This window comes from Corallococcus sp. AS-1-12 (assembly GCF_020036995.1).
Classification (GTDB): domain Bacteria; phylum Myxococcota; class Myxococcia; order Myxococcales; family Myxococcaceae; genus Corallococcus.
The window spans coordinates 1-91,894 of record NZ_JAIQDD010000033.1; the positions used below are offsets into that span (position 1 = coordinate 1).

General features: G+C 70.5%; 78 protein-coding genes. 44 read left to right on the forward strand and 34 right to left on the reverse strand.

All coding sequences use genetic code 11. The features are described 5' to 3' along the window. Positions 1 to 1,019, forward strand: a 1,019-nt coding sequence (locus tag K8556_RS33515) for an IS66 family transposase (RefSeq protein ID WP_223744186.1), incomplete at its 5' end; no start/stop codon positions are given. 2 nt (positions 1,020 to 1,021) lie between these two features. Here K8556_RS33515 and K8556_RS33520 read toward each other — a convergent pair. Together K8556_RS33520 and K8556_RS33525 are read right to left on the reverse strand one after the other, a co-directional pair. Next, entirely contained in the window at positions 1,022 to 1,330 is a 309-nt protein-coding gene (locus K8556_RS33520) for a type VI immunity family protein (protein WP_223744187.1), read from the reverse strand. Between the two features lie 44 nt (positions 1,331 to 1,374). Further along, entirely contained in the window at positions 1,375 to 1,590 is a 216-nt protein-coding gene (locus K8556_RS33525; protein WP_223744188.1) for a hypothetical protein, read from the reverse strand. A gap of 67 nt (positions 1,591 to 1,657) precedes the next feature. Here K8556_RS33525 and K8556_RS33530 point away from each other — a divergent pair, with 67 nt between their 5' ends. After that, positions 1,658 to 2,431 (forward strand): DNA methyltransferase, encoded by a 774-nt coding sequence (locus tag K8556_RS33530; RefSeq protein ID WP_223744189.1) that lies wholly within the window; start codon positions 1,658 to 1,660, stop codon positions 2,429 to 2,431. On the opposite strand, the gene K8556_RS33535 is transcribed toward K8556_RS33530, so the two are convergent. Continuing rightward, positions 2,410 to 3,048, reverse strand: coding sequence for a hypothetical protein (locus K8556_RS33535; RefSeq protein WP_223744190.1), 639 nt, complete (start codon positions 3,046 to 3,048; stop codon positions 2,410 to 2,412). The genes K8556_RS33530 and K8556_RS33535 overlap by 22 nt on opposite strands. A gap of 71 nt (positions 3,049 to 3,119) precedes the next feature. On the opposite strand from K8556_RS33535, the gene K8556_RS33540 reads away from it, so the two are divergent. From K8556_RS33540 to K8556_RS33550, 3 genes are all read left to right on the forward strand, one after another. Further along, entirely contained in the window at positions 3,120 to 4,397 is a 1,278-nt protein-coding gene (locus tag K8556_RS33540; RefSeq protein WP_223744191.1) for a dicarboxylate/amino acid:cation symporter, read from the forward strand. Between the two features lie 75 nt (positions 4,398 to 4,472). Beyond that, positions 4,473 to 4,955: a peptidylprolyl isomerase gene (locus K8556_RS33545; protein WP_223744192.1), complete on the forward strand. Its 483-nt coding sequence runs from the start codon at positions 4,473 to 4,475 to the stop codon at positions 4,953 to 4,955. A 70-nt stretch (positions 4,956 to 5,025) separates the two neighbouring features. Beyond that, positions 5,026 to 6,921 carry an OPT family oligopeptide transporter gene (locus K8556_RS33550; RefSeq protein WP_223744193.1) on the forward strand — a complete coding sequence of 632 codons (1,896 nt, stop codon included), beginning with the start codon at positions 5,026 to 5,028 and terminating at the stop codon, positions 6,919 to 6,921. A gap of 17 nt (positions 6,922 to 6,938) precedes the next feature. On the opposite strand, the gene K8556_RS33555 is transcribed toward K8556_RS33550, so the two are convergent. The 3 genes from K8556_RS33555 to fusA all read right to left on the reverse strand — a co-directional run bounded on the left by K8556_RS33555 (position 6,939) and on the right by fusA (position 12,124). Then, on the reverse strand, positions 6,939 to 7,853 hold the full coding sequence (locus tag K8556_RS33555) for a flagellar motor protein MotB (RefSeq protein ID WP_223744194.1): 915 nt from the start codon (positions 7,851 to 7,853) through the stop codon (positions 6,939 to 6,941). 110 nt (positions 7,854 to 7,963) lie between these two features. Next, positions 7,964 to 9,904, reverse strand: a complete 1,941-nt coding sequence (locus K8556_RS33560) for an ABC-F family ATP-binding cassette domain-containing protein (RefSeq protein ID WP_223744195.1) — start codon at positions 9,902 to 9,904, stop codon at positions 7,964 to 7,966. Positions 9,905 to 10,006: 102 nt separating this feature from the next. Continuing rightward, a complete protein-coding gene (gene fusA / locus K8556_RS33565; protein ID WP_223744196.1) occupies positions 10,007 to 12,124 on the reverse strand; it encodes an elongation factor G in 2,118 nt (705 codons plus the stop codon). A 156-nt stretch (positions 12,125 to 12,280) separates the two neighbouring features. Between fusA and K8556_RS33570 the strand changes: the two genes are divergently transcribed. Next, complete coding sequence (locus K8556_RS33570) at positions 12,281 to 12,643, forward strand: nuclear transport factor 2 family protein (protein WP_223744197.1); 363 nt, start codon at positions 12,281 to 12,283, stop codon at positions 12,641 to 12,643. 10 nt (positions 12,644 to 12,653) lie between these two features. Further along, complete coding sequence (locus tag K8556_RS33575; RefSeq protein WP_223744198.1) at positions 12,654 to 12,986, forward strand: hypothetical protein; 333 nt, start codon at positions 12,654 to 12,656, stop codon at positions 12,984 to 12,986. 13 nt (positions 12,987 to 12,999) lie between these two features. Here K8556_RS33575 and sthA read toward each other — a convergent pair whose 3' ends face one another. From sthA to K8556_RS33595, 4 genes are all read right to left on the reverse strand, one after another. Further along, positions 13,000 to 14,403 carry a Si-specific NAD(P)(+) transhydrogenase gene (sthA, locus tag K8556_RS33580; RefSeq protein ID WP_223744199.1) on the reverse strand — a complete coding sequence of 468 codons (1,404 nt, stop codon included), beginning with the start codon at positions 14,401 to 14,403 and terminating at the stop codon, positions 13,000 to 13,002. Positions 14,404 to 14,446: 43 nt separating this feature from the next. Beyond that, entirely contained in the window at positions 14,447 to 15,241 is a 795-nt protein-coding gene (locus tag K8556_RS33585) for a pseudouridine synthase (protein ID WP_223744200.1), read from the reverse strand. A 46-nt stretch (positions 15,242 to 15,287) separates the two neighbouring features. Further along, a complete protein-coding gene (locus K8556_RS33590) occupies positions 15,288 to 15,506 on the reverse strand; it encodes a hypothetical protein (protein ID WP_223744250.1) in 219 nt (72 codons plus the stop codon). Positions 15,507 to 15,611: 105 nt separating this feature from the next. Then, positions 15,612 to 16,358 carry an RNA methyltransferase gene (locus tag K8556_RS33595; protein WP_223744201.1) on the reverse strand — a complete coding sequence of 249 codons (747 nt, stop codon included), beginning with the start codon at positions 16,356 to 16,358 and terminating at the stop codon, positions 15,612 to 15,614. Between the two features lie 270 nt (positions 16,359 to 16,628). On the opposite strand from K8556_RS33595, the gene K8556_RS33600 reads away from it, so the two are divergent. Together K8556_RS33600 and pbpC are read left to right on the forward strand one after the other, a co-directional pair. Continuing rightward, the gene (locus K8556_RS33600; RefSeq protein ID WP_223744202.1) at positions 16,629 to 22,346 is read left to right on the forward strand and encodes an Ig-like domain-containing alpha-2-macroglobulin family protein; all 5,718 of its coding nucleotides are present in this window, start codon (positions 16,629 to 16,631) and stop codon (positions 22,344 to 22,346) included. A gap of 5 nt (positions 22,347 to 22,351) precedes the next feature. After that, positions 22,352 to 24,712, forward strand: coding sequence for a penicillin-binding protein 1C (gene pbpC, locus K8556_RS33605; protein ID WP_223744203.1), 2,361 nt, complete (start codon positions 22,352 to 22,354; stop codon positions 24,710 to 24,712). Between the two features lie 82 nt (positions 24,713 to 24,794). Here the strand turns inward: pbpC and K8556_RS33610 are convergent, their stop codons facing one another. Together K8556_RS33610 and K8556_RS33615 are read right to left on the reverse strand one after the other, a co-directional pair. After that, positions 24,795 to 25,817 carry an NAD(P)/FAD-dependent oxidoreductase gene (locus tag K8556_RS33610; RefSeq protein ID WP_223744204.1) on the reverse strand — a complete coding sequence of 341 codons (1,023 nt, stop codon included), beginning with the start codon at positions 25,815 to 25,817 and terminating at the stop codon, positions 24,795 to 24,797. 68 nt (positions 25,818 to 25,885) lie between these two features. Next, positions 25,886 to 27,724, reverse strand: a complete 1,839-nt coding sequence (locus tag K8556_RS33615) for a CotH kinase family protein (RefSeq protein WP_223744205.1) — start codon at positions 27,722 to 27,724, stop codon at positions 25,886 to 25,888. Positions 27,725 to 28,025: 301 nt separating this feature from the next. On the opposite strand from K8556_RS33615, the gene K8556_RS33620 reads away from it, so the two are divergent. Then, entirely contained in the window at positions 28,026 to 28,496 is a 471-nt protein-coding gene (locus tag K8556_RS33620; RefSeq protein ID WP_223744251.1) for a hypothetical protein, read from the forward strand. Between the two features lie 2 nt (positions 28,497 to 28,498). On the opposite strand, the gene K8556_RS33625 is transcribed toward K8556_RS33620, so the two are convergent. After that, entirely contained in the window at positions 28,499 to 32,083 is a 3,585-nt protein-coding gene (locus tag K8556_RS33625; RefSeq protein WP_223744206.1) for a tolB protein precursor protein, read from the reverse strand. Positions 32,084 to 32,266: 183 nt separating this feature from the next. Here K8556_RS33625 and K8556_RS33630 point away from each other — a divergent pair, with 183 nt between their 5' ends. After that, complete coding sequence (locus tag K8556_RS33630) at positions 32,267 to 33,718, forward strand: LVIVD repeat-containing protein (protein WP_223744207.1); 1,452 nt, start codon at positions 32,267 to 32,269, stop codon at positions 33,716 to 33,718. Between the two features lie 15 nt (positions 33,719 to 33,733). Next, positions 33,734 to 34,822, forward strand: a complete 1,089-nt coding sequence (locus K8556_RS33635; protein ID WP_223744208.1) for an EAL domain-containing protein — start codon at positions 33,734 to 33,736, stop codon at positions 34,820 to 34,822. Here the strand turns inward: K8556_RS33635 and K8556_RS33640 are convergent. From K8556_RS33640 to K8556_RS33650, 3 genes are all read right to left on the reverse strand, one after another. Next, a complete protein-coding gene (locus tag K8556_RS33640) occupies positions 34,812 to 36,239 on the reverse strand; it encodes a hypothetical protein (RefSeq protein ID WP_223744209.1) in 1,428 nt (475 codons plus the stop codon). The genes K8556_RS33635 and K8556_RS33640 overlap by 11 nt on opposite strands. Before the next feature lie 85 nt (positions 36,240 to 36,324). Then, complete coding sequence (locus tag K8556_RS33645; protein WP_370640008.1) at positions 36,325 to 37,719, reverse strand: flavin monoamine oxidase family protein; 1,395 nt, start codon at positions 37,717 to 37,719, stop codon at positions 36,325 to 36,327. A gap of 47 nt (positions 37,720 to 37,766) precedes the next feature. Further along, entirely contained in the window at positions 37,767 to 38,360 is a 594-nt protein-coding gene (locus tag K8556_RS33650; protein ID WP_223744210.1) for a hypothetical protein, read from the reverse strand. 246 nt (positions 38,361 to 38,606) lie between these two features. On the opposite strand from K8556_RS33650, the gene K8556_RS33655 reads away from it, so the two are divergent. The 26 genes from K8556_RS33655 to sctV all read left to right on the forward strand — a co-directional run bounded on the left by K8556_RS33655 (position 38,607) and on the right by sctV (position 59,783). Further along, on the forward strand, positions 38,607 to 38,924 hold the full coding sequence (locus K8556_RS33655; protein ID WP_306799648.1) for a hypothetical protein: 318 nt from the start codon (positions 38,607 to 38,609) through the stop codon (positions 38,922 to 38,924). A 140-nt stretch (positions 38,925 to 39,064) separates the two neighbouring features. Beyond that, positions 39,065 to 39,628, forward strand: a complete 564-nt coding sequence (locus K8556_RS33660) for a hypothetical protein (protein WP_223744211.1) — start codon at positions 39,065 to 39,067, stop codon at positions 39,626 to 39,628. Positions 39,629 to 39,723: 95 nt separating this feature from the next. After that, positions 39,724 to 40,158 (forward strand): tetratricopeptide repeat protein, encoded by a 435-nt coding sequence (locus K8556_RS33665; protein ID WP_223744212.1) that lies wholly within the window; start codon positions 39,724 to 39,726, stop codon positions 40,156 to 40,158. A gap of 26 nt (positions 40,159 to 40,184) precedes the next feature. Continuing rightward, entirely contained in the window at positions 40,185 to 40,580 is a 396-nt protein-coding gene (locus K8556_RS33670; RefSeq protein ID WP_014398430.1) for a hypothetical protein, read from the forward strand. 9 nt (positions 40,581 to 40,589) lie between these two features. Further along, positions 40,590 to 41,429, forward strand: a complete 840-nt coding sequence (locus K8556_RS33675) for a sigma-70 family RNA polymerase sigma factor (protein WP_206791679.1) — start codon at positions 40,590 to 40,592, stop codon at positions 41,427 to 41,429. A gap of 22 nt (positions 41,430 to 41,451) precedes the next feature. Continuing rightward, positions 41,452 to 41,871, forward strand: a complete 420-nt coding sequence (locus K8556_RS33680) for an ATP-dependent helicase HrpB (RefSeq protein ID WP_207056305.1) — start codon at positions 41,452 to 41,454, stop codon at positions 41,869 to 41,871. Positions 41,872 to 41,980: 109 nt separating this feature from the next. Next, positions 41,981 to 42,802: a type III secretion protein gene (locus tag K8556_RS33685; RefSeq protein WP_223744213.1), complete on the forward strand. Its 822-nt coding sequence runs from the start codon at positions 41,981 to 41,983 to the stop codon at positions 42,800 to 42,802. Between the two features lie 113 nt (positions 42,803 to 42,915). Beyond that, a complete protein-coding gene (locus tag K8556_RS33690; RefSeq protein WP_223744214.1) occupies positions 42,916 to 45,000 on the forward strand; it encodes a hypothetical protein in 2,085 nt (694 codons plus the stop codon). A 24-nt stretch (positions 45,001 to 45,024) separates the two neighbouring features. Then, on the forward strand, positions 45,025 to 45,702 hold the full coding sequence (locus tag K8556_RS33695) for a FliH/SctL family protein (protein ID WP_223744215.1): 678 nt from the start codon (positions 45,025 to 45,027) through the stop codon (positions 45,700 to 45,702). A gap of 45 nt (positions 45,703 to 45,747) precedes the next feature. Then, complete coding sequence (gene sctN / locus K8556_RS33700) at positions 45,748 to 47,061, forward strand: type III secretion system ATPase SctN (protein WP_223744216.1); 1,314 nt, start codon at positions 45,748 to 45,750, stop codon at positions 47,059 to 47,061. A gap of 59 nt (positions 47,062 to 47,120) precedes the next feature. Continuing rightward, entirely contained in the window at positions 47,121 to 47,609 is a 489-nt protein-coding gene (locus tag K8556_RS33705; protein WP_223744217.1) for a flagellar assembly protein FliH, read from the forward strand. Between the two features lie 36 nt (positions 47,610 to 47,645). Continuing rightward, complete coding sequence (locus K8556_RS33710) at positions 47,646 to 48,551, forward strand: flagellar hook-length control protein FliK (protein WP_223744218.1); 906 nt, start codon at positions 47,646 to 47,648, stop codon at positions 48,549 to 48,551. Next, on the forward strand, positions 48,548 to 49,912 hold the full coding sequence (sctQ, locus tag K8556_RS33715) for a type III secretion system cytoplasmic ring protein SctQ (protein ID WP_223744219.1): 1,365 nt from the start codon (positions 48,548 to 48,550) through the stop codon (positions 49,910 to 49,912). Before K8556_RS33710 ends, sctQ begins: the two co-directional genes overlap by 4 nt. 102 nt (positions 49,913 to 50,014) lie before the next feature. After that, positions 50,015 to 50,662: a flagellar biosynthetic protein FliO gene (locus K8556_RS33720; RefSeq protein WP_223744220.1), complete on the forward strand. Its 648-nt coding sequence runs from the start codon at positions 50,015 to 50,017 to the stop codon at positions 50,660 to 50,662. A 10-nt stretch (positions 50,663 to 50,672) separates the two neighbouring features. Then, the gene (gene sctR, locus K8556_RS33725) at positions 50,673 to 51,497 is read left to right on the forward strand and encodes a type III secretion system export apparatus subunit SctR (RefSeq protein ID WP_206791741.1); all 825 of its coding nucleotides are present in this window, start codon (positions 50,673 to 50,675) and stop codon (positions 51,495 to 51,497) included. A gap of 16 nt (positions 51,498 to 51,513) precedes the next feature. Then, positions 51,514 to 51,780, forward strand: coding sequence for a type III secretion system export apparatus subunit SctS (gene sctS / locus K8556_RS33730; protein WP_120528175.1), 267 nt, complete (start codon positions 51,514 to 51,516; stop codon positions 51,778 to 51,780). Beyond that, positions 51,777 to 52,595, forward strand: a complete 819-nt coding sequence (locus K8556_RS33735; protein ID WP_223744221.1) for a flagellar biosynthetic protein FliR — start codon at positions 51,777 to 51,779, stop codon at positions 52,593 to 52,595. Before sctS ends, K8556_RS33735 begins: the two co-directional genes overlap by 4 nt. 28 nt (positions 52,596 to 52,623) lie before the next feature. Continuing rightward, positions 52,624 to 53,706, forward strand: coding sequence for a type III secretion system export apparatus subunit SctU (gene sctU / locus K8556_RS33740; RefSeq protein WP_223744222.1), 1,083 nt, complete (start codon positions 52,624 to 52,626; stop codon positions 53,704 to 53,706). A gap of 10 nt (positions 53,707 to 53,716) precedes the next feature. Then, the gene (locus K8556_RS33745) at positions 53,717 to 53,998 is read left to right on the forward strand and encodes an EscU/YscU/HrcU family type III secretion system export apparatus switch protein (protein WP_014398415.1); all 282 of its coding nucleotides are present in this window, start codon (positions 53,717 to 53,719) and stop codon (positions 53,996 to 53,998) included. Between the two features lie 46 nt (positions 53,999 to 54,044). Continuing rightward, complete coding sequence (locus K8556_RS33750; protein WP_120580929.1) at positions 54,045 to 54,527, forward strand: hypothetical protein; 483 nt, start codon at positions 54,045 to 54,047, stop codon at positions 54,525 to 54,527. Between the two features lie 3 nt (positions 54,528 to 54,530). Continuing rightward, positions 54,531 to 55,007 (forward strand): SycD/LcrH family type III secretion system chaperone, encoded by a 477-nt coding sequence (locus tag K8556_RS33755; protein ID WP_206791762.1) that lies wholly within the window; start codon positions 54,531 to 54,533, stop codon positions 55,005 to 55,007. A 93-nt stretch (positions 55,008 to 55,100) separates the two neighbouring features. Then, positions 55,101 to 55,697: a hypothetical protein gene (locus tag K8556_RS33760; RefSeq protein WP_223744223.1), complete on the forward strand. Its 597-nt coding sequence runs from the start codon at positions 55,101 to 55,103 to the stop codon at positions 55,695 to 55,697. A gap of 138 nt (positions 55,698 to 55,835) precedes the next feature. Further along, the gene (locus K8556_RS33765; RefSeq protein WP_223744224.1) at positions 55,836 to 56,054 is read left to right on the forward strand and encodes a hypothetical protein; all 219 of its coding nucleotides are present in this window, start codon (positions 55,836 to 55,838) and stop codon (positions 56,052 to 56,054) included. A 539-nt stretch (positions 56,055 to 56,593) separates the two neighbouring features. Next, a complete protein-coding gene (locus K8556_RS33770) occupies positions 56,594 to 57,004 on the forward strand; it encodes a hypothetical protein (protein WP_223744225.1) in 411 nt (136 codons plus the stop codon). Between the two features lie 98 nt (positions 57,005 to 57,102). Then, the gene (locus K8556_RS33775) at positions 57,103 to 57,570 is read left to right on the forward strand and encodes a tetratricopeptide repeat protein (RefSeq protein ID WP_223744226.1); all 468 of its coding nucleotides are present in this window, start codon (positions 57,103 to 57,105) and stop codon (positions 57,568 to 57,570) included. A gap of 86 nt (positions 57,571 to 57,656) precedes the next feature. Continuing rightward, entirely contained in the window at positions 57,657 to 59,783 is a 2,127-nt protein-coding gene (sctV, locus tag K8556_RS33780) for a type III secretion system export apparatus subunit SctV (RefSeq protein ID WP_223744227.1), read from the forward strand. Between the two features lie 90 nt (positions 59,784 to 59,873). Here the strand turns inward: sctV and K8556_RS33785 are convergent, their stop codons facing one another. Further along, a complete protein-coding gene (locus K8556_RS33785; protein ID WP_223744228.1) occupies positions 59,874 to 60,935 on the reverse strand; it encodes an FHA domain-containing protein in 1,062 nt (353 codons plus the stop codon). A 27-nt stretch (positions 60,936 to 60,962) separates the two neighbouring features. After that, positions 60,963 to 62,021 carry a lipopolysaccharide assembly protein LapB gene (locus K8556_RS33790; RefSeq protein ID WP_223744229.1) on the reverse strand — a complete coding sequence of 353 codons (1,059 nt, stop codon included), beginning with the start codon at positions 62,019 to 62,021 and terminating at the stop codon, positions 60,963 to 60,965. A 103-nt stretch (positions 62,022 to 62,124) separates the two neighbouring features. Between K8556_RS33790 and K8556_RS33795 the strand changes: the two genes are divergently transcribed. Continuing rightward, positions 62,125 to 62,643, forward strand: coding sequence for a hypothetical protein (locus K8556_RS33795; protein ID WP_223744230.1), 519 nt, complete (start codon positions 62,125 to 62,127; stop codon positions 62,641 to 62,643). On the opposite strand, the gene K8556_RS33800 is transcribed toward K8556_RS33795, so the two are convergent. Beyond that, positions 62,585 to 63,433 (reverse strand): RDD family protein, encoded by an 849-nt coding sequence (locus K8556_RS33800; RefSeq protein WP_223744231.1) that lies wholly within the window; start codon positions 63,431 to 63,433, stop codon positions 62,585 to 62,587. The genes K8556_RS33795 and K8556_RS33800 overlap by 59 nt on opposite strands. A 211-nt stretch (positions 63,434 to 63,644) precedes the next feature. Between K8556_RS33800 and K8556_RS33805 the strand changes: the two genes are divergently transcribed. Further along, the gene (locus K8556_RS33805; protein ID WP_223744232.1) at positions 63,645 to 66,749 is read left to right on the forward strand and encodes a cyclic nucleotide-binding domain-containing protein; all 3,105 of its coding nucleotides are present in this window, start codon (positions 63,645 to 63,647) and stop codon (positions 66,747 to 66,749) included. Position 66,750: 1 nt separating this feature from the next. Here K8556_RS33805 and K8556_RS33810 read toward each other — a convergent pair whose 3' ends face one another. After that, the gene (locus tag K8556_RS33810; RefSeq protein ID WP_223744233.1) at positions 66,751 to 68,298 is read right to left on the reverse strand and encodes a hypothetical protein; all 1,548 of its coding nucleotides are present in this window, start codon (positions 68,296 to 68,298) and stop codon (positions 66,751 to 66,753) included. 51 nt (positions 68,299 to 68,349) lie between these two features. Between K8556_RS33810 and K8556_RS33815 the strand changes: the two genes are divergently transcribed. The 3 genes from K8556_RS33815 to K8556_RS33825 all read left to right on the forward strand — a co-directional run bounded on the left by K8556_RS33815 (position 68,350) and on the right by K8556_RS33825 (position 71,474). Then, a complete protein-coding gene (locus K8556_RS33815; RefSeq protein WP_223744234.1) occupies positions 68,350 to 69,921 on the forward strand; it encodes a 5'-nucleotidase C-terminal domain-containing protein in 1,572 nt (523 codons plus the stop codon). Positions 69,922 to 70,023: 102 nt separating this feature from the next. Beyond that, entirely contained in the window at positions 70,024 to 71,034 is a 1,011-nt protein-coding gene (locus K8556_RS33820) for a stage II sporulation protein M (RefSeq protein WP_223744235.1), read from the forward strand. Further along, on the forward strand, positions 71,031 to 71,474 hold the full coding sequence (locus tag K8556_RS33825; RefSeq protein ID WP_223744236.1) for an inorganic diphosphatase: 444 nt from the start codon (positions 71,031 to 71,033) through the stop codon (positions 71,472 to 71,474). Before K8556_RS33820 ends, K8556_RS33825 begins: the two co-directional genes overlap by 4 nt. On the opposite strand, the gene K8556_RS33830 is transcribed toward K8556_RS33825, so the two are convergent. The 13 genes from K8556_RS33830 to K8556_RS33890 all read right to left on the reverse strand — a co-directional run bounded on the left by K8556_RS33830 (position 71,471) and on the right by K8556_RS33890 (position 90,292). Then, positions 71,471 to 71,992 (reverse strand): N-acetyltransferase, encoded by a 522-nt coding sequence (locus K8556_RS33830; RefSeq protein ID WP_223744237.1) that lies wholly within the window; start codon positions 71,990 to 71,992, stop codon positions 71,471 to 71,473. The genes K8556_RS33825 and K8556_RS33830 overlap by 4 nt on opposite strands. A 12-nt stretch (positions 71,993 to 72,004) precedes the next feature. Next, positions 72,005 to 73,312: a DUF58 domain-containing protein gene (locus K8556_RS33835; RefSeq protein WP_223744238.1), complete on the reverse strand. Its 1,308-nt coding sequence runs from the start codon at positions 73,310 to 73,312 to the stop codon at positions 72,005 to 72,007. Continuing rightward, a complete protein-coding gene (locus K8556_RS33840; protein WP_223744239.1) occupies positions 73,309 to 74,307 on the reverse strand; it encodes a MoxR family ATPase in 999 nt (332 codons plus the stop codon). The genes K8556_RS33835 and K8556_RS33840 overlap by 4 nt, the downstream gene beginning before the upstream one ends. Next, positions 74,304 to 75,581: a DUF4350 domain-containing protein gene (locus K8556_RS33845; protein WP_223744240.1), complete on the reverse strand. Its 1,278-nt coding sequence runs from the start codon at positions 75,579 to 75,581 to the stop codon at positions 74,304 to 74,306. Before K8556_RS33845 ends, K8556_RS33840 begins: the two co-directional genes overlap by 4 nt. After that, positions 75,574 to 77,454 carry a DUF4129 domain-containing protein gene (locus K8556_RS33850; RefSeq protein WP_223744241.1) on the reverse strand — a complete coding sequence of 627 codons (1,881 nt, stop codon included), beginning with the start codon at positions 77,452 to 77,454 and terminating at the stop codon, positions 75,574 to 75,576. The genes K8556_RS33845 and K8556_RS33850 overlap by 8 nt, the downstream gene beginning before the upstream one ends. Positions 77,455 to 77,458: 4 nt before the next feature. Further along, a complete protein-coding gene (locus tag K8556_RS33855; RefSeq protein ID WP_014398393.1) occupies positions 77,459 to 77,725 on the reverse strand; it encodes a hypothetical protein in 267 nt (88 codons plus the stop codon). Between the two features lie 58 nt (positions 77,726 to 77,783). Then, positions 77,784 to 79,379 (reverse strand): transcription termination factor Rho, encoded by a 1,596-nt coding sequence (rho, locus tag K8556_RS33860; protein ID WP_223744242.1) that lies wholly within the window; start codon positions 79,377 to 79,379, stop codon positions 77,784 to 77,786. Positions 79,380 to 79,638: 259 nt separating this feature from the next. After that, entirely contained in the window at positions 79,639 to 82,125 is a 2,487-nt protein-coding gene (gene sppA, locus K8556_RS33865; protein WP_223744243.1) for a signal peptide peptidase SppA, read from the reverse strand. Between the two features lie 48 nt (positions 82,126 to 82,173). Beyond that, the gene (locus K8556_RS33870; RefSeq protein ID WP_223744244.1) at positions 82,174 to 83,382 is read right to left on the reverse strand and encodes a PEGA domain-containing protein; all 1,209 of its coding nucleotides are present in this window, start codon (positions 83,380 to 83,382) and stop codon (positions 82,174 to 82,176) included. A gap of 28 nt (positions 83,383 to 83,410) precedes the next feature. Continuing rightward, the gene (locus K8556_RS33875) at positions 83,411 to 84,874 is read right to left on the reverse strand and encodes a PEGA domain-containing protein (protein ID WP_223744245.1); all 1,464 of its coding nucleotides are present in this window, start codon (positions 84,872 to 84,874) and stop codon (positions 83,411 to 83,413) included. A 96-nt stretch (positions 84,875 to 84,970) separates the two neighbouring features. Continuing rightward, positions 84,971 to 86,902 carry a type IIA DNA topoisomerase subunit B gene (locus K8556_RS33880; RefSeq protein WP_223744246.1) on the reverse strand — a complete coding sequence of 644 codons (1,932 nt, stop codon included), beginning with the start codon at positions 86,900 to 86,902 and terminating at the stop codon, positions 84,971 to 84,973. Between the two features lie 10 nt (positions 86,903 to 86,912). Beyond that, positions 86,913 to 89,291, reverse strand: a complete 2,379-nt coding sequence (locus tag K8556_RS33885) for a DNA topoisomerase (ATP-hydrolyzing) subunit A (protein ID WP_223744247.1) — start codon at positions 89,289 to 89,291, stop codon at positions 86,913 to 86,915. 287 nt (positions 89,292 to 89,578) lie between these two features. Then, positions 89,579 to 90,292, reverse strand: coding sequence for a hypothetical protein (locus tag K8556_RS33890; protein ID WP_223744248.1), 714 nt, complete (start codon positions 90,290 to 90,292; stop codon positions 89,579 to 89,581). Positions 90,293 to 90,399: 107 nt separating this feature from the next. Between K8556_RS33890 and K8556_RS33895 the strand changes: the two genes are divergently transcribed. Next, complete coding sequence (locus K8556_RS33895; RefSeq protein WP_223744249.1) at positions 90,400 to 91,059, forward strand: MBL fold metallo-hydrolase; 660 nt, start codon at positions 90,400 to 90,402, stop codon at positions 91,057 to 91,059. Positions 91,060 to 91,115: 56 nt separating this feature from the next. On the opposite strand, the gene K8556_RS33900 is transcribed toward K8556_RS33895, so the two are convergent. Continuing rightward, positions 91,116 to 91,778 (reverse strand): IS630 family transposase, encoded by a 663-nt coding sequence (locus tag K8556_RS33900; RefSeq protein ID WP_223744255.1) that lies wholly within the window; start codon positions 91,776 to 91,778, stop codon positions 91,116 to 91,118. Positions 91,779 to 91,894: the final 116 nt, after the last annotated feature.

A 91,894-nucleotide genomic window follows, 5' to 3' on the forward strand; every position in this document is an offset into this window, starting at 1 on the left:
TGAAGCAGTACGAGTTGCACGCGGGCTGGTGCGCCGGCTGCAACACCTGGCGCTGCGCACCGCTGCCGGCGGGAGTGCCCGAGGGCACCTTCGGTCCGCGCCTGACAAGCTTCATCGCCCTTTGCACCGGGCGCTTCCGCCTGTCCAAGCGACGGGTGCAGGAGTTGCTGCAGGACGTGCTGGGCGTGGAACTGGCACTCGGCAGCGTCAGCAACCTCGAGCAGGCGGTGAGCAGCGCTCTGGCGGCGCCGGTAGACGAGGCACGCGCGTATGTGCGGACGCAGCCGGCCGTGCCTCAGGATGAAACCGGGTGGTGGCAAAAGCATGCCAGGGCCTGGCTGTGGGTGGCCAGCACCGCGACCGTGGCCGTCTTCCTCATCGTCAAGAGTCGCGGCAAGGACGTCGCCCAGACGATGCTGGGCAAGGGCTTTCAAGGGACGCTCATCTCTGACAGGTGGTGTGCCTACAACTGGGTGCACGCCCTCAGGAGGCAGGTCTGTTGGGCCCATCTGGTGCGCGAGTTCGAGGGCTTCGTCGAGCGCGGCGGGGAGGCGAAACGGCTGGGCGCGTTGCTGCTGGCCGAAGTCTTCGTCCTCTTCGAATGGTGGCACCTGGCACGAGATGGGCTGCTGTCGCGCGCCACCTTCCAGCGCAAGATGCGACCGCTGATGCGAGAGGTGGAGCGGCTCCTGGCGGAGGCCGCGGACGTGTGCCCGAAGAAGGTGGCCGGCACCGCCAGGGAAATCCTCAAGCTCAAGGACGCCCTCTGGACGTTCGTCTATACCGAAGGCGTAGCGCCCACCAACAACCTCGCTGAGAGGGACCTGCGCCATGCGGTCATCTGGCGAAAGACGAGCTTTGGCACCCAGAGCGAGGACGGCAGCCGCTTCGTCGAGCGTATCCTCACGGCCGTGATGACCCTCCGGAAGCAGGAGCGCAATGTGCTCGACTCTCTCACTGCGTCCCTCGAAGCCCATCTCCACGGCACTCCCGCGCCCTCGCTCCTGCCCGGCACATAATCTCAGCTCACGCTCGCGGCCTTCGGCCCCCGTGAACGCTTACCATAGATGAATTGGTAATCGCCCACTCCGTTGACGTGATCCGCCAGATGGACATGGGCGAACCGGGAGGCGTGGAACTCCTGCTCCAGCAACTCCCGCCCCTCTTCATCCAATTCATGGAAGTCCCCCTCGTAGTCGCAATACCAATCCAGGGATGCCGGGGCGATGGCCTGCTGAAACACATGGAGGGTGTGTTCAATCCGCTGGGTGATGTCCCGGTGCGAATGCCTCAAGTAGAAGGCAATGCTGACGCCATCCCGGACCAACATGCCTCCGTGCCCTGCGCGAATCCTGATGCGGGGATGAGAGCGGGTCACAGGGATTTTACGCCTGCCACGGACGCGCCGGCCTGCGCCGTGGTTCGAACACTCGCGGGCATGGCCGCGCAGTACGCGGGGTTGTGGCGGCACGCGTTCGTGCCTGAATCCAGCGTCTGCTGGTACTCCCGCCGCGTCTGGCTTCCGCCCGCGGACTGGCATCCGCAGAGCAGCAGCCAGCCCAGCACCCCCGCGATGTGACGAACCCGCATGGCCACCGAGCGTGCCAGAATCCCGGCACCCCCGTCCCCATTGCCGGGTAGGGTGCGGCTCCACACGATGACCTCCGACCTCACGCCCGAATCCCTGCGCTGCGTCCGCGCCGATGCGCGCGAACCCGAGGGCTACCGGGCCGCCCTCGGCGACACCCGCGCCTCGCTGCTCCACACGGACCCGCCCTATTGCCTGCTCACCCGGCGCCGCAAGGGCGGGGACCTGCGCGACCCCCGCGCCAACAAGAAGATCGACCGCAACCCCATCGTCCGCTTCGAGTCCGTGCGCGACTACCGCGTCTTCTCCGAGGCCTGGCTCACCCGCGCCACCGCGCACCTCACCCCCGACGCGCCCCTCATCATCTGGACCAACCTGCTGGGCAAGGAGCCCATCCTCACCGCCGCGCACGGCCTGGGCTACACCCACCTGCGCGGCGAGTACGTCTGGGGCAAGCGCACCACCGACAAGAACGCCAACGAGCAGCTCCTGCGCGTCTACGAGGTCGCCCTCGTCATCGCCCGCACGCCCGCGCCGCCGCTCGCCCCCGGGGACGCCCCCACCGTGTGGGCCGTCGTCGGCGGCTACGACGATGACGCGGAAGCCGCGCAGTGGGGCGGCCACCCGCACCACAAGCCCTTCTCCGTGCTGGAGCCCCTGGTCCGCACCTGGAGCCGCCCCGGCGACACCGTCCTGGATCCGTTCGCCGGCAGCGGCTCCATGCCGTCCGCCGCCCTGCGCCTGGGCCGCCGCCCCGCCTGCATGGAGGTCGAACCCGAGTGGGCCGAGCGCGTCACCCACCGCCTGCGAGAGACGGCCCGTCAGATGGCCAGCGCCCGGTAGAAGCGCGTCTCGCTCCACGTGGGCACGTCCGTGGGGCGGTGACCCCACCAGTTCATCACCAGCGTGCGCCGCTCGCGCGACGGCCCCGGCAGCTTGCCGTCCGGCACCTGGTTGTCCGCGTCCAGCACCCCGTGCGTCAGCGTCCCGTCGAACACCACCAGCCGGTTGGGGCGCGGCGCCACCAGCGTCAGGTCCTCCAGCCGCTCCGGCGCGAGCGACGGGTTGTCTTCACACGGCGGCTCCCGCGTCACCGCCAGCGCGCCGCCGCGCACCCGGTTGAGGAACAACACCGACGAGCGCACCGGGTGCACCAGCTTCCCCGTGGCCAGGGCCAGCCGCTCGTCCCGGTCCTGGTGGAAGTCCACCCGCACGTCCGTGGCCCGCATCCGCGACAGCCACCACTCCACGCCAGCAATCTTCCAGCCCTTCGTCACCCGGGGCCGCAGCGTGTGGATGACCTCCTCCACCACGTTCTCCGGCGGCCCGAAGGCGTACCAGAACGTCGTCTGGTACGTGTGACGCAGGCGCTCTCCCTTCAGGTCCCCCACCCGGCGGGTCAGCCGTTGGAAGAGGGGCGGGGGCAGGGCGGGCTCGGTGAGCTGGACGAGGGATTGCACGATGGGGCGGGAGCTTTCCCCCGAACGCGAGGTGGGCGCCACCTCCTTTCACCGGTAGGCTTCGCCCCCTCATGAAGCCCCATCAGAAGATGCTCCTCGGGATTTCCATCGGCGCGGCGGCCGGGCTCGTCTGCAACGCCGTGTTCGGGAGCGCGGACTGGCTCACCTGGCTCGTCGAGCACGTCACCAACCCCCTGGGGCAGATCTTCATCCGCCTGCTCCTGATGCTCGTGGTGCCGCTGCTGTTCTCCGCGCTCGTCGTGGGCGTGGCGGAGCTGGACCTGAAGCAGGTGGGCCGCCTGGGCGCCCGCACGCTGGGCTACACCGTCGTCTTCTCCGTCATCTCCGTGCTCATCGGCCTGTTGCTCGTCAACACGCTGCGGCCCGGCGACGGCCTGAGCGACGAGGCCCGCGCCCTGGCCCGCACGGGCACGACCATCAAGCCCGCGCCGCCCCCCGGGGACACCACCGCGGGCGCGCTCTTCATGTCCATGGTGCCCACCAACCCGCTGAAGGCCGCAGCGGACGGGGACATGATCGGCCTCATCGTCTTCTCGCTCATCTTCGGGCTGGGCCTGGCGCTCACCCCGGGCGAGCCCGCGCAGCGGCTCAAGGACGTCATCCAGGGCCTCTACGACGTGATGATGAAGCTCATCGACGGGGTGCTCAAGCTGGCGCCCGTGGGCGTGGGCGCGCTGCTCTTCTCCATGACGGCGCGCCTGGGCTTCCACATCCTGGGACAGTTGGCGTCGTACGTGGGCGTGGTGCTCCTGGCGTTGGGCATCCACATGTTCGTCGTGTACTCGCTGTCCGTGCGCTTCCTGGGCGGCCGCAACCCGGTGGAGTTCTTCCGCTCCTGCCGGCTGGCCATCGTCACCGCGTTCTCCACGTCCTCCTCCAGCGCCACGCTGCCCACCGCCCTCAAGGTGGCGGAGGAGAACCTCAAGCTGCCGCGCAACGTGTCCCGCTTCGTGCTCACCGCCGGCTCCGCGATGAACCAGAACGGCACCGCGCTCTTCGAGGGCGTCACCGTCCTCTTCCTCGCGCAGGTGTACGGCGTGCCGTTGGACCTCACCCAGCAGGCGACCATCATGTTCATCTGCGTGCTGGCGGGCATTGGCACCGCGGGCGTGCCGGCGGGCTCCATCCCCGTCATCGCGATGATCCTCGGCATGTTCCACATCCCCGTGGAGGGGCTGGGCCTCATCCTCGGCGTGGACCGCTTCCTGGACATGTGCCGCACCGTGCTCAACGTCACCGGAGACCTGGCGGCCGCCGTGTACGTGTCGCGCGGCGAGCCCCCCGACCGGCCGGTCGGCGAGGAGGCGGCGCAGTCGCCCGCCGCCTGACGTGGCACCGCCCCGGCTCCACCTTTGAACGAAGTCCCATCCGCCGTCCTTCCGCATCCAAGGAGCTTTAGCCGCATGAAAGTCTCGAACGGCCGCGTCGTCGCACTCGACTACCGCCTCCACCTGGGGGACGGGCAGATCATCGACCAGAGCGGTCCGGGCCAGCCGCTCGCCTATCTGCACGGGCACAAGCAGATCGTCCCCGGCCTGGAGGGCGCGCTGGACGGCCTGGGCGTGGGGGAGAGCAAGCAGGTGGTGGTGACGCCGGAGCAGGGCTACGGCGTCCACAAGCCGGAGGGCGTGCGCAACGTCCCGCGCACCATGCTGCCCACCACCTACCTGCCCCAGGTGGGCGGCACGCTGATGGCCCAGACGGAGGACGGCGACGTCCCCCTGCGCATCATCGCCGTGAACCCGGACTCCGTGGTGGTGGACCTGAACCACCCGCTCGCCGGCAAGACGCTCCACTTCGACGTCACCGTGCGCGAAGTGCGTGACGCGACGCAGGAAGAGCTGGCGCACGGCCACGTCCACGGGCCGGGCGGCGCGCACGGGTAGTGCCTTTTCCCAGCCGGGAGGCACGGAGCGTTTCGTGACCCCGGGGGGCGTGCACTATCTTGCGCCCCCCATGGTTCCTCCCGTCCCGAACCCCAGCCAGCTCCGCGTCCCCGCACCCGACCCCGGCGCCGTCCCCGAACGGCCCGGCGCCTCCGCGGCCATGGATCCGGAGCTGTACTGGAGGGAGCACGTCTACCAGGGCGGCGCGCGGCAGCTCACCGTGCGCGCCGTCATCGCGGGCATGCTCATTGGCGCGGTGATGTGCCTGTCCAACCTCTACGTCGTCCTCAAGACGGGCTGGAGCCTGGGCGTCACCATCACCGCGTGCATCCTGGCCTTCGCGGTGTTCGGCACGCTGCGCTCGCTGAAGCTGCTGAGCAACGAGTTCACCGACCTGGAGAACAACGCCATGGGCTCCGTGGCGTCCGCCGCGGGCTACATGACGGGCGGCGGCAACATGGCCGCGGTGCCCGCGCTGCTGATGCTCACCGGCACGCTGCCGTCCTCCGGCTGGCTGATGCTGTGGTTCGCCGTCATCTCCGCGCTGGGCGTCTTCGCCGCCATCCCCATCAAGCGCCAGCTCATCAACATCGAAGCGCTGCCGTTCCCCACCGGCACCGCCACCGCGGAGACCATCCGCGCGCTGCACGGCCACGGCGACGTGGCGCGCAACAAGGCGCGGCTGCTGGGCCTGTCGGGCCTGGTGGGCGCGTTCCTGGTGCTGGTGCGCGACGCGCGCTTCACCTGGCTGAAGAACCTGCCGGAGAAGGTGAGCCTGCCGTTCAACATCCTGGGCCGCGAGGCGGGCAAGTGGTCCCTGTCCTTCGACTTCAGCCTGCTGCTCATCGGCGCGGGCGCGCTGGTGAACTTCCGCACCGGCTGGTCCATGCTGCTGGGCGCCATCCTCAACTACGGCTTCCTGGCGCCGGCCATGTTCACCCAGGGCGTCATCCCGGAGGTGACGTACAAGGCCATCAACGGCTGGTCGCTGTGGACGGGCTCCGCGGTGCTGGTGTCCTCCGGCCTGCTGTCCTTCGCCTTCCAGTGGAGGAGCGTGGTGCGCTCCTTCTCCGCGCTGGGCTCGCTGGTGGGCAAGAAGCCCCAGGAGGGCGCGGGCGCGGATCCGCTGGCGGACATCGAGTGCCCGCCGGCCTGGTTCCCGCTGGGCTTCGCGCTGCTGGGCCCCGTGGCCGTCTTCCTCATGGCCTGGCTGTTCCAGATTCCCTGGTGGGCCGGCGTGCTCGCGCTGCCCCTGGCGGTGGTGATGGGCGTCGTCGCGTCGCGCGTGACGGGTGAGACGGACACCACGCCCACCAAGGCGCTGGGCCCCGTCACCCAGCTCATCTTCGGGGGGCTCGCGCCGGGCAACATCCCCGCCAACGTGATGAGCGCCAACGCCACGGGCGGCGTGGGCCTGCACTCGGCGGACCTGCTCACGGACCTCAAGTCCGGGTGGCTGCTGGGGGCGTCGCCGCGCCAGCAGTTCTTCGCGCAGTTGTTCGGCGTGGCCGCGGGCGCGGTGGTGGTGGTGCCCATCTTCAACCTGCTGGTGCCCACCGCGGACGTGCTGGGCTCCGAGCAGTTCCCCGCGCCGTCCTCCATGGTGTGGGCCGGCGTGTCGAAGATGCTCGCCTCCGGCATGTCCGCGCTGCACCCCACCGCGCGCATGGGCGCCCTGGCCGGCGCGCTGCTGGGCATCACGCTGGTGCTGCTGGAGCGCTGGGCCCACCCGAAGGTGAAGGCCTTCATCCCCACCGCGTCCGGCCTGGGGCTGGCCATGGTCATCCCCGGCTCCAGCTCCATCAGCCTCTTCGTGGGCGCGGCGCTGGCGGCGCTGATCAAACGCCTGAAGCCGAAGCTCGCCGAGGACACGGTGCTGCCCGTCTCCTCCGGCTTCATCGCGGGCGAGAGCCTGTTGGGCATCGCCATCGCGATGGTGAAGGCCTTCGGCTTCATGCCGAAGTAGGGGACGGGCCCCCCGCGTCAGTCCACCTTGCTGGTGGCCCAGGACACGCCCGCGACGAAGCGGAAGGTGGGCGTGTCGAACCCCGCGCCCACGCCCGGGCCGCCCATCACGTACAGGTCCAGGCTGGACAGGGCGTGGCGGCGGATGGCGATGAGCAGCTCCGCCCCCACCCGGCCGCCGTCCAGCGGGATGCCCGTGAGCACGCTCACCTCGCCGCGCGTCGTCTCACCGTGCAGCGACGTCACCGTGGCGCCCAGCCGCAGCTCGTTGCCCGCGATGTCGCGCGGGTCGTAGGACACGGGGCCCAGGTCCTGGCGCTTGCGCAGGAAGACGCCGGCCTCGCCGCCCACCTGGAAGCCCTCGCCCACGTAGCCCAGTTGCAGGCGCGGCTGCCACGCGTAGTCCTCGTGCGCCTGCGCCTCCCGGCTGCCCACCGGCAGGCCCGCCGTCAGCGCCACCGCGAGGTTGATGGGGGCGCCCTTCGTCTGGCGCAGCAGCGCCGCCCGGGCCGTCAGCCACGGCGTGGCGAGCCCCCCCGTCTTCGGCCCGAAGTACTCCAGCGTGGGCTTTCCCCCCTGCGTCAGGACGAAGGGCAGCTCGCCGCCCAGCTCCAGCCACGACAGCACGCCGATGCCCACCGTCAGGTGGGCGGACATCTTGTTCTCCACCAGGCCCGTGCCCTCGCCGGGCTCCCAGCGCGTCTGGAAGTGCAGGGGCAACTGCTCGTAGTGGTAGTTCAACGCCACGCGCAGTTGCCCGGGCGCCAGCGTCCGTCCCGTCCCCACCACCAGCGAGCCCAGCGCCGCCGGATCCAGACGAAGGCGTTGCAGGTCGAACATGGGGAGCGGGCTCTTGGGGCCGCTCTCCAGGGCGTGGGCGGAGAAGGGGAGGGACAGCAGGGCAGCGGCGAGGACCGAGGCCGGACGAAACACGTGACGACTCCCGAGGCGGAGGGACGCGGACTCTAGCCAGAGTCCCCCGACCCGAAAATCATGCACGGGGCGCAGCGGATTGTGTCCTCCCCCACGAAAAGACTGGCAGCTCAGGCCGTGCCGGCCGCCAGGTCCTGCAATTCCTGCCATCGCGTATAGAGCCGATCCACTTCGGCGGTGGTGGCCTCCAGGGCCTGGTTCACCTCCGCCACCTTGGAGCCCTGGCTGTAGACGGCGGGGTCGGCCAGCTTCGCCTCCAGCTCCGCCTTGCGCTTCTCCGCGGCCTCGATGGTGGCCTCCATGCCGTCCAGTTCGCGCTGGTCCTTGTAGGAGAGCTTCCCGGGCTTCTTCGGCGCGGGCTTCTGGGCGGGCTCCTCGCGCGGCTCGTCCTTCTTCTGCTCGTCCTTCTTCTGCGCGGCGGCGGCCTTGAGCGCGGCGGCCTGCGACTGCTCGCGCAGCCGCTTGTACATGTCGTAGTTGCCCTCGTAGCGGGTGACCTTGCCCTCGCCGTCGAAGGAGAGGATGGCGGTGGCCACCTTGTCGAGGAAGTACCGGTCGTGCGTCACCAGCAGGGTGCTGCCGGCGAAGTCCAGGAGCAGGCGCTCCAGGATGTTGAGCGTCACGATGTCCAGGTCGTTGGTGGGCTCGTCCAGCACCAGCACGTTGGCGCCTTCCAGGAAGAGCCGCGCCAGCAGCAGCCGGTTGCGCTCGCCGCCCGACAGCGCGCCCACCTTCATGCGCTGCATGGGCACCGGGAAGAGCAGGTCCTCCAGGTAGTCGCGCAGGGCCACCTTCCGGTCCGCCAGCTCCACGTGGTCCTCGCCGTTGGAGGCCGCGTCGTACACCGTCTGCTCCGGGTCCAACTGGGCGCGCTGCTGATCGTAGTAGGCGACCTTGGTGTTCTTCCCGATGACGAGCTTGCCGCTGTCCGCGGGGATCTCCCCCAGCAGCACGCGCAGGAAGGTCGTCTTGCCCACGCCGTTGGGGCCCAGGAAGCCCACGCGCTCGCCGCGCTGGAGGCGGAAGTCCACGCCGTCCAGCACCTTGCGCTCGCCGAAGGACTTCCTCAGCCCCTCGGCCTCGATGACGGTGTGGCCCAGCCGTGGCGCCGCCACCACCTTCAGGTCCGCCACCTTGGGGCGCTGGAAGCCCTTCTCCGCCAGCAGCTTCTGCGCCCTTTCGATGCGGGCCTTGCTCTTGGTGCGCCGCGCCTCCGGGCCCTTGCGCAGCCACGCCACCTCCTGGGCAATCCAGCGTCCGCGCTTGTGCTCCGCGACCTCCGCGTTCTCCTGGGCCACGAGCTTCTGCTCCACGTAGGCCGCGTAGTTGCCGGGGTAGGAGACGAGGCCGCCGCCGGGCTGGATCTCCACGATGCGGTCCACCAGGTCGTCCAGGAAGTAGCGGTCGTGCGTGACGAGCAGCAGCGCCCCGGGCAGCTTGTCCAGCTCGTCCTCCAGCCAGTCCACGGTGTCCGCGTCCAGGTGGTTGGTGGGCTCGTCCAGCAGCAGCAGGTCCGGGCGCGTGAGCAGCGCGCGCGCGATGGCCACGCGCTTCCTCAGACCGCCGGACAACTGGGCCACGGGCCGGTCCCAGTCCTTCACGCCCAGCCGGTCGAGCAGCGTCTTCGCGTGGTGCTCCGTGTCCCAGCCGCCCGCCTGCTCGATGCGGTCGCTCAGGGCGGACAACTGCTCCAGCATCTTCGGGGTGGCGTGCGAGGGGTCCGCCTCCAGCTTCCGGGACAGCTCCGCGTGCGCGTCCAGCGCCTCCTTCAGCGGCGCCTGCGACACGGCGAGCTCGCTGGCCACGGTGGCGCCCTCGGGGAACTCCGGCTCCTGGGGCAGGTAGGTGACGCGCGCGCCCCGGCGCAGTTGCAGCTCCCCCAGGTCCGGCTTCGCCGCGCCGGCCAATATCTTCATCAGGGACGACTTGCCGGAGCCGTTGACGCCCACGAGGCCCACGCGCTCACCCTCCTCGATGGTGAAGGTGAGGCCCTCGAAGACGGTGCGGCTGCCGAAGGCGAGCTGGACGTTGGCGGCGCGAAGCAGCGTCACGGAAAGGAACCTTTCGAAAAGGGGAGGGGAAAAGCGAAAGGGCGCCCCCCACTTGAAGCGGGGAGCGCCCTTCCTACAGCCAGTGCGGCGTGGGCACCCGGACTACTTGCGGGCGGCCTGCTCCGCGGCCTGCTTCTCCTTGTACTGCGCCATCAGGGCCTCCGCCTCGTTGCGGGGGACCGGCAGGTACTTGGCGAACTCCATCGTGAACTCGCCCTTGCCCTGGGTGGCGGAGCGCAGGTCGGTGGAGTAGCCGAACATCGTGTTCAGCGGCACTTCGGCCACCGCCGTGACGTAGCCCTCGGCCGTGCCCGTCTCCAGGATGGTGCCGCGGCGCTGGTTGAGCTGGCCGACGACGGAACCCTGGAAGTCTTCCGGAGCCGTGACCTCCACCTTCATGATCGGCTCGAGGATGACCGGCTTGGCGGCGGCGTAGCCCTCGCGGAAGCCCATGATGGCGGCCGTCTTGAACGCCATTTCGGACGAGTCCACCGCGTGGAACGCGCCGTCGTTGATGACCACGCGCAGGCCCACCACGGGGAAGCCGATGAGGCTGCCCTTCTTCACGGCCTCCTGGAAGCCCTTGTCGCACGCGGGGATGAACTCGCGCGGGATGGAGCCACCGACGATGTCGTCCACGAACTCGTACTGCTGCACCGCGTCCGCGGGCAGGGGCTCCACGTAGCCGCACACGCGCGCGAACTGACCCGAACCACCGGTCTGCTTCTTGTGCGTGTACGCGAACTCGCCCTTCTGGGAGATGGTCTCGCGGTACGCCACCTGCGGCTTACCGGCGACCACCTCGCAGTTGTACTCGCGCTTCATGCGCTCGATGTAGATCTCCAGGTGGAGCTCGCCCATGCCGCTGATGATGGTCTGCGCGGACTCTTCGTCACGGCGCACGCGGAAGGTGGGGTCTTCCTTGTGGAAGCGGTTGAGCGCCTTGGAGAAGTTCGCCAGCGTGTCGCGGTTCTTCGGCGTCACCGCCAGCGAAATCACGGCGTCCGGCACGAACATGGACGTCATCGTGTACTGCACGGTGCCGTCGGTGAACGTGTCGCCGGAGGCGCACTCGATGCCGAACAGCGCGACGATGTCGCCGGCCGTGGCCTCGTTGACGTCGTGCATTTCCGACGCGTGCATGCGGACGATGCGCGGAACCTTGACCTTCTTCTGGTTCACCTGGTTGATGATGAAGTCGCCCTTGCTCACCTTGCCCTGGTACACGCGCATGTAGGTGAGCTGGCCGTAGCGACCGTCTTCCAGCTTGAACGCCAGGCCGACGAAGGGCTTGGTCGGGTCCGACTCCAGGATGACCTTGGCCTCGTTGTTCTTCTGGTCGAGCGCCTCGTTGGTCGCTTCCTTGGGGTTCGGCAGGTAGCTGCACACCGCGTTCAGGAGCAACTGCACGCCCTTGTTCTTGTACGCGGAGCCGCACATCACCGGCGTCATCTTCAGCGCGATGGTGGCGCGGCGCACGGCGGCGCGGAGCTGCTCCTCGGTGATGGAGCCCGGGTCCATGAGGAAGGCCTCGCCCAGCTCGTCGTCGACGTTGGCGATGCCCTCGATCATCTCGTCACGGCGCAGCTTGGCCTCGTCCAGCATGTCCGCCGGGATGGCCTCCTCGCGGATGTTCTCGCCGTTCTCGCCGTCGAAGTAGAACGCCTTCATCGAGAGCAGGTCGATGAGGCCCTGGAAGCGGTCCTCCGCGCCGATGGGGTACTGGAGCTTCACGGCGTGGTGGCCCAGCTTCTCCTTCAACTGCGCGGCGACGCGATCATAGTTCGCGCCCGAGCGGTCCATCTTGTTGATGAACGCGATGCGCGGAACCTTGTAGCGCTTCATCTGGCGGTCCACCGTGATGGACTGCGACTGCACGCCCGACACGGAGCAGAGCACCAGGATGGCGCCATCGAGAACGCGGAGCGCGCGCTCCACCTCGATGGTGAAGTCCACGTGTCCCGGGGTGTCGATGAGGTTGATGTTGTAGTCGCCCCACATCGCGTACGTGGCGGCGGACTGGATGGTGATGCCCTTCTCACGCTCCAGGTCCATCGAGTCCATGACCGCGCCCACGCCGTCCTTGCCGCGGACCTCGTGGATCTCGTGGATCTTGCCCGTGTAGAACAGGATGCGCTCGGACAGCGTCGTCTTGCCCGAGTCGATGTGGGCGGAGATACCGATGTTACGAATCTTCTCGATGGGTACGTTGGAGGCCACGATCCGGTCCTTCTTCGATTGAAAAAATTGCCTGAGGGAACAGAGCAGGCGGGGCCCTTACTTCCCACAGGACCCAGTTACCAGACAAATCCGCATGACGTAGGGCGTACATCCGCCTACGTTCCACCGCCCTGTTCCGACTGAGGTCTCATAACAATGAGCGCGAGCGAAAACTTCTCCCTGGCCCGAGCCTGGCTCAAGGCCTTCAACGCCCACGACGTCACCGCCCTGGTCTCGCTCTACGCGGAGGATGCAACACACACCTCGCCCAAGATTCGCGTCCTGCACCCGGAGACGGGCGGGCGTCTGGTGGGCCGGCCGGCCCTGGAGCGGTGGTGGAGGGACGCCATCGCCCGGCTGCCGGGCCTGCGCTACGAGGAGACGGCCCTCACGGTGGACGGGGACCGGGTGTTCATGGAGTACCTGCGCCACGCGCCCAATGAGGCCCCCCTGCCGGTGGCGGAGGTGCTGGAGGTGAAGGGCGGGCGCATCGTCGCGTCACGCGTCTACCACGGCTAAGGTGCCCCCCATGGCGACCCCCAATTTCGACCGGGACTTCGGGTACCTGCTGCCCTTCATGGACAAGGTGGCGGCGGCCGCCTCGGACCTGCCGGACGCGGCCGCCCGCGAGGAGCTGGTGCGGCTGGTGGCGGAGGAGAAGGTCCGCTGGGAGCGGATCCGCGCGCTGCTCCAGGGCGCCCCGGGACAGGCCGGGGGGGCCAAGGCTCCGGCCTCCCAGCCCCCCAGGGCCGCGCCGCCCGCCGCCGCGCCCGCGCTGGCCCGGGTGTCCTCGGACGGGGTGAACCGGGTGGCCCCCCGCGAGGCGGGCCTCACGGTGGGCAGCCTCAAGGACTCGCGCTAGCGGCCGCGGTGGATCAGGCGCTGCTCACGCGGACCTGATCCAACGCGTCGTAGGTGGCGGCCTTGTAGGCCTCCGACAGCGTCGGGTAGTTGAAGCAGGTCTCCACGAAGAGCTGCGCGGTGGAGCCGGTGAGCAGCGCGGTGAGCCCCACGTGCACCAGCTCCGAGGCCTGCTCGCCCAGCACGTGCACGCCCAGGAGCTTCAGGTCGTCGCGGTGGAAGAGCAGCTTCAGCAGCCCCTGCTTCTCCCCGATGATCTGCCCGCGCGGGTTGGTGTCGAAGGTGGCGCGGCCGACGACGTAGGGGATGCTCCGCGCGCGCAGCGACTCCTCCGAGTCGCCGGCCATGGACACCTCCGGGATGGTGTAGATGCCGTAGGGCAGGATGGGCGTGAGCGTGCGCTTGCCCGGGCCGAACGCGTGCTCCACCGCGATGCGGGCCTGCTCCATGGACGTGGAGGCCAGGGCGGGGAAGCCGATGACGTCCCCCACCGCGTAGATGTGGGGCACGGCCGTCTGGTACGCGAGCCCCACCTCAATCTGGCCGCGCTTGCCCTGCTTCACGCCCAGCGCCTCGATGTTCAGGCCCGCGGTGTTCGCGGTGCGGCCGGAGGCGACCAGCACCTGGTCCGCCTCCAGCACCTCCCCGGTGGACAGCTTCAGGCGGATGGGCTCCTCGTGGGACTCGGGGACGTGCGCGGACTCCACCGTCTGGCCCAGGCGCAGCCGCACGCCCAGCGTCTCCATGCAGTCGCGCAGCCGCTGGCCAATCTCCGCGTCCAGGAAGGCCAGCAGGTCGTGCTTCACCTCCACCAGCGTCACCGGGATGCCCAGCGCGGCGAACATGCACGCGTACTCGCACCCGATGACGCCGCCGCCCACCACCACCAGCGTGCGGGGCAGGGTGGTGATGTCCAGGATTTCGTCCGAGTCGTGCACCCGAGGGTCGCCGAAGGGGTACATCGGCGGGCGGTACGGCGTGGAACCGGTGGCGATGAGGACGGTGCCGGCGGTGAGCCGGGCCACCTCCGCGCCGTCGCGCTTCACCGCGACGGTGTGCGCGTCCACGAAGGCGCCGGAGCCCTGGAACAGCGCCACGCCATGGCGCTGGAGGTTCTTGTGGATGCGCTCGCGCTCCATCTGCTTCACGCGGCGCTCGCGGAAGAGGAAGTCGGAGACGGTGGCCTCGTGGCGCAGCGTCGCGTCCACGCTGTAGAGGCCGCGCGCCTTGAAGCCGGACAGGTGCAGCGCCGTCTCGCGCAGCGTCTTGGAGGGGAGGGTGCCGGTGTTGGCCGCGGTGCCGCCGAGCACCAACTCCCGCTCCACCACCGCCACCCGCTTCCCCGCGAGCGAGGCCTGCACCGCGCCCCATTCTCCCGCGGGGCCTGAGCCGATGACCACCAGGTCGAAGTCCGCCATGGGCCCACCCTATCCCCAGCCCGGGGGCCAGGGCACCGGGAAGTCAGTCCCGGCCGGAGTAATTCAGCTTCTCGCGGACCTCCTCCTCGGTGAGCAGCCGGAAGCCGCCCTCGGGGATGCCGTCCAGGGTGATGTCGCCCACCGCCTCCCGGTGGAGCGCGCGGGCGGGCAGCCCCACGGCGCCCAGCATGCGCTTCACCTGGTGGTGGCGGCCCTCGGTGAGCGTCACCTCCACCGTGTGCTCGTCGCGCACGCGCACCCCGGCGGGGCGGGCGGGGCCGTCATCCAGCATCATCCCCTGGCGCAGCGGCTCCACCTTCGCGTCGTCCGCGGTGCTGAACACCGTGGCCACGTAGCGCTTGGGCAGGTTCGTCTCCGGGGACGTGGCGTGGGCCACCAGCTTGTCGTCGTTGGTGAAGAGCAGCAGGCCCGTGGTGTCCACGTCCAGCCGGCCCACGGCGTGCCAGGTGAAGCGGTTCAGCTCCAGGGGGAGCTGGGGCAGGAGCAGCTCGAACACCGTGCCCGTGCGGTGCTGGCGCGCGGTGGAGGTCAGCACCCCCGCGGGCTTGTGGAAGGCCAGCACGTGCGTGGGCGTTCCCTTGCGCACCGGCAGCCCGTCCACCTTGATGACGGCGTCGGGGGGGACGGGCGTCAGCGGCGTGGTCGCCACGCGGCCGTTGACGGTGACACGCCCCGCCTTGATGGCGGCGTCGGCCTCGTCCTGGGGCATGGCGCCCGCGCGGGCGAGCGCGCGGGAGAGCCAGTCCGGCTTCTCCTTGCCCTCCCAGCGGTTGGGGCGGGGCGGTGACTTGGGGGGCCGTTCGGGCTTGCGAGGCATGGGCGCGGCACTGTAGCCGCGCTGAAGGCGGCGGCGGGGTCTTCCGTTAGCGCCGGATGGGTTCGTCCGGGTCCTCGCCCTCGGCGGAGCCCGGCGTCCTGCCCGGCTCGTCGCCGCCCGCGATGCGGTGGGGCTCCTCCTCCAGCCCGCCGTCCTCGGCTGTTTCGGGCGTGCGGCCGGGCTCCTCCGGCGCGTCCTCGTGAGACGGCGCCTGCCGGCCAGGGCCGGGCTCGGTGCCTCCCACGATCATCGACTCGTAGGGCATGTGGTTCACGCGGTGCTCCCTTCCGTGGGCTTCGCCCGTGGGTCCGGAAAAGGTAGCGACGCGCGGGCCTACCGCCGCGAGGGGGGGGCGCGTCCCCCTGCCTGCTCAGGTCCCGTCCGTGGGAGGGGTGTCCCCGCCGGGGAAGTGCTTGCGCACGGTGTGCAGCGCGGCCAGCCAGAGCCGGGCCTCGTTGCGCGTGAGGCGGGAGCGGCGCAGGGGCGCCACCAGGTCCCGCACCGCCGTGCGCCCGGGCTTCTCGTCCACGAGGAAGCCCCCCGAGGTGAGCAGCGCCTCCAGCGTCGCCTCCACCCGGGCCAGCTCCGCGTCCGTGGCGGCCAGGGGCAGGGGGCCCGGCGGTGGCGCCGTGTCCGCCAGGTGCGCCATGCGGACCTCGTAGGCGTAGAGCAGCACCGCCTGGGCCAGGTTGATGGAGGGCTGCTCCGGCGCGGTGGGCACCGCGGACAGGTCGTGGCAGCGCTCCACCTCCGCGTTGGTGAGGCCGCTGCGCTCATCCCCGAAGACGAGCGCCACCGGCCCCTGCTTCGCCCGGGCCACCAGCTCCTCTCCCACGGCCCTGGGGGACAGGCGGCGCTTCCCCTCCACCTTGCGGGAGCTGGTGCCCACCACCCAGACGCAGTCGGACACGGCCGCGTCCAGCGAGTCCGGGCGCTTCACCCCACCCAGCACGTCCTCCGCGTGCACCGCGAGCCGGTGGGCGGGGCCCAGGTCCTCCACCTCCGGCGTCACCCAGGCCCAGTCGGACAGGCCGCAGTTCTTCAGGGCGCGGGCGGCGGCACCCAGGTTCTCCGCGTTGCGCGGGCGCATGAGGACGAATCGGACGGGCAGCACCATGGGCGCGCACCCTACCGCCCTGGTGCCCGGGCAGGGACCCCTGTTGACCGCCCGGGTGTCTCACCGCCAGTCTGCACCGCGAAATCCCGCGTCCCGCGCGTCCAGCAGGCCACCCGCGAGTGTGGCTGCCCGGACACCCTGTGGGCCCGCGGACGCGCACGGGGGAGCGCCGGCACGTGGTCGCCGGGCCGCACTTCCCGTGCGCCTCCGGGGGCACCACGCGCGGCACGCGGCATGAAATCGGTCCCGCCGCCACCCCCTGGAGGAAACATGTCCCCGCAGTCCGCAGTCCCGCCGAAGGCCGCGCGCACGCCCCGTGCCCGCTGGCTCCTGCCGGCGTTACTCGTGGGCGCGCTCGCCGCCGGCTGCAAGCAGGAGCCCGCGAAGACGCCGCCCGCCACCCCCGCGTCCACCGAGGCGCCCGCCGCCACCGCGACGTCCCCGTCCACCGCCCCCGCGCCCGTGCAGGCCGCGAAGCTCACGCCCGTCATCCACGAGCTGGCCAGCGAGAACGCGCTGCCCACCGGCGTCGTCATCGAGTTCGCGCTGCCGGTGCGCCCGCGCTACGAGAGCGTCGAAGGCAGCGTCATCACGGTGTCTCCGGAGGTCCCGGGCAGCCTGCGCTGGACGGGCCCCTCGTCGCTGCTCTTCACGCCGTCCACCGGCTTCGCCGCCGGCACGACGTACACGGTGTCCGTGGACGCGGTGAACACCGACGCGGGCGTCATCAAGCCGTCGTCCGCGCGCGAGTGGCGCTACAACTTCACGACCTACGCCTTCAAGTTCTCCCAGATCTACCCCACGCGCATGGACCTGCCGAAGGGCCGCGTGGAGGCGAACGTGGACTTCTCCGGCCCGGTGGACCTGGCCGCGGTGCGCTCCCGCACCAGCTTCCGCGTGGGCGACGCCGTCATCAGCGACGTGAAGTGGAGCACCCGCGCGGACACACGCAGCTCCCTGTCCGTGGCGCTCACCCACCCCAAGCTCAAGCCCGGCGCGACGGTGCAGTTCTCCCTGCGTGAGGGGCTGACGCCGGTGGGTGGCGCCTCCACCGTGCAGGCGCCCGCGGCCACCGGCAACTTCGTGGTGAACGGCGGCAAGCGCCTGGACATCACCTACGTGAGCCTCCAGGAGGGCTCCAGCGGCTACTTCTACGAGGTGAGCTGCCGCGACGTGGCGGCGGACGCCCCGGCGAGCCCCACGGACGAGCAGTGGGACTCGTACTACTACGACGACGACAACAAGGGCTGCAGCTTGAGCGACGCGGTGGCCCAGGACGCCATCCGCTTCAAGCCCAAGGTGAAGTTCACCGTGGCCCCGTCGCGGCGCGGCTTCCGCATCTTCGGTGACTTCAAGCGCGGCCCGCACACGCTCTCACTCGCGGAGGGCACGCTGTCCGTGGGCGGCGGCACGCTCATGGGCGCCTGGTCGCGCGGCTTCTCCGTGCCCGCGCGCCAGTCCCAGGTGCGCTTCAACGCCAACGGCCGCTACCTGCCGCGCAGCGCGTGGCGCAACCTGCCCCTGCAGCACCTCAACCTGGAGGAGGTGACGCTCACGGTGCGCAACGTGCCGCCGGAGAACCTCGTCTTCTGGATGGGCAGCGACTACTCGGAGAGCGCGGACGAGCGGACGAGCAACGTGCTGGTGCGCAAGGCGGTGCCGCTCAAGTCCACGCCGGACGCGCTGCTCACCACGTACATCGACGTGGCGTCGCTGGTGCCCGCGAACACGCGCGGCCTGGTGGAGATCCTGGCCGAGCGCGGCGACTACAAGGCCGCCGCCCGCATCCTGCTCACGGACCTGAGCCTCGTGGCCAAGCGCGGCGGTCCCGCCGTGGGCTCCAAGGACTCCGGCGAGGTGTGGGTCTGGGCCCTGGGCCTGGAGAGCACGGAGCCCCTGTTCGGCGTGGAGGTGACGCTGGTGAAGAAGAGCGGGCAGACCGTGGCCCGCTGCACCACGCAGGGCGAGGCGGGCTGCCAGCTCAAGGTCCCCGCGCCCGGCGTGGACGACAGCGCCCCGTTCGCGCTGGTGGCGCGCAAGGGCGACGAGCTGACGTACCTCAAGTACGACGAGCTGAAGACGGAGATCGCCAACTCGGACGTGCAGGGCGAGCCGTACCGCGCCGAGCAGCCGTACCGCGCCTCCCTCTGGTCCGACCGCGGCGTGTACCGCCCCGGTGACACCGCGCACGTGGCCGCGGTGCTGCGCGGCCAGGACAACCTGGCGCCGCCGGTGGGCATGCCGGTGGAGGTGCGCGTCATCGACCCGCGCGAGCGTGAAATCCGCAAGCTGACGCTGAAGACGAACGCGGCGGGGCTCGTGGCCTTCGACCAGGCGTTCGCGGCGTTCCAGGACACGGGCCACTACTGGGTGCGCCTCAAGGTGGCGGACCGCGACCTGGCCTCCTACGCGGTGAACGTGGAGGAGTTCGTCCCGGAGCGCATGAAGGTGACGGCCAGCACCACCGCGCCGGGCTACGTGCAGGGCACGGAGATCCCCGTGGGCGTGGAGGCCGCGTACCTCTTCGGCGGCTCCGCGGAGGGCAGCCCGGTGGAGATGACGTGCCGGCTGGAGTCCGTGCCCTTCAAGCCCAGGCAGAACGCCCAGTACACCTACGGCGTCTGGCGGCAGGACGGCACCACGCCCCGGCCCGTCACGCTGGGCCAGGTGAAGGGCACGCTCGACGCGAAGGGGCAGGCGCTCCTCAACTGCCCGGCGCAGGCGGCGTCCGGCCCCATGAAGGGCGCGGCGCGGCTGTCCGCGGTGGCCAGCGTCTTCGAGTCCGGCAGCGGCCGCTCCACCATCGGCGAGGCCACGGTGCCCGTGCACCCGGAGGCGTACTACCTGGGCCTCCAGGCCAACACGCAGAAGGTGAAGGCGGCCACGCCCTTCACGCTGACCGGCGTGGTGGTGGACTGGGACGGCCAGCCCCTCACCGGCGACAAGGCGCCGAAGACGGTGCGGTTGGAGTACCAGTTGCTCGAGGAGAACTACGGCTACTACTACGACGAGGAGTCCGGCTACGAGCGCTACCAGCGCTACCTGCGCCCGCAGCGCGAGGGTGAGGCGACGGCGAAGGTGGAGAACGGCCGCTTCACCGCGACGGTGCTGCCGGGCCGTGACGGCGCGGGCTACCTCGTGCGCGCTCGCGCGGGCAACACCCAGACGGACCTCGCCATCGAAGGCGAGGGCCGCTACTACTGGTGGGGCGAGGGCTCGCGCGTGGACCAGACGCCGCGGCCGCTGAAGCCCACGGCGCTGGATATCTCGCTGCCCGCGAAGGGCAGGGTGGGCGAGGCCCTCACCGTGAAGCTGAAGGCGCCCTACCGGGGCCGCGTGCTCTTCACCGTGGAGACCGACCGCGTGCTCACCACCGCGTGGAAGCAGGTGGAGCCCGGCGAGGTGTCCTGGTCGTTCACGCCGTCCGAGTACGCGCCCAACGTGTACGTGAGCGCGTTCCTGGTGAAGGACCCGCACCTGGAATCCGCCCAGGCGTTCATGCCCGACCGCGCCTTCGGCGTGGGCAGCATCGCGCTGGAGCCGGTGGACTTCACCCAGGCCGTCTCGCTGACGGTGCCCAAGGAGGTGAAGAGCAACGACACCCTCACCGTGGACGTCGCGGTGGAGGGCGTGGAGGGCCCCACCTTCGCCACCGTGGCGGTGGTGGACGAGGGCATCCTGTCCCTCACGCGCTTCCAGAGCCCGGATCCGCTGAAGGAGATCTTCACGCGGCGCGCGCTGGGCATCCAGACCTACGAGACCGTGGGCTGGGCGCTGCTGGTGCCGCCCGGCGGCAACTCCAGCTCCACCGGTGGTGACGAGGGCGGCGCGGACGGCCGCGTGCAGCCGGTGAAGCCCGTGGCCCTGTGGAGCGGCGTGGTGGAGGTGCCCGCCAACGGCAAGCTGAAGGTGCCCTTCAAGCTGCCTCAGTACCGGGGCGCGGTGCGGGTGATGGTGGTGACGGCGGGAGCGAAGCGCATCGGCCGGGCCAGCGCGCAGGTGCTGGTGCGCGACCCGCTGGTGCTCCAGACGACGCTGCCGCGCTTCCTCTCCCAGAACGACGAGATTCAAATCCCGGTCTTCGTCACCAACCTGTCCGGCAAGGCGCAGGACGTGAAGGTGTCGCTGTCCGCGGAGGCGCTGGCGGTGCCGGGGCTCGCGATGCCGGAGGGCCTGGGCTCGCCGCTGGAGCTCAAGGGCAAGAGCGAGGGCCGCGCGAAGCTGGAGGACGGCAAGTCCCGCACCTTCGTCTTCCAGGGCCGCGCGGTGCAGTCGGTGGGCGCGGCGCGGCTGGTGGTGACGGTGGAGGGCGGTGGCTACACGTCGCGCGAGCAGTTGGACGTGCCGCTGTCTCCCGCCGGACCCCGGGAGCGGCGCATCCAGCAGGTGGAGCTGGCGCAGGGCACCACGGACCTGAAGCCGCTGCTCGCCGGCTGGGTGCCCACCACGGAGCGCACCAACGTCTGGGTGACGAACAACCCGTACGCGAAGTCGCTCCAGCACCTCTCGTACCTGGTGCGCTACCCGTACGGCTGCATCGAGCAGACGACGTCCTCCACCCGTCCGCTCTTGTTCGTGAGCCAGTTGGTGGATCGCGTGGATCCGACGCTGGTCTCCACGGCGAAGGTGGAGGACATGGTGCAGTCGGGCATCAACCGGGTGCTGTCCATGCAGACGGCCTCGGGTGGCTTCGCGTACTGGCCGGGCCAGACGGAGCCGGTGGCCTGGGGCACGGCGTACGCGACGCACATGCTGCTGGACGCGCGCAAGCTGAAGTACCCGGTGCCGGACGACCGCGTGGAGAGCGCGCTCGCGTGGATGGGGGACGAGCTGACCCGCAAGGAGGGCCGCCTGGGGCAGGACGACCATTACGGCCAGCACTCGGAGGCGTACATGCACTACGTGCTCGCGGTGGCGGGCAAGGGGCGCAAGGCGCGGGCGCAGGCGATGGTGAGCGCGCTGGAGACGGCGGCGAAGAAGGCCGCGCTCAACGGCGAGGACCAGGAGGACCTGTACCTGCTCAAGGCCGCGCTGTGGCTGTCCGGCGACCGCCGCTACGAGAAGGAGCTGCGCACTCCGGACGTGTCCACCGTCACCGATGAGCGCAAGAACAGTTGGTCGTTCTATTCGGACAGGCGCCGGCGCGGGATGATGCTCAGCACCTTCCAGGACCTCTTCGGCGACGCGCCGGAGGGCGAGCCCCTGGCGCGCATGGTGGCGACGGCGCTGTCGACCCGCACGTCGGCGTACTACTCGACGCAGGAGCTGGTCTGGGGCATCACCGGCCTGGGCAAGCGGCTGCAGGGCACGGCGACCAGCTTCTCGCCGCCCACGCTCACGGTGGCGGGCAAGACGGTGACGCCCGTCGCGGAGAAGGACGCGCGCGTGTCGGACCGCACGTGGGCCCTGGCCCGCGCCAGCGAGCGCGCCAGCATGTCGCTGGACCTGAAGGAGAAGGGCGGCGGCAGCGTGTACCTCATCCTCAACAGCGAGGGCGTGCGCACCACGCCCGAGGTGAAGGTGGGAGGAGAGGGGCTGACGCTCAAGCGCACCTGGCGCTCGCTGGACGGCACCGCGCTGGACCTGAAGGCCCAGCCGGTGAAGCTGGCGGACCTCATCTACGTGGAGCTGGAGGTGACCAACACCCGGGCCGAGCGCGTGCAGAACATCGCGCTGGTGGACCGGCTGCCGGCGGGCTGGGAGATTGAAAATGCCCGCCTGGGGCGCGGCGGCAGCGTGGACTGGGTGGACGCGGATTCGCTCTGGGCCGCCGACTACGTGAACGTGCGCGATGACCGCATGGAGGCGTTCGGCACGCTGCAGGCCCACGAGACGAAGAAGCTCGTCTACGCGGTGCGCGCGGTGACGGCGGGCAGCTTCACCCTGCCGTCCGCGGAGGCCGAGGCGATGTACGACTCCTCCATCTGGGCCCGTGAGTCCGCGGGCACGGTGCAGGTGACGGGTCCCTGGAAGGACGACCTGCTCTAGGCCCCATGCGTCGCGTGCGTCTCAACGTGAAGAGGTGGGCGGGGGTGGCGCTGGCGGGGCTCGTGCTGTTGGGCGCGGGCCTCGCGGCGGCCTGGTGGGTGCCGCTGCCGGAGCGGTTGGCGGCGCCCCCCTCGGTGGTGATGGCGTACCGGGACGGGTCGCCCGCGTACGTCTTCCTCGCCCCGGACGAGCGGTGGCGCATCCCCGCGCCGAAGGACCGCGTCGACCGGGCCTATGTCCGCGCCCTGCTGGCGCTGGAGGACAAGCGGTTCTTCCAGCACCCGGGCGTGGATCCGCTCGCGGCCCTGCGCGCCCTCGGGCTCAACCTGAGCCGGGGGCGGCGGGTGTCGGGGGCGTCCACGTTGACGATGCAGTTGGTGCGCGTGCTGGAGCCCCGTCCCCGCACGTTCACCTCGAAGGTGATCGAGTCGTTCCGCGCCGCCCAGTTGGAGGCGAGGTTGTCCAAGCAGCAGGTGCTGGAGGCGTATCTCCAGTTCGTGCCCTACGGGCGCAACGTGGAGGGCGTGGAGGCGGCGGCGCTCGCGTACTTCGGGCACACCGCCCAGCACCTGAGCCCGGCGGAGATCGCCACGCTGCTGGCGGTGCCGCAGAACCCGAACCGGCGCTTCCCGTCGCCGGAGAACCGGGAGCGGCTGCGCTCGGCCCGGGATGACATCGCCCGGAGGCTCCTGGAGTCCGGGGGGCTGGCCGTGGAGGGCGTCGCGTCCGACGTGGCGCTGGCGGAGGTGCGGGCGACGGCGGTGCCGGACGTGCTCACGCCGTTTCCAAGGGAGGCGCCGCACGCGGCGGTGTGGCTCAAGGCGCAGCGGCCCGGGGAGACGTGGCTGGCGACGACGCTGGACGCGGGCACGCAGCGCTTCGTGGAGCGCACGCTGGGAGAGGCGGCCCGGCGGTTGGATCGGCAGGGCATCCACAACGGCGCTGCGGTGGTGGCGGACCGGGAGACGGGCGAGGTGCGCGCGCTGGTGGGGAACTTCGACTTCTTCGATGAGAAGCACGGCGGGCAGATCATCGGCTTCGCCACGGCGCGCTCGCCGGGGTCGGCGCTCAAGCCGCTCTTGTATGCGCTGGGGATTGATCAGGGACTGGTGGGGCCGGAGACGCTGGTGCCGGACATTCCGGTGGCGTACGGCGGCTACCAGCCGCGCAACTTCGATGGGCGGTTCCTGGGGCTGGTGCGGATGGAGTCCGCGCTGTCGCAGTCGCTCAACCTGCCGTTCGTGAGGCTCTTGGAGCGGCTGGGCGTGGAGGGCTTCCTGGGCTCCCTGCGGCAGGCGGGGGTCACCAGCCTGGATCCGCGGCCGGGGCACTACGGCCTGTCCGCGGCGGTGGGCGGCCTGGAGCTGACCCCGCTGGAGTTGACGGGCGTGTATCTGGCGCTGGCGGGGGATGGGCAGGTGCGGCCGCTGCGGGTGCTGGAGCAGGACACGGCGCCGAAGAAGGCCCAGGCGTTGGTGTCGCCGGGAGCGGCGTGGCTGACGCGGCAGGCCTTGGCGTTGAGGGATCGGCCGGACTTCCCGGAGCGGCGGCGGCTCACGGGGTTGCCGGCGCGGGCGCACTGGAAGACGGGCACGAGCTTCGGCAACCGGGATGCGTGGGCGGCGGGCTCCGGTCCGAAGCACACGGCGGTGGTGTGGCTGGGCAACTTCGACCACTCGTCGAGCGTGCACCTGGTGGGGGCGGAGAACGCGGCTCCGCTGCTGTTCGACATCCTGGAGGGCATCGGCCCGAGAGGCACGGCGGTGCAGGAGGAGGACACCGCGCCGCCGAAGGACCTGGTGAGCGTGGAGGTGTGCGCGTACTCGGGGCACCTGCCCACGGACGCGTGCACGCAGCGCAAGCGGGTGGACGCGGTGCGCACAGCGGTGCCGACGACACCGTGTCCGTACCACCACCGCGTGGAGGTGGACGTGGCGTCCGGTCTGGCGGTGGGGCCGGGATGCAGGGATGGGCGCAAGACGGAGTCGCGCGTGTACCTGACCTGGCCCTCCAGCCTGCGCCGGTGGCTCGCGGAGCAGCAGCGTCAGTTGCCCGAACCGCCGCCCCTGGCGCCCGGCTGCGTCGCGGGAGGCGAGCGCGACACGCCGACCATCCTCTCGCCACCGGAAGGGCAGGTGGCGCTGCTCATCCCAGGCATGAGCACGGAGGAGCAGAAGATCCCCCTGGAGGCGGAGGCCGCGCACGACCGTGAGCTGACGTGGTTCGTGGACGGCGCCGTCCTGGGAACAGCGAAGGCCGCGGAGCGCCTGTGGTGGAAGCCGAGCGTGGGCACGCACGACATCCTCGTCACCGACGACCGGGGCCTCACCGCTCGCCGCACGCTGGTGGTGCGCGAGCGGCAGTAGGACTCAGGACGCGGCGAACCGCCTCGCATGAACACCGCCCCCGTGCTCGCGGCACGCTGGTGTGCGCGAGCGGAGGCAGGCTTCAGCGTTCAGCGATTCGCCTCGCCAGCGCGACGCCGCTGAGGAACGCGCCCTCCAAACGGGGACCCGCGCACCAGTCGCCACAAGCGCCCAGGCCCAGCGCCGCGTCGTACAGCGCGGAGGCATCCAGCGGAGGTGAGGGCATCGCGAAGCGCCACCGGTGCGCCACGGCCTCCACTGCGCGCACGTCCCGGCCCAGGGCCTCCCCAAACGCCTCCACGAGCCTCGGGGCCATCGCCTCCGGCGCCTCTTCCAGGTGCGCCGCGCTGAACTCCGGCGACGCGTGAAGCACCCAGCGCTCACCCGCGGCCCGCCCCGGCTTGCTCGCGTCCCGAGCCACCCACGACAGCGGCGAGTCCTCCACGAACGCGCCATCCAGCTCCACCGCCACCGGCGCGTCGAACCGGGCCATCACGGCCCAGCACGGAGCCATCCGCGCGGTCCCCGCCCGGGCCGCCAGCGCGGGCGCACCCGCCAGCAGCGGCACCGCCTGTGGTGCGGGCACCGCGGCCACCACCACCTCCGCGAGCCCCAGGTCCTCGCCCGTCTCCGACGTCAGCCGCCACGCTTGGCCCTCGCGCGCCACGCGCTCCACCCGCACCCCGGTGCGCACGTCCAACCCGTCCGCCAGCGCCTTCGCCACCGCGCTCATCCCCGGCACGCCCACGTACCGCACGGCCTCCTTCGCGGGCGTCACCGTCCCCCGCGTCAGCGTCCCGATGCGCCCGCGCCACTCCGCCGCCACGCCCTCCGCCACCCACGCCTCCACCAGCGCCTGGAAGAGCGGATCCCTCGCGGTGAAGTACTGCGCCCCGTGGTCGAACGCGCCCCCCTCCGCGCTCCTCCGCGTGGACAGCCGTCCTCCTGGCCCGCGCCCCTTGTCCAGCACCCGCACGCCGAAGCCCGCCCCCGTCAGCACCCGCGCGAGCACGAGCCCCGACAGGCCCGCGCCAATGACGGCCACGCGGGGCAGGGGACCGGAGCGACGGGGCAGCAACTCATCCAGAACGCGAGAGGCGGGCATGGTCCAGGTGCTAACCCGGACCTGCCCGCCCCGCACGCCTGCTCATCCCTCGATGTCCGCGCGTCGACTCAGCGCACCTCCCAGCCCTCCTCGCCGCGGACGTAGCGCTTGCCCGCGGGCAGCTCGCCGTAGAACAGGGCGTCCTTCATGCCCACCACCGACGCGCCGTTGAACAGGCCCACCTCGCCCTTGGCGGGGAAGGTGATGCCCAGCGAGCCGGCCGTGAGCCGCACCGTCTGGCCCGGAGCCACCGTCGTGTTGCCCAGCACCGCGCCCATGGGGGCCTTCACGATGGTCGGCGCGTAGTCGCCGCCCGCCAGGCTCACCCGCAGGTTCGTGGTCAGCGTCATGCCCTGGAGCGACACCGCCTGCGTGCCGTGGTTGGCCACCTCCACCCAGCCCTCGCGCGGGTCGAACGCCTCCAGCACCAGCGTGGACTTCGCCGCCTTCAGCCGCTTCACCTCCGCCATCACGAACTCACGGCGGAACTTCACGAAGCGCTTCATGTACGCCTTGCCCGCGCTGAACTTCGCGTAGTCCATGTACGGGTCGGTCTTCATGGACGCGTCGATCAACTCATGGAGCTGGTCGATGTACGGGTCCATCACCTTCGAGACGAAGACCTCGGCCAGCGCCTTGTCCAGCCGCGCCTCCAGGCGGGCGCGAAGGACGGGGTTCAGCACCACCCGCGTGCCCATGTTGGAGAAGGTCGGCAGGTAGCCCGGGTAGCTCCCCTGTTCCAGCTTGCGCTGCTGGTACATCTTCTCCACCCAGCCATCCAGCAGCGTGAAGTTGAACAGCGGGTGCTTCATGTTGTTCGTGGAGACGGACTGGTCCTCCACCGTGTTCGTGTACCACCAGCGCGCATCGACGTTGTTCAGGTCCCACGGCACGTAGCGCCAGCGCCCGGTGATGTCGTCGTGCATGAAGTAGCTCTCGGAGTCCTCCACGTAGTTGTTGGACATCAGCGCGTCCAACACCATGGAGCGCACGTAGGATTCGATCTCCAGGTTCTTCTCCAGCGCGGCCACCAACTGCGGCTCCGGCGTGTGGTTGATGACGTCCAGCACCTCCCACAGCGCGTCGTCGGGCTCGCTCTCGTTCGTCTTCTTCACCCAGTCGCCCTGGTAGGGCACCTTCCACGTCTTGAACTCCGTGTCCTTCCAGCCCGCGCGGTAGATGGTCGCGTCGTCGTCCGGGAACTGCCTCGCCTTGACGAAGGCCTTGTTGACCTGCTCCACCTCCAGGAACACGCCCTCGTACCGGCCGTTCACGGAGAGCCGCACGAACGTCGCCTTCGACGCCGGCACCCGCATCGCCGCCAGCAGGTCGTAGGAGATCTTCTCCGCGATCATCGACGCGTCGGCGTACTCGGCGATGAGGTTGAGCGACGTGCGGCCCTCGAACGTGTCCTTGTCCGCGAAGCTGACGTTCCAGCTCTTCTTGTCGAAGTAGCGCGCGGAGGCCCCGCGCAGCCGCACCTTCACCGGGAACGTCTTGCCGTTCGCCTGGAACGTCGCGTCCTGCTCCCCGGTCAGCGGGTCCTTCATGAACTGCTCCAGCGTCTCCGGAGGCATGACCAGCGCGTACTCCGGCACCGTCGCCTGGAGCTTCGGCAGCGTGAAGGGCCGCTCCACCTCCGGAACGGGCTGCGGATCCGTCCCCGCGTCCGCGCTCCCGCCATCCCCGGGGTCGGTGCCCGCGTCCACCGCGCCGCCGTCGGAAGCCCCGGCATCCGGGGTGCCCGCGTCCACGGAGCCCGCGTCGGGAGCACCGGAGTCCGGCGTGCTCGGGTCCGTGATGCCGGGGTCGGTCACGGAGGGCTGTGGGTCATCGGGGTTCGATGTTCCGGCGCCGCAGGCGGCCAGCAGCATCGAGAGGCTGATCAGAAGTCGTAGGCGCATCATCGTCCGACCCCAGAGCAAGGCCCATGCCTCCCTGCCTGGAAGGCGGAAGGAACTGCGCATCACCCGCCAGGAAGGCCCCTGGGGCGACGCATGGGGTCCGGAGTGCCCAGTGGATGGAAAACCCTTTCCCTCCCCGGAATGCTCGCCTGCCCTCCGGAACAGGGGAGGCAGCCGTCATCACCTCCGGGGCGGGCAGCCGGGCAACAGCCACGGGACGCCGCGCTGTGCACGGACACGACCGGCGGACCTAGCTTTCCAGGAGCAGGCTGGAGGACGGCCCGAGTCCGACAAGGGAGTGATGATGGAGTCCTGGAACCAGACCTCGACCGATGCCGTGCGCGCCCATGCGCCTTCCACGATGAACCGGCGCATCGACGTCCACGTGGAGTCGTGTGTCCGCTTCATGGCGGAGCATGGGGACCGCTCGGAGATGAGCCGGTACCTCGAAAAGCTGGAGCACGAGTGGGACGTGCACCGGACCCTGGTCGTGGGCGTCTCCGGGCTGGCGCTCGGTGGCCTGCTGCTGGGCCGCAAGTCCGGCCGGGGCTGGCGCGTGCTCGGCGGCGTCACCCTGGCCCTGCTCCTCCAGCACGGCCTCACCGGCTTCGGGCCCCTGTCCGTGCTGGTGCGGGCGCTGGGCGTTCGCACCCGCCGGGAGATCGACCTGGAGAAGTTCGCCATCAAGGCCCTGCGCGGGGACTTCGAGCGAATCCCCAACGACGGGGGGCCGCTGGCTCGCGCCAACGCCGCCCTCGTCGCCGCGCAGTCGTGACCTCAGTGCACCATGGGCGTGGTGTAGCCGCCGCCCAGCGCGGGCATCAGCGCGGGGCCCGGCGTGGGCGAGCCCGGCCTGCGGTCGCCCTTGGTGTCGAAGAAGCCGTTGAGGCCGGCGACGCCGATGGAGAAGTTCGTCACCCAGCCCTCGTCCGGCTTGCCCTCGGCGGCGTTGATGTCGAAGGGCCGCGCGAAGTGCAGGCGCAACAGCAGGGGCCCCAGCGACAGGTTGAAGCCGACGACGGCGTTGAGCACGCGGTGGTCCCAGAGGTCCCTCGCGCCGTCGCCCACGCCGCCCGCGTCCACCGCGGCGATGGCCTCCAGGTCGCTCAGGAAGGCCACCCGGATGATGTCGTTGAGCGGCAACTGCGCCTCCAGCGTGGAGTAGACGAAGTGCTGGCCCAGCAGCCACCGCTCGTCGCCGAAGTTCACGCCGCGCAGGGTGTCGAAGCTGGACAGGTAGTAGGAGCGCGCGTAGCGGCCGCCCACCGTGGTGCCCGCGCCCAGGCGCGCGAAGAAGTTGGTGCGGCCGTAGATGGGGAAGTACCGCTCCGCGTCCAGGCGCAGGTTGCCGTACGCCTGCCCGTCGAAGGGCTGCACTCCGGCGGTGGCCTCCAGCAGCACGGAGCTGCCGGACAGCGGCCCCGTCGCGTAGTGGTACTTGATGCTGTCGTAGCCGACGCGCCCGCTCAGCTCCGTCTGGAAGCGGATGTGCTGGTTGTCCGCGCGCCACACGGACAGCAGCTCCGTGTTCGACTCGTTGCGCTCCGGGAACGCCAGGTAGAACTCGCTGAAGTCATCCAGGAAGTACTTCGTGCCGCCGATGCTCAGGTCGCCCTGGAGGTAGAAGAAGGTGCTCAGCGGGTAGCGCAGGCTGCCCAGCGCGCCGAAGTAGCGCTCCGACGACACGAAGAACGGCCGCTGCTCCGGCGGCAGGTAGTCGAACGTCTTGTCCACGCGGAAGCGCAGCGACTGGAACAGACCGCCGCCCCATGTCGTGCGCTTCTCGTCGTTGACGTAGAGCAGCAGGCCGTCCGTCAACTCGAAGGAGCCGTACACCGCCAGCGTCAGCACCATCTGGTGGTCGCGCAGCCGGTCCGACGCGGACGCGAACACCTGGCCCACGAAGCCGCCACCGCCCGCGCCCGCGAAGCCGAAGATGGGCCCCAGCTCGATGTTCTCCCGCGTGAAGGGCCGGTAGGCCTGCGCGTCGGTGAGCGGCTTGAGCGCCAGCGGTGAGGGCGGATCCGCCACCGGCTCCTTCGGGCTCTCCAGCGACAGCATGCGCGGCGGACGCAGCAGGGACGGCTTCCGCTCGCCGCTCATGTGGAAGAGCATCCACAGGCCGCCGTCGGGGCCGGGGCCCGGCTCGAAGACGCCCGTCGTCAGGTCGGTGCGCCGCACGATGCGGCCGTCCGCCAGCCGCTCGTGCAGATCCGAGCTGCTCTTGTTGTAGGCCACGAAGAACAGGCGGCCGTCCGGCAGCGCCAGCGGATCCGCCTCGTCGCGGTCCTCGCTGGTGAGGCGCTCGGCCTGGCCCACCGGCGCGTCCGGCTTGATGCGGAAGAGGTTGTACTTGCGGTGCGACGTCGCGTCGGACGTGTAGATGATGCCGGACGGGCCCCAGGTGACCTGGCGCTCCGCGAAGACGTCGTCGGTGAGCTTGCGGATCTTCGCGTCCTCGCCCTGCGTGAGGTCCACCAGGTACAGGTCGCGCAGGCCCGCGTCGTTGATGCCGATGAACGCGACGTAGCGCCCGTCCGGGGAGAAGGCCGGCGAGTAGATGGCCAGCACGCCCTGCTTGTCGACGCGGTACGCGCGCCGGTCGCCCGTCTCCAGCTTCACGTTGAGGCCCACCTCCGTGCCAATGCCCGTGCGCACGGCGGACCGCCGCACCAGCACGTCCGTGGACCGCTTCTCGGAGATGTGCACGTAGTCCTGCACGTACAGCACGTCGCGCCCGGTGCGCTCCGCCACGAACGCGAGCTTGTCCTTGGTCAGCGCGAAGTTGCGGCCAGACACCGGGTGCAGGGACTCCACGCCCGGCACGCCGTCACCCGCCACCTTCACCGTCTTGCCCGGCGTGCGCGGATCCGTGAGGTACAGCCGGCTCTCGCCCGTCTCCGGGATGATGGTGCGCAGGGCCAGCACGGTGCCGTCCGGACCGCTGGCCATCGCCGTCACGATTCCCGGCGTCTCGCCCAGCGAGTCCAGCGCGGGCGCCGTCTGCGACGAGTCCAGGTACGTCTTGAACGCCCGGCGCTTGAGCCAGTTCTCGAACCGCGCGGAGATGCGCTTGGGGTCATCCCCCGTCAGCCGCTCCAGCAGCTCCTCGAACTTGAGCGACGGGGAGTCGCGCGAGCCGCCCACCAGCCGGGGCGCCTCCTCCAGGAGCCGCTGGGTGATGCCCGCGCCGTACTCGTCCTCCAGGAACGCCACGCGCGCCTGACCGACCTTGTAGATCCACAGGTAGCCGTACGGCCCGGGGGAGAAGAAGTCGAGGAAGGCATAGCCCTTCATCAGGTCCGGGTTCACCAGCAGGTCCCGCACCATCATCTCCGCCTCGGGGTCCAGGCCGCGCTTGGCGTAGAACTCCGCCAGGCCTTCGATGAACCACAGCGGATAGCCGCCCAGCGGGTCGCCGAACGTCTTGGCCTGCTCGGCCACGGTGCGCACCTTCTGGATGGTGAACTGGTGCGCCAGCTCGTGCGTGCTGACCTCCTCGAAGAGGTGGTGGTCGCCCAGGTACGGCAGGGACAGCTTCAGGTCCTCCGTGGAGGTGACGCCCAGCGTGCCCTCGGAGACCGCGAACACGTTCGTCTGGAGGAACTCCGCGTAGCTGCTGTAGAGGATGTACGGGAACGTCTCCGTGGGCACGTACTTGAACTGATCCACCAGGTACCGGTACGCCTCCTCGATGATGGGCGCGGCCCGCTCGGCCACCTCGCGCTCGCGCTCGTAGAAGTAGAAGCGCACGCCGCCCGTCTTCGCGCCCAGGTCCTTCGCGTAGGTGTACTTGAAGCCGGCGTCGGAGCTGCCCAGCATCAGCGGCGCGCCGGAGAACACCGTGCCGCCGTCCGCGCCCGGGGTGCCCGCGAGCACGCCCGCGTCACCCACGGTGCCGCCGTCCGCCAGCGCCACCACGCCCGGGGGCGGGATGCCGCCGTCGGCAAGGCCCGTGACGGTCGGGGGCGCGCCGGCGTCGGACGCGCCCATGTCGAGCGAGATGCCGTCGGTCGGCGGCATGCGATCCGTCGGCGGCTGCGAGGACACGTTGCCGGAAGGGGTGACCTCCGCGCCGTCCACGGGGGACTGGCTGTCTCCGGTCCGGTCGGACGTGGTGGGCGCCTGCGGATTGGGTCCGCCCTGCACGCCGGGCGGGTTCTGATGCGCGGTGTTGTCCGGGGGCTTCGCCAGCCCGGTCGCGGCGGGGCCCACGAGGATGTCGACGTGGCGCCACTCGAACTCGTAGCTGTTCACGGGTGTCTTCCCCGCGCGGCGGGGAACGACGAAGACCTGGGCCAGCGCGAGCTCCGGCAGGAGCAGGGCCAGCAGCACGGCGATCACGTGCGGACGGGGGTTCAAAAAGCACCTCGGTACGGCGAGGAGACAGGCTATCAGGGGCCTGGAGGAAGGCTCCCTCTCCCACCGGAAACGCACAAGCGGTCCTTTTGTTTCTTTGCGTTGCGGTGGACGTCCCGGCGCTTCCGCCTCGGCGTGCGCCGGGGGACTTGGCGGCGGTCGGGATGGCCCGGTATGGAGGGGGGAATGAATCGTCTCTCTCTCGTCGCCGCTACCGCGCTCCTCGCCATCGGTTGTGGCAAGGACAGTTCCGCCAACAAGGCCGAGTGTCAGCTTGAAGCCATCGACCTGACCGGTTGTGACAGGTCGACGTTGAGTGCCGTTCAGGCGGAAGGCATCTGGAACGCCAACATCAACCTGAACGACGGCTACTCGGCCCCGTCGACCATCCGTTTCTCGCCCGGTGAGCCGCTCCTCATCGGCCTGGCGATGACGACGAAGCAAGTCACCCCGGACACCTTCTACCTGGCCAGCGACGTGGCGGGCAGCGCGGCGGGCTCGACGGTGCGCTACGCGTTCGCCGGCTGCAAGGCCTCAGGCCCGGGCGAGGTGCTGGGGGTGGTGCGGGTGTGCGGCAACGGCGCGACGGTGAGCCAGGGCACCTTCACCGCCCGGCGCGTCGTGCGTCGCGAGGGCGAGGCCGAGTCCGACCGCGTGGAGCTGCTGGGCCAGGGCGTGCTGCCCCGCGGCGCCGCCAACGGCGTGGTGGCCGCGAACGGCTACGCCTACGTCATCGCGGGCAGCGAGGGCGTGTTCGTCTACGACGTGAAGGACCCCGCGCACCCGGCGCTGGTGTCCGAGCTCAAGCTCCCCTCGGTGACGTTCACCAGCGCGCTCGTCAGCGGCACGACGCTCTACCTGGGCACCTACGCGTCGGGCATCCGCATCTGCGACCTGACCAAACCGGAGCGCCTCACCTGCGACACGTCGGTGCTGGCGGACGTGTCGGTGCGCGTGGACAGCATGGCGAAGGACGGCAACCTGCTCTACGTGGCCTCGCCGCTGCCCAAGTCGGACATCGTCATCCTGGACGTGACCCAGCCGTCCGCGCCGACGCTCGTGGTGCGCTACACGGTGGAGGGCGCCTCGCCCGACCTGAGCGAGTACCCCTACGCCCTGGCGGTGCAGGACAACCGCCTGTACGTGAGCAACTGGAGCTACGGCGTGACGGTGACGGACCTCGCGCCCCTGGCGACGGCGACGAAGCTGCCCAAGCTCCTGGGCCGCTTCGCCGGGCCCTCCACCAGCGCCCTGGCGGTGGGGAGGCTGGGGGACTCCACGGTCGTCTACCAGGGCTCGGACGCGTGGGGCTCCTCCCTCCTGGCGCTGGACGCCACGAACCCGGTGTCCATCGTGCAGCGCGGCGAGCTGCCGCTGCGGCCCGAGGCGACGCTGGGCGGCATGGCGCTGTCGGGCACCACGCTCTACGTGGCCAACTACCAGGACGGCCTGCGGGTGTATGACGTTTCCACGCTGGGCACGCCGAAGGCCGCCGGGTACTTCAACACCTGGAACGAGACGGACGCGGGCCGGGGCAAGAGCTACTTCGACGGCCTTCAGGGCGTTCATGTCGCGGACGGGCTGGTGTATGGGTGGGACACGACGCGCGGGCTGCTCATCTTCCGCCACACCCCGTGACGCCAAGGCTGTCTCATGACCCTGATGAACGGATGCGGCCGCTGTCAGACCCTGCCCGAGTCGCCGGACGCACCGGGGCGTCTCTTCCTGTGGCCGCCGCTGGGCCACAGCCTGGGCAAGCTGGTGGCCCACCTGCGTGACTCAGGGGGCACCTTCCAACTGCGCACCGACGCTCAGTGTGTCGTGGTGGGGATGGGGGAGGGCGGCCTGCGGAAGCTCTCCGCGAGCCTCCCCAACGTGCTGACGGCGGAGGAGGTGCGGGGCACGCGCGCCCTCTTCATCGAGGGTGACGGCGAGCCCGGCATGGCGGACTTCCCGCGCGTGGACTCCCTGCAGCGGCTCACCACGCTGCATCAGTCAGGGTGGCTGGTGGACATGCTGGCGGAGTCGCGGCTCACCAGCTTCTTCCAGCCCATCGTCCACGCGCAGGACACCTCGCGCATCTTCGCGCACGAGGCGCTCGTGCGGGGCCGCGACCGGGACGGGGCGTTGGTGCCCCCGAACCGGCTGTTCGACACGGCGCGCGAGGCGGACCTGCTGTTCCAGTTGGACCTGTCCGCGCGCACCACGGCCATCCGCGAGGCGGTGCGGCACCAACTGCGCACGCACCTGTTCATCAACTTCACGCCCACGGCCATCTACGACCCGGCCTTCTGCCTGCGCTCCACGGTGGCGGCCATCCGCGAGTCGGGCATCCCGGAGTCGATCGTCGTCTTCGAGATCATCGAATCCGACCGGGCCGCGAACGCGGCGCACCTGCGCGCCATCGTGGACTTCTACCGCGCGGCGGGCTTCAAGGTGGCGCTGGACGACCTGGGGGCGGGCTACTCGTCGCTGAACCTCATCCACCAGCTCCGGCCGGAGTTCATGAAGCTGGACATGGAGCTGGTGCGGGGCGTCCACGAGGACCCCTACAAGGCGTCCATCGTGCAGAAGCTGCTGGAGATCGCCCGGCAGCTCGGCATCCAGACGGTGGCCGAGGGCATCGAGACGCCCGAGGAGCTGTCCTGGGTGCGCCGGCACGGGGTGGACTTCGTGCAGGGCTACCTCATCGCGAAGCCCGCGAGCGCGCCGGCGAGCACCACCCCACGCCTCACGGATTGAGCAGGGTGTTGGACGAGCCCGAGCGCTCCAGGCTGGCGGCGCGCGCCAGTCGCAGCTCCTCGCCCGCGGTCTGGAGGGCGAGGCGCGCGGCGTAGATGTCCCGGCGGTTGGCGGCATCCCGGGCGAAGGCGATCTGCGCGCGGATGCGCTCGGCCTGGACCACGACGCCGCCCTGTCCGTAGGTCGAAGCGCTCTGGCGAACGACGGCGAAGTCCTCGTCGGCGATATCCAGTGCGTTGTCGACGTTGAGTTCGCCCTGTTCCAGCGCCTGATCCGCCGCGAGCATCCACTGGCCACCGGACTGGATGCGAGCCAGCCGCTGCTGCCGGGCGCGCTCGGCCTCGTAGGCGCGCTGCTCGTGGGTGTCCACCTGGGTCTGCACGGATTGGGTGCGCTCGGTGGCGCGAGCGTCGCGGGCTTCCATCTCCTGCTCCAGGTCCGCGACGCGCTGGCGCAGACGCGTCACCTCCTCGTTGACCGCGACGTCCTGAGCCGTCTGAGCCTGCCCCTGCGCGCCCTGGGGCGCCTGCGTCGTCTGACCCGAAGGCGCCTGCGCCGGTACCGTCGTGCCAGCCGCACCGGTGCCACCCGTCGAGGGCTGAGTGGCGGATCCGGTTCCTGTCGTGGCCGCCGCACCGGAGCTACCCGTCGCAGACTGCGTGGTGGATCCAGTCTCCGTCGCGCCGGCCGCCCCCGCGCCACCCGTCGCGGTGGTCCCAGTCTCCGTCGTGCCGGCCGTCCCCGCGCCACCGGTCGCGGTCCCCGGCTCCTGCACCGTCACGCGTGACGTATCCAGCGGTGCCTCCCCCGTGCCACCTGGAGCGACATTGCTCGGAGCGGTCGAAGAGGTCGCGCCCGTGTCGTAGCCGCCGCCGAAGCCAGGGGCGTTCGCTTCGGTGGTACCGGACGCTGGCGCAGTCCCCGCGGCACCCGCCCCCGTGGTGGGCTGCCCCGCGGCCGCTCCACCCGTGGTCGGCGCCGCCCCCGGACCCGTGGTGGGTTGCTCCGTCGAACTCCCCGCGGTTCCAGCGCCTCCCGTGCCCGTCTGGGGCTGCGCGGCCTCCGTCTCCGTCGACTCACCAGGAGCGGGCTCCTGCGCGAAGACCGTGGGGATGGGCGGCGGCACATACGTCTGGGCCTCCTGGACCGCGACCTCGCCCGAAGTGGCCGGCGGTTGGCCGTCGGACATCAGGGGCGTCAGCGAATAGTAGCTGCCCTCGGTCAAATCCAACGGGGCCTGCATGACGTAGCCCTGGGGAGGCCGCGCACCATCCCGGTCATCCGCGGCCTTCTCATAGGCATCCTGCAACGCGGCGGCGGCGGGGTCCCTGACGGAAGGATCTTCCGGAGGCAGCGGCTCCACGTCGTACGACTGCCCCATGCTCAATCCCGCGACGATGGCGATCCAGAGGCGCATGCCTCGAAGATGTCCACGCGCGAACGCTTCCACATCACCGCCAGCGCCCCTCCGCCCGCTCCTCCGCCAGGAGGACGCAAAGGGCTCAGGCCTTCGAGCGCCGGTCCAGCAGCTCGTCCGCCGCGCGCCGTCCCGTCTCGAGCGCGCCATGCACCGTGCCCTCATCACCGCCCGCGTGCGTCGCCTCGCCAGCGAAGAAGAGCGTCCGGCCCACGGGCCGCGCGAGCGCCGCGACAGCGTCCATCGCGCCAGAAGGGATGACCGCGTAGCCCCCGCGCGTGTAGGGCTCTGCCTGCCAGTCCTGCACGTGCCACGCCTCCAGCCGCGCGTTCAGCTCCCGCACGGAGACATGGAAGAGCTGGGACAGCCCCTGGAGCGCGCGTCCCAACACCACCCGCTCGCTCGAACGGGACAGCGACGCGGCGGCGGGGCCTCCACTCCAGCCCACCAGGTGCCGGGTGCGCCGGTGGGGCGACAGCGTCCACCAGGTGGGGAACGCGGAAGCCGGCGCGTGGAAGAAGCCGAAGCGCGCGGTGGCCTCCTGCTCCCGCCAGAACGCCGTGCGGAAGCGCAGGAAGATCTTCACCAGGGAGCCCATCGCCAATCGGCCCCAGGCCCGCTCCTGCTCCCGGACGCGAGGCACGAAGCGCACGGCCCCCGGGGCGGGCGGCTTCGCCTGCAACACACCCAAGGGAAGCGTCACCACCGCGTGCGCCCCCCGGAACGTCCCGAGCGGAGTGCCCTGCCGGGTCCGAGCCCGCACGAGGACCGAGCCCGGTCTCCAGCGCACCTCCTCGGCCACGGCGTTGAGGAACAGCGTGTCCGGCTTCGCGAGCAGCTTCGCGGCCATCGCGTGCGGCACGCGGTCATACCCCTCCAGCACACGCGAGGGCGTCGTGCCCCCGGATGCGTCCGCGGTGCGCTCCATGCGCGCGATGGCGAGCGTGCTCGCGACCTCCGGATCCGCGGCGTAGAAGCCCCGGACATACGAGCGCGCCATCGCGCACACGACGGGTGACCACCGGTGGATGTGCGCCTGCTCCTCCAACCAGTCGGCCATGGGGCGGTCCGGTCCCTTCGCGGACATCAGGGGCTCCTGGAACGCGAAGGCATCCTCCCCGTCACCCAGCTTCCCGCGCCACAGGAGCGCGTGCCTGTCGTTGCAGGGGCTCACCGTCAATCCCGCCCGGTGGGCGCGTCTCAGCAGCCCGCCGGGCTTGCCATGGATGAACTCGGCCCCCAGCTCCAGGGGCACCTCCGCCATCGTGTCCCGGAGCGTCGCCACGCGGCCGCCCACGCGGTCGCGAGCCTCCAGCACGATGACCCGCAGGCCCTTGCGCATCAATCGTTCAGCGGCGGCGAGCCCCGCGGCACCGGCCCCCAGGATGACGACATCCGCCTCGTGGTCCATGCCGCTCCTGCTTCCGCCCATCAGGGAAAGCCGCTCGCGGCCCACCGACGAGCGGGGGCCGCGAGCCACGGTTCCCCTCCCATGCGGGAGAGGAACAGGGGAGGGGAGACGCGGTGCTAGTAGGTCTTCGGCGAGCTGCTGGAACCCGTGCTGGAGCCCGTGTCCGGGTTCATGGAGGAATCGTTGCCCTGGTTCTTGTCATCCATGCCCGAGCCGCCCTTGCCCTCGTTGATGGACGAGTCCGGCGACATCACGTCGGAGCCCGAGCCGCCCGTGCCCGAGCTCGGCGAGATGCTGGTCGCCATGTTCTTCTCGTCCTTCACCTGGAAGCTGGCGCGGATCTCCTGGCCCTCCTTCAGGCTCTTGGCGTTCTTCATGCTCGGGTCGGTGAACTGCGTCTTGCTGTCGATGTCCAGCGGCACCACCGCGCCGCTGGCGCTGCTGACGTAGACCTTCTTGCTCTCGCTCTTGACGACCTTGCCCGTCAGCTCGTTCGAGCCCGTCATGCTCGAAGAACCCATGGATTGCGAGGACGACGACCCCGAGCCGCCCATGGCGTCCGAGCTGCCCGTGCTCCCGGAGGAGCCCTGCATGCTGCCCGACGACGTTGACGGCTGCTGCGAGCCCTGCTGCGTCGTGCTGTCCTGGGCAAACGCCACACCCGAACCCAGCAGCGCAACGGACGCGAAAACCCCAATGAGCTTCTTCATGGAATCTCTCCCGGATGATGTGAGTGGGACGGGGCGGCGCCACCGGGCCCCCCCGTTGGGAAAAAGCTAGGGGTGGTGGGAGTGGGGAACAGGTCGGGGGGAGGAGACCGCGTGAATGCCTGTTCGGCCCCCGGCCCATGGGACGTGGTCCGGAAGCGACATCCGGCGCTCCGGCCGCCGGGTGGGGTGCTTGAAGCCGCTTCCGGATTCACCTAGCGTGCTGGGGAAAGAGCGGAGGCTGGCCGCATGCCTGCTCCCCGCCAGGAGACCGAGACCTCGATGCCCCCGCCCGCCAGGCCCTCCGCGCCGCAGCCCCAGCCCCAGGAACTGCCTGTCCCGTCGTACCCCGCCGTGGAGACCTTCATCGAGAAGGCCTCCGCCAGCGACGTCCAGGCGCTCTTCGCGCCCGTCAAGGAGGGGCTCGCCGGCCTCAAGGGCCCGCGCGCGGAGATCGGCAAGAAGGCCCAGGCTGCGATCGCGCGCTCCGAGGAACTGCTCACCATGCTCGTGGACGTCCGCGAGAAGCTCGTCGCCGAGTCGAAGCAGTCCAAGGGCCGGAAATAACGGGCCTTTCCGGGGACCGGACGATTTCTTGTCACCAGCAGGCAACCGGCGGCTGGCTCTCCCGATAATCCATTGAAAGAGCCGAGGGATGATCCCGGGGCTCCCCTTTTCGAATCGCTGGCACCAGCGCGGAGGCTGAAATGAGCAAGATCGACAGCGGCATGATGGGCCCGAACCTGCGCATGAACACCCAGATGACCACGGCTCGGCAGACGCCGAACACGAGCTTCGGCGCGCGCGTGCAGAACGGCCTGAACAGCACCGTCGGCGCCGTGGGCGCGGGCGTGGGCGCGGTGGCGGGCTTCGTTCCGGGCGCCGGCATCGTCTCCGCCGCCGTCTCCTCCGCGCAGACCTTCTCCGGCGCCTCCGGCTCCGGCATGCAGGGCGGCCCGTACGTCGGCGTGATGAACACCGGCTCCGGCGCGGTGCCCTCCACCAACCTGCCGGGCGTCGGCGGCTCCGGCCTGCCCTCCACGGGCGGCTCCACCGGCCTGGGCACCAGCGTCGGCGGCGGCGCCTCGGGCGGCCAGGTGTCGGATCAGCTCACCAACAACAGCAGCCTCAAGACGATGATGGACGACAACGTCAAGCTGCTGAACCTCCAGTCGGCCATGCAGCACGAGTCGCAGCTCTTCACGGCTGTTTCCAACGTGATGAAGTCGCGGCACGATACGACCAAGAACTCCATCGGCAACATCCGCTAGTCTTCACGGACAGCGGAATCTGACCGGTGCAAGGAAGGCGGCCCTCGACGGCCGCCTTCCGTGCTTCCGGCGACAGGAAAGGAAGCGCGACGTCCATGGCGGAGACCCCTTCGGAGATTGCCAACAGCCTCGTGCCCCTGGCGCGCCAGCCGGCCATGGTCCTGCTGGAGTCCGGCTACCTGTGGCTGGACATGGGTCACTTCGACAAGGCGAAGGAGGTCTTCGCCGGCGCCGCCGCGCTCATGCCCAAGAGCGAGGTGCCGCAGATCGGCCTGGGCGCCGTGGAGTTCGCGCAGGGCAAGCACGACAAGGCCCTGGCGGCCTACCGGGTCGCCCAGCGGCTCGCGCCCCTGTCCTCGCTGCCCCGGGCACACGCCGGTGAGGCCCTGCTGTTCATGGGCAAGGTGCCGGAGGCCCTCAAGGAGCTGAAGGCCGCCATCGACCTGGAGCCCGAAAGCGACGGCGCGAAGCTGGCCCAGGCGCTCATCCAGGCGAAGGAAGCGGGGGCCCTGCCTCCGCCGAAGAAGTAGTCGCGGAAGCGGAAGGAGGTACGTCGATGGCTGTCGGTGGAGTCGGACGTGGGGGTGGGAAGGGCCGCGCGGGCGGCGTGAAGGGGGCGTCCGGTCCGTCGGGTGCCTCCGGCGCGTCCTTTGGCGGCAAGGTGGACCGCACGGAATCGCTCGTCGGGCCCTCGGGTCTGGTAGGCTCCAGCAACGTCCAGGGCCCCCAGGCAACGGATCCGATCGCGGCGCAGGCCCTCGCCATCGCCAAGCGGCTGAAGAACGGGGGCTTCAAGAGCAAGGAAGAGGCGACGAAGGCGCTCGTCTCGGAAGTGCTCCAGGAGAAGTTGAACATGAAGTCCGCTGCCCTCACGGGCCGCATCGCCGGGGCCCTGCAGGATGATCCCCGGCTGAACCAGGTTCTCGAGCGGCTGTGGTCCAAGGCCGAGTGAGCGCGCCGCTTGCCTCTGGGTGAAGACAGGAAGGTCATCCTGGAGAAGTACGGCCCGTACGTGCGGTCGCTCGCGGCCACCGTGCGCAAGCAGTTCAATGCCCAGCTCGAACTGGATGAACTGCTGGCCTATGGGCAAATCGGTCTCCTGGAAGCCGCTGAGCGCTTCGACCCCAAGGTTGGCGCCAACTTCCTCACCTTTGCCCACTACCGCATCAAGGGCGCCATCTTCGACGGCCTGAGGAAGATGGGCGTTCTGCGGGGCGCGGACGCCCGCACCGCCTATCAGGGCGAGCGCGCGACGGCGTATCTGGGAAATCTGGCGGACCGCGAGCAGGGCGCAAGCAACCGCGGGTCGTCATTCGACGATGATATTGGAGACATCTCGGATGCCGTGGCGGGCCTCGCGGCGGTTTTCGCGGCGGGGGCGGAAGGGGCGGAGGCGGCGGGCTACGTGGATGAATCACTCCCGGCGGATCAGCGCCTGGAGATGGAGCAGTTGAAGAACCGGGTGCGCTCGGCCATCGAGAAGCTTCCGGAGAAAGAGCGCAAGCTCCTGCAGGGCTATTACTTCCAGGGACGCACGCTGGAAGAGGCAGGAGCGGAGATCGGGCAGTCGAAGAGCTGGGCCTCGCGGCTTCACGCGCGGGCCATTGATCGGCTCAAGGAACTCTTGAACGAGGAGGAGGAACTCCCTCCCCCCTCGACGGATGCAAGGAGGGTGTCACATGGCGGCTCCGATGAGCGGCATCTCCGCGGGACAGGTGGCGCAGCAAAAGCTGCAGGATCAGGGCGCGCAGCAGCAGACGCAGAAGACGGGCGCGTCGAAGTTCGACGGAGTTCTCGCTGACAAGGCGCAGGGCGCCGGCCAGGTGGACGCCGCCCAGAACGTGAACAAGGCCCAGGCCGCGCAGGCCACCCAGAAGGCGGACGCCGTCCGCCAGGTGGAGACCGTCAACAAGGCGGAGAAGGCCAACCTGAACAAGGTGAGCGGCGCGGCCCAGCAGCCCGCCACGGCCAAGGGCGCGGAGCCCGTGGACGCGAAGGCGGAAGCCTCCAAGACGACCAAGTCGGGCGGCATGGTCTCCGACCTCGTCTCCGGTCTGGAGAAGGGTCAGGTCAGCATGGACAAGCTGATCAAGGAGGCCTCCTCCGGCAAGAACATGTCCAACGCCGAGCTGCTCGGTCTCCAGGCGTCCATGTACAAGTACTCGCAGGAGCTGGACCTCACGTCGAAGGTCGTCGAGAAGGCCACCAGCGGCCTGAAGGACGTCGTCAAGACGCAGGTCTGAAGTCCCCACCCCGCCGGGCCAGGGCGGCATGCGAAGGGCGGTCCCTCCCAACGTCGGGAGGGGGCGCCCTTCCGCGTTTTGCAAGGGCCCTGTTAAGCTAAGCGCGCCCATGACTCGCCGAACGCCCGTCTTCGCCGCCCCGCTCCTCGCCCTGCTGTTCCTCACCGGCTGCTCCATCGAGCTGCAGCACGAGCTGACGGAAGCGGACGCGAATGAAATCTACGTCCTGCTCAGCAAGAACGGCATCAACGCCAAGAAGGAGAAGGCGGAGGGCGGCAACGAAGTGCGCTTCACCATCGTCGTCCCCAAGGGCGACGCCGCGCAGGCCGCGGAACTGCTGAAGCGCAACTCGCTGCCGCGCCCGGTGGAGAAGGGCCTGTCCCACTTCGCCAAGGGCAGCATGGTGCCCACCGCCACGGAGGAGCGCGCCATGCTCCTCAAGGCCATGGCGGGCGAGGTCTCCAATGCGCTCAACCAGATCGACGGCGTGCTGGAGGCGCGCGCCATCGTGATGGTGCCGGAGAACAACGACCTGTCGCAGCCGGAGAACAAGCCGATGCCGTCGGCCTCCGTGTTCATCAAGTACCGCACGGTGGAGGGCGGCAAGCCCCCCGTCTCGGTGGACGCGGTGAAGCAGTTCGTCGCCAGCTCCGTGGCGGAGCTCAAGCCGGAGGCCGTCACCGTGCTGATGACGGAGGCCATGGCCCCCACGGCGGAGACCACGGAGACCAACCGCCTGCAGGACGTGCTCGGCGTGCGCATGACGGCCGCCAGCGCCAGCACCTTCAAGATGATCCTCGGCGGCGCGTTCGTGCTCATCCTGGCGATGATGGGCCTCACCGCGTGGACCTTCATGCGCGGAGGCTCCGGCGGCGCCGCCCCCGCCGCGGCGGCGCGCCCCGCGCGTGCGCGCGGCGGTCGCGAGGGCTAGAGCTGCACGTCGCTTCCCGCGGCCCTCCTGGGGTGGTCCGCGGGACGTGTCCTCCAGGCCGGGGACACGACTTCTATCTTCAGCGGGCCACCTGGGGGCCCGCGAGGTGACCGTTGGATTCCTTCTTCACCTCGCTCAGCAAACGCCAGACGATGATGCTGCTCACCGCGGTCACCTTCGGGGGCCAGGAGAGCATGGCGGCGCTGGAGCACCTGCCGGACGAGGAGGGCGCGCTCTTGCGCCACCGCGCGCAGGAGATCCTCCAGATTCCGCGCGAGAAGCGCCTGCCCGCGGTGGTCCAGGAGCTCAAGCGCCTGATGAAGGACCGGCGCGGCCAGTTGTGGACCGCGGATCCGGAGCGGCTGGCGGCGCTGCTCCAGCGCGAGCGCGGCGCCCTGGTGGAGGTCACGCTGCGCGCGCTGCCCGGCAACATGGCGGAAGCGGTGCGCGGCCATCTGCCTGCCTCACGCGTGAAGCTGACCCGCGAGGTGCGGCCGCAGGTCCTGGACATCATCCGCTGGAAGCTGGAGGAGGCGCTGGCGCGCGAGGTCGCGGGCCAGTCCGCGGGCTTCAAGTTCGCGGACGTGCTCAACCTCCAGACCCGCGAGCTGCTCACGGTGAGTGACCGGCTGGGCGCGCGCGTGCTGGGGCCGGCGCTGGCGGGGCTGCCCGAAGAAGAGCTGAACGGCCTCCTGGAGTCGCTGCCCCCGGACCTGCTCCAGCTCGCGAGCAAGTCCGTGGCGGCCAATGCGCCGCGCAAGCTCCCGGAGGAGGACGCGCGCGCGCAGCTCAACCTGCACGATGGCTTCAGCCGGCTGGCGGGCGCCATCCGCAGCGCGGGCGTGCAGCGGCTGGCGCGCGCGTGCGTGGCGCAGTCCCCGGAGTTCGCCGCGCGCATGCTGGAGAAGCACCGCGGCGAGTTCGGCCACCTGGTGGCGAAGTGGGTGCGCGAGGAGCGCTCGCGGCCGACCGCCCGGGGCGACGGCGGACGCACCGACATCGTCATGGACCTGGAGCGGCTGGCCGTGCGCGGCCTCATCGAGCGCCCCGTGCGGCTGACCGCGCCGCCGCCGCGCCCCTCCGCCGTGCTGCCCCCACCGCCGGGGGCCCGGAAGCCCGCGCCCGCGGCTCCCGGCGCCCAGGGGGCCCGTCCCGCGGCTCCGGCCGCCGCGCGTCCAGGGGCGGCCCCCGCGCCTCGCGAGGGCCTGCGCACCACCGCGCCGGATCCGTCGCGCTCGCCCGCGCTCCGGGCTCCCAGGGCCCTGCGGGGAGCCCCTCCCGCCGGAGAGTCCGCGGATGCGGGCGCCAAGCGTGACTTCATGGCCGAGCGCGCGGCGCGGCGCGCGGGTGCGGCGTCCAGCCGTGACGCGGGCCCGGGCGCGCCCCCCGGCGCACGTCCGCGCCCGGCGCCAGGAGAGGAGCGGGGCTCGTCGGTGGGGCCCGCGCCCCGCGCGTCCATGGTCTCGCCGGAAGGGGACGCGAACGGTTCGCGGATGCGCCGCATGCCGGTGGAGCGCGAGCGTGGGCCCGCGCCCCGCGCCTCCATGGTGGCGCCGCCGGAGGGCGAAGCGGGCGGTTCGCAGATCCGCCGGATGCCGGTGGAGCGCGAGCGTGGGCCCGCGCCCCGTGCCTCCACGGTGGCGCCGGAAGGGGACGCGAACGGCTCCCAGATGCGCCGCATGCCGGTGGACCGGGGCTCGTCGGTGGGGCCCGCGCCCCGCGCGTCCACCGGGGCCGTTCCCGGCCGCCGTGATCCAGAGGGCCCGCGGCCGTCGCGTCCCGCCCGGCCGGATCCAGACGGCGCCCGCATTGGCCCGCCGCCCTCGCGGCTGGGGGCACGCGGTGCGTCACGCCCGCCGGAGCCGGAGGCGCCGGAAGGCCGCTCCGTCCGGGCCGAGCGCCCCGCGCGTCCTCCCGCGGAGGCGGAGGAGCGCGCCCCGCGGCGCCCGGAGCCGTCCGGGGAAGCCGCTGACGGGGCCCGCGTGCTGCGCTCGCGCACGGGGGGCCGCCCCGCGGCGCGTCCCGAACCGGGGGCCGAGCCGGAGCGTCCCCCGCGCGTGCTCTCCAGCCAGGCCTCCTCGTCCCGGGTCTCGGAGGGAACGCAGGTGGGCCGCCGGCGCCCCCCTCCCTCCGACCGGCCGGCCCAGGATGACGCGGGCGGTCCGGGAGGGCGTGGACCGCGCGGCGGAACGCGCTAGCATCCGGTCTTCAAGGAGTGGCCCATGGCGATCGGCAAGGTAATCAAGGGGGACGGGTTGGCGGAGTCGGTGGTCGTCGCCACGTCCGAGCGACCGGCGCTGCGTCCGCCGCGCGCGGGCGTGATGAACGCCGAGGTCTTCGAGGCACGCCAGGGCGCCCAGGGCATCATCGAGGAGGCCCACCGCGAGCGTGAGCGCATCCTCGCCGAGGCCCAGCGCGAGAAGGAGGAGCTCTTCGCCAAGGCGAAGGACCTGGGCCGTCAGGAGGGCATCGCCCAGGCCACGGAGCTGCTCCTGCGCGCGAAGATCCAGGCCGGGGAGATGCTCAACTCCCAGGAGCAGGACATCATCGCGCTGGCGCTGAAGATGGCGGAGAAGATCCTCGGCCGCGACCTGGAGCGCGAGCCGGAGCTGCTGGTGGACATGTGCGCCGCGGCCATTGAAAACCTCCGCAACGCGCGCGCCATGGTCCTGCGCGTGCACCCGAAGACGGCCACGGTGCTGCGCGCCAAGCGCCCGCAGTTGATGGAGCTCATCGGCCGCACGGTGGACCTGGCCATCAAGGAGGACCCGGAGGTCGCTCCCGTGGGCTGCATCGTCCAGACGGAGTACGGCACCGTGGACGCGCAACTGCCCACCCAACTGGAGATGCTCCAGAACCTCCTGCAGCCGGACACCGGTCGCAAGAGCGGCCCTCCCTGAGCCTCCCGGCCAACGCCGCGCCCTCGAGCCCTCCCGGAATCCGCCATGGCCATCGACCTCTCGCGCTACTACGACCTCATCAAGGAAGCGTCCCTCGTCCGGGTGCGCGGCCGCGTCACGGAGCTGACGGGGCTCGTCATCAAGGCGAGCGTGCCCAACGTGCGCATCGGCGAGCTGGTGCTCATCAAGAACCGCCAGCGCGGCCTGATGAAGTCGGAGGTCGTGGGCTTCGTGGGGGACGAGGTGATGCTCATGCCCCTGGGCGAGCTGTACGGCATCGGTCCGGACAGCGAGTGCATCCCCACGGGGCGTCCCCTCACCATCAAGTGCGGCGACGGGCTCCTGGGCCGCGTGCTCAACGGCATCGGCGAGCCCATGGACGGCCTGCCCCTGGAGGGGGATAACCTGGTCGACTGGCCCGTGGACCGCGACTGCCCGGACCCCTTCACCCGCCAGCGCATCGAGCGGCCGCTGCCCCTGGGCGTGCGCTGCATCGACGGGCTGCTCACCGTGGGCGAGGGCCAGCGCGTGGGCCTCTTCGCCGGCTCCGGCGTCGGCAAGTCCACGCTGATGGGCCAGATTGCCCGCAACACGCAAGCCGACTTGAGCGTCGTGGCGCTCATCGGCGAGCGTGGTCGCGAGGTCCGCGAGTTCATCGAGGACGCCATGGGCGAGGAGGGCATGAAGCGCGCCGTGCTGGTGTGCGCCACGTCCGACCAGCCCGCCCTCGTGCGTCTGCGCGCCGCCTACGTGGCCACGGCCATCGCGGAGTACTTCCGGGAGCGCGGCGGCAACGTGCTCTTCATGCTCGACACGGTGACGCGTCTGGCGCGCTCCCAGCGCGACATCGGCCTCGCCATCGGTGAGCCCCCGGCGCGTCAGGGCTACCCGCCCAGCGTCTTCTCCATGCTGCCGCGCATCCTCGAGCGCACGGGCAACTCGGCGAAGGGCAAGTGCACCGCCATCTACACCTGTCTCGTGGCCGGCGGTGACATGGAAGACCCCATCGCCGACGAGGTCCGAGGTATTCTCGACGGCCACTTCATCCTCAACCGTGAGCTGGGCGCGCGAAACCAGTGGCCGGCCATGGACGTGCTCCAGAGCCTCAGCCGTGTGATGAGCGGCATCGTCAGCAAGGAGCACAAGAAGGCCGCCGGCAAGCTGCGCGAGACGCTCTCCACCTACGAGAAGCAGCGCGACCTCATCCTGCTGGGCGCCTACCAGGCCGGCGCGGACCCCCGGACGGACTACGCCATCGAGAAGTACGACTCCATCATCGACTTCCTCAAGCAGGACACGCACTCCAACTCCCCGTACGAGGAGACCGTGGAGCAGCTCATCAACCTGTTCGCGGAGTGAGCCGGGCCGCCCCCGGCGTACCTACGGACCGGACGGTTTTTGGGTAGGATGTCCCCACCATGCCCCCGTACCGGTTGCAGTCCCTGCTGGACATGCGTGAGAAGGCGAAGGACGAGGCCGAGCAGGCCTTCTCCGACGCCGTCAAGGCGCTGGCGAAGGAAGAACTGGAACAGCAGCGCCTGGAGGCGGAGCTGGAGCGCCGCCGCAAGGAGCGCAAGGCCAAGGTCCAGGAGTACTTCCAGCAGATCATGGCCAAGGGCGCCGGCATCAACGGCATGAACATGATGGGCCGCTTCGAGGAGCGCCTGAAGGACGACGAAGCCCAGGTCGCCCTCCAGATTGAACACCAGAAGGAGGTCGTCCGGACGGCGGGCCGCCTGGTGGAGCAGCGCCGCATGCTGATGGCCGAGGCCGCCAAGGAGCTCAAGGCCATCGAGAAGAACAAGGAGAAGTTCGTCAAGCAGGTGAAAAAGGAGCGCCAGGATCGGGAGGAGTTGCAGCAGGAGGAGATCGGCAGCGCCTTGTTCCTGGCCCGCCAGCGCAAGTAACCTCCCGCCGCCTTCCGCCGAGTCTGGAGAGACGCCATGAGCCGAGTTGATGATGATCGCGATGCCGCGCGCTTGGCCGAGCGGATGATCCAGGAGCGCAAGCTCGCGGAGGCGAAGACCCAGAAGCGGCTGCAGGGCGAGTCCGTCTTCTCCAAGCTGGTCCAGCAGGGCCAGGCCGAGCAGGCCCAGCCCAAGCAGGCGCAGGAGCTGAAGCAGCCCCTGGGCAAGCAGATCCTGGCGCGGCTCGCGCAGGGGCAGGGGAAGACCTTCGACGAGAAGCTGGCCCAGAAGGAGACCGCCTTCGCGAAGCCCGGTGAGTCCACCCAGGGCGCCCAGCAGTCCCAGCGCAACAGCGAGTCGCAGAGCCTGTCCAAGGGCGGCGAGGCCCGCAAGACGGAGGTCGTGGAGGAGAAGCGCTCCACGGACGTCCGCGAAGGCGACATGAACAAGGCCGAAGGTCAGGCCAGCCGGCTGAGCCAGGAGAAGGGCGAGCTGAAGATCGACGTCAACGCCGGAGGTGGCAAGGGCGCGGGCGGCGGGGCCAGCAAGGAGAAGGACGACAAGGGCGGGCAGATGGCCGCCGCGGGCTTCCGCTTCAACCCCGCGCTGATGGCGCCGGTGCCGGTGGCCAAGCCCAAGGACACCGCGGGCTCCGAGCGGCTGCGCGCCATGGCGAATGAGATCGCCCAGAAGATCGTCGAGCGCGTGCGCGTGGGCACCAACGCCGCGGGCAACGCGGAGTTCCAGATCGACCTGCGCGGCGACGTGCTCAACGGCCTGTCCATCAAGGTCAGCGCGAAGAACGGGAAGATTTCGGCCGTCTTCAGCGGCAACGACCGCGACACCCTGAAGATGCTCGAAGAGCAGAGCGACGGCCTGCGCAGCGCCCTGGGCGGCCGGGGACTGGCGCTTGAAAATCTGAGGTTCGAGGCCAAGACATGAGCCTGGAGCCGGACGACGAGCCCGGAGTCTTCGAGCGCACCATGTTGGTCGACACCCGGAAGCTGGGACCGCCTTCGAAGCCCGCGCAGGCGCCGGCTCCCGCCCCGGCGCCGGTGTCGCCGTGGCGGCCGTTCGCGTTCACGAACCTGGAGAAGGTGTCGCGCACGCAGGGCCAGTTGGCGGAGCGGCTGCGGTGGCTGACGCCCAACGCGGGCACGCTGGAGACGGTCTGCGCGCGCCTCAAGGCCCTCTTCGACGTGGACGTGCGCCTGTCGGTGGAGTCCGCCCAGGCGCGCCCCATGACGGAGCTGCGCCGCTTCCTGGGCGACCCGTCCTTCCTGGCCGTGCTGGCCCCCGGCGCGCTCAAGGGCCGGGTCATCCTCGAAATCGAGCTGTCGCTGGCGCACTCGGCGGTGGACCTGCTGCTGGGCGGCGCCGGTGAGACGGTGGGCCTGCGCCCCCTGACGGACATCGAGGAGGGCGTGATGGGCTACGTCGTCCTGGAGGCCCTCAAGGAGCTGGTGCCCGGACTGCAGCCGGGCGTTCCCCGGCCCCGGCTGGACGGCGTGGCGCGCGGCGTGGATGAGGTCTCCGCCCGCCTGGGCGAGGACGGCCCGATGCTGGCGGTGCACCTGAACGCGGTGCTGGGCTCGCACCGAGGTATCGTGCGGCTGGTGGTGCCGTCCGCGGTGCTGGAGGCGGCGGAGCCCGCGGTGGAGAGCGCCCAGCGGCGCGAGCACCGCCGCCAGGACATGAAGGCGAACGGCCGGCGCCTGTCCGCGCTGCGCGACTGGCTGCGCGCGGAGATTGGCGTGGCGGAGCTGTCCGCCCAGGACCTGGCGTCGCTGCGCATCAAGGACGTGCTGCTCCTGGACATGCTGTCGGCGCGGCCGGACCGGGGCGAGCCCGGCACGGCGCAGTTGCGGCTGGGCCTGGGGCGCACCGGCCACTTCGCGGCGGACGTGTTCGTGGAGCAGGGCCGCTACCGGGCGCGCATCACGGACATCATCCCCGGCGAGCCGGGCAACCCCCAGGGTGGGGAGCCCGGGGGCGCTTCGGAAGAGAACGAGGACTTCACCAACCCGGAGCTGGGCGTTCCTCCGGAACTCGAAGGGGCGGCATTGGACGACAAGGACGGAAGCGATCTGCTCAGCGACCTGCCCCTGCAGGTGGCGGTGGAGCTGGCGCGCGTGCCCATCACGGCCGAACAGGTGGTGGGCCTGCGCACGGGCCAGGTCATCGACCTGCGCCGCGGGGCGGGTGAGCCCGTGGACCTGTCGGTGAACGGCAAGGTGGTGGCCCGGGGTGAGCTCGTGGAGCTGGAGGGCCAGCTCGGGGTGCGCATCATCCACCTGAGCTGAAGCGTTTGCGCCCGTGCGTCACAAGGCAGGCGGGCAGGGGGGCGTGCTTGTGCCCGGGCCCGTGGCGGTCCTGACTCGGGTGCACTAGGCTCGCGCCCATCCATGGCGGTCCTCGGTCTCTTCCCCTCGCGCCTGTTGCTCGGCGCCGCGCTCTTCTTCGCGTCGCCCGCCGTCCTGGCGCAGGCGCCCGCGGCCTCCTCGCCCGACGCCTCCGTGGCGGCGCCGGCCCCGGAGGCGGCCTCCGTCCAGACTCCCCTGGCGGCCCCCGCCCCGGCCGTCGAGGGTGAAGCCGCGGCCCGCGCGAAGCGCCACGCGGACGAGCTGGACCGCGAGCTGGGCGTCCCCGAGGCCGAAGGCGCGGAGGCGCAGGAGAGCCTGGCCTGGGTGGTGGTGCGCACGGTGGCGCTGCTGGGCGCGGTGCTCGCGGCCATCTACCTCACGCTCAACGTGGGGCTGCGCCGGCTGATGGGGTTGCAGGGCGTGCCCGTGGGCAAGGCGTCGGTCGTGTCGGTGATGGAGCGCATCCCGTTGGATCAACGGCGCACGCTCTTCGTCCTGAAGGCCGCGGACGAGTACCTGCTGGTGGGTGGCGGCGAGGGTGGCGTGCAACTGGTTTCGAAGCTGGACCGCGACGCCGTGGAGCGCATCCGCGCCGCGCGTCCGCCGTCGTCGCCGGTGTCCCTGAGTCCTTTCCTCCAGAAGCTCCTCTCCCGCCGGACCGGTGGCACCACGCCGCCGCCGGGCGTCTGAAGGCCGTCACGTGAACCGTTCGTCTCCCGCTCGCCCGCTGCTGTTCCGCGCTCCGCCCTGGCTCTTCGCGGCCCTCGTGTCGCTCTCCCCCTTCGTCGCGTCCGCGGCGAAGAAGGGCGGCGACTCGATGCCGGATGAGATGGTCAAGGAGGCGGTGAGCTCCGACTCCTTCACCTCCCGTCCGCTCATCCTCATCCTCGCGCTCGCGGCCATGTCCCTGGTCCCGTTCGCGCTGATGATGGTGACCAGCTTCGTGAAGATCTCCGTGGTGCTCTCCATCGTCCGCTCGGCGCTGGGCACCCAGCAGATTCCCCCCACCCAGGTCATCACCGGCCTGGCCATCATCCTCACCGTCTACATCATGGCCCCCGTGGGCCAGGAGATGTACCGGGCGGGCGGCATCGACATCTGGTCCCGGGGCACGTCCGTCTTCTCCTCGGAGACGGTGGGCACGATGCTGGGGGCCGCGGACAAGTCCAAGGAGCCCCTGCGCGAGTTCCTGATGAAGAAGGTCACCAACAAGGACCGCACGCTCTTCTACAGCCTGGCGAAGAAGATGCGGAAGGAGGAGGACCGCAAGGACATTGGCCCGAACGACTTCATGGTCATCGTCCCGGCCTTCGTCGTGTCCGAGCTGAAGGAGGCCTTCCAGATCGGCTTCCTCCTGTTCGTGCCCTTCATCGTCATCGACATGGTGGTGGCCAACATCCTGCTGGCGCTGGGCATGCACATGCTGTCGCCCACGACCATCTCCATGCCCTTCAAGCTGCTCCTGTTCGTGCTCGTGGACGGCTGGTACCTCATCGCCAAGGGCCTGGTCATCGGCTACCTGTAAGGAGCCCCGTACTTCCATGAATCAGCTCACGTTCATCACCCAGGAGGCGCTGTTCCTGGTGCTCGTGGTCTCCGCGCCGCCGGTGCTCATGAGCCTCCTGGTGGGCTTCCTCGTCTCGCTGTTCCAGGCCACCACGCAGATTCAAGAGCAGACGCTCTCGTTCGCGCCCAAGGTCGTGCTCGTCTTCGGCGTGCTGGCCATGACGGGCCCGTGGATTGGCGGTCAGCTCCTGCGCTTCACCTTCCACGTCTTCGACCGGTTCCCGGCGCTCATCGGCAGATGAACATCGGCGAAGCCATGGCCGAGCTGGGTGCTCGGGTCAACCTGTCGGTCGTCATCTTCACGATGGCACTCATCATGTGCCGCGTGATGCCCATCCTCATCTTCAGCCCGTTCCTGGGCGGCGAGGTCGTCCCCTCGGAGATGAAGCTGGGCCTGGGCCTGCTGGTGTCCGCGGTGCTCTTCCCGTCCGTCGCGGACCGGATGGACCGGATCCCCCTGAGCGCGCTCCCGTACATCGGGCTGTTGCTCAAGGAGGTCTTCATCGGCGTGGCGCTGTCGTACATCGTCAACATGGTGTTCGACGCGGCCCGCGTGGCCGGCACGCTGATGGACACCATGTCGGGCAGCAACAACGCCCAGCTCTACGTGCCGCAGTTGGGCACGCAGGTGTCGCTCTTCTCCAGCCTCAAGGTGCAGTTGTGCGTGGTGCTGTTCCTGTCGCTGGACGGGCACCACATCATCATCCGGGCGCTCGCGGACAGCCTCGCCATCGTGCCGCTGGAGGGCTTCCCGCGCTTCAGCCGCGGCGTGTGGCCCTTCTTCGACCTGATGATCCGCTCCTTCGCGGACCTGCTGAAGATCAGCCTGGCGCTGGCGGGTCCCGGCATGGTGGCCGCGTTCGTCACCGACCTGGCCCTGGGCGCCATCAACCGCGTCGCGCCGCAGATCCAGGTGTTCTTCATCTCCATGTCGCTCAAGCCGCTGGTGGGCGTGCTCATCATGTTCATCGCCATCCATGTCGTGATTGGCCGCATGCAGCAGGAGCTGGCCAACATGCTCCGCATGTTCCAGCACGCCATCCAGATGCTGGCCTGAGCCGCTTCAAGCCTCCCGGGATTCCTCCATGTCGGACGAGAGTGGCGACAAAACAGAAGAACCGTCGCATAAGAAGCTCGACGACGCGCGCAAGAAGGGTCAGACCTGGAAGAGCAAGGACCTGACGGGCGTGGCCGTGCTCGTCGCGGGCCTGGGCATCGTCAAGGGCACCTGGGACACCGTGGAGCGGGAGATCTCCACGCTCTTCCGCTTCAGCTTCGACGCCATCGCCCACTCGGATGACCTGGCCCTGGCGACGACGCAGTTGCTCATCATGGGCCTGCGCACGCTGCTGCTCCTCACGGTGCCCATCGTGGCGGGCGCGGCGGTGCTGGGCGGGCTGATGGACTTCCTCCAGGTGGGGTCGCTCTTCACCATCGACCCGCTCATCCCGAAGTTCGACAAGCTCAACCCCATCGCGGGGTTGAAGAACATGTTCTCGAAGAAGTCCTTCGTGGAGCTGCTCAAGAACCTCATCAAGATTTCCGTCGCCGCCTACGTCGTCACCGGCGTGGTGCGAGACTCCATGCCCCTGGTCATCGAAACGGTGCGGCAGGACACGCACGGCATCATGGCCATCATGGGGGAGATCCTCTACCGGGTCTGCGTGCGCATCGTGATGCTCTTCGTCATCTTCGGCGTGTTCGACGTGTGGTGGCAGCGCAAGTCGTTCATGAAGGACATGATGATGACGAAGGAGGAGGTCAAGAAGGAGTACAAGCAGAGCGAAGGCGACCCGCACCACAAGGCCAAGCGCAAGGAGCTCCACCATGAGATCATGGAGGGGGCCCAGATGGAGGCCGTGAAGGACGCGAGCGTCATCGTCACCAACCCGGACCACGTCGCGGTGGCGCTGCAGTACGACCAGAACAAGGACGGGGCGCCGCGCGTGCTGGTGAAGGGCATGGACGCCAAGGCGGAGCGCATCAAGGCGCTGGCGCGCGAGGCGGACGTGCCCCTCTTGCGCAACGTCCCGCTGGCGCACGCGCTGTTGCGCGTGGAGGTGGGCGAGGAAGTCCCGGAGGAGCTCTACGACGCGGTCGCCGAGGTGCTGAACTTCGTCTACGGGCTCAAGCAGCAGCAGAACGCGGCGCCGCCTGCGCGCGCCTGAGGAGGACGCCATGGCCAGCGACGAAGAGGCGGACATCGCCATCGCCATCAAGTACGACAACAAGGCGGACGGCGCGCCTCGCGTGGTGGCGAAGGGGATGCGCCTCAAGGCGGAGAAGATCCGGGAGATCGCCAAGCAGTACGGCATCCCGGTGATGCGCAACGTGTCCCTGGCCCACGCCCTGTACCGGGTGGACGTGGGGCAGGAGGTCCCGGAAGAGCTCTACGACGCGGTCGCCGAGGTGCTGAACTTCGTCTACGCGCTGCAGCGTGAGCAGGCGGGCGGGCGCTGAAGGGGGCTGGACGCGGGCCCCCCACCTGTATTGAAGTCGGCCCACCATGGCCAGAATCAACAATCAGCCCCCCAGCACCGCGCTTTGGCCCTGGGGAGGTCCCCGCAGCGTCCGCGAGCGGCTGGTGGACCCGTCCCAACTGGACCGGGCGAAGAAGCTGCGCAAGGCGGGCAACATCAAGAACCCGTCGATGCCCTCCGCGGCGCTCCTGGACTTCATCGGTCCGGCGCACTCGTCGGAGGAGCTCCGGTTGCCCCTGCCGCCCCACCCGGGCGGTCACGACGCGGACCTGGAGGGCTTCAGTGACCGGCCGCACCTGGCCAGCGTCGCGGGCCGGGGAGATGACGGGCAGCGCCGCATGCTGGAGCGCGGCCTGTCCAAGGTGAACGCGCCGCCGGAGCGGCTGGAGCGCCTCAAGGCCCTGTTGCAGCGCGAGTCCGCGATGCTGGGCCTGGTGGATCAGGTGAGCGCGGAGTCGCAGGAGATCATCCGCCGCATGTGGGAAGAGCAGAAGGACGAGGGCTACTGACCCATGGCGGCGCTGGACCCGGAAGATCCGCAGGACGAGGCGAAGCTCACCGCGCTCCTGCAGCGCTGGGCGGAGGGCAAGGCCACGCTCCGCGAGGTGCGCGGCTACTCCAACGACGAGCTGTACGCCATCGCCAAGACGGCCTACTTCTTCTTCTACCAGGGCCGGATAGCGGAGGCGCGCACGCTCTTCCAGGGCCTCTACGCCATCAACCCCACGGACGTGTACTTCGCCAAGGCGCTCGGGGTGGTGGAGATGGCCGCGGGGAACGGGCAGGGCGCGCTCGCCGCCTTCGACGTGGCCGCCAAGCTGGCCCCCCAGGACCCGTCCGTCTACGTGGGCCGCGCGGAGGTGAAGTTGGCCATGGGACAGAAGCCCCAGGCCCTGGAGGACCTGCGCCGTGCGGCGGCCATGCCTCCGGCGGATGATCCGGTGGTGCGCAAGGCCGGCGCCATGGTCACCGCCCTCACCCGGCGTTGAGCCACGGGGTGGGACCGCCTCCTGGCGCGTGGGATGGAAGCCCCGTAATCTCTGTTAGGCTGGATTCATTCACCTCAACCGATGGAGCGGTTCATGAGCACCCCCCCCAAGACACAGCTTCCGCTGCCCCCGGAGCCGCCGGAGCTGAAGGAGAAGCGCGACAAGCTGCTGGCGGAGCTGGATGTCCAGGGCAAGACGGCCCAGGGCACGTTCCTCCAGGTGGTGCGCAACATGCGCAAGCTGGTGGCCGCGTCGGCTCCCGGCACGCCGCTGGATGAGGGGATGTACAAGGACGTCACGGATTCGCTGAACCGCTTCATGAAGGACCCCATCCTGCCGCCCCCGGCCATCCTGGGGAGCGTGGTGGAGTACCTGCAGTACCGCATCAGCACCTACGGCATGACCATCCAGAGCGCCGTGATGGAGATGAACCCGGAGCTGGGCGCCAAGTTCGCCGTGACGCCCCCGGCCGCCGCGGCCGCTCCCGCGGCGCCTGCTCGCGGCCCGGCGGGCGGGCTCAAGACGTCGGATGGCTTCGAGAGCTCGAGCCGCCCGAAGATCGCGCTGACCCGCGAGGACTCCCTGCCCGGCGCCGCCAAGCCGGTGGACCCCCGCGCCGAGTCGCAGCAGCAGCTCGACTCCTTCAAGGCGTGGATGAAGAACCCCGCCCTGGGCAAGCTGAAGGGCTGATCCTCCCGGGGGGCCGAGGAGGGGAGCCGGGAAGAAATGATCCCGGGAAATTCCGAGGAAACTCCGGTCCCCCCTCAGCGATAATCCTTTTGTAGCTGGTGCCGCACGAACCCATCCCGCCGTACCAGGAGAACTCTCATGGCCACGATCGACGTCTTCAACAAGGCTGTTAACACCGCGAAGAGCACCACCGGCACGGCGATGGACAAGATGATCGCCGCGGCCCCCGAGGAGCAGAAGGGCTTCCTCCAGGCGCAGAAGCAGGTGCAGCTCGAGTCGCAGATCATGAGCACCATCACGAACCTCATGAAGAAGATGGACGACATGGCGATGGCCGCCGTGAACAACCTGAAGTAGTCCTTCGCAGGTTGTTGGTCCGCTCCGGCCCCGTGCTGATGCCCTCCAGGGCATCGGTCCGGGGCCGGTGGCATTTCCGGCCAGCGGTGGCGCGACGCGGCGGGAGCGGGGGAAAAATGATCGCGAAAAAATCCCCAGGAAACTCCGGTTCGCCCTCAGCGATAATCCTTTTGTAGCTGGTGCCGCACGAACCCATCCCGCCGTACCAGGAGAACTCTCATGGCCACGAGACGACATGGCGATGGCCGCCGTGAACAACCTGAAGTAGTCCTTCGCAGGTTGTTGGTCCGCTCCGGCCCCGTGCTGGTGCCCTCCAGGGCATCGGTCCGGGGCCGGTGGCGTTTCCGGGCTCCTTCCACGCGCCGCCGCCGGTGGAAAGGATCCGGAAACTTCCACTAGGCTCACGCCGATAACCCAGGAAACGCAGCACTTAGAACGAGGTTTGGATCATGGGCTCCTCCCCGATTAACGGTTCTGCTCCCCGCGTCGGCATCGCGACCACCTCCACTGCCAGGCCGGCGACCGGCTCGCAGGCTGTCGTGAAGCAGGAGAACCTGCTCCGCGCCACGACGGATCAGCTCGCCAAGGGCCTCCAGACGCTCCAGGCGAAGAGCGCCCCGCAGACGGCCGCCGCGGGCCAGAGCCAGAAGTCGGCCCAGGCCGACAAGCCCTCCGCCGAGCAGGCCATCCAGGACGTCGCCGGTCAGTTCGGTGACTACCTGGGCAGCCTGGGTGAGAAGGCCGGCACGCGCGCGCTGGACAAGGCGCAGAAGTCGGTCGCGGACTTCATCGCGAAGAACCCGGACGCCACTCCCGAGCAGATCAACGCGGAGGCGAAGAAGGCCTTCAACAAGGAGACCAGCGCCGAGTACATCTTCAAGAGCGTCATCGAGAAGTCGCTGAGCGACGTGATGGCGAAGGTCCAGGAGCGGATCGACGAGCAGGGCTGAGGTCCGGCTCACGCCGACAAGGGGACCCCGTCTGGAACTGGCGGGGGCCCCGGGCTAGACTCCCCGCCGCTGCTGTCCCCGCCCCGGTGAACGCGCCGATGACGACTGAATCCAAGGCCACGGTGTCGAACGACAACGAGAAGCCCCTGTCCGGACCGGAGATGCTCGAGCGGGCCACGGAGGGTTTCAACCTCTTCCAGGACGGGAACTTCAACGAGTCGCTGGCCATCTTCGAGAAGCTCTCGGCCATGGACTCGAGCGAGGCCTACTTCCAGACCGCGCTGGGCGCCTGCCACCTGGCGCTGGAGGACCTGGACACCGCCGTGGCGTGCTTCAACCGCGCCATCGAGCTGGATCCCACCGACATCACCCCCTTCGTCAACCGGGGCGAGGCCTTCCTCCGCCAGGGCCGCACGGCGGAAGCGGCCCGTGACTTCCAGCATGCCGTGTCGCTGGATCCCGAGGACAAGGACCCCTTGAGCCGTCGTGCGCGCATGCTCGCCGCCGCGGCCCTGGAGAGCTCGGACGAGGCTTCGGAATCCGAAGCCCCCGAGGACCGCTCGTAGGCTGTCCGCAGGCTCCCTCGCCGGACAGGTGAGGGAAGGCCCCCCCTTGGGCTCGGGGGCGCGCACGGATTAGGATGGCCCCGCCGATGGCCAACGCCGATCCGAACAGCTTCCTGAACAAGTACTCCGACATCGTCCTGGCGGTGGTCGTCGTGGCCATCGTCGCGATGATGATCGTCCCGCTGCCGACGATCATCCTGGACGTGTTGCTGACGCTGAACATCAGCATCTCGGTGGTACTGCTCCTCATCTCCCTCTACGTGCCCAGCGCGCTGTACCTGTCGTCGTTCCCGACGATCCTGCTGATCACGACGATGTTCCGCCTGTCGCTGACCATCTCCACCACGCGACTCATCCTGCTCACCGGCGACCCGGGCGAAGTGGTGGTGGCGTTCGGTAACTTCGTGGTGCAGGGCAACTTCGTCGTCGGCGCCATCCTCTTCCTCATCCTGGTGGTGGTGAACTTCATCGTCATCTCCAAGGGCTCGGAGCGCGTCGCGGAAGTGGCCGCGCGCTTCACCCTGGACGCCATGCCCGGCAAGCAGATGTCCATCGACGCGGACCTGCGCGCCGGCGTGATTGATCAGGACCAGATGAAGAAGAAGCGCCGCGACCTGGAGCGTGAGAGCCAGCTCTTCGGCGCCATGGACGGCGCGATGAAGTTCGTGAAGGGCGACGCCATCGCGTCCATCATCATCACGGTCATCAACATCGTGGGCGGCCTGATCATCGGCGTCACCCAGAAGGGCATGGCCGCCGGTGACGCCGCGCAGAAGTACACGCTGCTCACCATCGGTGACGGTCTGGTCGGCATGATCCCCGCCATCCTCATCTCCACCTGCGCCGGCATCCTGGTGACGCGCGTGGGCGGCGAGGAGGAGGGCGCGCACCTGGGCAAGGACGTGGGCAGCCAGCTCACCGCCTTCCCGAAGGCCATCGCCATCGCGGCGGCCATGCTCGTGGGCCTGGGCCTCATCCCCGGCCTCCCCAAGATTCCCTTCTTCCTGCTGGGCGCGGGCGCGGGCTTCGGCGCCTGGACGATGATGCGCAAGCGCGACGAGGCGCTGGCCGCCGAGGAGGCCGGCCCCGCGATGGAGTCCAGCTTCGGCACGCCCGTGTCCGCCGAGCCCCCGCCCAAGGAGCAGCTCAACCCGGACTCGGAGCTGTTCATCCCCGTCGTCACGCCCATCGTGCTGGAGGTCTCCGACGCGCTGGTGCCCTTCGTGGACTCGCGGCAGGACGGCGGCAAGTTCCTCTTCGAGCTCATCCCGTTCATGCGCGACGGCCTCTTCGTGGAGCTGGGCGTGCGCTTCCCCGGCGTGCGCGCGCGCGGCAACGGCGGCCTGCCGCCCGGGGCCTACCAGATCCAAATCAACGAAGTGCCCGTCGTCACCGGCCAGGCCACCCTGGGCCACATCCTGGTGAACGACACGGTGGAGCGCCTCAAGCTGATGAACATCCCCGGCTTCGAGGCCATCAACCCCGCGACGCGCCAGCCGGCCGCGTGGGTGCCCGAGCAGTTCCGGGAGACGCTCGAGTCCGCGGGCCTCACCACCTGGGACGTGCCCGGCTACATCATCCTGCACACCGCCGCCGTGCTCCGGAAGAACGCGCGCGAGTTCGTGGGCGTGCAGGAGACGCAGACGATGCTGGAGCAGTTGGAGAAGGCGTTCCCGGCCATCGTGAAGGAGGTCGTCCCGAAGATCGTCAACGTGCTGAAGCTGACGGACATCCTCGGGCGCCTGGTGGAGGAGGAGATCTCCATCCGCGACCTGCGCGGCATCCTCCAGGCCCTGTCCGAGTACGGCCAGGTGGAGGCCGACAACGTCATGCTCACCGAGCATGTCCGCGCCTCGCTGCGCCGCTACATCTCCCACAAGTACGCGCGCGGCACCGGCACGCTGGTGGTGTACCTGCTCGACCCGAACATCGAGGAGGCCATCCGCAGCTCCATCAAGCGCACCTCCGCGGGCGCGCACCTGGCGCTGGAGCCGGAGATCGCCCAGGAGATCGTCGGCGCGGTGCGCTCGGAGTGCGGCCACCTGCCGCCCAGCGCCCAGCGCCCCGTCATCCTCACGGCGATGGACATCCGCCGCTACGTGCGCAAGCTGCTGGAGTACGAGTTCAACCCCTCGTTCTCCATCCTCAGCTACCAGGAGCTGTCCCCGGACCTGAACATCCAGCCGGTGGCGCGCATCTCCTCCGGCCGGTAGCGGCCGGGAGCGGCTGAAGCACCCAGGGCCTCCGCTTCGTCGAGCGGGGGCCTTGTCTTTTCCGGGGGAAGGAGAAGGGGAGGGCGCGGCTCAGGCGCCGGCGAGCACGGCGATCATCAGCACCAGGAAGCTCAGCCCCACCACGCCCATGACGATGAGCGGGACGAGCTTCTTCTTGTCCGCCAGCGCGGACATGGCCGCCGGGGCGGGCTCGGGCTCCGGCTCCGGCATGGGCAGCTCCTCGCCCCCGTCGGGCTGCGGCTCCTCGGAGGAGGACGCGGACCCGTCCTCCGAGGCGGGCGGCTCCTCCGGCGGCGCGGGGGCGGGCTCCGGCTCCGGTTCGGGCTCCGGCGGGGGCGGCTCCTCGCGCTTGGGCGGGGAGGGGCGCGGCGGCGACGGGGCCGGGACGACGGCGGAGCGCTCCGCGGAGAGGCTCACCGCGGGCTCGTCGGGGGGCTCGGCGGGGTCCACGTAGACGAAGCGGGTGGCGCCAATCTCCAGCTCGTCGCCGTCCTTGAGCGCCTTGCGGTTCACCCGCTTCTTGTTGACCTTGATGCCGTTGCGGCTGCCCAGGTCCTCCACGTGCGTGCCGGACCAGTCACGGCGCACCTTGGCGTGCTTGCGGGAGACGAGGTCGTCCTTGAGGATGACGTCGGCTTCCTTCTCGTCGCGGCCGAAGATGTGCTCCTGGGCCTCGGAGATTTCGATGCGCTGGCCCTCGCGCGGGCCGTTCATGTAGCGCAGGAAGCGCTCCTCGCCGCCGGCGAGCCCGCGCATCGCGTCCTTCAGGATGCCGCGCGCCAGGAAGGACGTCTTGTCGCTGACGTCCGGGGCGATCTCGACGACCTTGTCGAAGCGGACGTCGTACTGCGCGATGGCGATGACGTCGCCGTTGCGCAGCAGCTCCTTCTCTCCCTTGGGGAGCGTCTTGCCGTTGATCTTCGTGCCGTAGGCGCTGCCCAGGTCCTCCAGGAAGTAGAGGGTGCCCTCCTGGCTGATGCGCGCGTGGTTGCGCGACACCGCCTGCTGCGGGAGCACCACCTGGCAGGTCTTGTCCCGCCCCAGGGTGATGACGGAGTCGTCGAGGACGACCTCTTTGCCCGAGGCGCCTCCGGCCTCGCTGCGCTGCGTGACGGTCAGACGGACGCTCATCGCGTGTGTCGCTACCCGAAGGGACGGCTAGAACGAGTCGTTGGCCAGGAATCTCTCACACGTCAGGTACTCGGTGGGGAATTCCTCGGAGGTTCCAAACTTCATGAAGTTCTTGCAGGCCGTCTGCGCGTGGGTCTGCTTGTGGGCCTCGGAGAAGATCTGGAAGAGGCCGAAGTGGCAGGGCGCGAACTTGGCGTCCAGCTTCACGCACTTGCGGTAGGCGCTCTCCTCCTCCGCGAGCAGGCCCTTCTCCCGGTACTGGCGCGCGAGCAGGTACATGGCCGGGGCGCTGTTCTCCGCCGTCTGGGTGTCCTTGAGCTCCTTGAGGGCGGAGTCGGTGAGGGCCACCTTGCGCTGGGCCACGGCCAGGTTGTTGAGGCAACTGGCGTTCTTCTCATCCAGGCGGGCGCAGTTGCCGAAGGCCTCGCGGGCCTCCGCGAAGCGGCTCTGCTCCATCAGCACGGTGCCCAGGTCGTGCCACACCTCCGCGGAGTCGGGGGTGAGCTGGGCGGCCTGGGAGATGTGCTCGAAGGCGCCCTCCAGGTCCTTGTCCTCGTAGGCCATGATGCCGAGGTTGTGGTGGGCGTTGGCCACGTTGGGGTTGACCGCGAGCAGCGTGTCGAACTCCTTCTTGGCCTCCTTCTTCTTGCCCATCTTCATGTAGGTGAGGCCCAGGTCGTAGCGCGACTCCAGGTTGTCCGGGTTCACCTGCAGGGCGCGCTTGAAGTTGTCGTGGGCCTTTCCGTAGGCGCCTTCATCCAGGTACAGCACGCCCAGGTTCTGGTAGGCCTGGAGGTGCTCCTGGTTGAAGCGCAGGGCCTTGATGAAGAACTCCTTCGCCTTGCCCTTGTTGCCCGAGTACATGGCGATGAGGCCCTTGTTGGCCCACAGGTCCGCGTACTGGGGGGAGAACTCCAGGCCCAGGTTGCAGTAGGTCTCCGCCTTCTGCAGGTCTCCGTTGGCCATCTCCTGCGCGCACAGCTCGTTGTTGATGAGCGCCCGTTCATGCGGGGGCGGCGTGCTGAGGCAGGCGGTGGTGGAAAGGGAGGCGGCGGCGGTCAGCGTGAGGAAGAGGCGAAGACGCATGGCCGGCCGAGTGTAGGAGAGCGCCACCCCATGAGGCAACGCCGGCCTTGAGCTGAATCAGCGCTGTTTTCCAGGGGTTAGCCCGGCTGTAGAGTGCCCCGCCATGCGTACCTACCTTTGTGCTTTCGGCTTGCTCGCGGCCCTGCTGGGCGCGGCTCCTGCTCACGCGCAGTTCTCCAACCGGAGTCTGGGCCTGTCGCTGGGCTACATGGACTTCAAGCGCACCGCGGGCCTCGCGGGGACGCCGTTCATCGGCCTGGAGGGAAGCCTCTACATCGAGAACGGCTTCGAGGTCGTCTCGCTGTCGAAGCTGATGTTCCCGACGGACACCTTCTCCACGCCGGAGAAGCGCGTGGTGGGCCTGGCCCCGTCGCTGGGCATCCGGTACCTGCTGCTGGAGGAGACCATCCGCCCGTATATCGGCACGGACGTGAGCTACCTCATCGTGTTCAAGGAGAGCGTCAGCAACTTCGTGGGCATCGGGCCCAACGCGGGCGTGGACTTCTTCCTCAGCGATTCCGTGAGCCTGGGCGTGCGCGCGCAGTACAACTTCTACATCGCGCTCAACGAGGATACGCAGACGTCGCTGACGGGCTCCGTGGGCCTGGCGACGTACTTCTAGGTCCGGACGTGGGCCGCCCCGGGCGCGTGGCCGGGGCGGGCAGCAGGGCGGCGGCGACGAGCAGCGTCCACTTCTCGTCCGAGAGGTGGGCGGGCTTCTCCATGGCGAGCGAGTCCTGGAGCCGTGCGCCCAGCGCGGAGAACAGCGTGAGCCGGGCCTCCAGCCGCAGCTCCTCGCGGCGCAGGGCGGCGGACAGCACCAGCTCCCGCTCCTCGGTGGACAGCCGCTTCACGCGCGAGACGAACAGCGGATCCGCCAGCAGGCCCTCCTCGCCGCGCGTCTCCAGGGCGGAGGGCACCTTGAGGCGCCGCTCGCGCACGACGATGGTGCCGGCGAGCAGGTCCCCCAGCCGCTGGTGCGAGCGCGACACGAGCGCCACCGAGCCGCCCACGAGGTAGAGCAGCGGCAGCCGGTCCACCACGCGCGCCAGGTTGCGCAGGGCCGCGTGGTAGAAGCCGATGCGCACGCCGCTCTCCTGGATGACCCGGAGGGACATCACGCGCTTGCCCACCGTCTGGCCCGCCCACACGGTCTCCAGGGTGATGCCGTAGCCCCAGTCCACCAGGAAGTAGACGACGATGCCCAGCGCGCTGGCGAACCCGGGGAACGCGGCCATGGCCACCTGGAACACCAGCAGCACCCCCGTCGTGGCGAAGCCGACGATGAGCGCGTCCATCAGCCACGCGAGGAAGCGCGAGTACACCCCCGCCAGCGTGAAGCGGAACTCCACGTACTCCGGGGTCAGCACCGTGTGGGTGCCGTCGAGCAGGGTGTCGGGGGTGGGCGTCACGGCGCCGGAGTGTACGTCACGCGGCCCGCGTTCCGGGGGCTCCCCGGCGCGTCCCTCCGTGGGAGCCGCAAGGACTCCCGGTCCGGAGTCCGGCTGCGACGCCGGGCAGGCGGGCGGACGGCTGCGACGGAAGGGCGGATGCTCTTGGGACCTGAAGAGTGGTATTCGTGAATAGCGGGCTCCACGCCATCCTGTCCGCACCCCCGCGCCCGTGGCCCCTTCCGAAACCTCATCCTGGAACCGCCGCGTCCTGCCGGCGGGTGCCTTCCAGTTCGCGCTCATCGCCGGGGTGACGCAGCTCAAGACGTCCGCGAACGCGCTGGTGCTGTCGCGCTTCGAGTCCCAGGCGCTGCCGTACCTCTACCTCCTGGGTGCGTTGATGACGGCGGCGCTGACGCTGCTGCCGCGCGCCCGGCCGGACGCGCCCACGGAGTCCCCGGGCATCCTCACCGGGGTGGGCGGGGTGCTGGCGCTGGGGCTGGCGGCGGCGCTGTCCGCGGGGCAGCGCATGCCGGCGCTGGCGCTGTACCTGTTCGCGGACTGCTTCAGCACGTTCGTGTCGTTCCGCTTCTGGGGCCGCATGGCGTCCGCGTTCGACGCGCGCGAGGCGCGCCGGGCCTTCACCGTGCTCAACGGCTTCGGCATGGGCGGAGGCATCGCGGGCGGTTTGCTGGTGCAGGCGCTGGCGGTGCGGCTGGGCACGCCCGCCGTGGTGGTGAGCGGCGCGGTGAGCCTGCTGGCCGCGGGCGCCATCTTCCACCACCTGCACAAGGCGGAGCCGGCGCCGCCCCCGCGCACGCGGTCGCTGCAGGCGTGGTTCCCGGCGTGGAGCTACCTGGGGGAGAGCCCCTACGCGCAGGTGCTGGCGGCGCTGGGCATCGCGTTCGCGGTGCTGTCGTCCTTCGTGGACTACCTCTTCCGCCTGCGCGTGGAGGGCACGCTCAGCGAGGACGGGCTGGCGGCGCTGTTCGGCTCGCTGCAGTTGTGGATTGGCCTGTTCTGCGTGGCGTTCCAGCTCCTCGTGGCGGAGCGGCTGCTCAAGCGCATGGGCCTGCTCATGTACCTGGCGCTGGTGCCGCTGGTGCTCGCGCCGCTGGCGGGCGCCACGCTGGCCACCGGGCAGTTGTGGCCGGTGCACCTGCTGCGGCTGGTGGAGACGGCGGTGAGCTACTCCATCCTGCCGGTGGGCATCCAACTGCTCTACGCGGCGGTGCCGGACGAGCAGCGCGAGGGGCTGCGCAGCGCGGTGGACGGGCTTCTTCGCAAGGGCGGCGTGGTGCTGGCGGGCCTGCTGCTCATCGGCGCGGGCCGGGGCGCCAACGGCATCACCATGGCGGTGGCGGTGGTGGGGCTGTGCGCCGCGCTGGGGCTGCTGCTCGTGCGCCTGAAGCCCGCGTACCTCACGGCGCTGGGCGAGCAGGTGGGCGCGCACGAAGAGGAAGAGGTGGAGCTGGGCGGCGAGGCGCAGAAGCTGCTGGTGGAGGCGCTGGGCGCGCCCACGCCGGAGCGGGTGCTGCGCGCGGTGGACATGCTGGAGCAGGCGGAGGCCGCGCCCCTGCGGCAGCACCTGGCCGCGCTCCTGTCCCATCCCCACGAGCGCGTGCAGGAGCGCGGCGTGACGCTGGCCCTGTCCTTCGAGGCGCGGGAGCTGGCGCCCATGCTGGAGCGGCTGGTGGAGGAGGGCCCCCGGCGCCCCCGCGACCAGGCCGTGTGGGCCCTGGCGCGGCTGTCCCCGGAGCGCGCGGAGCGGCTCCTGCCGCCGCTGCTCACCAGCTCCGACGTGGGCCTGCGCTGCGCGGCGATTGGCGCGCTGATGCGCACGCAGGGCAACTCCGCGGCGCTGGAGTCCCTGCGCGAATTGCTGGCGAAGGGCGACCACGCGCCCGTGGCCGAGCGGCGCGAGGTGGCGCGGCTGTTGGGCCGGTTGAAGGACCCTCGGTTCGCGGGGCCGCTGTCCCTCTACCTGGAGGACATGGACATCTCCGTGCGGCGCGTGGCGCTGGTGGCGGTGGGCGAGGGCGGCTACGTGGAGCTGGCGCCGCGCCTGCTGCCGTTCCTCGGCTGGCGCGAGGAGCGCCCGGCCGCGCGCGAGTCGCTGGTGCAGTTGGGCGACGCGGTGACGCCGCTGCTGGAGCTGCAGCTCAACAACAAGGCCGCGCCGCTGGCCATGCGGATGCAACTGCCCCGCGTGCTGCGCGGCATCGGTTCGTCCGCGGCGCTCAACGCGCTGCTGTTCTCCAACGTGCGCGACGACGCGGCGCTGCACTTCCGCATCGGCGCGCAGTTGTCGCGTCTGCGCGAGGAGCAGCCGGACCACCCGGTGGACGTGGACCGCATCCACGAGGCGCTGGGCCGCCGCCGCGACACGTACCGCCAACTGGTGGGCGCCTTCCGCGACGTGCAGGCGGCGCTGGGGCCCCAGTCGCTGCTCACCCGCGCGGTGGGCGACCGGTTGGATCAGGCGCTGGAGCTGTCCTTCTTCCTGCTGGGCCTGCTGCACCCGCCGCAGGCCATGCGCCGCATCCACCAGCACCTGGTGGGCAACGACTCGCGCCGCCGCGCCTATGCGTTGGAGCTGCTGGAGAACCTGGTGGCGCAGGAGGAGCGCGAGCTGGTGATGGAGCAGGTGGAGGCCCACCACCGCGAGTTGCCGCCCGGAGCGCCGGGCCGTCTGTGGCGGCGGCTGGCGGGGCTCGTGCAGAGTGAGGACCTGGTGCTGCGCGCGTGCGCCCGCCACGTGGCGCGGGTGAACGGCCTGGACGTGCTCCCGCAGGAGGGTGACATGAGCGATACCATCGTCCAACGGATGTTCGCCCTGGAGGGCGTGAGCGTCTTCTCGCAGAGCGACGTGGACGACATCGCGGCCATCGCGGAGGTGGCGCGCGAGGCGTCCTACAAGGCGGGCCAGCGGCTCTACAGCCAGGGGGACCCGGGCGACGCGCTCTACGTCATCGTCGAGGGCGCGGTGGACGCGTTCCGCAACGGCGAGCACGTGCTGCGCTTCCAGGCGAAGGAGGCCATTGGCGAGGTGAGCCTGCTGGACGGCGCGCCCCGGCCCACGGACATGGTGGCCGCGGTGGACTCGCGCGTGCTCGTCATCGACCGGCGCGACTTCCTGGACCTGCTCGCGGACCGGCCGGAGCTGCTCACCGGCTTCTTCCGCTCCGTGAGCCAGCAGCTCCAGAGCGTCATCGACCTGCCCGCGCGCCGTGAGGAGGGCCAGCGGCTGGAGCTGGGCGCCCCCCAGCAGCCCCACGCGCCGCTGGAGGGCATTGGCGGGCTGCCGCCCGAAGGCAACGCGCCCTCGGACGTGTGAGTCAGTCCCCCGCGCCGTGCGCGGGCGGGGCTTCACCGCTCTTGAGCGCGGGCGGCTGCAGGGGGTCCAGCCCGAGCAGGTGCGCCGAGGCCACCGGGATGAACGGCCGCGTGAAGCAGCGCAGCGGCGGGAGGCTGCCCACGAACCGCGTGAGCGCGAGCCCCGCGAACACCCACGGCTGACGCTCCACGGCGGCGATGGGCGCGGCGACGGCTTCAGAGCGCCGCGCGAGGCCCTTCATCATCCAGCGCAAGGCCCCATGGGCGGGCAGGACGCTCCAGGCGCGCACGAACCATGGCGGACGCGTGACGGGCGCCATCCAGGCGCGGTCGCTCTTGGCGGCGGTGAAGACGAGCAGCCACCAGAAGCCCCAGAGGCTGCTGAGGACGGTGAACGACTTCGGGAACCAGCACAGGGGGACGCAGAGCAGGACGAGGGCTGGAACGCCCGCGACGAACAGCAGCAGGGCCCTCCAGCGGCGCTGGAGCTTGGCGCGCAGCCAGGGGACGTTGAGGCGCACGTGCGGGGTGATATCGGGGTCCTCGGGGGGCACGCCGGTGGCGAGGCTGGCCTCGCGGGAGATGACCGTGTGGTAGTCGCGCGACAGGGCGACGACGATCCACTGCACCGCGCTCAGCGAGCCGAAGAAGAGCGCCCAGAACTCCCAGCTCCCCAGGAAGAAGACGCCGTCGCGGACCTCGGGCGCGTCGACGTTGAACCCCTTCTTCTGGGGCTCCTTCTGGATGCGCGGGCCCTTGTCCTTCTCCTCCGAGACGTCCCGGAGGGCCGCCTCCACTTCCGCCCGGATGACGGCGGAGAGGGAGTCCGCCGCGTCCTCGTCCTCCGAGGACGTGCGCTCCGGCGCGGAGTCCCCCGAGGCCCGTGGGGGCCCGTCCGCGGTGCCGTCGGCTCCGGGCGTGGCGCCAGCCCGGGCCTCCTGTTCGCCCTCTTCGTGTTCCGCCTTCGCCTCTTCGGCGGCGGACGCGGCCTCATCCGCCGCGTCCTCGGCGGCCGTGGCGGCTTCGTCCGGAGGCAGGCCGCCCGCCTTGCCGGCGTTGACGGCCTCGTGGATGAGCGCGCTGAGCGCATTCTTCATGGCGGCCGGATTTCCCTTCGAGGCCTCCAGCTCCTTCGCCCGTTGCTCGATACGGGCCTGCGCCTTCTCACGCGCGGCGCGGGACTCGGCCGTCTCCGGCCGCCGCTCCCGGGTCTCCTCGTGCTTGTCGCCGTTGAACTCGTGGAACGCCCACCCCGCGGCGATGGCCAGCAGGAACGCCGTCTGCAGCGCGGTCACCTTCACGTAGGTGGCGCGGATGGCGGGGCTCGCGAGCGTGACGCGGGCGATGTGGAAGGGCAGGGCCACCCCGTAGAAGAACTGGCGGATGCGGCCCCTGGGCAACTGGCCCTTCGTGGACTGGAAGTGCTCGGCGCCGCCCCGGACCTCGCCCCACAGCTCCGAGGCGAAGTTCCGGCCCGGGGAGCTCCCTTTTCCGCTGGGAGTCCCGCCGTCCTTCTCCTCCTGTAAAGGCTTGAAATCCTTGCCTTTCATGCCCGTCATTGCGTCACGCTACCACGGCGGGGATGTGCTAAAGGCCCGGCCGTGAACCCGAACCTTCCCTCGCTGCGTCCCTTCCGTCGTCCTTCCCGCCAGCTCACGCTGTCGTCCGGCGCGCTGGTCCTCGCCCTGGGAGCCCTCGCGGGTTGTGAGAAGACTCCCCCGCCGGCTCCGGCCGCTCCGCCTGTCGCGGCCGCGCCCGCGAAGCCCGCCGTGCCCAACGAGGTGACGGTGCTCGTCACCGGCAGCGCCCGTGGCCAGTTGCTGCCCGTGGAGGGCAAGGGCGGCGCCGCGGAGCTGATGGGCCGCTGGGTGAATGATGAAAAGCACTGTGCCGGTCCGCTGAAGGACGGCCAGGCGACCTGTCCGGATGCCGGCACGCTCGCCCTGACGACGGGCGACCTGTGGACGGGCCCGGCCATCTCCTCCTTCTTCCTGGGGGCTCCGACGGCGGAAGTGATGGGGCACATGGGCTATGCGGCCTCCGCGCTGGGCAACCACGAGCTGTCGTACGCCAAGGATTCCTTCCTGAAGAACCGCGCGGCCGGGGGCTTCCCCTTCCTGGCGGCGAACCTGAAGGTGACGGACGCGACGCTGGCGAAGGACCTGTCCATGCCCGCGTTCCAGGTCTACGAGCGGAGGGGCCTGAAGATTGCGGTGGTGGGCCTCACCTCGCAGAAGACGGTGCGCACGGCGATGTCCGGCCGCGCGGAGGGCCTGGAGGTCATCCCCAACGAGGACGCGCTGAACACGGCCGTCCCGGAGGCGCGCAAGGCGGGCGCGGACGTGGTGGTGATTGTCGCGGACCAGTGCCCCTCGGACCTGCAGCCGGTGCTGGCGAAGCACGCGGACTGGAAGGTGTCCCTGGTGGCCGGTGGCCGCTGCGGCACGGACGCCCCGGGCGTGAAGACGGAGGGCGACACCACCTACGCGTCGCTGGGCCGCGGCTTCGAGTCGTACCTGCGCGCGGAGCTGAAGTTCGACCCGTCCAAGGCGGCCGGCCAGAAGCTGACCGGCGTGGACACGAAGGTCGTGGAGGTCGCGGGCGGCACGCCGGACGCGGAGACGGCGAAGCGCATCGCGGAGTGGCAGGCGAAGGTGGACCAGGCGCTGGGCCGGAAGATCGGCTTCACCAAGACGGGCATCCCGCAGGACTCGCCGCTGATGGCGAAGTGGGTGGCGGGCGCGGTGCGCACGCAGCTCAACACCGACGGGGCCATCCTCAACAAGGGCGGCATCCGCAACGGCCTGGCCAAGGGCGAGGTGACGCTGGGCAGCGTGTACTCGGCGATGCCGTTCGAGAACTCGCTGCTCACCGTGAAGCTCAAGGGCGAGGACCTGGCCAAGCAGCTCGCGAACCCGGACGCGCTCGTGGCCGGCTTCACCCCGGCGGGCAAGGGCAAGTTCAAGGACGCCCAGGGCAAGGCGCTGGATCCGAAGAAGGAGTACACGGTCGCGACGGTGGAGTACCTGTACTTCGGCGGTGACGGCTTCGACTTCGAGAAGCTGGACACCGACCCGGCGGAGACGGGCATGGCGTGGCAGACGCCGGTCGTCGAGTGGACGGAGGCCCAGGCCTCCACCGAGGCGAAGCCGCTGGAGAAGTTCATCAAGTAGCGCTTGGCGTGGTCCTGAAGCACCGGGGCGCCGGAGTCCTCCCTCGAAGCGGGGAGGGCGGCCGGCGCCTCGCCGTTTCCGGGGCTCGGTTAGAGTGGGCCCATGGAGATGGCGGAGTTCATCGATACGCGGCGTCCGCGCTGGCAGCAACTGGAGTCGCTGCTGGACAAGTCCGAGGGCGAGGGGCTGCGCAAGCTGAGCCTGGACGAGGCCCGCGCGTTGGGGAAGCTGTACCGCGCCGTCTCCAGCGACCTGCTGTGGGTGCGCGCGCGCAGCGGCTCCGCGGACGTGAGCGCGTACCTCAACGACCTGGTGGGCCGCGCGTACGCGCTGACGTACCCGGGCAGCCGGCCCCGGTTCGCGGACGTGTGGGCCTTCGTGGCGCGCGGCTTCCCGGCGCTCCTGCACCACGAGTGGCGCATGTACGTGGCGTCGGTGCTGCTGTTCCTGGCGGGCGCGGGCTTCGGCTACGTGGGCATGGTGGTGGATCCGGACGCCGCGCACTACCTGGTGCCGGAGCAGCACCTGAGCCTGGACCCCGTGAAGCGAGCCGCGGACGAGGCCGCGGGCAAGGGCATGACGGTGGAGGAGCAGGCCCAGTTCTCCTCGTTCCTCTTCACGCACAACATCCAGGTGGCGTTCCTGGCGTTCGCGCTGGGCATCACGCTGGGGCTGGGCACGGCGGTGATGCTGTTCACCAACGGCCTGTTCCTGGGGGCGCTCGCGCAGGTGTACGCGGCGAAGGGGATGGCCGGGTGGTTCTGGGCGTGGATATTGCCGCACGGCATCCCGGAGATTTCGGCCATCTGCATCGCGGGCGCGGCGGGGCTCGTCATCGCGCGGGGCATGGTGGCGCCGGGTGGGTTGTCTCGCGGGCAGGCGCTGCGCAAGGAGGCGGTGACGGCGGTGAAGCTGCTGTTCGGCACGCTGGTGCTGTTCGTGCTCGCGGGCTTCATCGAAGGCACCGTGTCGCAGATCCACCCGCCGAAGCTGTCGGTGGCCTTCAAGGTCGGCTTCGCGCTCACGGTGGGGACGGGCGTCTACGCGTACCTGCTGTCCGACTGGACGCGCGGCCGGCGCGAAGGTGCGCGTGCGGCGGAGCTGGCGGGATGAGCGGGCCGGACCTGGCCGTGCCTCCGCTGCCGCGTGAGCCGGAGGTGCTGATCGAGTGCCCGCGCTTCTCCCTGGTGAAGCGGCGCGCGGACGGCTCCGTGGACTTCGTGTCGCCGCTGCCGTGCCCGTACAACTACGGCTCCATCCCGGGCCTGCTGTCGGATGACGGGGACCCGCTGGACGCGGTGGTGCTGGGGCCCCGGCTGCCGCAGGGGCAGCGCGTGCGCGTGCCGGTGGTGGCCGTGCTGGGCTTCATCGACGCGGGGAAGGGCGACCCGAAGGTGGTGTGCGGCACGCACCCGATGACGCCCTCCGAGCGCGCGGGCCTGGAGCGCTTCTTCCGCGTCTACGCCCTGTTCAAGCGGGGGCTGCACCGCGTGCGCGGCGATGTGCCCGACACGCGCTTCGTGGGCTGGCTGCGCGAAGGGCCCGAGCCCTAGCCGAGGGCCTTGGTCATCTTCAGGACGCGGTTCATCCGAAGGCCCTGCTCGATGGGGCCCACCCATTGCTCCGGCTGGAAGCCCACGCGCGCCCAGAAGCGGCGGCCGACCTCGTTGTGCTCCACCACCGCCACGCGCAGCAACCGGCCGCCGTTCGCGCGCACATGGTCCGCGTAGGCGTTGAGCACGGCCTCGCCCCTGCCGTGGCTCCGGGCCTCCGGCGCGAGGAGCAGCAGGCCGATGTACCACTCACCCCGCGCCGGGAAGTCGCGCAGCGCTTCGAGCATCCCCGCGAGGCCGCCCTGCGCGTCGCGAAGCGCGAAGAGGTGTCCCTGCCCGGGCGCGAGCGTGGGGGGCCGTTCGTTGGGGATGTTCCGGGCCTGCTCGGGGAGCGCGGGGCGGCCGTAGGCGATCTGGTGGTAGTCCTCGCAGCGGTCCAGCAGCGGCTGCACGATGCCGGTCTCCGCGTCGGGGACGGATTCCGCGGTGAGGTCTCCTGCCTGGAAAACGACGGTCATGTGGGCTCCTGGTTAGAGGACTCCGCGCGCCTTGATGTCGAGGTAACGGTTCACCGCCGCGAGGCTCAGCTCGTCCGGCGCCACGTCCAGCATCTGCACGCCGCCCCTGCTCACGCGGGCCTTGAGGACCTCCCGGTCCGTGAGCAGCTCCGACGCCACCGCGTGCTGGAACGCCTCCTCCGGTCCTGACGGGGGCGTGCGCAGCAGCTTCTGCAGCGCGGTGTCCTTCACGGACAGGCACAGCGGGACGTGGCGGCGGGCCAGCCGGTGCAGCGGGGCCACCAGCGTTCCGGCCTGCTCCTCGTCCAGGAAGTCCGTGAAGACGCACAGCAGGCTGCGCCGGTTGAGGCGCACGTTCAGCTCCTTGAAGAGCGCCAGGTAGTCCACGTACGTGAGGCTGGGCGTCGCGGAGTAGAGCGTGTCCACCAGCTTGCGGTACTGGCCCCGGCCCGCCGCGGGCGGCAGGTAGGCCTTCACGCCGTCCGCGAAGAGGGCCAGGCCCACGCGGTCCCCGTTGCGGATGGCCACGAAGGCGAGGAACAGCGCCGCGTTCACCGCGTGATCCAACTTGGTGAGGCCGTCCACCTGGGCCGCCATGGAGCGCCCCGCGTCCACGCAGATGATCAGCGCCTGCGAGCGCTCCGACTCCAGCACCCGCGTCACCGGCCGGCCCCGGCGCGCGGTGGCCTTCCAGTCCACGTCGCGCACGCTGTCGCCCTGGGCGTAGTCCCGCAGGCGCGCGAACTCGCTGCCCTGGCCGTCTCGCCGCAACTGCCGCAGCCCCAGGTTCACCAGGTCCAGCGCGGCGCCGGACAACAGCAACCTCCGGGCGCCTCGCAGGTCCGGGTACACCGACACCGAGCGCTCCGCCGGGAACGTCCGCTCGTGCGAGACGAGCCCCAGGGGGCCGCGCACGCGCACGTGCACGGCGCCGAAGCTGAACTTGCCGCGCTTCGCGGGCGTGGTCCGGTACACCCACTGCGTCTGGCTGTCCGGCGTGAGGCGCAGCGTGGCCTCCGAGGGCTCCGAGGTGAACGACGGCGGCGCGTCGTCCTTCACGCGCACCTCCACCGTGCCCACGCCCCGGTGCACCAGGCGCAGCTCGACGCGATTGGCCACGCCCACGTTGAGGCGCTCCGGCAGCAGGCGCTCCACCTCCAGCCGCACGCGGCGGGCCTGGAGGAAGTCGAACACGGCCAGCGCCACGGCCAGCGCGTCCAGCGCCAGCACCGCGCCGCCCAGGCCCGGGAAGAAGCCCGCCAGCGCCATGGGCAGCGCGAGCAGGGCCAGCAGCCCCCACAGGCGCTCGGAGGGAATCACCGGGGGACCTCGACGCCCTGGACCACCTCGCGCAGCACGTCCGCGGCCGTGGCCCCGTCCAGCTCCGCGTCCGGCGACAGGAGCAGGCGGTGGCGCAGCACCGGGCCCACCAGGAAGCGCACGTCGTCAGGCGTCACGAAGTCGCGGCCCCGCAGCGCCGCCAGCGCCTTCGACGCGAGCAGCAGGTGCACGCCCGCGCGCGGCCCCGCGCCCAGGCGGATGTTGGGCGAGCTTCGCGTCGCGGCCACCAGCTTGCGGATGTACGCAAGGACCGGCGGCTCCACGTTCACCGTGTTGAGCGCCACGCGCGCCTGGAGCAGGTCGTCCTTCGTCACCGCCGCGCTCACGCCCGCGCGCGCCAGGTCGCCCGCGTCGAAGCCCCGGTGCACGGACTCGAGGATGGCGTCCTCCTCCTCCGGCGCGGGGTAGCCCACGTCGATCTTCAGCAGGAAGCGGTCCAACTGCGCCTCGGGGAGCGGGTACGTGCCTTCCGACTCCACCGGGTTCTGCGTGGCGAACACCGTGAACATGGGCGACAACTGGAGGTTCTTGCCCTCCAGCGACACGGCGCGCTCCTGCATGGCCTCCAGCAGCGCGGACTGCGTCTTCGCCGGGGCGCGGTTGATCTCGTCCGCCAGCAGCAGGTCCGTGAAGATGGGGCCTCGCGCGAGCACGAAGGCCTGCGACTTCAGGTCGAAGACGCTGGTGCCCAGGATGTCCGCGGGCATCAGGTCCGGCGTGAACTGGATGCGCTTGAAGTCCGCGCCCACGCTGCGCGACAGCGCCTTGGCCATCAGCGTCTTGGCCACGCCGGGCACGCCCTCCAGCAGGATGTGCCCGCCGGCCACGAGCCCGCAGAGCATCAGCTCCAGCGGCTCGTCCTGCCCGACCACGGCCTTGCGCACCTCCGCGAGGACGCCCTCGCGGATGGCGTTCGCGGACCGCACGGCGTTGCCGGTGTCCGGGAAGGGGGGAGGGGAGGAGGGCGCGTTCATGGGGTTCCGGGGCGGGGCCGGCCGGTGCCGGCGGGGTGGATGCGCTCGCGCACGTGCGCGGCGGAGGTGGCGAGGGCCTGGAGGTCGGCGTCCTTCTGGACCGTTTCGGACTGGCGGACCACGTCGAGCAGCCCGTCCGCCAGGTCCTGGCGTCCGCGCGTGCGCAGCCCTTCCGCGACGGCGGCAAAGGTGGAGTGCGAAGGCAGGCCCGCGAGCGGCGCCAGTTGCTGCGTGAGGCCGCGCGAGATGAGCCCCGCGGCGAACCCGTGGTGCTGGCCCTCGCGGTACAGCCGGCTCATGGCGAAGAGGGCGTCCGTGGCGCCCACGCGCATGGACTCCGGCGGAGGCAGCGGCCGGCCGAAGCGCTTCAGCGCGCCCGCCCACAGCACGACGCCCAGGAGCAGTTGCGCGACGGCGAAGTGCAGGCCGTAGCGGCGCGCGAAGTCCACGAGCGAGCGCTCGTTGGTGAAGCCGTGGTGGAACTCGTCGAAGGCGAAGGGGCCGGGGCCCAGGGCCTCCAGCGCGCTCAGCCAGAACTGCGCGTTGTCCGCCCTGGCGAGCGCCGGGTTCATCGCGAGCTCGGGGGCGCCCACCACCAGCACCCGGCCCAGGCCCACATGAAGCACCGCGGCCACGGGGAAGCCCAGGCGCTCATCCTCCAGCACCGTGACGGCGTGCTCCGGGAGGCGGAGGTAGGCCTGGACCTTCGCCTCCACGCGCTCCACGCCCAGCGTGTACGGCGTGGGCAGCGGGGGCACCAGCGTGCGCATGGGCAGCGTCACGTCCGCCTTGTCCAGCTTCACGCCCAGTTCGTCCAGGAGCGCGTTCTCCTTCGAGCCCCAGGGCACGTACACGAGCGAGGCGCCGGCGCGGACATGGGACAGCACGCGCTCCACCTCTTCGTCGTCCAGTTGCTGCGCGCGCAGGGCGTTGAAGCCCTGGTGCGGCGCCTCCTCGTCGTCCACGCCCGCGTCCGGGTCCGACGCGAGCCGCGTCTGATCCGGATCCTCCTCGTGCGAGTCCTGGACCTCCACGGCGAGCAGCACCAGTGCCTCATGGCCGGTGAGCAGGCGCAGGTCCGCCATGTTGCGCGTCACCGGCAGGCCGCTCTCCTGCGCGAGCAGGTACAGGGCGCGCGCGCCGTCCGGCTCCGCGCGGAAGGTGGACAGCGGATCCGCGAAGCCGCCGCGCTGGGCGCCGCGCACCAGGAACGCCCCGAGCACGCCCGCGAGCAGCAGGCCCCCCAGCACGAGCAGCGGGAAGCGGTCACGCACCGGCGGCCTCCTGCGCGGGCGGCGCGGCGAGCAGCGGGGCGGTGATGGCGCGGAACTCGGTGTAGCCGTCCGCGCCCACGGGCGCGTTGCCGTACCACGCGAAGTCGAAGCGGCGCGTCAGCTCGCGGAACGGGGCCTTCACCTCCGGGCGGCCCCGGAACGCGCGCAGGTAGTCCCAGTTGGACAGCGTCTCGTCGTAGTGGATGGCGCCGTCACGGTGCAGGCGCGACAGGAGCGCGAGGTACAGGTTGCGCACCGCCTCGCGGTACTCCCCCTTCGCGGCCAGCGCGTCGGCCAGGTGCGCCCAGCCCTCCGGGGGACGCGACAGCGCGTGGTCCGGGTTGCCCGCGAGCGCCGCGGCGTCCACGGTGCTCACCTCCAGCGCCGGGCCCGCGCCCTCGCGCTTGCGCCGCAGCACGCTCACGACCACCACCCCCAGCACCGCGAGCGTCAGCGCGACCAGCATCACGACGAGGGCGTTCGCCGCCGCGCCGCCGCTCAGGGGCAGGGCGGTTTCCCGCGACTGGGGCCGCGGGTTGTTGCGCTTGAAGAAGTCCCGGAGCCACTCGCCCAGCTTGTCGATGAAGCGGCGCCACCAGCTCGCCTCCGGAGGGACGTCCTCCTCCTTGGGTTCGGCCGGGGCCTTCTCCGGGCGCTCCTGGAACTCCGGCCGTGCGAGGATGGCCCGCGCCCGGTCCGTGGCCGCACGGGCGTCCGCGCGCGCCTGGGCCTCGGCCGTGGCCGACACCTGCGTAAGCCCGCTCTCCAGCGTCACCGCCGCCGTCTCGCAGTCCTCGTCGTCGAAGGCCAACTGCTCCAGGCGGCGCACGAAGCGCTCGAGCTTGGCCGTCTCCCGCGCGTCCAGCGCATCGAAGTCCTGGAGCGCCGTGCCCTCCACCTGCTCCGGCAGCTCGCACTCCGTTGCGACCTTCTCCAAGCGCGCGCGCAGCGCCTGGCGCCTGGCGGCCTCCGGCGCGGCTTCCACGGACGCGGGGGCAGCGAGGAGCAGCCCCGTGGCCAGCAGCAGCGCCGCGGCCACGCCCTTCGACGCGAGCCCCCCGCGCTTCACGCTCCGCTCCGGGAGCTGCTGCACGGCGGCCAGCAGGTCCAGGCCCTCCTGGCGCACGCGCCCGTCCACCAGCAGCAGCGTGGCGGTCGCCGCGCGCAGGGGCTCGAAGAGGGCGAACGTCGTCGCGACGAGGAACACGAGCCACGGCGGGTTGTCCAACGACGCGAACCGCTCCGCGAACGTCAGGTCGATGCCCACGAGCTTCCGCCCGAGGTACAGCAGGAAGTTGAGCCCCACGTGCAGGTTGAGGAGCACCAGCACCTGCACGCCCATCAGCCAGCGCACCGCGGTGGCCGTCCCTCGCGACGGGCCCAGCAGCCGCGAGCCCACCGTGTACAGCTTCAGCGGGCTGCCCCGGCCCTGCATCGTCGCCGCGTAGCCCACGCCCTGCGCGGAGAGGAGGAACAGCGCGATGCCCAGCGAGAACGTCAGCGTCAGCACGTTGAAGAACGCCAGGTACGCCACGGCGATGAACAGGCTGGGCAGCTTCTCCAGCGCCGCGCGCAGGGACTGGCGCACGGACGGCTCCGCCTTCGCGCCCAGCAGCAGCTCCTGCACGTAGTGGCACGCCGCGCCCTGGCCCACGCCCCGCAGGAACCACGCGAGCGTCACGTACAGCGCGGGCAGGGTGGGGGAGCGCCCGTGGTCCACGGCGTCCAGCAGGTGCAGCAGCGTGGCCACCACCGCCGCGCCACCCGGCAGCGTGAGCGCCCACACGCCCGCGTTGCGCGCGCACAGGCGCAGCGCCGCGTCCATCAAGGCCACCGGACCCCGGGGGCGCAGTTCCAGTGCGGAGACGGCCATCGCGCTAGCCCACCGCGTGCGCCGCCAGCAGCACGCCGCCCCATACGAGCACGACGCCCACGAGCGCCAGCACCACGTGCGCCACGCTCCACTCGCGCCGGGGCGGCGGCCCCTCCAGCGCCTTGCGGCGCGTGTCGAGGCAACTGGCGCAGCGGTTGATGCCCTCGAACTGCGTGGTGCACTCGCGGCAGATGACGCGCCGGCACTCCACGCAGACGCCCAGGCCCGCGCGGTCCGGGTGGTAGTGGCAGCGGCCCGAGCCCTGAATCATGCGCTCACCTTACGCAATCCAGGGCTCGCCACACCACCCCCGCGCGGGCGGGACGGAACTACAGCTCGTCGAAGAACTCGTCGTTGTAGGTGTACCGGCCGAGCCGTTTGACGAGCGCCTCCATGGCCTCCACCGGCTTCACGGAGAAGAGCATCTGCCGCAGCTTCTTCACCTTCTCGTACTCGCGCAGGGTGAAGAGCTTCTCCTCCTTGCGCGTGCCGGACTGGGCGATGTTGATGGCCGGGAAGACGCGCTTCTCCGCGAGCAGGCGGTCCAGGGTGACCTCGGAGTTACCCGTGCCCTTGAACTCCTCGAAAATCACCTCGTCCATGCGGCTGCCGGTGTCGATGAGCGCCGTGCCGATGATGGTGAGCGAGCCCGCCTCCTCCGTGGCGCGCGCGGCGCCGAAGATGCGCTTGGGGCGCTCCAGGGCGCGGCTGTCCACGCCGCCCGTCATGGTGCGGCCGGAGCTGTCCACTTCCTTGTTGTAGGCGCGCGCCAGGCGGGTGATGGAGTCCAGGAGGATGACCACGTCCTTGCCGGACTCCACCAGCCGGCGGGCGCGCTCCAGCGCGAGCTCCGCGACCTTGAGGTGGTCGCCCGTGGGCCGGTCGGAGCTGGAGGCGATGACCTCCGCCTTGATGCTCCGGCGCATGTCCGTCACTTCTTCCGGGCGCTCGTCGATGAGCACCACCATGACGTGGCACTCCGGGTGGTTCTGGATGATGGCCTGCGCGATGCGCTGGAGCATGATCGTCTTGCCCGTCTTGGGCGGGGCGACGATGAGCGCGCGCTGACCCTTGCCGATGGGCGCGATGAGGTCCAACACGCGCGTGACCATCTCCTTGTGGCCGTTCTCCAGCTTCAGCCGCTCGGTGGGGTCCACGGAGGTGAGGTCCGCGAAGTGCGGCAGCCGGGGCGCGCCGTCCAGCGGGCGGCCGTCCACCGTGTCCACCTTCTGGATGACGCCCTTGTGGCCGCGCATCTGCGCGAACGCGGTGAGGTACTGGCCCTGCCGCAGGCGCAGCTTCTGGACCAGGTTCTTGGGCAGCTCCGGGTCATCCGGCGACGCCAGCAGGTTGCGCTTCACCTGACGCAGGAACGCGTTGGGGCCCTTGGCCTCCGTGTCCAGCACGCCCTCCACGGGCGTCAGGTTCTGCTGCGGCGCGCCCTGGGCATGCCCGCCGCCGCGCTGCTGCTGCGGGTGGCGCGGGTGCTCGTGCCGCTGCGGCGGCGGTCCGCCGTCCTGCGGGCGGTTCTCCTGGCCCTGCGGCTGGCCGCCGCCCTGGGGCTGCTGCTGTTGCTGCTGCGCCTGGCGCTGGCGGTACTGCTCCAGCTCCTGCGGCGTCAGGAAGACCTGCACCTGCTGCCCGTCCGGGCCCGCCGTCATGCGGTAGGCCTGGCCCTCCGGGGTGAAGTGCACCTGCGCGCCACGGCGGCGGCGGCGGCGGCGGCGGCGGCGGCCCCCCTGGCCGGGGGCTCCGGGGGCGCCGTTCTGGGCAGCGCCACCCGCGGAGGACTCACCCTCGTCGGGGCCCTCGTCGCCCTCGTCGTCACCGCCGTCGTCGTCCGCCTCGGGGGGCGGGGGGGGACGGGCGGCCGCGGGCGGAGGCGGCGGGTTGCGGGTCTCGGGGTTGTCGGAATTCTCGCTCATGGGGCTCCACGCGTGACGGCCCTTCGAGGTCGGCGGCCGTGAGCGGGCCCGCCGGGGACGTCAGGAAGCAGGTTTTGGGACAGGAAGCCGGACGCGGGGCCTGCGAGAAGGCCGAAACCGCCGGTTCCTGAAACCCCCCGACGGCCCTAGCGCCGGCCGGGAGGCACTCACCACCCTAACAGAGCGCCCGGATGGGGCGCCCGCAATTTCGCCGCCCGTACGCGTGGGCTGTCCACCGGGCGACCTCCCTGGGGGCCCTTCAGCGGATGCGCACGCGGAAGGGCATCATGGCCTTCAGGCCGGGGCGCAGGAGCTCGGGCGACCCCAGCCCCACCTCCCGGGCAAGCACGGACAGGGCCTCCGGCGGGCGCTCCGGCAGCGCGGGCAGCAGCACCCCCGCCAGCGCGTGCACGCCGGGCTCGCCGCCCAGCCCGGAGAGGAAGCCGCGCGCGTCCCCCATGACGTCCAGCTCCAGCTCCTCCGAGGGCGCCACCTTCGCGCGCTTGCGCGCCGACGCCACGGCCTCCGGCATGCCGCCCAGCCCGTCCACCAGCCCCCGGGCGAGCGCGTCCGTGCCGCTCCACACGCGGCCCCGGGCCACGGCGTCCACCTTCGCCTTGTCCATCTTCCGGTTGCGGGCGACCTCCGTGATGAACGTGTCGTAGGAGTCGTCCACCCAGGTCTGCACGGCGGCCTGCTGCTCCGGCGTCCACGGCTTCCACCACTCCAGGAGGTCCGCCATGTCGCCGCGCTTGAGCGTCTCCTGGTTCACCCCCAGCTTCGTGCCCAGGCCCTCCAGCGCGGGCTTCGGGTAGAAGACGCCGATGCTGCCCGTCAGCGTGGTGGGCTCCGCCAGGACCTCGTCCGCGGCCACCGCCGCGTAGTAGCCGCCGGAGGCCGCCGCGTCGCCCATGGAGGCGATGACGGGCTTGCGCTTCTTCGCCTCCAGCACCGCGCGGTACATCAGGTCGGACGCCAGCACGTCACCGCCGCCGGAGTCCACGCGCAGGATGATGGCCACCACGGACGGGTCGTCCTGCGCCTCCTCCAGCGCGCGCACCACCGTCTCCGCGCCCGCCAGCCGCGCGAAGCCCAGAGGGTCCTCGCGGCTGCGGCCCCCGGTGATGTCGCCCAGCACCGGCACCACCGCGATGCGGCGGCGCAGGCCCCAGCGGTCCTCGCGCTCGTCGCGCGGCGAGTACGTCGGCCGGAAGCGCAGGCCCGGGAACCACTCCGCCACGCGCGCGTCCAGCTCCGTCGCGGACACCACGCCGTCCAGGAGGCCCGCCGCCTGCGCCCGCTTCGAGGACAGGATGCCCTGGGCCCACGCCGCGCGCAGCCGCTCCGGGGGCAGCTTGCGCCCGGCCTCCACGGCCTTCTCGTAGTGCGCCACCTGGGAGTCCAGGTACGCGTCCAGCGTCTCGCGCTCCGCGGGGCTCATGTCGGAGCGGGTGAACTGCTCCATCGCTGTCTTGTATTCGCCCACGCGCGCCACGTCCCACGTCACGCCCAGCTTCTCCATGGTGCCGCCCAGCGACGTCACCGTGGCGGACAGGCCGTTGATGGGCAGCGACGCCTCCGTCAGCGCGTAGACGCTGTCCGCCGCGGACGCCACCAGGTAGCCGCGGTCATCCCCGGACAGCATCACCACCACGACCTTCTTGCCCGCGTCCCGCAGCTTGAGCAGCGACTGGCGCAGCTCCTCCGCCGTGCCCCAGCCCACGCCGGGCAGGCCCTCCATCTTCACCACCACGCCCTTGAGCCGCTCGTCGCGCGTGGCCAGGTCCAGGAACTTCAGCAGGCGCAGGTACGGGTCCGTCTCGCTCACGCCCAGGAGGGCCAGCGCGGGGCTCACGCCGCCCGCGAGCATGTCGTCCAAATCCAGCAGCGCCACCACGCCGCCGCCGCCGTGCACGGAGCGGTAGCGCTCCGAGGACAGGCGCACCTGCAGCACGTGGTCCAGGCCTTCGCCCGCGCCGCCCGCCGCGTACGTCAGGCCCGCGTGGCCCAGGTCCACCGTGGCCGAGAACTGGAGCGCCAGGGGGATGCCGCTGACGAAGCCGTGGGACAGGCCGCCGCCCAGCCGCAGGCCGCGCACCACCTCCGCCTGGAGCGTGTACGTGGCCAGGCCCTCCCGGAAGCCGCCCTCCGCGAAGAGCCAGTCCACGCCCAGCGTGTAGCGCTCGTCCAGCGGGCGCAGGCCCAGGCCGAAGTTGTAGCGGCGCGGCAGCTTGAGGCCGTCCTGCTCCGGCGCGTTCAGGTCCCTGGCCACCGCGGCCAGCGACAGGAAGCGGAAGGGGCGCGCGGTGAGGCCCACGTCCCAGCTCGTCAGCCCGCTGATGCGGGAGTCATCCGAGCTGCTGAAGTCGTGCAGCGCGGCGCCGAGCTGCAGCGTGCGGGGCCCCAGCGACAGGCCGAAGGACGTCTTGCGGTAGTCCGGCGCGTTCTCGCCGCGGATCCACTCCAGGGAGAAGCCCGCGCCCAGGCCCAGGACGCGCGTGCCCAGGAAGACGGCGTCGCCCACCGAGTCGGACTGGAGGTTGCGCTCGTGGAGGTAGAAGAGCTGCCCCGCGTCCTGGAAGCCCAGGCCTGCGGGGTTGAGGGACAGGGCGGGCGCTTCGTCGATGAGCGCCGCGTTGGTGGGCGGCAGGGTGACGCCCCGGGGCGGGGCGGGGGCGCGGTCGACGGCGCCCGTCTGGGCAAGCGCGAGGCTGGGGAGGAGGGCGAGCAGCGGCAGGTGGCGCATACGGCCCGGGACTCTAGGTGCGAGCCGTCCCGGGACAAGCGCCGCGTGTCACCAGTCCTCGGTACCCGACACGTCGTCCAGCGGATCATCCCCGGAGTGCTTCTTGACGGACTGTCGGGAGTTGCCACCCCGGTCCTCGGAGCCCCAGTCCTCCGCGCCGCTGCGGTTGTCCAGCGGGTCGCGCCGCTTCTGGACCTGCTCGCCCTCGCTGTTGATGAGCTGGTTGACCACCCGCTCCATCTCCGACTTGAGCTGGCCGTACTCGTCGCCCTGGAGCACCAGCTTGCGCGAGCCCAGGCGCTTGCCGCTCTTCACGTCGAAGAGGCCCACGGACAGCTCCGTGCCGCGCTCCGGGATGACGCGCACGGTGCCCACCATCGCCCGGTCCAGGCTCAACGAGCGGCCCAGCGAGGCGACGGCGTTGGCCGGCTTGTCGCTGGGGCGCGACACGTCCGGAATCACCTTGTCCAACTGCGCGTCGTAGGCCTTGTAGGTGGCCGTGGGGGACAGGGAGGCGACGACGTCCACGTCGTCCGGCGTCACCTCCGCGATCTGCCCGAACTGCCGGAAGCCCGGCCGCTCCATGCGCACCAGGTGCTTGCCCACCGGCAGCGTGGGCAGCGTCAGCGGCGTGTAGCCCACCGGCTCCCCGTCCACGTAGACGCGGGCGCCCGCGGGCCGGGACTTGAAGGTGGCGCTGCCGCGCAACTGCGAGGGGCGGCTCGTCGCCACCTGCACGCGCAGGCTGATGAACTCCCGGCTGAAGCGCTTGGGGTTCAATTCGAACGTGGGGTTGAGCGCCATCAGGTCGATGAGCAGCAGCTTCGCCTCCTCCACGTCGCCCCGGAGCTGGAGGATGGCGCCGTGCAGCGCCAGCGCGTCGCACAGCGGGAAGCAGGACGTCATCGCCGCGACGGAGCCGTCCAGCTCCTTGAGGGTGGCGCGCACCTTGCGCTCCGCGTCCTCGTACTCGCGCGCCTCGAAGGCCTTGACGCTCTCCTCGTAGCCCTTCTTCGCGCGCTGGAACGACGCCTGCGCGGCCGGGTCGTCCGGCAGGCCGAAGAGGTCGCGCGGCTTGCGCACGGAGTAGCTGGCGAAGTTTCCGAGCGCGTCGTTCATGTAGCTCTCCATCTGCACCCCCGAGGACTCGGACGACGGGTCCATGGGGATGAGCAGCGCGGAGATGCGGCCCGGTTGGGACGAGGCGGACAGCGCCAGGGCGGGCAGCAGCACGAGCGCGAGCGGAAGGGCTTTCATGAGGAGTCCTGTGCGCTTGACGCCCAAGCTAGAAGGAAATTCCACCGGGCAGCCCGTTGACCGGGTTGAAGCCAGCGCCGCGGTCCGTGGTGGCCACGTACACCACGCCCGCCGTCACGGCCGCCACGCCCGCCGCCGCGGCCCAGAACCAGGGCTTGCGCAGCACGGAGTCGCTGGCCACGAGCGGATCCTTCGACTCCGAGCGGCCCTGGGGCAGCGCCGCGCCGGTGAGGAAGGTGTGCACCTGGTCCGCGGCGAAGTCCGCGCTGCCCTTGCCCTCGCGCTTGCCGAAGTCCACCTCCACGCCGCGCAGGCGGTTCTTGGTGCGCACGTCCCACGCCTGCACCTCGCCGTGCAGCCGGCCCTTCTTGTCCTGGAACGTGGCCGCCAGCACCACGTAGCGCGCGTTGAGCCGCTCGGCGATGGCGCCCACCTCCGGCGGCGTGCCGTCCGCGTCGAAGGCGGCCTCCGTGCCGGCCTTCGACGCCGCGTCACGCAGCGCGGACAGGCCCGGCGCGGAGCCGAGCTTCGTCTTCACCTCCGTGGGGGCGGACGGCTTCACCTCCACGTACGTCGCGAACGGGGCGTAGCCCGGCAGCACCACCTGCACGGGGTAGTGGCCCGGGGCCAGCTTCGCGCCCGCCAGCGGCGTCGTGCCCACGTCGCGGCCGCGCACCAGCACGCGCGCGCCCTGGGGCTGGGTGTTCACCACCAGCGTGCCCTGCGGCTGCGCGTTCAGCTCGCCCTGCGCCTCGGAGAACACCCGCTGCACGTCCTGGCCGAAGAGGGCCGCGTCCGGGCGCAGCGAAGGCTCCGCGAGCAGCGCGTTCGTGAAGGCCGCCTTCGCGCCCGCCACGTCGCCGTTGAGGAGCTGGGACGCGCCCTGGAAGAGGTACGTCTCACCCAGCTTCTCCGGGCGCAGGTCGCCGGGGCGCTGCACGTAGGCCTCCGCGGCCGCCTTGAACTTCACCGCCGCGGCGTCCGGGTCCAGGTTGTCGTACGCGGCGCGGCCCTCGTCGAAGAGGGCGTCCGCCTTGGGGTTGCCCTGGGGCTCCGGGGGCGGGAAGGCGGTGGCCAGGTCCACGAACTGCACGTCGCCCGCGCTGCCCAGCCGCCGGGTGATGGTGTCCTCCAGCTTCGCCGCCGAGTCCTGCGCGGCCGACTGGCGGGGCACGCCGAAGATGGCCACCGCGCTGGACGGCGCCGCGCGCACCGCCGGGGGCGGGACGTCCGCCAGCTTCTTCGGCGCGGCGGGCGTGGCCGGGGTGACGGGCGCCTGGGTGGCGGCCTTGGGCGCCACCGGCGCGTCCGACTCGGGGGGCGCTTCGTCCGGCGGGGTGAAGGTGTCCTCGGGGATGGCCGCGGGGACCTTCTTGGTGGCGGCGGGACGCTTCTTCTTCGCGGCGGACTTCCGCTTGGTGGCGGCGTCGGCGGCGGGAGCGCTCAGCACGCAGGCGAGCGCGACAGTCAGGGCAAGGCGGGTGGTGTTCACGATTCGGCGGATGCTAGCCGACCGGCGGGGCGGAAGACCAATGCCCACCCGGGACGGAACGGCGCCCATCCCGGGTGTGCGGGGACTCCCGTTTTCTCAGACGTCCAGCTCCTGGACCTCACCGGCCTGCTCGGTGATGAACTTGTAACGCGCCGAGACGTCCTTCCCCATCAGGTCGTTGATGATGCGGTCGGTCTCCAGCGCGTTGTCGATGGTGACGCGCAGGCTGATGCGGTTTCGCGCGTCGAGCGTCGTCTGCTTCAGCTCGTCGGCCGTCATCTCGCCCAGACCCTTGAAGCGCATGATGTTGGGCTTGGCGTTGCCCTTGGCCTTCTCGCGGATGATGCGGTCGCGGTCCGGCTCGTCCAGGGCCCAGTACGTCTCCTTGCCGATGTCCACCCGGTACAGCGGCGGCTGGGCGATGTGCACGGCGCCCGCTTCAATCAGGGGCCGCAGGTGCCGGTAGAAGAACGTGAGCAGCAGCGTGGCGATGTGGTGGCCGTCGCTGTCCGCGTCCATCAGCAGGAAGACGCGGCCGTAGCGCAGCTTCGTGATGTCGAAGTCGGACCCGATGCCGCAGCCCAGCGCGCTGACGATGTCCTGGAGCTCCTTGTTGGTGGCCACCTTGTCGGTGGACGCCTGCTCCGCGTTGAGCACCTTGCCGCGCAAGGGGAGGATGGCCTGGGTGCGCCGGTCGCGGCCCTGCTTGGCGGAGCCGCCCGCGGAGTCACCTTCCACGATGAACAGCTCGCTGGACGCAGGGTCCGTGGACGAGCAGTCCGCGAGCTTGCCGGGGAGGTTCAACCGGTGGCTCACCGCGGACTTGCGGCTGATGGCGGCGGAGGCCGCGCGGGAGGCCTCGCGCGCGCGGGCGGCCAGGATGATGCGCGCCAGCAGCGCTTCCGCGATGGACTTGTTGTCGTTGAACCACTTCTCCAGCGCCGGGCGCACGGCGCCGTCCACCTGCGCCGTCGTCTCCGGGTTGTTGAGGCGGCCCTTCGTCTGCCCCTGGAACTGGGGCTCCACCACGTACACGGAGAGGATGGCGGTGATGCCCTCGCGGATGTCCTCCGCGGTGAGCGTCACGCCCTTGGGCGTCAGGCCGTGCGTCTCGATGTAGTTGCGCATCGCCTTGACGATGGCGGCCCTCAGGCCCGCCTCGTGCGTGCCGCCCAGGTTCGTGGGGATGCCGTTGACGTACGAGCGGATGTGCTCGTCCGTGGCCTCCGTCCACGCCAGCGCCACCTCCAGGCGGACCTCGTTGTCGCGCGAGTAGTAGAACGGCGCGCCGCCCACGGGGACGATGGGCTTCTGGCGCTCCGACACGACCTTGGTGAGGTACTCCGCGATGCCGCCGTCGTGCTTGAACGTCTCCGACACGGCGGGCGTGGCCGTCTCGTCCTTCCAGACGACCGTCATCCCCTTGTGCAGGTAGCTCTTCGCCTCCAGGCGCTCGCGCACCAGGGCCGCGTCGAACTTCTGCTTCTCCCCGAAGATTTCGGCGTCCGGCTCGAAGGTGATGGACGTGCCGGTGCCGCGCGCGGGGCCCTCCACCTTGAGGGCGCTGGTCGCCTTGCCGCGCGCGTACGACTGCACGTGGCGCTTGCCGTCCTTCTTGATTTCGATGAGCAGCTTGCTGGTGAGCGCGTTCACCACGGAGCTGCCCACGCCGTGCAGACCGCCCGAGTGGATGTAGTTGCCCTGCTCGAACTTGCCGCCCGCGTGCAGCGTCGTGAGGATGACCTCCACGGCGGGCTTCTTGTGCTTGGGCATCATGTCCACGGGGATGCCGCGCCCGTTGTCCACGACGGTGATGGACCTGCCGCCCTTGTGCAGCGTGACTTCAATCAGGGACGCGTAGCCGTTGATGACCTCGTCCACCGAGTTGTCGACGATCTCCCAGAGGAGGTGGTGGTAGCCCGTGCTGTCGGTGCCACCGATGTACATGGCCGGGCGCTTGCGCACCGGCTCCAGGCCTTCCAGGACCTGGATGTCCGCGCCTGTGTAGCTTTCCTTCTTGGTCGCCATGGCCTTCCCGCTACTCCTTCTTCTCCGGCAGCGGCACGAAGGTGACGGGACGCGCCACCTCCTTCACCGTGTCGCGCTTGGACATCTCATGGCCCTTGCCGCCGCGGCCCGTCACGCTGAACTTCGCCGGTGACAGGTGCAGCTTGCGGCCCTTCTGCGTCTCGAACTCCAGCGTGGCGTCCTTCTGACTGGCGGGCGCCGCGAGGAAGTCCACCACCTTGTCCCCGTCATCCACCTTGATGACCTGGACGCCCTTGCCGGGGCCTGCCAGCTCGTTCACCTCGGCCACCTTGCAGACAAGGGCGTTGGTCTTCTCCGTGAGGACGGCGAGCAGGTCCTTGTCGCCCACCGGCTGCGTGCCGATGATTTCGTCGCCCTCGCCCGTCTTCGCGTAGCGGCGGCCGGCGCGGGTGGAGACCTCCGTGTGCGGCGCCAGCAGGAAGCGCAGGCCCAGGCCCTGGCGCGTCACCGCCACCAGCTTCTCCGGCTGGGGCAGGCGGGCATCCTGGGACAGGGCGCCCACCACGCGCTCGCCGTCGTCGAACTTGAACAGCTTCTGCACCGGATCGCCGTAGCCGGTGGAGGCCGGCACGTCGTTGAAGCGGGTGACGTAGGCGGTGCCGAAGTTGCTGAACAGCACCAGGTTCGCCTTCAGGCTGCCGGCGAGCACCGCCATCACCGCGTCGCCTTCACGCAGGCGGGTGGTGGACGGGTCCTTCACCTCGCGCACGCGCTTGATCCACCCGTCGCGGGTGATGACGACGTGGGCGTCCTCGTCCGCGATGAACGCCTCCGCGGAGAACTCCACCTCCTCCGCGCCCGCGCCGCCAATGCGCGTGCGGCGCTTGTCGGTGTACGCGGCCTTGAGGCCGGTCAGCTCCTCCTGGATGACGTTCCAGCGCTTCTTCGCGTCCTTGAGGATGCCCTCGATGCGCTTGATCTCCGCGCGCTTCTCCTTGAGCTCCTTCTGGACGATGAGGATCTCCAGGCGGGCCAGCTTGTAGAGGCGCATCTCCAGGATGGCGTCCACCTGGAGCTCGTCCAGCTTGAAGCGCGTCATCAGCTTCTGGGCGGCGTCCTGCTTGCCCTCCGACTGGCGGATGATCCGGATGATCTCATCCAGCGCGTCGTAGGCCTTCTCGAAGCCCTCCAGGATGTGGACGCGCCGCTTGAGCTCCGCCAGCTCGTGCTCGAAGCGCTTCGTCACGACCTCCAGGCGGAAGTCGAGGAAGTAGCGGAGCATGGACTTGAGGTCCAGGCGCTTGGGCGTGCCAACGTCCGGGTTCTCCGAGGGGACGAGGCAGGTGAGGTTCACGCCGAAGTTCGTCTGCAGGGGCGTGTGCTTGTAGAGGTACGCCATCACCAGCTCGGGGTTGGCGTCCTTCTTGACCTCCAGCACGATGCGCACGTCCGTGGTGGACTCGTCGCGCACGTCGGTGATGAGCGGCAGCTTGCGGTCGCGCACCAGCTCGCCAATCTTCGCGACGAGCGTGGACTTGTTCACCGTGTACGGGATGGAGGTGACGACGATCATCTGACCGCCGCGCTTCATCTCCTCCAGCTTGTACTCGCCGCGGATGCGGACGGAGCCCTGGCCCGTCTCGTAGATGTCGCGCAGCTCCTTCTTGTCGTTGAGGATCTGCCCGCCGGTGGGGAAGTCCGGCCCCTTGATGTACTTGAGCAGGTCCTTGGTCTGCAGCTCCGGGTCGTTGATGAGCGCCAGGAGCGCGTCCACCAGCTCGCCCAGGTGGTGGGGCGGGATGTTGGTGGCCATGCCCACCGCGATGCCGGTGGTGCCGTTCATCAACAACTGCGGCACGCGCGCCGGGATGACGACGGGCTCGTCGCGGGTGCCGTCGTAGTTGGGGCGGAAGCGGACCGTCTTGCTGTCCAGCTCCCCCAGCAGCTCCGTGGCCAGCTTCTCCAGGCGGCACTCGGTGTAGCGGTAGGCGGCGGCGGAGTCGCCGTCCAGCGAGCCGAAGTTGCCGTGGCCGTCCACCAGCGGGTAGCGCAGGGAGAAGTCCTGCGCCATGCGCACCAGCGCGTCGTAGATGGCCGTGTCGCCGTGCGGGTGGTAGCGGCCCATGATGGCGCCCACGACCTGCGCGCACTTCTGGTACTTCGTGTCGAACGACAGGTTCAGGTCGTTCCACATGCCGTAGAGGATGCGGCGCTGCACCGGCTTGAGGCCGTCCCGCACGTCGGGCAGGGCGCGCGAGGTGATGACCGACAGGGCGTAGTTGAGGTACCGGCGGCGCGCTTCCTCGGCCAGGCCCGCGGGCAGGCTGTCCCCGCCACCGGCGCCGGACCCGCCGCCGCCTCCCTTCCCTCCGCCCCCTGCCGGGCCTCCCTGCTTCTTGCGCGACTTCGTTTCGGCTTCTGCGAGCATGGTCATGGAATCCAGATGGGTGTCACACGGGCCCGCCGGCAGGGCGTGACGCGCCGCGCGGGCGTGAAGCCGTGCGCGCCGCGACTACCAGTCGGGTCGGACCCTCGACGTCAGATGGGCGGGACTACCATGGGCCCCTGACATTGAGAACGAATTCGGGTGGTTGCGTCGGCTCCAGCCCGGAACTTCTGCACGTCCGTACAGTCCCGTGCCTGCTTGAAACCCACCGCCAACCCCCCGGAATTCCGAGGGGAGCGGGGCCGGGGCTGGCTGGCGGGCCGCTGGGACTAGCCGTTGTCGCCGGAGGGGTTGGCGCGGGGCTTCTTGCCCTCCGCGTCCGGGGCGCGGCCCCAGCCGCTGCCGCGCTTGAAGATCTGCACGCCCCGGCCGGAGCTGCCGCCGGCCATGCCGTTGATGGTGGCGGTGAGGGCCTTGCTCCCCGGCGGGTGGTAGATGACGCGCACCTTGCGGGCGGAGGGCAGCAGCGCGCTGGTGGCGTCCACCAGCAGGTAGACGGTGGTGCCGTCCGTCTGGATGCGCTCCGGGTCCTGCCGGTTGTTGAGGTCCGCGAGCAGCTCGCCCGCGTCCGCGCTGGTGGCGTCCGAGCCCAGTTGGCGGATCTTCACCCGCAGGGCCACCTCCGGGGGCGCGTCCTGGCGCTTGTACTCCCGCACGCCCTGGATGACGACCGCCAGGTCGGCGCCGTTCTCCGGGGCCTTGGTGGCGGGCAGGTGCAGGCCGGACTGGACGCTGGAGTCGGTGTCCAGGAAGAGGGTGACGTTGGCGCAGCGTTGCTTGCACTCCTCGCCGAAGGGGTCCTTGTTGAACTTCAGGCGCATGGCGAAGTCGCTGCCCTGGGGCCCGATGGTGGCATCCACGATGACGGGGCGCTCGTCGTCCGCGGACGGCTTGTAGCGGAACGTGGAGGCGCTCCGCCCCGCGGCGGAGGCGGTCGCGCTGGCCAGCAACGAGCAGACGAGCAGGGTGGGCAGGCGCTTCACGGACGGAGACCTCCTGACGGCGTGGGGCATCGAAAAAGTGGCATTCAAAGGGAACTGGCCCCGGCGCGGCAAGCCTGGGGCGTAGAGTGGCCGTCTGGAGGACAACCATGCCCACGCCGTACGTGCGTCAGCTCAAGCTCGGACCGATGGACAACTTCGTCTACCTCGTGGGTCCCCAGGACGGCCCGGAGGTGGTGGTGGTGGACCCGGCGTGGGACGTGCCGGCCATCGAGGCGGCGGTGGCGCAGGACGGCAAGCGCGTGGTGGGCGCGTTCGTGTCGCACTGCCACGGCGACCACATCAACGGCCTGGAGGAGCTGCTGTCCCGCCATGACGTCCCGGTGTTCGCGCAGGCGGAGGAGGTCGCCTTCTCCAGCGACCTGCGCAAGCGGGGTGGGGACGCGCTCAAGCTCCTGAAGGCGGGCGACGCGGTGCCGGTGGGCGCGCGCACCTTCCACGCGCTGCACACGCCCGGGCACACGCCGGGGTCGCACTGCCTGCTGGCGGAGGACGCGCTCGTGTCCGGGGACACCGTCTTCATCAACGGGTGCGGCCGGTGCGACTTCCCGGGCGGCAACCCGGAGGACATGTACCGCTCGCTGTCGCAGGTGCTGTCGAAGGTGCCGGACACCGCGCGGCTGTACCCCGGGCACGACTACGCGGACGTGCCGGTGGCCCGGATGGAGGCCATCCGGCAGCAGAACCCGTACTTCGGCTTCCCGGACATGGCGTCCTTCGTCGCCTTCCGGATGCGCCCGCGCAAGTAGGGCAAGGCAAGATGATGAGGCGTTCCCTCATCTCAAATTCATCCTTCTGAACCCACCTAGTCCTCGTCCCGGATGAAGTCCTCCGGGTGGTAATGGAAGATGTGCCGGGCCTCGGCAGTGGTGAAGGCCCAGCGAATGGGAACGCGGTGGCGGTTTGCATCGCGTTCCCAGGCGCGAGTCCTGTCGCGCAGGGTCTCCACGGAAGCGACGCGCTGGTGTCCCAGGCATTGACGCGAGACGAGACTCACTTCGATTTCAGCCTGATTGAGCCAACTGCCGTGCACAGGCGTGTAGTGCACGCAGAAGCGACTCCACAGGCGCAGGCCCTCCTTCCATCCAAAGCGACGCGTCAGCGAGAAACGCGTGTGGATATTGAGGTTGTCCAGCACGAGGTGAATCTTTCGGGCGTTGGGGTAGCGGCGTGCCAGGTCCCGCACCGCTTCTGCAAAGGCCTTACGGCAGCGCGTCGCTTTGACGAAGTGGCGCCCTGTCCGAGGCTCCACTGCGCAGAAGAGATTGGTGGTGCCGCACCGGACGTATTCGAAGTCACGCCGGGCGATAGCGCCGGAGTGCATGGGCAGCATGTCGCGCTTGGAGTCCAGCAGTTGCACGGGCCGCTCATCGAAGCAGATGACGGGCTCACGTCGGCTGAAGGGCTTCTCGTAGAGGGCCAGCACGTCCTCCATGCGCTGGACGTACTGGGCATCTAGACTCGGCACGCACCACCTTTTTTCTACGCCGGCAAATATGGCTTGAGTCCCAGGTGTTGCCCCTCTGAGAGGAGGAGCACCATGGCGCGGACGACAGCTCGCCCGGTGGCCACCCGTGAGGTGAG

What these genes read in the sequence shown, in the direction of transcription:
- K8556_RS33775 (WP_223744226.1), top strand. Translation starts at nt 57,103, where the DNA reads ATGACGACTGAATCCAAGGCCACGGTGTCGAACGACAACGAGAAGCCC.
- K8556_RS33825 (WP_223744236.1), top strand. Translation starts at nt 71,031, where the DNA reads ATGAGCGGGCCGGACCTGGCCGTGCCTCCGCTGCCGCGTGAGCCGGAG.
- K8556_RS33630 (WP_223744207.1), top strand. Translation starts at nt 32,267, where the DNA reads ATGAATCGTCTCTCTCTCGTCGCCGCTACCGCGCTCCTCGCCATCGGT.
- K8556_RS33540 (WP_223744191.1), top strand. Translation starts at nt 3,120, where the DNA reads ATGAAGCCCCATCAGAAGATGCTCCTCGGGATTTCCATCGGCGCGGCG.
- K8556_RS33760 (WP_223744223.1), top strand. Translation starts at nt 55,101, where the DNA reads ATGAGCACCCCCCCCAAGACACAGCTTCCGCTGCCCCCGGAGCCGCCG.
- sppA (WP_223744243.1), bottom strand. Translation starts at nt 82,125, where the DNA reads ATGCGCCACCTGCCGCTGCTCGCCCTCCTCCCCAGCCTCGCGCTTGCC.
- K8556_RS33610 (WP_223744204.1), bottom strand. Translation starts at nt 25,817, where the DNA reads ATGCCCGCCTCTCGCGTTCTGGATGAGTTGCTGCCCCGTCGCTCCGGT.
- sctQ (WP_223744219.1), top strand. Translation starts at nt 48,548, where the DNA reads ATGAGCCTGGAGCCGGACGACGAGCCCGGAGTCTTCGAGCGCACCATG.
- sctV (WP_223744227.1), top strand. Translation starts at nt 57,657, where the DNA reads ATGGCCAACGCCGATCCGAACAGCTTCCTGAACAAGTACTCCGACATC.
- K8556_RS33855 (WP_014398393.1), bottom strand. Translation starts at nt 77,725, where the DNA reads ATGATTCAGGGCTCGGGCCGCTGCCACTACCACCCGGACCGCGCGGGC.
- K8556_RS33785 (WP_223744228.1), bottom strand. Translation starts at nt 60,935, where the DNA reads ATGAGCGTCCGTCTGACCGTCACGCAGCGCAGCGAGGCCGGAGGCGCC.
- K8556_RS33650 (WP_223744210.1), bottom strand. Translation starts at nt 38,360, where the DNA reads ATGAAGAAGCTCATTGGGGTTTTCGCGTCCGTTGCGCTGCTGGGTTCG.
- K8556_RS33620 (WP_223744251.1), top strand. Translation starts at nt 28,026, where the DNA reads ATGGAGTCCTGGAACCAGACCTCGACCGATGCCGTGCGCGCCCATGCG.
- K8556_RS33590 (WP_223744250.1), bottom strand. Translation starts at nt 15,506, where the DNA reads ATGCCCTACGAGTCGATGATCGTGGGAGGCACCGAGCCCGGCCCTGGC.
- K8556_RS33820 (WP_223744235.1), top strand. Translation starts at nt 70,024, where the DNA reads ATGGAGATGGCGGAGTTCATCGATACGCGGCGTCCGCGCTGGCAGCAA.
- K8556_RS33765 (WP_223744224.1), top strand. Translation starts at nt 55,836, where the DNA reads ATGGCCACGATCGACGTCTTCAACAAGGCTGTTAACACCGCGAAGAGC.
- K8556_RS33870 (WP_223744244.1), bottom strand. Translation starts at nt 83,382, where the DNA reads ATGAAAGCCCTTCCGCTCGCGCTCGTGCTGCTGCCCGCCCTGGCGCTG.
- sthA (WP_223744199.1), bottom strand. Translation starts at nt 14,403, where the DNA reads ATGGCGGACTTCGACCTGGTGGTCATCGGCTCAGGCCCCGCGGGAGAA.
- K8556_RS33810 (WP_223744233.1), bottom strand. Translation starts at nt 68,298, where the DNA reads ATGAAAGGCAAGGATTTCAAGCCTTTACAGGAGGAGAAGGACGGCGGG.
- K8556_RS33850 (WP_223744241.1), bottom strand. Translation starts at nt 77,454, where the DNA reads ATGGCCGTCTCCGCACTGGAACTGCGCCCCCGGGGTCCGGTGGCCTTG.
- K8556_RS33795 (WP_223744230.1), top strand. Translation starts at nt 62,125, where the DNA reads ATGCGTACCTACCTTTGTGCTTTCGGCTTGCTCGCGGCCCTGCTGGGC.
- K8556_RS33840 (WP_223744239.1), bottom strand. Translation starts at nt 74,307, where the DNA reads ATGAACGCGCCCTCCTCCCCTCCCCCCTTCCCGGACACCGGCAACGCC.
- K8556_RS33615 (WP_223744205.1), bottom strand. Translation starts at nt 27,724, where the DNA reads ATGATGCGCCTACGACTTCTGATCAGCCTCTCGATGCTGCTGGCCGCC.
- K8556_RS33880 (WP_223744246.1), bottom strand. Translation starts at nt 86,902, where the DNA reads ATGGCGACCAAGAAGGAAAGCTACACAGGCGCGGACATCCAGGTCCTG.
- K8556_RS33640 (WP_223744209.1), bottom strand. Translation starts at nt 36,239, where the DNA reads ATGCGCCTCTGGATCGCCATCGTCGCGGGATTGAGCATGGGGCAGTCG.
- K8556_RS33670 (WP_014398430.1), top strand. Translation starts at nt 40,185, where the DNA reads ATGGCTGTCGGTGGAGTCGGACGTGGGGGTGGGAAGGGCCGCGCGGGC.
- K8556_RS33595 (WP_223744201.1), bottom strand. Translation starts at nt 16,358, where the DNA reads ATGGTGCTGCCCGTCCGATTCGTCCTCATGCGCCCGCGCAACGCGGAG.
- K8556_RS33520 (WP_223744187.1), bottom strand. Translation starts at nt 1,330, where the DNA reads ATGTTGGTCCGGGATGGCGTCAGCATTGCCTTCTACTTGAGGCATTCG.
- K8556_RS33895 (WP_223744249.1), top strand. Translation starts at nt 90,400, where the DNA reads ATGCCCACGCCGTACGTGCGTCAGCTCAAGCTCGGACCGATGGACAAC.
- K8556_RS33755 (WP_206791762.1), top strand. Translation starts at nt 54,531, where the DNA reads ATGGCGGCGCTGGACCCGGAAGATCCGCAGGACGAGGCGAAGCTCACC.
- K8556_RS33830 (WP_223744237.1), bottom strand. Translation starts at nt 71,992, where the DNA reads ATGACCGTCGTTTTCCAGGCAGGAGACCTCACCGCGGAATCCGTCCCC.
- K8556_RS33635 (WP_223744208.1), top strand. Translation starts at nt 33,734, where the DNA reads ATGACCCTGATGAACGGATGCGGCCGCTGTCAGACCCTGCCCGAGTCG.
- K8556_RS33575 (WP_223744198.1), top strand. Translation starts at nt 12,654, where the DNA reads ATGGCGACCCCCAATTTCGACCGGGACTTCGGGTACCTGCTGCCCTTC.
- K8556_RS33885 (WP_223744247.1), bottom strand. Translation starts at nt 89,291, where the DNA reads ATGCTCGCAGAAGCCGAAACGAAGTCGCGCAAGAAGCAGGGAGGCCCG.
- K8556_RS33570 (WP_223744197.1), top strand. Translation starts at nt 12,281, where the DNA reads ATGAGCGCGAGCGAAAACTTCTCCCTGGCCCGAGCCTGGCTCAAGGCC.
- K8556_RS33685 (WP_223744213.1), top strand. Translation starts at nt 41,981, where the DNA reads ATGACTCGCCGAACGCCCGTCTTCGCCGCCCCGCTCCTCGCCCTGCTG.
- K8556_RS33600 (WP_223744202.1), top strand. Translation starts at nt 16,629, where the DNA reads ATGTCCCCGCAGTCCGCAGTCCCGCCGAAGGCCGCGCGCACGCCCCGT.
- K8556_RS33655 (WP_306799648.1), top strand. Translation starts at nt 38,607, where the DNA reads ATGCCTGCTCCCCGCCAGGAGACCGAGACCTCGATGCCCCCGCCCGCC.
- K8556_RS33710 (WP_223744218.1), top strand. Translation starts at nt 47,646, where the DNA reads ATGAGCCGAGTTGATGATGATCGCGATGCCGCGCGCTTGGCCGAGCGG.
- K8556_RS33735 (WP_223744221.1), top strand. Translation starts at nt 51,777, where the DNA reads ATGAACATCGGCGAAGCCATGGCCGAGCTGGGTGCTCGGGTCAACCTG.
- K8556_RS33530 (WP_223744189.1), top strand. Translation starts at nt 1,658, where the DNA reads ATGACCTCCGACCTCACGCCCGAATCCCTGCGCTGCGTCCGCGCCGAT.
- sctS (WP_120528175.1), top strand. Translation starts at nt 51,514, where the DNA reads ATGAATCAGCTCACGTTCATCACCCAGGAGGCGCTGTTCCTGGTGCTC.
- K8556_RS33705 (WP_223744217.1), top strand. Translation starts at nt 47,121, where the DNA reads ATGCCCCCGTACCGGTTGCAGTCCCTGCTGGACATGCGTGAGAAGGCG.
- rho (WP_223744242.1), bottom strand. Translation starts at nt 79,379, where the DNA reads ATGAGCGAGAATTCCGACAACCCCGAGACCCGCAACCCGCCGCCTCCG.
- K8556_RS33745 (WP_014398415.1), top strand. Translation starts at nt 53,717, where the DNA reads ATGGCCAGCGACGAAGAGGCGGACATCGCCATCGCCATCAAGTACGAC.
- K8556_RS33790 (WP_223744229.1), bottom strand. Translation starts at nt 62,021, where the DNA reads ATGCGTCTTCGCCTCTTCCTCACGCTGACCGCCGCCGCCTCCCTTTCC.
- K8556_RS33550 (WP_223744193.1), top strand. Translation starts at nt 5,026, where the DNA reads ATGGTTCCTCCCGTCCCGAACCCCAGCCAGCTCCGCGTCCCCGCACCC.
- sctN (WP_223744216.1), top strand. Translation starts at nt 45,748, where the DNA reads ATGGCCATCGACCTCTCGCGCTACTACGACCTCATCAAGGAAGCGTCC.
- sctU (WP_223744222.1), top strand. Translation starts at nt 52,624, where the DNA reads ATGTCGGACGAGAGTGGCGACAAAACAGAAGAACCGTCGCATAAGAAG.
- K8556_RS33660 (WP_223744211.1), top strand. Translation starts at nt 39,065, where the DNA reads ATGAGCAAGATCGACAGCGGCATGATGGGCCCGAACCTGCGCATGAAC.
- K8556_RS33665 (WP_223744212.1), top strand. Translation starts at nt 39,724, where the DNA reads ATGGCGGAGACCCCTTCGGAGATTGCCAACAGCCTCGTGCCCCTGGCG.
- K8556_RS33585 (WP_223744200.1), bottom strand. Translation starts at nt 15,241, where the DNA reads ATGCCTCGCAAGCCCGAACGGCCCCCCAAGTCACCGCCCCGCCCCAAC.
- pbpC (WP_223744203.1), top strand. Translation starts at nt 22,352, where the DNA reads ATGCGTCGCGTGCGTCTCAACGTGAAGAGGTGGGCGGGGGTGGCGCTG.
- K8556_RS33750 (WP_120580929.1), top strand. Translation starts at nt 54,045, where the DNA reads ATGGCCAGAATCAACAATCAGCCCCCCAGCACCGCGCTTTGGCCCTGG.
- K8556_RS33525 (WP_223744188.1), bottom strand. Translation starts at nt 1,590, where the DNA reads ATGCGGGTTCGTCACATCGCGGGGGTGCTGGGCTGGCTGCTGCTCTGC.
- K8556_RS33545 (WP_223744192.1), top strand. Translation starts at nt 4,473, where the DNA reads ATGAAAGTCTCGAACGGCCGCGTCGTCGCACTCGACTACCGCCTCCAC.
- K8556_RS33695 (WP_223744215.1), top strand. Translation starts at nt 45,025, where the DNA reads ATGGCGATCGGCAAGGTAATCAAGGGGGACGGGTTGGCGGAGTCGGTG.
- K8556_RS33720 (WP_223744220.1), top strand. Translation starts at nt 50,015, where the DNA reads ATGGCGGTCCTCGGTCTCTTCCCCTCGCGCCTGTTGCTCGGCGCCGCG.